This is a genomic window from Methylobacterium sp. Leaf125 (assembly GCF_001423085.1).
In the GTDB taxonomy this organism is placed as follows: domain Bacteria; phylum Pseudomonadota; class Alphaproteobacteria; order Rhizobiales; family Beijerinckiaceae; genus Methylobacterium.
Window position 1 is genome coordinate 285307 of the sequence record NZ_LMNU01000001.1, and the last position, 110784, is coordinate 396090.

At 72.1% G+C, this 110784-nt stretch carries 107 protein-coding genes and 1 pseudogene; 44 read left to right on the forward strand and 64 right to left on the reverse strand.

The genetic code is table 11. The annotated features are described in order from the left end of the window. Positions 1 to 83: 83 nt before the first annotated feature. Positions 84 to 398: a hypothetical protein gene (locus ASF58_RS01275; RefSeq protein ID WP_055946416.1), complete on the reverse strand. Its 315-nt coding sequence runs from the start codon at positions 396 to 398 to the stop codon at positions 84 to 86. Positions 399 to 755: 357 nt separating this feature from the next. Continuing rightward, positions 756 to 1214 carry a Crp/Fnr family transcriptional regulator gene (locus tag ASF58_RS01280; RefSeq protein WP_055946419.1) on the reverse strand — a complete coding sequence of 153 codons (459 nt, stop codon included), beginning with the start codon at positions 1212 to 1214 and terminating at the stop codon, positions 756 to 758. A 336-nt stretch (positions 1215 to 1550) separates the two neighbouring features. Between ASF58_RS01280 and ASF58_RS01285 the strand changes: the two genes are divergently transcribed. Together ASF58_RS01285 and ASF58_RS01290 are read left to right on the forward strand one after the other, a co-directional pair. Continuing rightward, positions 1551 to 2273, forward strand: coding sequence for a Crp/Fnr family transcriptional regulator (locus ASF58_RS01285; RefSeq protein ID WP_055946422.1), 723 nt, complete (start codon positions 1551 to 1553; stop codon positions 2271 to 2273). Between the two features lie 15 nt (positions 2274 to 2288). Continuing rightward, complete coding sequence (locus ASF58_RS01290) at positions 2289 to 2540, forward strand: hypothetical protein (protein ID WP_055946424.1); 252 nt, start codon at positions 2289 to 2291, stop codon at positions 2538 to 2540. A gap of 16 nt (positions 2541 to 2556) precedes the next feature. Here ASF58_RS01290 and ASF58_RS01295 read toward each other — a convergent pair whose 3' ends face one another. Then, on the reverse strand, positions 2557 to 3243 hold the full coding sequence (locus ASF58_RS01295) for a response regulator transcription factor (RefSeq protein WP_055946426.1): 687 nt from the start codon (positions 3241 to 3243) through the stop codon (positions 2557 to 2559). Positions 3244 to 3593: 350 nt separating this feature from the next. Between ASF58_RS01295 and ASF58_RS01300 the strand changes: the two genes are divergently transcribed. Then, positions 3594 to 4166 (forward strand): L,D-transpeptidase family protein, encoded by a 573-nt coding sequence (locus tag ASF58_RS01300; protein WP_055946429.1) that lies wholly within the window; start codon positions 3594 to 3596, stop codon positions 4164 to 4166. Between the two features lie 6 nt (positions 4167 to 4172). Here ASF58_RS01300 and ASF58_RS01305 read toward each other — a convergent pair whose 3' ends face one another. Then, positions 4173 to 5144 (reverse strand): NAD(P)H-binding protein, encoded by a 972-nt coding sequence (locus ASF58_RS01305; protein ID WP_055946432.1) that lies wholly within the window; start codon positions 5142 to 5144, stop codon positions 4173 to 4175. 92 nt (positions 5145 to 5236) lie between these two features. On the opposite strand from ASF58_RS01305, the gene ASF58_RS01310 reads away from it, so the two are divergent. Beyond that, a complete protein-coding gene (locus ASF58_RS01310) occupies positions 5237 to 6109 on the forward strand; it encodes a LysR family transcriptional regulator (RefSeq protein WP_055946435.1) in 873 nt (290 codons plus the stop codon). A gap of 205 nt (positions 6110 to 6314) precedes the next feature. Here the strand turns inward: ASF58_RS01310 and ASF58_RS01315 are convergent, their stop codons facing one another. The 9 genes and pseudogenes from ASF58_RS01315 to ASF58_RS01355 all read right to left on the reverse strand — a co-directional run bounded on the left by ASF58_RS01315 (position 6315) and on the right by ASF58_RS01355 (position 20174). Continuing rightward, positions 6315 to 8579: an NADP-dependent malic enzyme gene (locus ASF58_RS01315; RefSeq protein ID WP_055946438.1), complete on the reverse strand. Its 2265-nt coding sequence runs from the start codon at positions 8577 to 8579 to the stop codon at positions 6315 to 6317. Between the two features lie 100 nt (positions 8580 to 8679). After that, positions 8680 to 9180: a hypothetical protein gene (locus tag ASF58_RS01320; protein WP_055946440.1), complete on the reverse strand. Its 501-nt coding sequence runs from the start codon at positions 9178 to 9180 to the stop codon at positions 8680 to 8682. Between the two features lie 140 nt (positions 9181 to 9320). Then, positions 9321 to 11195 (reverse strand): dihydrolipoyl dehydrogenase, encoded by a 1875-nt coding sequence (gene lpdA / locus ASF58_RS01325; protein ID WP_055946442.1) that lies wholly within the window; start codon positions 11193 to 11195, stop codon positions 9321 to 9323. 39 nt (positions 11196 to 11234) lie between these two features. Then, positions 11235 to 12569, reverse strand: a pseudogene (gene aceF / locus ASF58_RS01330) (dihydrolipoyllysine-residue acetyltransferase); the annotation flags it as partial. A gap of 120 nt (positions 12570 to 12689) precedes the next feature. After that, positions 12690 to 15353: a pyruvate dehydrogenase (acetyl-transferring), homodimeric type gene (aceE, locus tag ASF58_RS01335; protein WP_055946449.1), complete on the reverse strand. Its 2664-nt coding sequence runs from the start codon at positions 15351 to 15353 to the stop codon at positions 12690 to 12692. Between the two features lie 799 nt (positions 15354 to 16152). Then, entirely contained in the window at positions 16153 to 16881 is a 729-nt protein-coding gene (locus ASF58_RS01340; protein WP_055948551.1) for an amino acid ABC transporter ATP-binding protein, read from the reverse strand. Between the two features lie 135 nt (positions 16882 to 17016). Further along, entirely contained in the window at positions 17017 to 17709 is a 693-nt protein-coding gene (locus ASF58_RS01345) for an ABC transporter permease subunit (RefSeq protein WP_055946451.1), read from the reverse strand. Between the two features lie 40 nt (positions 17710 to 17749). Continuing rightward, the gene (locus ASF58_RS01350) at positions 17750 to 18472 is read right to left on the reverse strand and encodes an amino acid ABC transporter permease (RefSeq protein ID WP_055946454.1); all 723 of its coding nucleotides are present in this window, start codon (positions 18470 to 18472) and stop codon (positions 17750 to 17752) included. Positions 18473 to 18842: 370 nt separating this feature from the next. Continuing rightward, positions 18843 to 20174: an MFS transporter gene (locus tag ASF58_RS01355; protein WP_055946458.1), complete on the reverse strand. Its 1332-nt coding sequence runs from the start codon at positions 20172 to 20174 to the stop codon at positions 18843 to 18845. A 117-nt stretch (positions 20175 to 20291) separates the two neighbouring features. On the opposite strand from ASF58_RS01355, the gene ASF58_RS01360 reads away from it, so the two are divergent. After that, positions 20292 to 20720, forward strand: a complete 429-nt coding sequence (locus ASF58_RS01360; protein ID WP_055946462.1) for a MarR family winged helix-turn-helix transcriptional regulator — start codon at positions 20292 to 20294, stop codon at positions 20718 to 20720. Between the two features lie 7 nt (positions 20721 to 20727). Here ASF58_RS01360 and ASF58_RS01365 read toward each other — a convergent pair whose 3' ends face one another. Further along, positions 20728 to 21495, reverse strand: a complete 768-nt coding sequence (locus tag ASF58_RS01365) for a YggS family pyridoxal phosphate-dependent enzyme (RefSeq protein ID WP_055946466.1) — start codon at positions 21493 to 21495, stop codon at positions 20728 to 20730. A gap of 243 nt (positions 21496 to 21738) precedes the next feature. Here ASF58_RS01365 and leuS point away from each other — a divergent pair, with 243 nt between their 5' ends. From leuS to holA, 3 genes are all read left to right on the forward strand, one after another. Further along, positions 21739 to 24345, forward strand: a complete 2607-nt coding sequence (gene leuS / locus ASF58_RS01370; protein ID WP_055946469.1) for a leucine--tRNA ligase — start codon at positions 21739 to 21741, stop codon at positions 24343 to 24345. 174 nt (positions 24346 to 24519) lie between these two features. Continuing rightward, a complete protein-coding gene (gene lptE / locus ASF58_RS01375) occupies positions 24520 to 25095 on the forward strand; it encodes an LPS assembly lipoprotein LptE (RefSeq protein WP_244477151.1) in 576 nt (191 codons plus the stop codon). Positions 25096 to 25108: 13 nt separating this feature from the next. Then, positions 25109 to 26137: a DNA polymerase III subunit delta gene (holA, locus tag ASF58_RS01380; protein ID WP_055946472.1), complete on the forward strand. Its 1029-nt coding sequence runs from the start codon at positions 25109 to 25111 to the stop codon at positions 26135 to 26137. A gap of 13 nt (positions 26138 to 26150) precedes the next feature. Here the strand turns inward: holA and ASF58_RS01385 are convergent, their stop codons facing one another. The 9 genes from ASF58_RS01385 to ASF58_RS01425 form a co-directional block, all read right to left on the reverse strand. After that, positions 26151 to 27050 (reverse strand): ParB/RepB/Spo0J family partition protein, encoded by a 900-nt coding sequence (locus tag ASF58_RS01385; RefSeq protein ID WP_055948557.1) that lies wholly within the window; start codon positions 27048 to 27050, stop codon positions 26151 to 26153. A gap of 71 nt (positions 27051 to 27121) precedes the next feature. After that, positions 27122 to 27970 carry a ParA family protein gene (locus ASF58_RS01390; protein WP_055946476.1) on the reverse strand — a complete coding sequence of 283 codons (849 nt, stop codon included), beginning with the start codon at positions 27968 to 27970 and terminating at the stop codon, positions 27122 to 27124. Next, on the reverse strand, positions 27967 to 28605 hold the full coding sequence (gene rsmG, locus ASF58_RS01395; RefSeq protein ID WP_055948560.1) for a 16S rRNA (guanine(527)-N(7))-methyltransferase RsmG: 639 nt from the start codon (positions 28603 to 28605) through the stop codon (positions 27967 to 27969). The genes ASF58_RS01390 and rsmG overlap by 4 nt, the downstream gene beginning before the upstream one ends. Beyond that, positions 28595 to 30475, reverse strand: a complete 1881-nt coding sequence (gene mnmG, locus ASF58_RS01400) for a tRNA uridine-5-carboxymethylaminomethyl(34) synthesis enzyme MnmG (RefSeq protein WP_055946480.1) — start codon at positions 30473 to 30475, stop codon at positions 28595 to 28597. Before mnmG ends, rsmG begins: the two co-directional genes overlap by 11 nt. Before the next feature lie 116 nt (positions 30476 to 30591). Continuing rightward, positions 30592 to 31908, reverse strand: coding sequence for a tRNA uridine-5-carboxymethylaminomethyl(34) synthesis GTPase MnmE (gene mnmE, locus ASF58_RS01405; protein WP_055948563.1), 1317 nt, complete (start codon positions 31906 to 31908; stop codon positions 30592 to 30594). A 149-nt stretch (positions 31909 to 32057) separates the two neighbouring features. After that, positions 32058 to 33398, reverse strand: coding sequence for a transcription termination factor Rho (gene rho / locus ASF58_RS01410; protein ID WP_055946483.1), 1341 nt, complete (start codon positions 33396 to 33398; stop codon positions 32058 to 32060). A 251-nt stretch (positions 33399 to 33649) separates the two neighbouring features. Continuing rightward, entirely contained in the window at positions 33650 to 34372 is a 723-nt protein-coding gene (locus ASF58_RS01415; RefSeq protein ID WP_055946485.1) for a Smr/MutS family protein, read from the reverse strand. Further along, positions 34369 to 35556 (reverse strand): murein transglycosylase A, encoded by a 1188-nt coding sequence (locus tag ASF58_RS01420; RefSeq protein WP_055946488.1) that lies wholly within the window; start codon positions 35554 to 35556, stop codon positions 34369 to 34371. Before ASF58_RS01420 ends, ASF58_RS01415 begins: the two co-directional genes overlap by 4 nt. 22 nt (positions 35557 to 35578) lie before the next feature. Beyond that, a complete protein-coding gene (locus tag ASF58_RS01425; protein WP_055946490.1) occupies positions 35579 to 36310 on the reverse strand; it encodes a Tim44/TimA family putative adaptor protein in 732 nt (243 codons plus the stop codon). 638 nt (positions 36311 to 36948) lie between these two features. Here ASF58_RS01425 and secB point away from each other — a divergent pair. From secB to hisS, 4 genes are all read left to right on the forward strand, one after another. After that, entirely contained in the window at positions 36949 to 37458 is a 510-nt protein-coding gene (gene secB, locus ASF58_RS01430) for a protein-export chaperone SecB (RefSeq protein ID WP_055946493.1), read from the forward strand. A gap of 201 nt (positions 37459 to 37659) precedes the next feature. Further along, positions 37660 to 38997, forward strand: a complete 1338-nt coding sequence (locus ASF58_RS01435; protein WP_082512763.1) for an MFS transporter — start codon at positions 37660 to 37662, stop codon at positions 38995 to 38997. Between the two features lie 79 nt (positions 38998 to 39076). Then, positions 39077 to 39568 (forward strand): DUF3429 domain-containing protein, encoded by a 492-nt coding sequence (locus ASF58_RS01440; protein WP_055946496.1) that lies wholly within the window; start codon positions 39077 to 39079, stop codon positions 39566 to 39568. 97 nt (positions 39569 to 39665) lie between these two features. Further along, positions 39666 to 41174: a histidine--tRNA ligase gene (hisS, locus tag ASF58_RS01445; RefSeq protein WP_055946498.1), complete on the forward strand. Its 1509-nt coding sequence runs from the start codon at positions 39666 to 39668 to the stop codon at positions 41172 to 41174. Positions 41175 to 41227: 53 nt separating this feature from the next. On the opposite strand, the gene ASF58_RS01450 is transcribed toward hisS, so the two are convergent. After that, positions 41228 to 41650 carry an organic hydroperoxide resistance protein gene (locus ASF58_RS01450; protein WP_055946503.1) on the reverse strand — a complete coding sequence of 141 codons (423 nt, stop codon included), beginning with the start codon at positions 41648 to 41650 and terminating at the stop codon, positions 41228 to 41230. A gap of 188 nt (positions 41651 to 41838) precedes the next feature. On the opposite strand from ASF58_RS01450, the gene ASF58_RS01455 reads away from it, so the two are divergent. Then, positions 41839 to 42396: a MarR family transcriptional regulator gene (locus tag ASF58_RS01455; RefSeq protein ID WP_103708980.1), complete on the forward strand. Its 558-nt coding sequence runs from the start codon at positions 41839 to 41841 to the stop codon at positions 42394 to 42396. A gap of 171 nt (positions 42397 to 42567) precedes the next feature. Here ASF58_RS01455 and ASF58_RS01460 read toward each other — a convergent pair whose 3' ends face one another. Continuing rightward, positions 42568 to 42930, reverse strand: coding sequence for a cytochrome c family protein (locus ASF58_RS01460; protein WP_055946506.1), 363 nt, complete (start codon positions 42928 to 42930; stop codon positions 42568 to 42570). A gap of 322 nt (positions 42931 to 43252) precedes the next feature. Between ASF58_RS01460 and ASF58_RS01465 the strand changes: the two genes are divergently transcribed. Then, positions 43253 to 44686, forward strand: a complete 1434-nt coding sequence (locus ASF58_RS01465) for an FAD-linked oxidase C-terminal domain-containing protein (RefSeq protein ID WP_055946509.1) — start codon at positions 43253 to 43255, stop codon at positions 44684 to 44686. A gap of 18 nt (positions 44687 to 44704) precedes the next feature. Here ASF58_RS01465 and rlmJ read toward each other — a convergent pair whose 3' ends face one another. The 4 genes from rlmJ to ASF58_RS01485 all read right to left on the reverse strand — a co-directional run bounded on the left by rlmJ (position 44705) and on the right by ASF58_RS01485 (position 47960). Then, complete coding sequence (gene rlmJ, locus ASF58_RS01470) at positions 44705 to 45550, reverse strand: 23S rRNA (adenine(2030)-N(6))-methyltransferase RlmJ (protein ID WP_055946512.1); 846 nt, start codon at positions 45548 to 45550, stop codon at positions 44705 to 44707. Positions 45551 to 45614: 64 nt separating this feature from the next. Then, a complete protein-coding gene (locus ASF58_RS01475; RefSeq protein ID WP_082512843.1) occupies positions 45615 to 46220 on the reverse strand; it encodes a ribonuclease T2 in 606 nt (201 codons plus the stop codon). Between the two features lie 104 nt (positions 46221 to 46324). Beyond that, a complete protein-coding gene (locus ASF58_RS01480) occupies positions 46325 to 46792 on the reverse strand; it encodes a hypothetical protein (protein ID WP_055946514.1) in 468 nt (155 codons plus the stop codon). 151 nt (positions 46793 to 46943) lie between these two features. Beyond that, positions 46944 to 47960 (reverse strand): extensin family protein, encoded by a 1017-nt coding sequence (locus tag ASF58_RS01485; RefSeq protein ID WP_055946517.1) that lies wholly within the window; start codon positions 47958 to 47960, stop codon positions 46944 to 46946. Positions 47961 to 48071: 111 nt separating this feature from the next. Here ASF58_RS01485 and ASF58_RS01490 point away from each other — a divergent pair, with 111 nt between their 5' ends. Continuing rightward, positions 48072 to 49304, forward strand: coding sequence for an amidase (locus ASF58_RS01490; RefSeq protein WP_055946520.1), 1233 nt, complete (start codon positions 48072 to 48074; stop codon positions 49302 to 49304). A gap of 79 nt (positions 49305 to 49383) precedes the next feature. Continuing rightward, on the forward strand, positions 49384 to 50151 hold the full coding sequence (locus ASF58_RS01495; RefSeq protein ID WP_055946522.1) for a methyltransferase domain-containing protein: 768 nt from the start codon (positions 49384 to 49386) through the stop codon (positions 50149 to 50151). Between the two features lie 23 nt (positions 50152 to 50174). Here ASF58_RS01495 and metW read toward each other — a convergent pair whose 3' ends face one another. Next, positions 50175 to 50864 carry a methionine biosynthesis protein MetW gene (metW, locus tag ASF58_RS01500; RefSeq protein ID WP_055946525.1) on the reverse strand — a complete coding sequence of 230 codons (690 nt, stop codon included), beginning with the start codon at positions 50862 to 50864 and terminating at the stop codon, positions 50175 to 50177. An 11-nt stretch (positions 50865 to 50875) separates the two neighbouring features. After that, positions 50876 to 52093 (reverse strand): homoserine O-acetyltransferase, encoded by a 1218-nt coding sequence (locus ASF58_RS01505; RefSeq protein WP_055946528.1) that lies wholly within the window; start codon positions 52091 to 52093, stop codon positions 50876 to 50878. Positions 52094 to 52453: 360 nt separating this feature from the next. Here ASF58_RS01505 and ASF58_RS01510 point away from each other — a divergent pair, with 360 nt between their 5' ends. The 3 genes from ASF58_RS01510 to ASF58_RS01520 all read left to right on the forward strand — a co-directional run bounded on the left by ASF58_RS01510 (position 52454) and on the right by ASF58_RS01520 (position 55517). Further along, on the forward strand, positions 52454 to 53317 hold the full coding sequence (locus ASF58_RS01510; RefSeq protein WP_055946532.1) for a chorismate mutase: 864 nt from the start codon (positions 52454 to 52456) through the stop codon (positions 53315 to 53317). A gap of 129 nt (positions 53318 to 53446) precedes the next feature. Continuing rightward, on the forward strand, positions 53447 to 54583 hold the full coding sequence (locus ASF58_RS01515; RefSeq protein WP_055946533.1) for a histidinol-phosphate transaminase: 1137 nt from the start codon (positions 53447 to 53449) through the stop codon (positions 54581 to 54583). Further along, a complete protein-coding gene (locus tag ASF58_RS01520; protein WP_055946536.1) occupies positions 54576 to 55517 on the forward strand; it encodes a prephenate/arogenate dehydrogenase family protein in 942 nt (313 codons plus the stop codon). The genes ASF58_RS01515 and ASF58_RS01520 overlap by 8 nt, the downstream gene beginning before the upstream one ends. A 28-nt stretch (positions 55518 to 55545) precedes the next feature. On the opposite strand, the gene ASF58_RS01525 is transcribed toward ASF58_RS01520, so the two are convergent. The 10 genes from ASF58_RS01525 to hemH form a co-directional block, all read right to left on the reverse strand. Next, on the reverse strand, positions 55546 to 56628 hold the full coding sequence (locus ASF58_RS01525; protein ID WP_055946541.1) for a DUF2125 domain-containing protein: 1083 nt from the start codon (positions 56626 to 56628) through the stop codon (positions 55546 to 55548). Positions 56629 to 56790: 162 nt separating this feature from the next. Beyond that, the gene (locus ASF58_RS01530; protein ID WP_055946546.1) at positions 56791 to 57237 is read right to left on the reverse strand and encodes a hypothetical protein; all 447 of its coding nucleotides are present in this window, start codon (positions 57235 to 57237) and stop codon (positions 56791 to 56793) included. A 125-nt stretch (positions 57238 to 57362) separates the two neighbouring features. Next, on the reverse strand, positions 57363 to 58160 hold the full coding sequence (locus ASF58_RS01535; RefSeq protein WP_055946549.1) for a lysophospholipid acyltransferase family protein: 798 nt from the start codon (positions 58158 to 58160) through the stop codon (positions 57363 to 57365). Positions 58161 to 58260: 100 nt separating this feature from the next. Then, the gene (gene ggt, locus ASF58_RS01540; RefSeq protein ID WP_055946552.1) at positions 58261 to 60042 is read right to left on the reverse strand and encodes a gamma-glutamyltransferase; all 1782 of its coding nucleotides are present in this window, start codon (positions 60040 to 60042) and stop codon (positions 58261 to 58263) included. 1 nt (position 60043) lies between these two features. Continuing rightward, on the reverse strand, positions 60044 to 60556 hold the full coding sequence (locus ASF58_RS01545; RefSeq protein WP_055946553.1) for a hypothetical protein: 513 nt from the start codon (positions 60554 to 60556) through the stop codon (positions 60044 to 60046). 3 nt (positions 60557 to 60559) lie between these two features. Next, the gene (gene rlmN / locus ASF58_RS01550; RefSeq protein ID WP_055946557.1) at positions 60560 to 61861 is read right to left on the reverse strand and encodes a 23S rRNA (adenine(2503)-C(2))-methyltransferase RlmN; all 1302 of its coding nucleotides are present in this window, start codon (positions 61859 to 61861) and stop codon (positions 60560 to 60562) included. Positions 61862 to 62034: 173 nt separating this feature from the next. Beyond that, positions 62035 to 62505, reverse strand: a complete 471-nt coding sequence (locus ASF58_RS26930) for a hypothetical protein (protein WP_244477152.1) — start codon at positions 62503 to 62505, stop codon at positions 62035 to 62037. A 121-nt stretch (positions 62506 to 62626) separates the two neighbouring features. Further along, entirely contained in the window at positions 62627 to 63607 is a 981-nt protein-coding gene (hisG, locus tag ASF58_RS01560; protein WP_055946560.1) for an ATP phosphoribosyltransferase, read from the reverse strand. After that, positions 63600 to 64790: an ATP phosphoribosyltransferase regulatory subunit gene (locus ASF58_RS01565; protein ID WP_055946563.1), complete on the reverse strand. Its 1191-nt coding sequence runs from the start codon at positions 64788 to 64790 to the stop codon at positions 63600 to 63602. Before ASF58_RS01565 ends, hisG begins: the two co-directional genes overlap by 8 nt. 106 nt (positions 64791 to 64896) lie before the next feature. Beyond that, complete coding sequence (gene hemH, locus ASF58_RS01570; RefSeq protein WP_244477153.1) at positions 64897 to 66033, reverse strand: ferrochelatase; 1137 nt, start codon at positions 66031 to 66033, stop codon at positions 64897 to 64899. 125 nt (positions 66034 to 66158) lie between these two features. Between hemH and ASF58_RS01575 the strand changes: the two genes are divergently transcribed. The 3 genes from ASF58_RS01575 to ASF58_RS01585 all read left to right on the forward strand — a co-directional run bounded on the left by ASF58_RS01575 (position 66159) and on the right by ASF58_RS01585 (position 69465). After that, positions 66159 to 67112, forward strand: coding sequence for a class I SAM-dependent methyltransferase (locus ASF58_RS01575; RefSeq protein ID WP_055946566.1), 954 nt, complete (start codon positions 66159 to 66161; stop codon positions 67110 to 67112). A gap of 110 nt (positions 67113 to 67222) precedes the next feature. Continuing rightward, positions 67223 to 68761 (forward strand): bifunctional UDP-sugar hydrolase/5'-nucleotidase, encoded by a 1539-nt coding sequence (locus tag ASF58_RS01580; RefSeq protein WP_244477154.1) that lies wholly within the window; start codon positions 67223 to 67225, stop codon positions 68759 to 68761. Further along, positions 68761 to 69465 carry a uracil-DNA glycosylase gene (locus ASF58_RS01585; protein WP_055946569.1) on the forward strand — a complete coding sequence of 235 codons (705 nt, stop codon included), beginning with the start codon at positions 68761 to 68763 and terminating at the stop codon, positions 69463 to 69465. Before ASF58_RS01580 ends, ASF58_RS01585 begins: the two co-directional genes overlap by 1 nt. Positions 69466 to 69547: 82 nt before the next feature. Here the strand turns inward: ASF58_RS01585 and ASF58_RS01590 are convergent, their stop codons facing one another. Genes ASF58_RS01590 through ASF58_RS01600 form a run of 3 tightly spaced genes read right to left on the reverse strand, consistent with a single transcriptional unit; the run spans position 69548 to position 71333 of the window. Continuing rightward, positions 69548 to 69838 (reverse strand): lysozyme inhibitor LprI family protein, encoded by a 291-nt coding sequence (locus ASF58_RS01590; RefSeq protein ID WP_055946572.1) that lies wholly within the window; start codon positions 69836 to 69838, stop codon positions 69548 to 69550. Between the two features lie 29 nt (positions 69839 to 69867). Beyond that, positions 69868 to 70506, reverse strand: coding sequence for a Maf family protein (locus ASF58_RS01595; protein WP_055946575.1), 639 nt, complete (start codon positions 70504 to 70506; stop codon positions 69868 to 69870). After that, complete coding sequence (locus ASF58_RS01600) at positions 70503 to 71333, reverse strand: pyruvate, water dikinase regulatory protein (RefSeq protein WP_055946578.1); 831 nt, start codon at positions 71331 to 71333, stop codon at positions 70503 to 70505. Before ASF58_RS01600 ends, ASF58_RS01595 begins: the two co-directional genes overlap by 4 nt. 550 nt (positions 71334 to 71883) lie before the next feature. Between ASF58_RS01600 and ASF58_RS01605 the strand changes: the two genes are divergently transcribed. The 8 genes from ASF58_RS01605 to ASF58_RS01640 all read left to right on the forward strand — a co-directional run bounded on the left by ASF58_RS01605 (position 71884) and on the right by ASF58_RS01640 (position 78931). Then, on the forward strand, positions 71884 to 73059 hold the full coding sequence (locus tag ASF58_RS01605) for a uroporphyrinogen decarboxylase (protein WP_055946581.1): 1176 nt from the start codon (positions 71884 to 71886) through the stop codon (positions 73057 to 73059). 7 nt (positions 73060 to 73066) lie between these two features. Beyond that, complete coding sequence (gene hemJ / locus ASF58_RS01610) at positions 73067 to 73513, forward strand: protoporphyrinogen oxidase HemJ (protein ID WP_055946584.1); 447 nt, start codon at positions 73067 to 73069, stop codon at positions 73511 to 73513. Between the two features lie 116 nt (positions 73514 to 73629). Further along, positions 73630 to 74646: a cation diffusion facilitator family transporter gene (locus ASF58_RS01615; RefSeq protein ID WP_055946587.1), complete on the forward strand. Its 1017-nt coding sequence runs from the start codon at positions 73630 to 73632 to the stop codon at positions 74644 to 74646. Continuing rightward, on the forward strand, positions 74643 to 75482 hold the full coding sequence (locus ASF58_RS01620) for a shikimate dehydrogenase (RefSeq protein WP_055946590.1): 840 nt from the start codon (positions 74643 to 74645) through the stop codon (positions 75480 to 75482). Before ASF58_RS01615 ends, ASF58_RS01620 begins: the two co-directional genes overlap by 4 nt. Further along, positions 75479 to 76093, forward strand: coding sequence for a dephospho-CoA kinase (coaE, locus tag ASF58_RS01625; protein ID WP_055946593.1), 615 nt, complete (start codon positions 75479 to 75481; stop codon positions 76091 to 76093). Before ASF58_RS01620 ends, coaE begins: the two co-directional genes overlap by 4 nt. Positions 76094 to 76151: 58 nt before the next feature. Continuing rightward, positions 76152 to 76877, forward strand: coding sequence for a DNA polymerase III subunit epsilon (gene dnaQ / locus ASF58_RS01630; protein WP_055948573.1), 726 nt, complete (start codon positions 76152 to 76154; stop codon positions 76875 to 76877). 139 nt (positions 76878 to 77016) lie between these two features. Further along, positions 77017 to 77442, forward strand: a complete 426-nt coding sequence (locus tag ASF58_RS01635) for a hypothetical protein (RefSeq protein ID WP_055946596.1) — start codon at positions 77017 to 77019, stop codon at positions 77440 to 77442. A 67-nt stretch (positions 77443 to 77509) separates the two neighbouring features. Further along, on the forward strand, positions 77510 to 78931 hold the full coding sequence (locus ASF58_RS01640) for a PHB depolymerase family esterase (protein WP_055946599.1): 1422 nt from the start codon (positions 77510 to 77512) through the stop codon (positions 78929 to 78931). A gap of 13 nt (positions 78932 to 78944) precedes the next feature. Here the strand turns inward: ASF58_RS01640 and panC are convergent, their stop codons facing one another. From panC to ASF58_RS01690, 10 genes are all read right to left on the reverse strand, one after another. Beyond that, a complete protein-coding gene (gene panC / locus ASF58_RS01645; RefSeq protein WP_055946602.1) occupies positions 78945 to 79802 on the reverse strand; it encodes a pantoate--beta-alanine ligase in 858 nt (285 codons plus the stop codon). A gap of 100 nt (positions 79803 to 79902) precedes the next feature. After that, a complete protein-coding gene (locus ASF58_RS01650) occupies positions 79903 to 80298 on the reverse strand; it encodes a hypothetical protein (RefSeq protein WP_055946604.1) in 396 nt (131 codons plus the stop codon). Between the two features lie 50 nt (positions 80299 to 80348). Further along, positions 80349 to 81281, reverse strand: coding sequence for a class A beta-lactamase (bla, locus tag ASF58_RS01655; protein WP_055946606.1), 933 nt, complete (start codon positions 81279 to 81281; stop codon positions 80349 to 80351). A gap of 40 nt (positions 81282 to 81321) precedes the next feature. Next, positions 81322 to 82629 carry a BatD family protein gene (locus ASF58_RS01660; RefSeq protein ID WP_055946608.1) on the reverse strand — a complete coding sequence of 436 codons (1308 nt, stop codon included), beginning with the start codon at positions 82627 to 82629 and terminating at the stop codon, positions 81322 to 81324. After that, positions 82623 to 83531, reverse strand: a complete 909-nt coding sequence (locus ASF58_RS01665; RefSeq protein WP_055946611.1) for a tetratricopeptide repeat protein — start codon at positions 83529 to 83531, stop codon at positions 82623 to 82625. The genes ASF58_RS01660 and ASF58_RS01665 overlap by 7 nt, the downstream gene beginning before the upstream one ends. Next, entirely contained in the window at positions 83531 to 84472 is a 942-nt protein-coding gene (locus ASF58_RS01670; protein ID WP_055946614.1) for a VWA domain-containing protein, read from the reverse strand. The genes ASF58_RS01665 and ASF58_RS01670 overlap by 1 nt, the downstream gene beginning before the upstream one ends. Then, positions 84469 to 85479: a VWA domain-containing protein gene (locus ASF58_RS01675; protein ID WP_055948576.1), complete on the reverse strand. Its 1011-nt coding sequence runs from the start codon at positions 85477 to 85479 to the stop codon at positions 84469 to 84471. The genes ASF58_RS01670 and ASF58_RS01675 overlap by 4 nt, the downstream gene beginning before the upstream one ends. Positions 85480 to 85512: 33 nt before the next feature. Next, a complete protein-coding gene (locus ASF58_RS01680; RefSeq protein WP_055946616.1) occupies positions 85513 to 85971 on the reverse strand; it encodes a DUF4381 family protein in 459 nt (152 codons plus the stop codon). Between the two features lie 96 nt (positions 85972 to 86067). After that, entirely contained in the window at positions 86068 to 86925 is an 858-nt protein-coding gene (locus tag ASF58_RS01685) for a DUF58 domain-containing protein (protein ID WP_156375537.1), read from the reverse strand. Positions 86926 to 87020: 95 nt separating this feature from the next. After that, complete coding sequence (locus ASF58_RS01690) at positions 87021 to 88031, reverse strand: AAA family ATPase (protein ID WP_055946622.1); 1011 nt, start codon at positions 88029 to 88031, stop codon at positions 87021 to 87023. Positions 88032 to 88482: 451 nt separating this feature from the next. Here ASF58_RS01690 and ASF58_RS01695 point away from each other — a divergent pair, with 451 nt between their 5' ends. The 7 genes from ASF58_RS01695 (at position 88483) to ASF58_RS01725 (ending at position 94650) form a co-directional block, all read left to right on the forward strand. Continuing rightward, the gene (locus ASF58_RS01695; RefSeq protein ID WP_055946625.1) at positions 88483 to 88773 is read left to right on the forward strand and encodes a BrnT family toxin; all 291 of its coding nucleotides are present in this window, start codon (positions 88483 to 88485) and stop codon (positions 88771 to 88773) included. Further along, positions 88754 to 89059, forward strand: a complete 306-nt coding sequence (locus ASF58_RS01700; RefSeq protein WP_055946628.1) for a BrnA antitoxin family protein — start codon at positions 88754 to 88756, stop codon at positions 89057 to 89059. Before ASF58_RS01695 ends, ASF58_RS01700 begins: the two co-directional genes overlap by 20 nt. A gap of 80 nt (positions 89060 to 89139) precedes the next feature. Next, complete coding sequence (locus ASF58_RS01705; protein WP_055946631.1) at positions 89140 to 90039, forward strand: alpha/beta hydrolase; 900 nt, start codon at positions 89140 to 89142, stop codon at positions 90037 to 90039. Positions 90040 to 90489: 450 nt separating this feature from the next. Then, complete coding sequence (locus ASF58_RS01710; protein ID WP_055946634.1) at positions 90490 to 92181, forward strand: methyl-accepting chemotaxis protein; 1692 nt, start codon at positions 90490 to 90492, stop codon at positions 92179 to 92181. 172 nt (positions 92182 to 92353) lie between these two features. Continuing rightward, on the forward strand, positions 92354 to 93055 hold the full coding sequence (locus tag ASF58_RS01715) for an orotate phosphoribosyltransferase (RefSeq protein ID WP_055946638.1): 702 nt from the start codon (positions 92354 to 92356) through the stop codon (positions 93053 to 93055). Positions 93056 to 93106: 51 nt separating this feature from the next. Further along, positions 93107 to 93823: an MgtC/SapB family protein gene (locus ASF58_RS01720; RefSeq protein WP_055946641.1), complete on the forward strand. Its 717-nt coding sequence runs from the start codon at positions 93107 to 93109 to the stop codon at positions 93821 to 93823. Between the two features lie 143 nt (positions 93824 to 93966). Continuing rightward, positions 93967 to 94650 carry an SDR family oxidoreductase gene (locus ASF58_RS01725; protein ID WP_055946644.1) on the forward strand — a complete coding sequence of 228 codons (684 nt, stop codon included), beginning with the start codon at positions 93967 to 93969 and terminating at the stop codon, positions 94648 to 94650. Positions 94651 to 94711: 61 nt separating this feature from the next. Here ASF58_RS01725 and ASF58_RS01730 read toward each other — a convergent pair whose 3' ends face one another. After that, positions 94712 to 95068, reverse strand: a complete 357-nt coding sequence (locus ASF58_RS01730; protein ID WP_244477155.1) for a hypothetical protein — start codon at positions 95066 to 95068, stop codon at positions 94712 to 94714. A gap of 284 nt (positions 95069 to 95352) precedes the next feature. Between ASF58_RS01730 and ASF58_RS01735 the strand changes: the two genes are divergently transcribed. Beyond that, a complete protein-coding gene (locus ASF58_RS01735) occupies positions 95353 to 96225 on the forward strand; it encodes a C40 family peptidase (protein ID WP_055946650.1) in 873 nt (290 codons plus the stop codon). On the opposite strand, the gene ASF58_RS01740 is transcribed toward ASF58_RS01735, so the two are convergent. The 4 genes from ASF58_RS01740 to ASF58_RS01755 are packed head-to-tail and all read right to left on the reverse strand — an operon-like array spanning position 96203 to position 99034. Further along, positions 96203 to 96664, reverse strand: coding sequence for a low molecular weight phosphatase family protein (locus ASF58_RS01740; protein WP_055946653.1), 462 nt, complete (start codon positions 96662 to 96664; stop codon positions 96203 to 96205). The genes ASF58_RS01735 and ASF58_RS01740 overlap by 23 nt on opposite strands. Positions 96665 to 96703: 39 nt before the next feature. Next, positions 96704 to 97252: a UPF0262 family protein gene (locus ASF58_RS01745; RefSeq protein WP_082512765.1), complete on the reverse strand. Its 549-nt coding sequence runs from the start codon at positions 97250 to 97252 to the stop codon at positions 96704 to 96706. A gap of 7 nt (positions 97253 to 97259) precedes the next feature. Beyond that, positions 97260 to 98555, reverse strand: a complete 1296-nt coding sequence (gene hisD, locus ASF58_RS01750; RefSeq protein WP_055946657.1) for a histidinol dehydrogenase — start codon at positions 98553 to 98555, stop codon at positions 97260 to 97262. Beyond that, on the reverse strand, positions 98555 to 99034 hold the full coding sequence (locus tag ASF58_RS01755; RefSeq protein WP_055946659.1) for a DUF2948 family protein: 480 nt from the start codon (positions 99032 to 99034) through the stop codon (positions 98555 to 98557). The genes hisD and ASF58_RS01755 overlap by 1 nt, the downstream gene beginning before the upstream one ends. Positions 99035 to 99328: 294 nt before the next feature. Between ASF58_RS01755 and ASF58_RS01760 the strand changes: the two genes are divergently transcribed. Then, entirely contained in the window at positions 99329 to 100393 is a 1065-nt protein-coding gene (locus ASF58_RS01760; protein ID WP_244477194.1) for a glycosyltransferase, read from the forward strand. Positions 100394 to 100598: 205 nt separating this feature from the next. Then, positions 100599 to 100928 carry a hypothetical protein gene (locus ASF58_RS01770; protein WP_055946665.1) on the forward strand — a complete coding sequence of 110 codons (330 nt, stop codon included), beginning with the start codon at positions 100599 to 100601 and terminating at the stop codon, positions 100926 to 100928. Between the two features lie 45 nt (positions 100929 to 100973). Here ASF58_RS01770 and murA read toward each other — a convergent pair whose 3' ends face one another. Together murA and ASF58_RS01780 are read right to left on the reverse strand one after the other, a co-directional pair. Next, positions 100974 to 102263 (reverse strand): UDP-N-acetylglucosamine 1-carboxyvinyltransferase, encoded by a 1290-nt coding sequence (gene murA, locus ASF58_RS01775; protein ID WP_055946668.1) that lies wholly within the window; start codon positions 102261 to 102263, stop codon positions 100974 to 100976. A gap of 160 nt (positions 102264 to 102423) precedes the next feature. Next, positions 102424 to 102663 carry a hypothetical protein gene (locus ASF58_RS01780; RefSeq protein WP_055946671.1) on the reverse strand — a complete coding sequence of 80 codons (240 nt, stop codon included), beginning with the start codon at positions 102661 to 102663 and terminating at the stop codon, positions 102424 to 102426. 361 nt (positions 102664 to 103024) lie between these two features. Between ASF58_RS01780 and hemA the strand changes: the two genes are divergently transcribed. Continuing rightward, on the forward strand, positions 103025 to 104368 hold the full coding sequence (gene hemA, locus ASF58_RS01785) for a 5-aminolevulinate synthase (RefSeq protein ID WP_055946674.1): 1344 nt from the start codon (positions 103025 to 103027) through the stop codon (positions 104366 to 104368). 18 nt (positions 104369 to 104386) lie between these two features. Here hemA and ASF58_RS01790 read toward each other — a convergent pair whose 3' ends face one another. After that, positions 104387 to 104920 carry a TspO/MBR family protein gene (locus tag ASF58_RS01790; RefSeq protein ID WP_055946677.1) on the reverse strand — a complete coding sequence of 178 codons (534 nt, stop codon included), beginning with the start codon at positions 104918 to 104920 and terminating at the stop codon, positions 104387 to 104389. A gap of 134 nt (positions 104921 to 105054) precedes the next feature. Here ASF58_RS01790 and ASF58_RS01795 point away from each other — a divergent pair, with 134 nt between their 5' ends. After that, on the forward strand, positions 105055 to 106254 hold the full coding sequence (locus ASF58_RS01795; RefSeq protein WP_055948582.1) for an aminotransferase class I/II-fold pyridoxal phosphate-dependent enzyme: 1200 nt from the start codon (positions 105055 to 105057) through the stop codon (positions 106252 to 106254). A 103-nt stretch (positions 106255 to 106357) separates the two neighbouring features. Beyond that, entirely contained in the window at positions 106358 to 106780 is a 423-nt protein-coding gene (locus tag ASF58_RS01800; protein ID WP_055946680.1) for a hypothetical protein, read from the forward strand. Positions 106781 to 106795: 15 nt separating this feature from the next. Here ASF58_RS01800 and mdoH read toward each other — a convergent pair whose 3' ends face one another. Next, positions 106796 to 108706 carry a glucans biosynthesis glucosyltransferase MdoH gene (gene mdoH / locus ASF58_RS01805; protein WP_082512768.1) on the reverse strand — a complete coding sequence of 637 codons (1911 nt, stop codon included), beginning with the start codon at positions 108704 to 108706 and terminating at the stop codon, positions 106796 to 106798. Positions 108707 to 108932: 226 nt separating this feature from the next. Here mdoH and ASF58_RS01810 point away from each other — a divergent pair, with 226 nt between their 5' ends. Continuing rightward, positions 108933 to 110408: a glucan biosynthesis protein gene (locus tag ASF58_RS01810; protein WP_244477195.1), complete on the forward strand. Its 1476-nt coding sequence runs from the start codon at positions 108933 to 108935 to the stop codon at positions 110406 to 110408. Between the two features lie 166 nt (positions 110409 to 110574). On the opposite strand, the gene ASF58_RS26615 is transcribed toward ASF58_RS01810, so the two are convergent. Further along, entirely contained in the window at positions 110575 to 110748 is a 174-nt protein-coding gene (locus ASF58_RS26615; RefSeq protein WP_181017261.1) for a hypothetical protein, read from the reverse strand. Between the last annotated feature and the right edge of the window lie 36 nt (positions 110749 to 110784).

A 110784-nucleotide genomic window follows, 5' to 3' on the forward strand; every position in this document is an offset into this window, starting at 1 on the left:
CGGGACGCCAGGGTTCGGGACGAGGCCCCGGCTCAGGCCGCCCCGATGGGGCCGGGGGCGACCGAGCCGGGCGCGATCGTCGTTCAGTCGCCGTAATAGCGCTCGATGCGGGCGGCCTGGCCGGCGTGATACGCGAACCGGGCGTCTCCGTCGGATTGCGCCTGCCGGACGGCGGCGGCATGCCCGTACACCCGGGCCGCACCATAATCGCCCTGGAGCACAGCAACGTTCGCGGCGTGCAAGTCTCTCCGAGACTGAATCGCACGAACATTCGCGTCATGGGCGGCGTTTTGGGCGACGATGTACGAGCGCAGGCTCTCATGCGCCTGCGCCGGCACTGCGAGCCACGCCGAACTACTGACGAGAAAACCGGCCAAGGCCATTTTTACGACGCTCATGACAGTATCTCCTCAAACTGATCAATGATCACCGATGACACAGCAGGCCCATCCCATCCCTCTGAGCGGATCAGGAGCCTGGGGTCGAGTCGAACTTAGTGTGTTTGTCCCGTCTCGACCAGGGCTATAGCCTGACGGAATGTCGGGCTCCTTAACGGCGCGCGCCCTCGGCGCTCCGGCGGCGTGCCTCGATCGCGACGCCGCGCGCCCGGTCGGGCCGCGCGAAGGGGGCCTCGGCGACCGAAGGCACCGGGTCGTCCGGACCTGCGGCGGCCGCCCGGCCGGTGGCGGTGGGGTGAGATCGCGGGGACCGTCAGCGCCGCGGGGCGAAGCCCCGACGCCGGCGGAGGCGGGCGGTTACGGCGCGATGCGGTCGAACCGGTCGCCGAGGCTGGCGAGGTCGCCCGCGAAGGTGGCGAGGTCCGTGCTGAGTTCGCCGTGAATCGCCCGGGCGGCGTCGGGAAACTCCTCCAGCACCCGGCGCATCAGGGTCGGGGTGATGCGGACCACCTCGGCGGGGCTGGTCGCATCGGCGTCGCAGGGGCGCTCGCCGCGCTGGAACAGGGCGAGGCGGCCGATCAGGCCGGAGCGCCCGACCGTGACGGGGGCGGCGCGGCCGCCCCGCGGGGTCAGCGTCAGGGTGCCCGACATCACCACGAAGCCGCCGTCGCCGCGCTCGCCCTGCGCGAACAGGCGCTCGCCCGCCGCGAGGCTGCGGCGCTCGGCGGCGAAGGAGAGCAGGCGCAGGGCGTCCCGGCCCAGGAAGCCGAACAGCGGCGCGGCGCTCAGTATCGCGATGTCGTCGTCGAGCCCCACCTAGCGTCCGTTCCTTGCCGCGCTGCCGGGGGAGCTTAGCCGAACCGGCGCGGACGCGAAACGGCGGCGGCGCGCCTCCGGCGCCGGACGGGGGAGAGCGGAGCACCCGGCCGGATCGACCGCGCGGAGGATGGCGCGGAGGATGGAGCAGAGGCGGTGTCGGCGACGGCGGCGCGCGCGCCAGCACCGGGGCGCCCGTAACGTCTGCCACCCGACAAAGGCGGGCGACGACTATCTCGCCTCGGGAACGATGCTAGAGTGTCGGCACCTTCGACGTTTCTTCTCGGTGATGATACCCGAATTGTGCTGGGTGCCCTTGCCTGTCGGACAGGGACCATGACACGGCTCCAGCCATCCGCCTCCGCCAACGGGCTGCTCCGGCGGCTTCCCCCCGAGGATTTCGACCGCCTCGCGCCCGACCTCCGGCGGGTCGAGGTCGAACTCCTCCAGGTCCTGATCGCGCCGGGCGAGACCGTCGAGACCCTCTACTTTCCCGAGAGCGGCTACGGATCGGTCGTGGCCAATGGCGGCGAGGGCGGGACCGGCGGGGTCGAGATCGGGCTGATCGGCCGGGAAGGCCTGATCGGGGCCGCGCCGGTCCTGCTCGATGCCGACCGCACGCCGCACCAGACCCTGGTCCAGCAGGCCGGCACGATGCTGAGCCTTCCGGCCTCCGCCTTGACCGAGGCCGTCGGCCGCAGCGAGACCCTGCGGCGCTTCCTGCTGCGCTACGTCCACGTCCACGGCCTGCAGGTGGCCTCGACCGCCTACAGCAACGCGACCTACACCATCGACGTGCGCCTCGCCCGCTGGCTGCTGATGTGCCACGACCGGGCCGAGGGCGACGAGATCCGCCTCACCCACGACTTCGTGGCGCTGATGCTCGGGGGCCAGCGCGCCAGTGCGACCATCGCGGTCCAGACCCTGGAGGGCAACGGGCTCATCCGGGCCCAGCGCGGCCGCGTGACGATCCGAGACCGGGCGCGCCTGCGGGAGATGGCGAACGGGAGCTACGGCTCGGCGGAGGCGGAATATGCCCGCCTGATCGGGCCTTCCTAGGGAGGCGACCGCCGGATGCCGCGCTACTTCTTCAGCATCCGCTGCGACACCGGCCCCCTCGACCTAGCCGTGGACGAGGAGGGCGACGAGCTGCCCGACGTCGCGGCGGCGCGCCGGCATGCCCGGACCCTGGCGCAGGACCTGATCGCCCGGCACCGCATGAGCCTGATCCGGGACTGGTTCGCCTGCACCGTCGAGGTGACGGACGAGGCGGGGGAGCGGGTCTTCACGCTTCCGTTCGCCGACACCGTGCCGGATTCGTTCTAGGGGCGGATCGCCCCGCCTACGGCAGCAGCTTGTAGCCGCCGCCCTCGGTGACGAGGATCGCCGCCAGGGCCGGGTTCGGCTCGATCTTCTGGCGCAGGCGGTAGATGTGCGTCTCGAGGGTGTGGGTGGTGACCTGGGCGTTGTAGCCCCAGACCTCGGCCAGCAGCGTGTCGCGGCCGACCACCTCGCGCCCCGCCCGGTAGAGGAAGCGCAGGATCGCGGTCTCCTTCTCGGTGAGCTTCAGCTTCGAGCCGCGCTCGCCGACCAGCAGCTTGGCGCCGGGCCGGAAGGTGTAGGGACCGATCTGGAACACCGCGTCCTCGCTGGCCTCGTGGCTGCGCAGGTGGGCGCGGATGCGCGCCAGCAGGACGGCGAACTTGAAGGGCTTGGTGACGTAGTCGTTGGCGCCCGCCTCCAGGCCCTCGACGGTGTCGTCCTCGGAATCCTGCGCCGTCAGCATGATGACGGGGCCGCGATAGCCGCCGCGGCGCATGGCCCGCACGGCCTCGCGCCCGTCCATGTCGGGCAGGCCGACATCCATCACCGCCAGGTCGATCCGATCCTCCGTGACGCGCGTGACGGCGCTCTGGCCGTCCAGGGCGGTCAGCACGGTGAATTCGTCGTAGAGATCGAGCTGCTCCATCAGCGTCTCGCGGAGCGAGGCGTCGTCGTCGCAGATCAGCAGGCGATGGGTATTCGGCATCGACCGAAGGACTTTCAGGCAGTTTGCAGGATCCGCCAGCGGTGTTCAGGTCCGCGGACGGGCGGTGAGTCGTGAAGATCGACGGTTGCACCGCGACCCCGAAGCAGGATGACGACACGCGGCCGTCGTCTTGCTGTATGTCAATCACATCGGGTGCATTAAACCAACAATCCGGACTGCGCACAATACGGTTGTGCGCAGCCTAACACCCCGCAAACGGTGCAGGCCCACGAAAAGTTTCAGGGACATGCTTCGGCCGAGGGGCCCGATCGCGGTTTTAAGGAGGTCGATCGCGGTTTCCGCGCGGGGCCGGATTTGGCAGCCGGGCCGGCCCACGCGATAAGCGCCCCATGAAGCGGATCCCGACCCCGGCGCGGCAGCCCCCCCGGACGCCCACCACCCTCCCCCGCCTGCGCGTCCGCGCCCTGGTGACGGACCGGAGCCGGGGCCAGCTCCTCGCGGGGGCCGCCGTCATCCCCTGCGCCCTCGGGCGGAGCGGGATCCGGCAGGTCAAGCGCGAGGGCGACGGCGCCTCGCCCCGGGGCACGGTCCGCCTGCGCGGCGGGGTCTACCGGCCGGACCATTTCGCGAGCCGGCCGGCGAGCCCCCTGCCCTTGCGCCCGAGCGCCCCCGGCGACGGCTGGTGCGACGACGCCCGGGACCGGCGCTACAACCGGCCGATCCGCCTGCCCGCCCCGGGGGTCGGGCACGAGCGGATGTGGCGCGACGACGGGCTCTACGACCTCGTGGTCGACCTCGACCACAATCGCGGGCCGATCCGGCCGGGCCGCGGCTCGGCCATCTTCCTGCACGTGGCGCGGGCCGGCTTCCTGCCGACCGAGGGCTGCGTCGCCCTGCGCCGGGCCGACCTCGTCCGCCTGCTGCGCCGGGTCGGCCCGGGCACCCGGATGCGGATCGGCTGAGCGGCCTCAGGCGGCGCGGCGGGCCCGCAGGGCGGCGAGGCTCGTCGCCACCGCCGCCGCGAGGGGCGTGTGCGGCTCCGCGCCGAGGCGGGCGACGAGGCGCGCATTGTCGAGCTCCAGGGTGGTCGACCAGAGATAGCGCATCTCGATCAGCTCGCGCAGGACGGTGACGAAGGGCGCCCCGAGATAGACCGGCGTCCAGGCGAAGGGCCGGACCGGCGGCCGGCGGCCCCCGGGATCGGCCTGCGCCGCCGCCTCGGCCACCGCCTCCGCCATGGCCCGCCCCTGCAGGTGATGCCCCCGGAAGTTCAGGCGCAGCTGGCGCGGCAGGGTGGCCGCGTCGTCGAGGAGGCGCGCGAAGGTCTCGGCGAGGTCGGGCAGGTAGGCCCAGGCATGCCCCGCACCCGGACTCTCGGGGGTCGCCACCCGCCGCAGGGGCCGGCCCTCATGCATCAGCACGGTGGTGACCCAGGAGCTCGGCGCGTGCGGGCCGAAGAAGTCGCCGGCGCAGAGGATCAGGTGATCGAGCCCTTCGGCCGCCGCCAGCATCGCCTCCATCTCGACCCGGACCGCGCCCTTGCGGGTCCGCGGACGGCGCGGCGCGTCCTCGCCGAGGCGCGGCCCGGCCTCGGGGGCGTAGACGTAGAGGTTGCCCGGCATGACGAGGCGGGCCCCCGCCGCCTGCGCCGCCGTGATGGCGTGGCCCAGCATGGGCAGCGCCAGGCCGCGCCAGTCGCGGTAGCCGGGCGGGTTCACCCCGTGGAACAGGATGCCGGCGCTCCGGGCCGCTGCCACCATGTCGGCCGCGCGCAGGGCGTCGCCCGCGACCCAGTCGACGCCCGCGGGTCCGGTCCGCCGGGCCCGGCCGGGGTCGCGCGCCAGACCGCGCACCCGCCAGCCGTGCCGCAGCAGCGCCTCCGCCACCGCCCCGCCGATTCCGCCCGTCGCCCCGGTGACCAGGGCCAGCCTGTCCGTCATCGCATCCTCCGATCCTGAAACGCCGCCGAGGATGCAGGGGGAGCGGCTCAACGCATATTGCCGAAAGGCGGCGACCTGCCATACGGTTTCGTATGGCTGAGCCGGATTGGCACCTGTGGCGGGCGTTTCTGGGGGTGATGCGCGCGGGCAGCCTGTCCGGCGCGGCACGCGACCTCCGGCTGACCCAGCCCACCCTCGGCCGCCAGATCGCCGCCCTGGAGCAGGGCCTCGGCGCGACCCTGTTCATCCGCGGCCGCGACGGCCTGCGGCCTACCGACCGGGCCCTCGATCTGGTGCCCCAGGCGGAGGCCATGGCCGCGGCGGCGGCGGCCCTCCTGCGCCGGGCCTCCGGCGACACCGACGCGATGCGGGGCCGCATCCGCCTCACCGCCAGCACCTTCCTGGGGGGCGGGGTGCTGCCGCCGATGCTGGCCCGGTTCCACGAGGCCCATCCGGGGGTCGACCTCGAACTCTCCCTCAGCGACCGCACCGAGGACCTGCTGCGCCGGGACGCGGACCTCGCCGTGCGCAACGTGGCCCCGACCCAGGAGGCCCTGGTGGCCCGGCGCATCGGGACCGCGCCGGTGCGGTTCTACGCCCACCGGTCCTACGCCGCGCGACGGGGCCTGCCCGCGACGGCCGCGGAGCTCGGGCGCCACAGCCTGATCGGCCGGGCCGTCCATGCGGCGCGGGTGCGCCCGACGCTCGGTCACGACCTGACCTTCGCCTTCGCCTGCGACGACGACCTCGGGCTGCTGGCGGCCCTGCGCGCCGGCTTCGGCATCGGCTATTGCCAGGCGGGCGTCGCCCACCGCGACCCGGAGCTCGTACCGGTCCTGCCCGACCTCGTGTTGGCCGAGATCGGGATCTGGCTCGTCATGCACGAGGACCTGCGCACCACCCGCCGCATCCGGGCGCTGTTCGATCATCTCGCCGGGACTTTGACCGGGTACCTCGCAGAATAATTGCCGGCTTACAAAACGTGTAGCCGGCTTTTTACGAGGGTTTCAGGCGGTGATCCCTGCGGGCCCTCGGGCCTTGCGCCGCCATTCCGGGGCCGCGGAGCGGCACCCCGGAATGACGGCGCGGTCAGGACTGCCGGCCTCCGTGCGACGAGGGCAGAGGGGAGAGGCCGGCCCCCTCCCCTTCCCGTCAGGCCTCCCCTGCCCGTCAGGCCACCTCGGCAGCGGAGGCCGCCGTCAGGGCCGTCATGTTGACGATGCCGCGGACGGTGGCGGTGGGGGTCAGGATGTGCACCGGCCGGGCCGCGCCGAGCAGGATCGGGCCGACGGAGACGCTCTGGCCGGCCACCACCTTCAGGGCGTTGAAGGTGATGTTGGCCGCCTCCAGGGTCGGCATGACGAGGAGGTTGGCCTCGGCGGTGAGGGCCGAGTCCGGCCGCAGGCGCCCGAGGATCGTCCGGCTGAGCGCCGTGTCGGCGGACATCTCGCCGTCGATCTCGAGTTCCGGTGCCCGTTCCCGGATGAGCGCCAGGGCTTCCCGCATCTTGCGCGAGACCGGATCGTCGACGCTGCCGAAATTCGCGGACGAGACCAGGGCGACGTGCGGGGTCTGGCCGAAGCGGCGCATCGCGGCGGCGGCCTGCACCGTCATGTCGGCGATCTCGGCGGCGCTGGGGTCGCGGTGGATGTAGGGATCGCAGATGAACAGCGTGTGCCGGGGCAGCTGCAGCAGGCCCATGGCGGCGAGCCCCTGCGCGCCGGGCTTCAGGCCGATGGTCCCCGTCACGGCGGCGAGATGGGCCGGGTAGGTGCCGGTGGTGCCGCAGAGCATGCCGTCGACCTCGCCGGCCGCGAGCAGCGCGGCGGCCCGCACGGTGGTGTCGGCCCCCGGCGCGGTCTCGACCACGTGCACGTCGGTGCCGATGCGCAGGCGCAGGCCGAGGCCGGCGATCCGCTCGGCGATGGTCTCGGCCCGGCCGAGGAGGACCGGGGTGGCGAGGCGCTCGTCCACCACCACCTGGGCGGCGCGGAGCACGCGGTCCTCCTCACCCTCGGCATAGGCGATCCGCTGGGGGCCGGCCTCCGAATGGGCGCCGGCCTCGGAGGCGGCGGCGAAGACCGGCTGCATCACCGTGCCGGAGGTGTAGACCAGGCGCTCCAGGGAGCGGCGGTAGGTCTCGACGTCCTTGAAGGGCCGGGTGGCGACGCCGCTGTCGATGGCGGCCTGGGCCACCGCCGGGGCGACGGTGGTGATCAGGCGCGGGTCGAAGGGGCGCGGAATGAGGTAGTCGGGCCCGAAGCGCAGGTCGTGGGCCCCGTAGGCGGCGGCCACCACGTCCGACGGCTCGGCATGGACGAGGTCGGCGAGGGCGCGCACGGCGGCAAGCTTCATGGCCTCGTTGATCTCGGTGGCGCCGACGTCGAGGGCGCCCCGGAAGATGAAGGGGAAGCACAGGACGTTGTTGACCTGGTTCGGGTAGTCCGAGCGCCCGGTGGCGATGAGGCAGTCGGGCCGCACCTGCTTGGCCAGGGCCGGCAGGATCTCCGGGTCGGGGTTGGCCAGCGCCAGGATGATCGGCTTGTCGGCCATGCTCGCCACCATCTCGGGCTTGAGCACGCCGCCCTGGGAGACGCCGAGGAAGATGTCGGCCCCGGCCACGACGTCGCCCAGCGTCCGGGCCGTGGTGTCCCGGGCATAGGCGCGCTTCTGCGCGTCGAGGGAGGCCATCCGGTCGGTGGAGACCACGCCGCGGGAATCACAGACGACGATGTTCTCCTTGCGCAGGCCGAGGCCCACCAGGATGTTGAGGCAGGCGATGGCGGCGGCGCCCGCGCCCGAGCAGACCAGGGTGGCGGATTCGATCGGCTTGCCCACCACCGCGAGGGCGTTGATCAGGGCGGCGGCGGCCACGATGGCGGTGCCGTGCTGGTCGTCGTGGAAGACCGGGATCTTCATGCGCTCGCGCAGCTTCGTCTCGATGACGAAGCACTCGGGAGCCTTGATGTCCTCGAGGTTGATGCCGCCGAAGGTCGGCTCGAGGCGGGCGACGGTCTCGATGAACTTCTCCGGATCGGTCTCGTCGACCTCGATGTCGAACACGTCGATGCCGGCGAACTTCTTGAACAGGCAGCCCTTGCCCTCCATCACGGGCTTGCCGGCAAGCGCGCCGATATGGCCGAGGCCGAGCACCGCCGTGCCGTTGGTGATGACCGCCACGAGGTTGCCCCGGGCGGTCAGGCTGTAGGCCTCGTCGGGCGCGTGCGCGATCGCCATGCAGGCGGCGGCAACCCCGGGGGAATAGGCGAGCGCGAGGTCGCGCTGGGTGCTCATGTCCTTGGTGGGCTGGACCGCGATTTTTCCCGGGGTCGGGAAGCGGTGATAGTCGAGGGCGGCCCGGGTCAGGGCGGCCTCGGTGCCGGCATCGGCGTTCGCGGCGGCGCCCGGCGCGCGCAGGTCGGTGTCTTTGCTCATGTCTGGTCCTGGGGGTTGCGGGTGACAGGCGCCGTCGGCCCCGCCGGGGGCGGGGTCGGTGGCGGCCGGAGGGGATGTCGGGCCTGCCGCGCGGGACGGATCAGGCCGGGTGAGGATCGGGGGGCGGCGTCTCCGGCGTCTTCGGCGGACCGGTCTCCGGTGGACCGGCCTTCGGCTCGACCGCCGACGGCGGGGCCGGGTCGGGCTCGCCCCCGGCCGCCCGGCGCCCTTCGGCGAGGAGGTCGAGGGCCTGGGCTCGGGCCAGGTCCCAGTCGCGCAGCGCCCAGTCCATTTGCCGGCGCAGGAAATCCTGCTGGAGCTGCAGCATCGCGGGCAGGCTGCGCGCCGCCATCAGGCCCTGGACCAGGGTGAGGTTGGCGGCGAGCTGCCGGTGGGTGTGACGGGCCATCAGCCGGCCGGCGGCCCGGAGGTCCGCCTCGACCTCGGCGCCGGCCGTCCGCTCCATCGTGGCGAGGCGGTCGAGGGTGCCCGCGACGGCCTCCGCGACGGCATCGCGGGCGGCCTCGGCGCGCCGCAGCGCCGGATCCGGTGCGGCGGACGATGGGGGTCCGGAGGTGGGATCGGGCGCGTTCGACGACATCGGCGGGTCTCCCGAAGCCGGAGCCGGGACGGGCTCCGCGAGGACCGCGCCGGTCGCGGCGCGGTCCTGTCTTCCTGATGCGGCGGCGCCCGTCCCGAAGGCGCCTGCCGATGTCCGAGCCTCGGCACGAACGCCCGGCGTCAGTGGCCGGCGCGCTTCGGCCCGTCCTTCCGGGGCATGTAGAGGTCCGTGATGGTGCCCTCGAAGGCCTCCGCCGCCAAGCCGATCGTCTCCGACAGGGTCGGGTGCGGGTGGATGGTCAGGCCGATATCCTCGGCATCCGCCCCCAGCTCGATGGCCAGGGCCGCCTCGGCGATGAGGTCGCCGGCGGACGGGCCGACGATGCCGCAGCCGAGGATGCGGTCCGTCTCCGGGTCGAACAGGACCTTGGTCAGGCCCTCCTCGCGGCCGAGCGCCAGGGAGCGCCCGGAGGCCGCCCAGGGGAAGACGCCCTTGCCGACCTTCACGCCCTTCGCCTTGGCCTCGGTCTCGGTCATGCCGACCCAGGCCACCTCGGGGTCGGTATAGGCGACCGAGGGGATGACCTTGGCGTCGAAGGCGCTGGCCTTGCCGGCGGCGACCTCGGCCGCGACCTTGCCCTCGTGCGTCGCCTTGTGGGCCAGCATCGGCTGGCCGACCACGTCGCCGATGGCGAAGATGTGGGGCACGTTGGTGCGCATCTGCCGGTCGACGGCGATGAAGCCGCGCGCGTCGACGGCGACGCCCGCCGCCTCCGCGCCGATGCGCTGGCCGTTGGGGCGCCGCCCCACCGAGACCAGCACCTTGTCGAAGGTGTCGCTGGCCGGGGCGGTGCCGCCCTCGAACGAGACCTTCAGCCCCTGCGGCGTCGCCTCCACGGCGGTGACCTTGGCCTTGAGGTGGATCGCCTCGTACTGCTTGCTGATCCGCTTCATCAGCGGCGTGACCAGGTCCTTGTCGGCGCCGGGGATGATCTGGTCCATCAGCTCGACGATGGTCACCTTCGCGCCGAGGGCGTGGTAGACGGTGGCCATCTCCAGCCCGATGATGCCGCCGCCGATCACCAGCAAGCGGGCCGGGACGCCGTCGAGTTCCAGCGCCCCCGTCGAGTCGAGGACCCGCGGGTCGTCGTGCGGGATGAAGGGCATCTGCACGGGCTCGGAGCCGGCCGCGATGATGGCGTGGTCGAAGCCGATGATCCGGGTCTGGCCCTCGTGCTCCACCGCAACCTGGTTCGGGCTGACGAAGCGGGCCTCGCCCGTCACCACCGTGACCTTGCGCTGCTTGGCCAGCCCGGTGAGGCCGCCCGTGAGGCGCTGGACCACCCCGTCCTTCCAGGCGCGCAGCTTGTCGATGTCGATCTGCGGCGCGGCGAAGCTGATGCCGTGCGCCGCCATGGCGTGGCTCTCGTCGATGACCTTGGCGGCGTGCAGCAGGGCCTTCGAGGGGATGCAGCCCACGTTGAGGCAGACGCCGCCGAGGCTCGGCCAGCGCTCGACCAGCACCACCGACTGGCCGAGATCGGCCGCCCGGAAGGCGGCGGTGTAGCCGCCGGGTCCGGCCCCGATGACGAGGACCTGGGCCCGCATCGCCTCGCCGGAGACGGGAGCCGCCGCCTTCGGGGCCGGCGCGGGCGCCGCCCCGCCGGTGGCGGTGGCCGAGGAGCCGTAGCCGGCCTGGCCCTCGCCCGGGGCGTGGCCGCTCATGGCCGCGGGGGCGCCGCCGGGGGCGGAGGCGGGAGCGCCGGACCTGGTGGTGTCGGTGACCGTGGGCTTCGGCGCGCCGGCCCCGGCGTTCGCGGCCTCGGCCATCACCAGGATCAGGTCGCCCTGGCTCACCGTGTCGCCGGGCTTGATCCGCACCTCGGCCACCGTGCCGGCCACGGGGGACGGGATGTCCATGGTGGCCTTGTCGGATTCCAGCACGATGATCACGTCGTCGACCGAGATCACGTCGCCGGGGCTGACGCTGACCTCGATCACGGGCACGTTCTTGAAGTCGCCGATATCCGGCAGGTGGACGTCGTTGCTGCTCATCGCTTCACCTCGCTCGTTGGGTCGCGCAACCGGGCTTCGTCAGACGACGAGGCGCCGGACGTCCTCGAGGACGTGGGCGAGGTGGCGGGTGAAGCGCGCGGCGAGCGCACCGTCGATGACGCGGTGGTCGTAGGAGAGCGAGAGCGGCACGATCAGGCGCGGCGTGAACGCGGTGCCGTTCCAGACCGGGCTCATCTTCGCGCGGGCGACGCCCAGGATCGCGACCTCGGGGGCGTTGACCAGCGGCGTGAAGGCGGTGCCGCCGATGCCGCCGAGGCTGGAGATCGAGAAGGTGGCGCCCTGCATGTCGGCGGCGCTGAGCTTGCCGTCGCGGGCTTTCGCCGAGATCGCCCCGAGGTCGCGGCTGATCTCCACGAGGCCCTTGCGGTCGGCCTCCTTGATCACCGGGACGACGAGCCCGTCCGGCGTGTCGACCGCGACGCCGATGTTGTAGTAGCGCTTGAGGATCAGGGCGTCCTTCTCAGGCGACAGCGAGGCGTTGAACTCGGGGTGCTTGCGTAGGGCGGAAACCGCGGCCTTGATCAGGAAGGCCAGCAGGGTGACGCGGTAGCCCTTGTCCTTGAGCTCCTTGCCCTGGGCGTCGAGCTCCTTGCGGTAGGTATCCGTCTCGGTGATGTCCGACTCGTCCTGGTGGGTGACCAGCGGCACGTTGAGCCAGGACCGGTGCAGGTGCGCGCCGGAGATCTTCTTGATCCGCGACAGGGGCAGGGTCTCGATCGGCCCGAACTTCGCGAAATCCACCGCCGGGATCTCCGGGATGCCCATGCCGCCGCCGGAGAAGGCGGCCGTGCCGGAGGCGGCCGCGGCGGGCGCCGCCGCGCGGGTGAGGTGGCCCTTCACGTCCTCCTTGGTGATCCGGCCCTTCTCGCCGGTGCCCTTCACCGCGGTCAGGTCGAGGCCGAGCTCGCGGGCCAGGCGCCGCACGCCGGGGCTGGCATGGATCTGCGAGAAGTCGGGAAGGTTGCCGGCCGACGGGGCGGGCGCGGCGGGGGCCGAATTCGGGGTGGGCGTCGCGCTCGGGGCCGGCTCCTGCTTGGCGAGCAGGGCGGCGCTGTCGGCGCCCGCGGGCGCGTCGGCGGCGGTCTCGGCGCCCTTGACCACACCCTGGGAGGCCTCGCCCTTGAACACCAGGAGCGGCGAGCCCTCGCTCACCTTGTCGCCCAGCTTGACCAGGATCCGCTCCACCACGCCGGCGCTCGGCGAGGGCACGTCCATGGTCGCCTTGTCGGATTCCAGCGAGACCAGCGGGTCGTCGGGCCCGATCGTGTCGCCCTCCTTCACGTGGATCTCGATGATCGGGATGTCCTTGAAGTCGCCGATGTCCGGGATCTGGATCTCGATGCCCACTGCGCATTCTCCCTGGCTGAGTCGGAGCCTCTCGCGGGCCCCCTCGTCCGGTGGTGTGGTCGGTGAAAGGTCGGGAAGTCGGGGGCGCCGGCCGCGCGTGGGCGGCCGGCGCCGAGCCGGATCAGCTCAGACGGTCCAGGGGGCCGGCCGGTCGGTGTCGATGCCGTACCGGGCGAGGGCGTCGGCCACGGTCTGGGCCGGGATCACGCCCTCCTCGGCCAGGCTGTGCAGCGCCGCCACCACGACCCAGTGCCGGTTGACCTCGAAGAAGTCGCGCAGGCGGGCCCGGTAGTCCGAGCGGCCGAAGCCGTCGGTGCCGAGCACGCGGTAGCGTCCGGGCACCCAGGTGCGGATCTGGTCGGCGAACAGGCGCATGTAGTCGGTGGCGGCCACCACCGGGCCGGTGCGGCCGGTCAGGCAGGTCTCCACATGGGAGAGGCGCCTGCCCTCCAGCGGGTGCAGGAGGTTCCAGCGCTCCGCCGCCATGGCGTCGCGGCGCAGCTCGGTGAAGCTCGGGCAGCTCCAGATGTCGGCGCTGATGCCGAAATCCTGCTCCAGCAGGGCGGCCGCGGCGATGACCTCCCGCAGGATGGTGCCCGAGCCCAGGAGCTGGACCCGGTGCCCCCGGGTCTTCTCCTTCGGGCCCTCCTTGAAGAGGTACATGCCCTTGATGATGTCGGCCTCGGCGCCCTCCGGCATGCCGGGGTGCTCGTAGTTCTCGTTCATCACGGTGATGTAGTAGAACACGTCCTCCTGCTCGGCATACATCCGGCGCAGGCCGTCCTGCACGATCACCGCCACCTCGTACGAGAAGGTCGGGTCGTAGGAGACGCAGTTCGGGATGGTGGACGAGATCAGGTGGCTGTGGCCGTCCTCGTGCTGCAGGCCCTCGCCGTTGAGGGTGGTGCGCCCCGCCGTGCCGCCGATGAGGAAGCCCCGCGCCCGCATGTCGCCCGCCGCCCAGGCGAGGTCGCCGACCCGCTGGAAGCCGAACATCGAGTAGTAGACGTAGAACGGGATCGTCGGCGCGTCGGAGTGCGAGTAGGAGGTCGCGGCCGCGATCCAGGACGACATCGCGCCCGGCTCGTTGATGCCCTCCTGGAGCATCTGACCGTTCTTGTCCTCCTTGTAGTACATCAGCTGGTTGGCATCCTCCGGCCGGTAGAGCTGGCCGACCTGGGAGAAGATGCCGAACTGGCGGAACATGCCCTCCATGCCGAAGGTGCGGCTCTCGTCGGGCACGATCGGCACGATGCGGTTGCCGATGTTCTTGTCGCGCAGCAGCGTGTTGAGGATGCGCACGAAGGCCATGGTGGTGGAGATCTCGCGGCCCGCGGTCTCCTTGAGCTGGGCCGAGAAGGCCGAGAGCGGCGGGATCTCCAGGGCCTGGGATGTCCGCCGCCGGGCCGGGAGGGGACCGCCGAGGGCTTCCCGCCGCGCCATCAGGTAGCGGTGCTCGGGGCTGCCCTCGGGGAACTTGATGAAGGGGATCTCCTTCAGCTGGTCGTCGGTCAGGTCGATCTGGAAGCGGTCGCGGAACTGGCGCAGGACCGCCTCGCCCATCTTCTTCTGCTGGTGGGTGATGTTCTGGCCCTCGCCGGACTCGCCCATGCCGTAGCCCTTGACGGTCTTGGCGAGGATGAGGGTGGGCTGGCCCTTGTGCTTGGAGGCGGCGCTGTAGGCGGCGAAGACCTTGCGCGGGTCGTGGCCGCCGCGGGTGAGGCGCCAGATGTCGTCGTCGCTCATGTCGGCCACGAGGGCCGCGGTCTCGGGGTAGCGGCCGAAGAAGTGCTCGCGGATGTAGGCGCCGTTCTTCGACTTGAAGTCCTGGTACTCGCCGTCGACGCACTCCTCCATCAGGCGCGCCAGCATGCCGGTGCTGTCGCGCTGGATCAGGGCGTCCCAGCCCGACCCCCACAGCACCTTGATGACGTTCCAGCCGGCGCCGCGGAAATCGGCCTCCAGCTCCTGGACGATCTTGCCGTTGCCGCGCACCGGCCCGTCGAGGCGCTGCAGGTTGCAGTTGATGACGAAGACGAGGTTGTCGAGTTTTTCACGTGCCGCGAGCGCGATGGCGCCCAGGCTCTCCGGCTCGTCCATCTCGCCGTCGCCCATGAAGGCCCAGACCTTGCGGCCGTCCGTCTGCGCGAGGTTGCGGTGGTGCAGGTAGCGCAGGAAGCGCGCCTGGTAGATCGCCATCAGGGGGCCGAGGCCCATGGAGACGGTGGGGAACTGCCAGAAATCCGGCATCAGCCAGGGATGCGGATAGGACGACAGGCCCTTGCCGCCGACCTCCTGCCGGAAGCCGAGGAGCTGCTCCTCGGTGAGGCGCCCCTCCAGGAAGGCGCGGGCATAGACGCCGGGCGAGGAATGGCCCTGCACGTAGATCAGGTCGCCGCCGTGGCTGGCATCGGCCGCCCGCCAGAAATGCATGAAGCCGGTGTCGTAGAGGGTGGCGGCGGACTGGAAGCTGGCGATGTGGCCGCCGAGCTCGGACGAGTCCTTGTTCGCCCGCAGGATGATCGCGATGGCGTTCCAGCGGATGGCCGAGCGGATGCGGTGCTCGATCGCCCGGTCGCCGGGATGCGGGTCCTGCTTCTCGGGCAGGATCGTGTTGAGGTAGGCGGTGTTGGCCGAGTAGGGGACGGGAGCGCCCTTCTTGCGGGCCCCGTCGATCACCTGCTCGATCAGGTAATGCGCCCGCTCCGGCCCGTCGACGTCGAGGACGCCGTCCAGCGAATCGAGCCATTCCTGCGTCTCGACGGGATCGAGGTCGCGGCTACGCTCCATGGCATCCTCCTTGGTTTTTCAGCGGTTCTCGCGGTCCGCTCTTTGGCGCGCCACGCGTCAGCGGCGTTCGTGCGTCGGCAGCGTTCGTGAGCAGCGTTCGTGCCAACCCCACCCAATCGCTTTTTGCGTTGTCTGGCAATGGCTTCGCCGAAGCCGAAAGTTTTTGGTCTGCGAAATTTGTTACGGGTTTGAATTTTTTTGTCTGGCTTTCCAGACCCGTGCCGGCGGCGTTGTCGGGTCCGGCGCAGCCCCGGGCAGGTCGCTGCGCCGGTCCGCGCCGGGTCCGGATGATCCGGCCCAGGCCGGTCCCCGCCGAGACGATCCCAACGCCGTCGCGGCTGTTCCGAGAGACGTCGCGTGGGTCCAGGCGACACGGCCGGCCACCCACGGGGCACACCCAACCCCGAAGCCGATCGCGAGGATTATGGGGCGAGGATCATGGGGCGAGGATCATGGGGCGAGGATGACGGGGCGGCCGGGACGGCACCCCGGAGGCGCGGTCTCGCAGCAGGGCGGCGATGTCGGTGCGGCCCGCGCGCAGCGCCGCGCGACGGGAGCCGCCCGGGTCCCGCGCCGTGCGGCGCGCCACGGGGAAAACGACCACCGGGAGGGTCAACGCGACGGCGAGGTCGCGGACGCTCCGAACTTCGTGAAGACCGTGGCGCGGGCTCGTTCAGGGTCCACCGCGCAGCGGGATTCCCTCAGGGATGGGGCAACGACCGAAGCGGGAAACGGTCCCGCTTCGGTGACGCCGTCCGCCCTCGGGGGGACGACGGGGCGCCGAAACCGGCGCCGGCCCTCAATGCACCAGGATCTTCGACAGGAAGTTCTGGGCGCGCTCGGAGCGGGCGTTGGCGAAGAAGTCCTCCTTGGTGGCGTCCTCGACGATCTCGCCCTTGTCCATGAAGATCACGCGGTTCGCGACCTTGCGGGCGAAGCCCATCTCGTGGGTCACGCACATCATGGTCATGCCCTCGCGGGCGAGCTGGACCATGACGTCGAGCACCTCGCCGACCATCTCGGGATCGAGGGCCGAGGTCGGCTCGTCGAACAGCATCACCACCGGGTTCATGGCGAGCGCCCGGGCGATGGCCACGCGCTGCTGCTGGCCGCCCGAGAGCTGGCCGGGAAACTTCTTGGCGTGGGCCGAGAGGCCGACCCGGTCGAGGAGCGCCAGACCCGTCTTGAGGGCGGTGTCCTCGTCGCGCCGGAGCACCTTGCGCTGCGCCAGGGTCAGGTTCTCCGTGATGGAGAGGTGCGGGAACAGCTCGAAGTGCTGGAACACCATGCCGACCCGGGCCCGCAGCTTCGGCAGGTTGGTCTTCTTATCATGCACGGGCGTGCCGTCGACGACGATCTCGCCCTTCTGGAAGGGCTCGAGGGCGTTGACGCACTTGATCAGGGTCGACTTGCCGGAGCCCGAGGGCCCGCAGACCACCACCACCTCACCCTTGTTCACGGCGGTGCTGCAATCGGTGAGGACCTGGAAGTCGCCGTACCATTTGCTGACGGACTTCATGGTGATCATCGGCCCCGTGGTCACGGGGGCCTGGGCGGTGTTGAGCGACGTGGTCATGGCGGAAATCCTCGTCTGGGATGCGGCGACGCCGGAGCGGGGGAAGGCCTCGTCCAGGGAATGCCTGGGCAGAGGGGGGGCCCGGCGTCAGCGGATGATGGCGATCTTCTTCTGGAGGCGGCGCACCGCCATGGAGGCCACGAAGCAGACCGCGAAGTAGACCACGGCCGCGAACAGGTACATTTCCACGAGGCGGCCGTCGCGCTGGGCGATCTTCGAGGCCGCGCCGAGGAAGTCGGTCACCGAGAGGACGTAGACCAGCGAGGTGTCCTGGAAGAGGACGATGGTCTGCGTCAGCAGGATCGGCGTCATGTTGCGGAACACCTGGGGCAGGATCACGCTGCGCATCGAGGCGAAGTAGGTCAGGCCCAGCGCCGAGGCCGCCGCCGCCTGGCCCTTGGGGATCGACTGGATGCCGGCGCGCATGATCTCGGAGAAGTAGGCCGCCTCGAACAGCGTGAAGGTCACCAGCGACGAGGTGAAGGCGCCCACCGTCATCGGCCGGTCGGCCCCGGTGATCCACTGCCCGAGATAGGGCACCAGGAAGTAGAACCAGAAGATCACCAGCACGAGGGGCAGCGACCGCATCAGGTTGACGTAGCCCTTGGCCACGGTCGGGATCACCGGCAGGCTGGAGAGCCGCATCATGGCGATGAGCGTGCCGAGCACGATGCCGCCGATGGCGGCGAGCGCCGTCAGCGTCAGGGTGAAGCGCATGCCGTCCAGGAACAGGTACGGCAGCGCGGAGGTGATGACGGAGAAGTCGAAATTCGCGAGCATCGCGGCGATCCTTGAGGAGGAGAAGGCGGAGGGCAGCCCCTCAGCGATGGCCCGGGACGGCGACGCGGCGCTCGATCCAGCCGGAGGTGAAGATCACCACGACGTTGATCAGGACGTAGAGGACGGTGGCGGCGGTGAAGGCCTCGAACACCTGGAACGAGAATTCCTGCATGGCGCGGGCGCGGGCGGTGAGCTCGAGCAGGCCGATGGTGAGGGCGACCGAGGTGTTCTTGAGGTTGTTCAGGAATTCGGAGGTCAGCGGCGGCAGGATCATCCGGTAGGCGCTGGGCAGGAGCACGTAGCGGTAGGTCTGGTAGACCGTCAGGCCCATGGCGGTGCCGGCCATCTTCTGCCCGCGCGGCAGGGCCTGGATGCCGGCGCGCACCTGCTCGGCGACGCGGGAGGCGGTGAAGAAGCCCAGGCACACCACCGCCGTGTAGAACGGCGCGTTGGGCAGCTGCTTGATCCCGCTGCCCCAGGATTCGGGCAGCACCTCCGGCAGGACGAAGTACCAGAGGAACATCTGCACCAGCAGGGGGATGTTGCGGAACAGCTCGACGTAGGTCGTGCCGACGGCGTTGGCGAGCTTCGACGGCAGGGTGCGCATCACGCCGATGACGGAGCCCAGGAGAAACGCGATCACCCAGGCGCAGAGGGCCGTCACCACCGTCCACATCAGGCCCGAGAGCAGCATGTCCGCGTAGGTGCCGGTGCCTTCCGGGGACGGTTCGAGGAAGATGCCCCAGTTCCAGTTGTAGTTCATCGCGTCGTCGTCCCCTGTGATCGGGCATCCGGGCGAGCGCCCGTGGCAAGCGTGCGGGCGCGCGCCCGTGAATGTGGCGGTGCTGTGTCGGACAGTGCCGAGACCTTGAGCGGAAGGTCCAGGGCCTTGAGGGTCGCGCCCCGGTCCCACACTGACATTTCCAGAGATTTGCTGCTTTTCCGGGCATGACCCCGCGCACGCCACGCAAGGGCCGCCGGCCCGCCCGGAGGGGGCGGAGCGACGGCCTTCGGGCGATTCGGCCGGGCACGGAGGGGGCTGAGACGGATCGGACGGGAACCAGGGCGGCACATCGGTGCCCGCCCCTAGCATCATCCGGACCAGAGCCCGAGGGCGAGGGCCGACCCGCGGCTCAGGCGCGGGCCGGTGTGGCCGCGGGGACACCCTGCGGGGCCGGCCGGCCCAGGGTGAGGATCAGCCCGGCGGCGGCGAGGCAGAGCGCCCCGGCGGCGAAGAAGGCCGGCAGGTAGGTCGCGAGCTCGGTCCGCGAGAGACCGGCTCCGTAGGCGATCGTCGCCGCGCCGAGCTGGTGGCCGGCGAAGACCCAGCCGAAGACGAGGTTGGCGCGCTCGCGCCCGAACCGCGCCGCGGTCAGCCGCACGGTGGGCGGCACCGTGGCGATCCAGTCGAGGCCGTAGAACACCGCGAACAGCGACAGGCCCACGAAGGAGAAGTCCGAGAACGGCAGGAACATCAGCGAGAGGCCGCGCAGGCCGTAGTACCAGAACAGGAGCCAGCGGTTGTCGTAGCGGTCGGAGAGCCAGCCCGAGGCCACGGTGCCGATGAAGTCGAACACCCCCATGGCGGCGAGCACGCTGGCGCCCTGCACCGGCCCGATGCCGTAATCGGCGCAGAGGGGGATGAAGTGGGTCTGGATCAGCCCGTTGGTGCTGGCCCCGCAGATGAAGAACGTGGCGAACAGCACCCAGAACACCCGGGTGCCGGCGGCGTCGCGCAGGGCGGACAGGGCGCCGTGGGCGCTCGGGCCGGTGGCACCGGAGCCCGGGGTGGCCGGGGCCACGGTCGGGCGCGTCTCGCCGTAGGGCGCCAGCCCGAGATCCTCCGGCCGGTCCCGCATCAGGGCGACGACTCCGAGGCCGGCCGCGAGGAGGAGGCCGCAGATCACCAGCAGGGCGGCGCGCCAGCCGAGGGCCTCCGTGAGGGCGGCGAGCAGGGGCAGCACCACGAGCTGCCCCGTGGCGGAACTGGCGGTGAGGAGGCCGACCACGAGGCCGCGGGATCGCGAGAACCAGCGCGTCGCCACCGTGGCGCCCAGCACCAGGGCGGTCAGCCCCGTGCCGATGCCCACCACCACGCCCCAGAGCAGGACGAGCTGCCAGACCTGCGTCATCCGCAGGGAGGCCAGCAGGCCGCCGGCGATCAGTCCCAGGGCCAGGAGCACGATCCGGCGCGGGCCGTAGCGGTTCATCAGGGCGGCGGCGAAGGGCCCCATCAGGCCGAACAGGACGAGGCGGACGGCGAGCGCCGAGCCGATCGTCGCCGTGTCCCAGCCGAACTCCTTCTGGAGGGGCAGGATCAGGACACCCGGGGCTCCGACGGCGCCCGCCGTGACCAGCATGGTCAGGAAGGTCACGCCGGCCACGGCCCAGCCGTAATGGAGGCCGCGGCGGGCGAACCCCGTCGCGACGGCGTCGGACAGGCGCAGGGTGGGGTCGGTGGCCATGGCACGGTGCTCCGGCGCGCCGGCTGCCGAGGCCCTGGAGCCTTGCAGGAGCGCAGGCGCCTTGCATAAGCGCATATGCACGCTTTAGACAAGGGCTCCGACCGCGCGGAGCGTTCCATGGCCGATCCCCCCTCCCCCGCCGTGCTCTGCCACTGCAACGCGATCCGCCGGGGCGCCCGGCAGGTGACGCAGTTCTACGACCGGCACCTGGCGCCGGCGGGCCTGCGCACGTCGCAGTATTCGATGCTGGTGGGCCTGGCGCGCCTCGGCCCGATCGCCATCGCCGCCTTCGCCGATGCCATGGCGATGGACCGCACCACCATGGGGCGGGCCCTGAAGCCCCTGGAGCGCGACGGCCTCCTCGCCGTCGGGCCGGGACCGGACGGGCGGACCCGGGCCCTCCACCTCACCGAGGCCGGCCGGCGGCGCATCGCCGAGGCCGAGCCCCTCTGGCGGGTGGCGCAGGCGGGCTTCGAGGCACGCTACGGCGCGACGGCGGCCGCGGACCTCCGGACCGCCCTGGCGCGGGTGGTGCGGACGGTGTGAGGCGGCCCTAGCCCTTGCGCGGACGGGCGCCGAAGATCGCGGTGCCGACCCGGACATGGGTGGCGCCCATCTGGATCGCGGCGGGGTAGTCCGCGCTCATGCCCATGGAGACGATCGGCAGGCTGTGGCGCTCGGCGATCCGGGCCAGCAGGGCGAAGTGCGGCGAGGGCGGCGCGTCGGCGGGCGGGATGCACATCAGCCCGTGGATCGTGAGGCCGTGGGTCTCGCGGCAGGCGGACAGCAGGGTGTCGAGCGCGGCCGGCGCGACGCCGCCCTTCTGCGGCTCGTCGCCGGTATTGACCTGGATCAGGAGCTTCGGCGCGCGGCCCACCCGCGCGATCTCCTTGGCCAAAGCCGCCGCGAGGGAAAGCCGGTCGAGGCCGTGGAGGACGTCGAACAGCTCCACCGCCTCCCGGGCCTTGTTCGATTGCAGCGGGCCGACGAGGTGGAGCTCCACGTCCGGGTAGCGCTCCCGGAGCGCCGGCCACTTGGCCTTGGATTCCTGGACGTAGTTCTCGCCGAACAGGCGCTGCCCGGCCGCCAGCGCCGGCAGGATCCCGGCGGCGGGAATCGTCTTCGACACCGCCACCAGGGCGACCGTGGCGGGATCGCGCTCGGCATCCTCCGCCGCCTGGGCAATCTGGTGGCGCACCGCCGCCAGCCCGGCCACCACGTCGGCGGCGTTCGGAGGGAGGGGGGCAGCGTCGGGCGAGGTCTCGGGCGAGCTTTCGGGCAAGGTTTCGGAAATGGCGTCGTCGGGGACTGTGTCGGCCATGCTGCCTCGCAGGGAAGGGGTTCGGTGGATCGCTCGGCCCGGGGACTACCATTCCGGGCGCGGGCCGCAAGGACAACGCGCCGCGCGCCGACGCGGGCTCGGCGCCGACGCTCCCCCGCGGACCGGGCAGCCCGATCCGTGTTGACCCCTCCCCTCCCCGTGGTAGTCCGGCCCTCAGCCTCTCAGGGCGAGCCCGCACCCCGCGAGGCGCGCCCCTCACCCCAGAACCCCGGCGCCCGGCCCATGACGACCACCCCTGCCCCCAAACCCGCTCCCGAGCGCTACAACGCCAAGGAGACCGAGCCGCGCTGGCAGCAGGCCTGGGCGGCGGCGGGCATCTACGCCACCCGGAACGACGATCCGAAGCCGAAATACTACGTGCTGGAGATGTTCCCCTACCCGTCGGGGCGCATCCACATGGGCCACGTGCGCAACTACGCCATGGGCGACGTGGTGGCGCGCTACAAGCGGGCGCGGGGCTTCAACGTGCTGCACCCGATGGGCTGGGACGCCTTCGGCCTGCCGGCCGAGAACGCCGCCATGGAGCGCAAGGTCAACCCGCGCGACTGGACCTATGCCAACATCGCGACGATGCGCGGGCAGCTCCAGAGCATGGGCCTGTCCCTCGACTGGAGCCGCGAGATCGCGACCTGCGATCCCGACTACTACAAGCACCAGCAGCGCATGTTCCTCGACTTCCTGGCCAAGGGGCTGGTGACGCGCCGCACGGCCAAGGTGAACTGGGACCCGGTGGACCACACCGTGCTGGCCAACGAGCAGGTCATCGACGGGCGCGGCTGGCGCTCGGGCGCCCTGGTGGAGCAGCGCGAGCTGACCCAGTGGTTCTTCAAGATCACCGACTTCGCGCAGGACCTCTACGACGCCCTCGGCGGCCTGGAGCGCTGGCCGGAGAAGGTCCGGGTGATGCAGAAGAACTGGATCGGCCGCTCCGAGGGGCTGGAGGTCCGCTTCGCCCTGGAGGCGCCGCCGGCCCACATCGCTCCCGAGGTGAAGGTCTACACCACGCGGCCCGACACCCTGTTCGGGGCGAAGTTCCTGGCCATCGCCGCCGACCACCCGATCGCCGCGGCCCTGGCTCCGGCCCACCCGGCCCTGCAGAGCTTCATCGAGGAATGCCGGCGCACGGGCACGGCCCAGGCGGCCATCGACACGGCGGAGAAACTCGGCTTCGACACCGGGCTCACGGTGCGCCATCCCCTCGACCCGTCCTGGCTGCTGCCGGTCTACGTCGCGAATTTCGTGCTCATGGAATACGGCACCGGCGCCGTGTTCGGCTGTCCGGCCCACGACCAGCGCGACCTCGACTTCTCCAACAAGTACGGGCTCGGCAACACCCCCGTGGTCTGCCCGGAGGACCAGGACGGTGCCAGCTTCGTCATCACCGACACCGCCTATGACGGCGACGGGCGGATGATCAACTCGCGCTTCCTCGACGACATGACCACCGACGAGGCCTTCCACGCCGTGGCCAACCGCCTGGAGGCGGAGATCCTCGACGGGGCGCCGGTGGCGCAGCGCAAGGTGCAGTTCCGCCTGCGCGACTGGGGCGTCTCGCGCCAGCGCTACTGGGGCTGCCCGATCCCGATCATCCATTGCGAGGCCTGCGGACCCGTCGCGGTCCCGGTGGCCGACCTGCCGGTGAAGCTCCCCGAGGAGGTCTCCTTCGACGTGCCCGGCAACCCGCTGGAGCGGGATCACGCCTGGCGCGACGTCCCCTGCCCCACCTGCGGCCGGCCGGCGCGGCGCGAGACCGACACCATGGACACCTTCGTGGATTCGTCCTGGTACTATGCCCGCTTCACCGCGCCCTGGCTGCAGGACGCGCCCACGGACCGCACGGCCGTCGACCAGTGGCTCGCCGTCGACCAGTATATCGGCGGGATCGAGCACGCGATCCTGCACCTGCTCTACGCCCGCTTCTTCATGCGGGCGATGAAGGCCACGGACTGGTCCGGCGTCTCCGAGCCCTTCGACGGCCTGTTCACCCAGGGCATGGTCGTCCACGAGACCTACAAGGATGCGGCCGGCGCCTGGGTGCCTCCTGCCGACATCCGGATCTCGGCCGAGTCCGGCACCCGCGAAGCGTTTCACGTGAAAACGGCGGAGCCGATCACGATCGGCGCCATCGAGAAGATGTCCAAGTCGAAGAAGAACGTCGTCGACCCGGACGACATCATCGCCAGCTACGGTGCCGACACGGCGCGCTGGTTCATGCTCTCCGACTCTCCGCCGGAGCGCGACGTGATCTGGACCGAGGACGGCGTCCAGGGCGCGGCCCGCTTCGTCCAGCGCGTCTGGCGTCTGGTCTCCCTGGCGAGCACCGTCGAAACCACGACCGGCGCGAGCGACGCCGCCCTGCGCAAGGCTGCCCACAAGGCCCTGGCCGCCGTGGAGGAGGACGTGGAGCGCCTGCGCTTCAACCGCTGCGTGGCCCACATCTACACCCTCGCCAACGCCCTCGACGAAGCGCTGCGGGGCGGCGTCTCGCGGGCCACCGCCGGGGAAGCGGCCGGGATCCTGACCCAGCTGATCGCCCCGATGATGCCGCACCTCGCCGAGGAATGCTGGCAGGCGCTCGGCCGCGACGGTCTCGCCGCCCAGGCGCCCTGGCCGGAGGTCGATCGCGCGCTGCTGGTGGAGGACAGCGTCACCCTTCCGGTCCAGCTCAACGGCAAGAAGCGGGCGGACGTCACGGTGCCGCGCAGCGCCGACGTCGCGGCCGTCCAGGCCCTCGTGCTGGCCGACGAGGCGGTGCAGCGCGCCCTCGAAGGCCGCAGCCCGAAGAAGGTCATCGTGGTCCCGGGCCGGATCGTGAACCTCGTGGTCTGAGCGGGTTCCCGACCTCCCCCACGAAGGAGGGGGACGCCCCCGCTGTCCACACCCCCGATCCGGCGACCATGATCCTGCCGGATAGGAAACGTAAAGCTTGGGGCGAATAGGCTGTCGTCGAACCCCGGTTCGCCGTACAGACGGGCGGGACGAGACAGCGGGACGGCGGCGGGCATGATGCGCTTGGCAAACAGGGCAGTGGCGGTTCGGGCAGCGGCGGCCGGCACGGTCGGCCGCGCTCTGCGGGTCGCGGCCGTCGCCGCCCTGGCGCTCAACCTGTCGGCCTGCTTCCGTCCCCTCTACGGACCCACCGCCTCGGGCGAGCCGATGGCCGCCCTCCTCGCCTCCGTTCAGGTGGACGACGTGGCGATGGCCCAGGGTCAGGAGCGTCTGGGCCATTACCTGCGCAGCGAGCTCATCTTCGATCTCGACGGTTCGGGCCAGCCTTCCACCAAGCGCTACCGCCTGAAGATGCAGGGCAGCGAGTCGGTGCAGACCCCGATCGTGTCCTCGCAGACCGGTCGCGCCGAGGCCGGCACCATCGTCGGAACGGTGAAGTACGCCCTGGAAGACCTCAGCGGCACGAAGATCATCAGCGAGGGGGTGGCGACCTCCACCGCCACCTACGACCGCTCGATCCAGCGCTTCGCCAGCCTGCGCGCCGCCCGCGACGCCGAGATCCGCCTCGCCAAGGTCCTGGCCGAGCAGATCAAGACCCGCATCGCCTCCGTGCTGGTGACGAAGCCCTGAGCCGGGCCCTGCCGTGACCGCCGTCAAGGCCAGCGACGTCGACGGCCTGATCCGGCGCGGACCCGATCCGCGCATCGCGATCCTGCTCGTCTACGGCCCGGATACGGGCCTCGTCTTCACCCGCGCCAAGGCCCTGGCGGAAGCCTTCGTCAGCGACCCGGGCGACCCCTTCGCCATGGTGAAGATCGACGGGGACGTGCTGGCCCAGGATCCCGGACGCCTCGTGGACGAGGCCGGCACGGTCGGACTCTTCGGCGGCAGCCGCACGATCTGGGTCCGGTCCGGCAGCCGCAACTACGCGCCCGCGGTCGAGGCCGCCCTCAAGGCCGAGATCCAGAACGCCCGCATCGTGGTGGAGGGCGGCGACCTCGCCAAGAGTGCCCCCCTGCGGACCCTCTGCGAGAAGTCGCCGAAGGCCCTCGCCCTGCCCTGTTATCCCGACGACGAGCGGGCGCTCGGCGACCTCATCGACCGCACCCTGCAGGACCAGGGCCTGCGCATCGCCCGCGAGGCGCGGGACGTGCTCGCCACCAGCCTCGGCGGCGACCGCGGCGCCAGCCTGTCGGAGATCGAGAAGCTCGCCCTCTACGCCCAGGGGCAGGGCAGCGTCAGCCTCGACGATGTCGAGGCGGTGGTCAGCGACGTCGCCGGCAGCGTGCTCAACACGCTGATCGATGCGGCCTTCGCCGGCCGCAGCGGCGAGGTCGAGCGCGACTATCGTCGCTTCCGCCACGAGGGCATGGACCCATCGGTGATGCTGGGCTCGGCCCTGCGGCACGCCCTGACCCTGCTGGCGACGCGGCTTGCCGGGGAGGGGCAGAGCCCCAGCCTGATGGTGGCGAACTGGCGCGGCCTGCATTTCCGGCGCAAGGCCCTGGTGGAAACGCAGCTCGCGCGCTGGTCGCCGCCGGCCCTGCGCCACGCGGTCCAGCTGCTGCAGGACTCCGTCCTGGCCTGCCGCCGGGCGGACCCGGACCTCGCCCACGCCCACGCGTCGAGCACGCTCCTGCGCATCGCCGGCGAGGCGGCCCGGCGGCGATAGCGATCGGTCGGGGTCAGGCCTCCGCCTGCCCCAGGTTGAAGCGCTGGCACAGGGCTTCGAGCTCGGCCGCGTTCTCGTAGCGGATGCGGATCTCGCCCGCGCCGGCCACCTTGGTCTTTACGGCCACGGTCATGCCGAGGGCCCGGGCCATAGCCTGTTCCAGGGTGCGGATCTCAGCATCCTTCTCCGCTGCGCGCCGCGGCCGGCCGGGGCGGGGACCGTCACCCTCCGGCACCTCGGCGGAGGCCAGGGCCTCGACCTCGCGCACCGACAGGCCCTCCTCCACGATCCGACGGGCAACGCCCTCGGCGTCCCGCACGGCCAGGAGCGCGCGGGCATGGCCCGCGGTGATCTCACCGGCCACGACCCGGTCCTGGATCGTCGGGGCGAGCTGGAGCAGGCGCAGGGTGTTGGCCAAGTGGCTGCGGCTCTTGCCCAGGATCTCGGCGAGTTCGCTCTGGCTGTACTGGAACTCGCTCATCAGGCGCTCGTAGCCCGCGGCCTCCTCGATGGCGTTGAGGTCGGTGCGCTGGACGTTCTCCAGGATGGCGAATTCCAGCGAGGTCCGGTCGTCGATCTCCACCGTGACCACGGGCACCTCGTGCAGGCCCGCCCGCTGGGCCGCACGCCAACGGCGCTCGCCCGCCACGATCTCGTAGGTGTCCGGCACGCCGGCGAGGGCCCGCACCACGATGGGCTGGATGATGCCGCGCAGCTTGATCGAGGCCGACAGTTCCTCGAGATCCGACTCGTTGAAGCGGCGGCGCGGGTTGCGCGGGTTGGGACGCAGGAATTCCACCGCAACCTTGCGCTGCTCCTGCGACTTGCTCGCCTCGGCGCTGTCATCGCCGAAATCGCCGATCAGGGCCGCGAGGCCGCGCCCGAGCCGGGGCCGCACCACATCATCCGCCATCGCCACCTGCTTCAACTCCGAACCTTGGGGACACGCTTGTCATACGGCGAGGGCAGGGCGCCCCCGCATCGTCACGCCGCGACGGGGAGGCGCCCCTCGCGCTGGATGATCTCGGAAGCGAGGCGCAGGTAAGCCTGCGAGCCCGCGCATTTGAGATCGTAGAGCAGCACCGGCTTGCCGTGCGACGGCGCCTCGGAGACCCGGACGTTGCGGGGGATCATGGTCTCGTAGACCTTCTCGCCCATGAAGCTGCGCACATCCGCCACCACCTGCGCCGACAGGTTGTTGCGGGGATCGAACATGGTCAGGACGATGCCCTGGATGGTCAGGCGCGGATTGAGCGCGCCGCGCACCTGCTCCACCGTGCGCAGCAGCTGGCTCAGGCCCTCCAGGGCGAAGAACTCGCATTGCAGGGGCACCAGCACCGCGTCGGAGGCGGCGAGGGCATTGATGGTCAGCAGGTTCAGGGAGGGCGGGCAATCGATCAGGACGTAGGTGACGCCCGCCGTGGCGCCCGCTTCGCCGACACCCTTGAGGACGTTGCGCAGGCGATGGGCGCGGTCCGGCGCGCTCGCCATCTCCATCTCCAGGCCGAGCAGGTCCATGGTGGAGGGCGCCACCATCAGGCGCGGCACCGCGGTGGGGATGCAGGCCTGGCCCAGGGACGCCTCCCCGGCGAGCACGTGGTAGGTCGAGACCTTGCGCTGGCGGCGGTCGATGCCGAGGCCCGTCGAGGCATTGCCCTGCGGATCGAGGTCGATCACCAACACGCTCTCACCGATGGCCGCCAGCGCCGTGCCGAGGTTGATCGCGGTGGTCGTCTTGCCGACGCCACCCTTCTGGTTGGCTAGGGCCAGGATGCGCAGCGGCCGATCCGGATTGCCGCCGGTCGTCGGTACGGGAGTCGGAGCGCTTGTCATGAATCCACGCGAGATAGGGTCGTGACGCGGACGATCCGCGCTTCCGACTCGGTTCGGCTCGGCACGAGATCGTAAACGAATCTCCACCGTTGCGCGGCCTCGGTCAATTCCGATTGGACATCCCGTCCTTTCGGAAACAGGCCGACCGTGCCGGTTGTCAACAGCGGCTCCGCCCAGGCGAGCAGCTGGGCGAGGGGCGCGAGGGCCCGGGCGCAGACCACCGCGACGCCGCGATGGGCCGCGATGACCTGCTCGATCCGGGCATTGTGGACCTTGGCCGGTGCGCCGGTCAGGCGCGCGGTCTCGGTGAGAAAGGCGCATTTGCGCGCGTTGCTCTCGACGAGATCGACCTGAAACCCGGGGCGCTCATGCCCCGCGATGGCCAGGACGAGGCCGGGGAGTCCGGCCCCTGCCCCGAGGTCGAGCCAGGTCTCCGCCTCCGGCGCGATGGCTCGAAGCTGGAGCGCATCGGCGATGTGACGGGTCCAGACCTCGGTCAGGGTCGCGGGCCCGACGAGGTTCTTCACGGTCTGCCAGCGCCGCAGCTGCGCGACGTAGAGGTCGAGGCGCTGCGCTGTTTCACGTGAAACACCCGCACTGGCCAGGACCCGATCGCGGTCGCGATCAGAGGCCATGCGCGGCCCCGCGGTCGGCCCGGCGGGCATGGGCCGCCAGGAGGGTGAGGGCGGCCGGAGTCACACCCTCGATCCGTGCCGCCTGCCCCAGCGTTCCCGGGCGCACGGCTTCGAGCTTGAGCCGCATCTCGTTCGACAGGCCGGGAATGCCCGCATAATCCAGACGGATCGGCAGGGCGACCGCCTCGTCCCGGCGGAAGGCGGCGATGTCCGCCTGCTGCCGATCGAGGTAGACGGCGTAGGTGGCGTCGGTGCAGAGCCGCTCGGCCACGCGGGGCGGGACCGCTGAGAGCTCCGGCCAGACTGCGCAGAGGCGCGCCCAGTCGATGTCCGGGTAGGACAGAAGCTGGAAGGCGGAGCGGCGGATACCGTCCTGATTGAGCGCGATCCCGACGGCCTGGGCCTGGTTCGGGGTCAGGCTCAGGCGGTCGAGCTGGCCGCGCGCCCCGTCCAGGGCCGTCTGCGCGGTGGCGAAATGCATGGCACGGCGCTGTCCGACGCAGCCGAGGGCGGCGCCCTTGGGCGTCAGGCGCTCGTCGGCATTGTCGATGCGCAGGGACAGCCGGTACTCGGAACGCGAGGTGAACATGCGGTAGGGCTCGCTCACCCCATGGGTGACGAGGTCGTCGATCATCACGCCGAGATAGGACTCGGCCCGGTCGAAGGTGGCGAGGGCCGAACCGCCGGCGAGGCGGGCGGCGTTGATCCCGGCCACGAGCCCCTGCCCGGCCGCTTCCTCGTAGCCGGTGGTGCCGTTGATCTGCCCGGCCAGGAACAGGCCCGGCAGGCGCTTGGCCTGGAGGGTGGCATTGAGTTCGCGCGGATCGACGTAGTCGTACTCGATGGCGTAGCCCGGCCGCAGGATGGTGGCCCGCTCCAGTCCAGGGATCAACGCGATGACGTCGCGCTGGACGCTCTCGGGAAGCGCGGTGGAGATGCCGTTCGGGTAGACGGTCGGGTCGTCGAGGCCCTCGGGCTCCAGGAAGATCTGGTGACCCTCGCGGTCGCCGAAGCGGACGACCTTGTCCTCGATGGACGGGCAGTAGCGCGGGCCCCGGCTGGCGATGCCGCCGGAATACATCGGCGAGCGGTGCAGGTTGGCGCGGATGAGGTCGTGGACGGCCTGGGTCGTACGGGTGATGCCGCACTGGATCTGTGGGGTGGTGATCCGCTCGGTGAGGGTCGAGAACGGCACCGGATCCGCGTCCGCCGACTGCATCTCCAGGCCGGACCAGTCGATGGTGCGTCCGTCGAGACGGGCCGGGGTGCCGGTCTTCAGCCGCCCGAGGGCGAAACCGGCGCGGTCGAGGGTCTGGGCCAGCCCCACGGAGGGGGCCTCGCCGACCCGGCCGGCCGGGATCCGGGTCTCACCGATATGGATGAGGCCGCGCAGGAAGGTGCCGGTGGTGAGGACGACGGCGGCGCAGGGGAGGGTGCGCCCATCGGCCAGGAGCACCGCGGAGACGCGCCCCTGCGCAACGGCGAGATCGGCCACCTCCCCCTCGATCACCCGCAGGTTCGCGGTCTCGGCAATGGCCGCCTGCATCGCGCAGGCGTAGAGCTTGCGATCGGCCTGGGTGCGCGGGCCACGGACCGCCGGCCCCTTCCGCCGGTTGAGCAGCCGGAACTGGATGCCGGCCGCGTCGGCGACGCGTCCCATCAGGCCGTCGAGGGCATCGACCTCGCAGACCAGATGTCCCTTGCCCAGGCCCCCGATGGCGGGGTTGCAGGACATGGCGCCGATGGTGGCGGCCTGATGGGTCACGAGCGCCGTCCGCGCGCCGATCCGGGCGGCGGCCGCAGCCGCCTCGACGCCGGCATGGCCTCCACCAACGACGATGACGTCGTAGGAATCAGGTGTCTGGTGCATGGGATCGATTAAGCGGCTGGGGCGCCGATGGTCAATCGATGGATCGGCGGCGACGTGGTTTTCACGTGAAACCGAAGCCTCGTGGTCCCAGGGTCACAGGGCGCGGAGGGACGGGCTCACTTTCCGATGCAGAAGCCGGCGAAGAGCCGATCCAGCATTTCCTCGACGCCGACATGTCCGGCCACTTCGCCGAGCGCCCGGACCGCCAGCCGCAGATCCTCGGCGGCCAGCTCGGGCAGGACCGTCCCTGCCAGCAGCCGATCGAGATGCTCGCGACAGCGGGTCAGGCCCAGCCGGTGACGTTCGCGCGTGATCAGGGCGTCTCCGCTCCCGACCGCTCGGGAGGCCTGATCCTCGATGGCCGCCAACAACCGGTCGAGACCCAGACCGGTCAGGGCCGAGATGGGAAATGCGCCGTCCGGCAGGGGGGCGGCGGGATCGAGGTCGCCCTTGGTCCGCACGCGAAGCACCGGCCCGTCCGGCATCGGCTCGGCCGTCGACGTCTCCGCATCCGGGCCCGCGAGCATCACGACGAGGTCGGCCTGCCGCATCCGGGCCCGCGTCCGCCGGATGCCTTCCGCTTCGATGGCATCGCTCGCCGCGCGCAGGCCGGCAGTGTCCACGAGGATCACCGGCAACCCGCCGAGGTCGCAGCGCACCTCGATGACGTCGCGGGTCGTGCCGGGGATCGCCGAGACGATCGCCGCCTCGCGTCGGCTCAGGGCGTTCAGCAGCGTCGACTTGCCGGCATTGGGCGGCCCCGCCAGGACGACGGTGAATCCGTCCCGCAGGCGCTCACCGCGCCGGGCATCGGCCAGGACCATCGCCACCTCGTTGCGGATCACCCGCGCCTTCTGCGCCAGGGCGGCATCCAGGGCCGCGTCGTCGACATCGCCCTCGTCGGAGAAGTCGAGGGCCGCCTCGACGCCGGCCAGCAGATCGATCAGGCGTTCACGCCAATCGGCGACGCGCTTGCCGAGGGCTCCGTCGAGCTGGCGCAGGGCCTGGCGTCGCTGCGCCTCGGTCTCGGCGTCGATGAGGTCGGCGATGCCCTCGGCCTCGGTGAGGTCCAGGCGGCCGTTGAGAAAGGCCCGGCGGGTGAAGGCCCCGGGTTCGGCCGGTCGACATTGCGGGATCTCGGCCAGGGCGCGCAGGACCGCGCTGCGGACCGCGAGGCCGCCATGCAGGTGCAGCTCCACCATGTCCTCGCCGGTGAAGCTGGCGGGGCCCGGCATCCAGGCGACGAGGGCTTGGTCGAGGGGCGTGCCGTCGGGCGCGCGCAGCGTACGCAGGGACAGGCGCCGGGGCGGGGGGAGGGGGCCGGAGAGGGCGCGGATCACCGCGGCCGAGGCCGGGCCCGAGATCCGGATCACGCCGACGGCCGATCGACCGGGGCCGGTGGCGGGCGCGAAGAGGGTAGGCGGTTCGGTCATCGGGGCGGTGCCCTGGAAGCCGATACCAGGCGCGTCAGGCATTCGTTAACCAGCTAATGAACTTGTTTCAGCCGGAAATTGTCAGGCGAGGGAGAGCCATGGGCCGGACCCGAATGCGCGCGCGCGATCCGGGGCCGGCCCGGTGGGCCTCAGGTGTTCATCGAGTCGAAGAAGTCGTTGTTGCTCTTGGTCTGGCGCAGCTTGTCCATGAGGAACTCGATCGCGTCGGTGACGCCCATCGGGTTGAGGATGCGGCGCAGGACGTAGGTCTTCTTGAGCGCATCCGGCGGCACCAGGAGCTCTTCCTTGCGGGTGCCCGAGCGGGTGATGTCGATGGCCGGGAAGATGCGCTTGTCGGAGACCTTGCGGTCGAGAATGATCTCGGAGTTACCGGTGCCCTTGAACTCCTCGAAGATCACCTCGTCCATGCGCGAGCCGGTGTCGATGAGCGCGGTGGCGATGATCGAGAGCGAGCCGCCCTCCTCGATGTTGCGGGCGGCACCGAAGAAGCGCTTCGGGCGCTGCAGGGCGTTGGCGTCGACGCCGCCGGTGAGCACCTTGCCGGAGGACGGCACCACGGTGTTGTAGGCGCGGCCGAGGCGGGTGATCGAATCCAGCAGGATGACCACGTCGCGGCCGTGCTCGACGAGGCGCTTGGCCTTCTCGATCACCATCTCGGCGACCTGCACGTGGCGGGTGGCCGGCTCGTCGAAGGTCGAGGCGATGACCTCGCCCTTCACCGAGCGAATCATGTCGGTCACTTCCTCGGGCCGCTCGTCGATGAGCAGCACGATGAGGTAGCATTCCGGGTGGTTGATGGTGATCGACTGCGCGATGTTCTGCATCAGCACGGTCTTGCCGGTGCGCGGCGGCGCCACGATCAGGGCGCGCTGGCCCTTGCCGATCGGGGCGACGATGTCGATGATCCGCGGCGAGAAGTCCTTCTTCGGCGGATTGTCCAGTTCGAGCTTGAAGCGCTGCGTCGGGAACAGCGGCGTCAGGTTGTCGAAGTGGACCTTGTGCTTGATCTTCTCCGGGTTCTCGAAGTTGATCGTGTTGACCTTCAGCAGCGCGAAGTAGCGCTCGCCATCCTTGGGTCCGCGGATCGGTCCCTCGACGGTGTCGCCGGTGCGCAGGCCGAAGCGACGGATCTGGGTCGGCGAGATGTAGATGTCGTCGGGACCCGGCAGGTAGTTCGAGTCGGACGAGCGCAGGAAGCCGAAGCCGTCCTGCAGCACCTCGACGGTGCCGGCACCGATGATCTCGACCTCCTTGGCAGCAAGCTGCTTCAGGATCGCGAACATCAGCTCCTGCTTGCGCATGGTCGAGGCGTTCTCGACCTCGACCTCTTCGGCGAAGGCGATCAGGTCGGTCGGCGTCTTGGACTTGAGGTCCTGGAGCTTGACCTCGCGCATGCCGTCGAGATCGGCGGCGACGATGCCGCCCTCGGCCGGGCTTTCCACGGGGAGGGTCTCGTACGGTGACGTCATGGGGGATTCAGAACCGGCGGGAAGGGCGAGGCGGGGCAGAGGGTCGGAAATGGCAGTCGGGGAGTTTGGTCGCCGGGCGCCGTTTCGGCGCCGATCAGTCGGTCCGTCCTGGGGAAAGACGGCTCCGCGCATCGTCTTGGCGGAGCCAGGGGCTCACGGATGCAACGCGGCGTAACGAGGAGAGGCCTCACCGGTAGCGCGTTTCTCGGGTTTTCGCAAGGTCCGTCCGCCGGGGCGCCTGCAACGGCCCCTCAGCGGCGGCGCAGGCGCACGTAGAGGGCCCCGGCGCCACCGTGATGGCGGGCCGCCTCCTCGAATCCGAGAACCACGGTGCGCAGCTCCGGCGCGCGCAGCCAATGGGGTACGCTGCGGCGGAGCACGCCCCGCTCGGAGAAGGCATCGTCGTAGGTCGGGCCGCCCTTGCCGGTGACCACGAGGACGTGGGTGTGGCCCGTCGCGCGGGCCCGCATCAGGAAGCCGATCAGTGCCCCGTGCGCCTCCGCCTGGTACATTCCGTGGAGGTCGATGCGGGCATCGACCTGGAGGGCGCCGCGGCGCAGGGCGAGGCGGACGCGGCGCTCGAGGCCCGGCGCGGTCGGTGCAGCCGGTGCCAGGACAGGCGCCGGTGGCGCCGGCGGCGGGTTCGGCTTCAGTGCGGCGCGCTTGGCCAGCGTCCGGGGCATCGGCTTCGGGGGCGCGGGCTTCGGGGGCGCGGGCTTCGGGGGCGCGGGCTTCGTCGAGACGGGTTTGCTCGGCGCGGCTTTCGGGAGCGCGCCCTGGGGTAGCGCGTTCTTCGGTAGCACGTTCTTGGCCGAGGCGGGCGTCGTCGCCGGAGCGGACGTGGCGTCGGAGGGCTTGCCCGCCGCGCCCCGCCCCGTGATGCGGCCGCGCAGGGGCGTGATCAGCCGGGCGATCTCGCCCCACAGATAGGCGTCCTCTCCCGAGAGGCCGCGCGGGCGTCGGGGCGTCTTCATGGCGCCGATGCCCCGGATTTCGGGAGCAGGACCACGAAGCCGACGGGGTCGCGCAGGTTGCCGGCGGCGATGCCGGCCTCCGCACCGGTGCCGAGATAGAGGTCGCCGCGGGCCGGGCCGACGATAGCCGAGCCGGTATCGGCGGCGACGACGAGGCGCCCCGGCTCGGCAGCACCGGCGATCCGGCCCTCGAGCCAGAACGGCAGGCCGTAGCGCCAGAGGTTGGCGTCCACCGCGAGGTTGCGGCCGGGGCTCAGGGGCACGCCGGCCCCGCCGGGCGGCCCAAGGCTCGGGTCGTCGATCTCGGCGAGGCGGAAGAAGATGTAGGAGGCGTTCGCCCGCATCAGCCGGGCGGCGTGCTGGGGGTTCGCCCGCAGCCAGCCGGTCCAGCGGGCCAGGGTGAGACCGTCGAGGGGCAGGTGCCCCTCCGCCACGATGAGCTTGCCGATGGAGGTGTAGGGCCGGCCGTTGCGGCCGTCGTAGAGGACCCGGACCGCGCGCCCGTCGGTCAGGCGGACCCGGCCCGAGCCCTGGACCTGGAGCACGAACAGGTCGACGGCGTCGCGCAGGTAGAGGAGCGGGCGGGCCCGGGCGCCCAGGGCCCCGTCCTCGATGGCGGCCCGGTCGGGATAGGCCTCGAAGCCGTCGCCGGTCCGGCGCGCGGCACGCAGGGCGGGGTCGAGGCCGGGCCGCGTCTCGCCGGGCTCCAGGCTGACGAGGTCGTCGGGCCGGGCCAGCACCGCGGCGGTGAATTCCGGGCTCGGCCTGGCGGCGCCGACGAGTTCCGGCTCGAAGTAGCCGGTAAGGAAGCCCGTGCGCGTCTCGGGCTTGCCCCCGGCCGGGGGCCTGGCGATCCGATAGGGCGTGAAGGCCTCGGCGAAGAAGCGGGCCGCCTCGGCGTCCGGCACGGACTCGGCTCTCGTGCAGGCGGCCCGAAGCGCCTCGGGCGCGCCCGCGACCGTGGCGGGCTGGGGCGTGGCCGGCGGCGCCCGGCAGGTCCGGCGGAAGGCCGCGAGGGTCGCGGCGGCGTCGGGTCCGGGGAAACCCGGCAGGGATGCGGAATCGACGGGCTCCAGCACGGCCCCGCCCACGCGAAACGGCTCGGCCGCGGGGGCGGCCGAGCCGGGGGAGGGAAGAGCGAGGGCGGCGAGGAGACTCGCCGCGGGACGGGAGAACCGGTTCACGCGACCTTGGACAGCGTCGGGCTCAGACGCCGGCTTCCGTGGCGACGAGCTGCCAGTTCGGGTCGCGGGTGCCGAGGGTCCGGGCGAAGGTCCAGACGTCCGGCACCTCGACCACCGCCTCGGCGCTGCCGTCGGTCACCTGGCCCTGCGCGTTGCGGGTGGCGGTGATGAGGTGGGAGAGGAAGTGCACGGTGATCTGCGCGACGCGGTTCTTCACGTCGACGGCCACGATCTCGGCCTTGTCGAGGGAGACGAAGGTGGTCTCCACGGTCTCGCGCCGCGCCTCGCGGGCGTCGATCTCGCGCTCGAAGCCCTCGCAGACCTCACGGGAGAGCAGGCTGCGCAGGGTCTTGCGGTCGCCCTTGGCGAAGGCGATCACGATGGCCTCGTAGGCGCTGCGGGCGCCCTCCACGAAGGCGCGCGGATCGAAGGCGGGCTCGACCTGGACGACGGCTTCGAGGCCCTGGGCGATGGCCGAGCCGGGCTCGGCGATGCCGCGCCAGTCGCGCACGTCGGTCTTCACCGCGGTCTGGCCGCGATCGGCCTGGGGCTGGACCCGGTCGGCGCCGGGCAGGCGCACGACGTTGTCGCCGTCCCCGCGGCCGGCCGGCGGCTCGGTGCGGCTGCGGTCCACCGGCTTGAACGGCGAGCGCTCCGTGCCGGTCTTCTGCCCGAGCACCGAGCGCAGGCGCCAGATGACGAAGACCGCCAGCGCGAGAAAGATCAGGGTCGTCAAGTCGAAGGAGTCCTGCATCACTGATCCGATCGTGGCCGTGGCACGAATACGTTACTTCACGGGGCTCTGGAAACCCGGCCCGGGTCCTCGGCTGACATGCGTGGCCGAGACACGCCCGGCCGGATAGGTCCGGCCCAGGAAAATCGGGCCAAAGGAAATCTGGCCAAAGGAAATCTGGCCAAGGAAGTTCTGGCCAGGACAGATCCGGCCAGGACAGATCCGGCCAGGACAGATCTGGCCAGGACAGTTCTGGCCATGTCGCGCATTCCCCGGGTCCCGCGCAAGGCGCAGGCCGGGTTCGGCGCGCGGAGGCTCGCGCGGGGTCGAACCTCCGGGGTCGTGCGGAGATATGGATATCGCGGGCCATGAATCCAGGCGAGGGCGCGCGCCTGCGCCGCCTTGACCCGGCGGCGGCCCCGACCGGTCCTGCGGACCGGGCCCCGGGCTCGCCTTGTCCCGTGCGGGCGAGCGTGATAGCGCGCTATCGCGCGGACCGGGCGGTGGCGGCATGTCGGTGTGCATGTCGGTGTGCAGGCCGGGGCGCCTGGTTCCGGGCGACCGGGATCGGCGCCCGTCACGGGTTCGCCCCCGGGACCTGAGCGCACCAGACCCGGGCCCCGCCGCGCCCCGACGATCCAGGAAGAGGACAGAACGCCATGGCCGACACTCCGGCACCGAACGGCAACGGTGGCGCCACGGCGCAGACCGACGACGCCACGCCGACGATCAACTCGCTCGCGCAGTACACCAAGGATCTCTCCTTCGAGAATCCGAATGCGCCGCGCTCCCTGCAGCCGCAGGAGAGCGGACCGCAGATCAACATCCAGGTGAACGTCAACGCCAAGCAGGTGGCCGAGTTCGACTTCGAGGTCGACCTGACCCTGGAAGGCGATGCCAAGATCGCCAACGAGGTGCTGTTCGCCTTCGAGCTGACCTATTCGGGCATCTTCCGCATGCGCAACATCCCGCAGGACCAGCTCCACCCGGCGGTGATGATCGAGTGCCCGCGCCTGCTCTTCCCCTTCGCGCGCCAGATCGTCGCCGAGGCCGTGCGCAACGGTGGCTTCCCGCCCCTCTACATCGACCCGATCGACTTCGTCGGCCTCTATCGCCAGAAGGCCATGGAAGCCCAGGCCCAGGGCGAGACCGGCCCGCTCAACTCCTGAGCTGAGGGCGCGCCTCGCCGGACCCGTCCGCCCGGGCGGGATTCGGGGTCCTGAGGAGCGAAGGCCGGGCTCGAGAAGGCCGGACCTGAGGAGCGAAGGCCGGACTTGCGGATCGAAGGCCGGACTTGGCCGTTACTCGCAGCCAGTCCGGCCGCGGCCCCCGTGCCGCCGGTCGCCGGATCGCCTCAGCCCCGGGATCGCATGCTCGCCACACACCACCTCGCCCTGATCAACGTCTTCACGGGCGACATCCAGGGCGGGCTCGGCCCCTTCCTCGGCACCTGGCTCGCCGAGTCGGCCTCCTGGAGCCCCTCGCGGGTGGGCTTCGTCACCACCCTGGTGGGCATCGGCTCCCTCCTCCTCAGCGGTCCCTTCGGCGCCCTGGTCGACCGCCTCGGCCGGCCCCGGATGTTGATCGCCGTCGCCTGCGGGGCGATCCTGTGCGGCACCCTGCTGCTGCTGCCGGCCCGGGGCGTGATCCCGGTCTTCGCCGCGCAGATGATGGCGGCGGCCGGCGGCACGCTGCTGCTGCCGGCGGTCACCGCGCTCACCCTCGGCATCGTCGGCAAGGACCGCTTCCCCCGGCAGCAGGGCCGCAACCAGGCCTTCAACCATCTCGGCATCCTGCTGGCGGCCGGCGGCATCAGCCTCGGCACCGGCTGGTTCGGCCCGGCCATCGCCTTCTGGGTGCTCGGTGGCATGGCGGTCCTGGCCATCCTCGCCACCGTCACCACGCCGGGCCACTGCTACAACGAGCGCCGGGCCGTGGGCTGGCAGGAGGATGGCGACGACAAGCCGGAGCGTGCCGGCCTGCGCAGCATCGTGGCCAACCGCAAGCTCCTGGTCCTCGCCGTGGCGCTGGCGCTGTTCAACCTCGGCAACGGCGGCATGCTCTCCCTGCTCGGCCAGAAGCTCGTCGCCACCGCTGCCGACGCCACGAGCTGGACCGCCCGCTACGTCATGGTGGCGCAGCTGGTGATGATCCCGGTGGCCCTGTTCGCCGGCTCCCTGGCCGACCGGCGCGGGCGGCGCCAGCTCCTCATCGCGGCCTGCGCGGTGCTGCCGGTGCGGGCCGCGCTCTCGGCCTTCATCGACGATCCCCTCTGGCTGATCTCCGCCGAGATCCTCGACGGCGTCGCCTCCGGGATCATCGGCGTCGCGGTGCCGGTGGTGGTCGCCGACCTGACCTGGGGCTCCGGCCGCACCCAGACGGCGCTGGGCTCCCTCAACGCCATCCAGGGCATCGGCGGCGCCCTCTCGGCCTGGTACGGCGGCCTCGCCCAGGCGATGCTCGGCTGGACCGGGGCCTTCCTGGCCCTCGGCGCCCCGGCCCTCGTCGCCCTCGCCCTCGTGCTGTGGCTCGACACCACCAGCGAGGGCCGCGGCAGGCGCCAAGACAACGGCCGGAAGCGCAACGGCCGAAAGGGCGACGGCCGGAAGGGCAACGGGTCGTCGACGGACCCTGATGCCGAGAGCGGGAGCGGGCCCGACCGCGGCACCGACTCGCTCCGCCGCGCCCCGCAGCCGGAGACAGCCTGAGGGCGGATTGCCGCCCGGCGGAACAGGCCGCCCCCGCCCCGGTTTGGCGAGGACGCCTCAGCCACCGGAGCTCCCGACGATGCATGATCGACCCGACGGACGGACCCTGCGGGTCACCGAGCCGCGCGCCGTCCCCTGGCTCAGCATCGTGTTCGGCTACGGCCCGATGCTGCCCTTCGCCGCCGGTGCGCTGGTCGCCTGGGGCTGGCGCGGCACGCCCCTCGGGCAGGTCGCCGCCGCGCTGACGATCCTCTGGGGCTGCGCCATCCTGCTGTTCCTGTCGGGCGTGCGCCGCGGCGTCAGCTTCCGCACCGAGGGCGGGGCGACCGTCGCCCAGATCGCCACCATGATCGGCCTGTTCAGCCTCGGCTTCGCCGCCCTGGTGCTGGCGACCCTCGACCGGGCCGTGCCCGCCCTGGTCCTGCTCCTCCTCGGCTTCACCGCGATCGCGATCCTCGATCCGATCGCGGCCCGGCGCGGAGAGGCCCCGCTGTTCTTCGCCCGCCTGCGCCCGGTGCAGATCCCCATCGCGATCCTGAGCCTCGCGGCGCTGCTCGCCCTGGCCCTCTGAGGCCCGACGCGCCGAGGCCCGACACGCTTGCCGCCCCCGGCCACCCGCGATAGAGCCCCCGGGACCCCGAACAGCCCCGACGGACGCGAAGATCACCATGGCCAAGGCCGATTCGAATAAGGCCGACACCCTGAAGCCGCGCCTGCCGCGCGGTTTCGTCGACCGGCGCGCGGATGAGATCGCCGCCCAGCACCGCATGCTGGAGACGATCCGGCAGAGCTTCGAGCTCTACGGTTTCGAGGCGCTGGAGACGCCCTTCGTCGAGTACACCGAGGCGCTGGGCAAGTTCCTGCCCGACCTCGACCGGCCGAACGAGGGCGTGTTCTCGTTCCAGGACGACGACGAATCCTGGCTCTCGCTGCGCTACGACCTGACCGCGCCCCTGGCCCGGCACGTGGCCGAGCACTTCGACGCGATCCCGAAGCCCTATCGCAGCTTCCGTGCGGGCTACGTCTTCCGCAACGAGAAGCCGGGCCCGGGCCGCTTCCGCCAGTTCATGCAGTTCGACGCCGACATCGTCGGGGCCGGCTCGGTGGCGGCGGATGCCGAGATCTGCCTGCTGATGGCCGACACCCTGGAGAAGCTCGGGCTGACCGGGCAGTACGTGGTGAAGGTCAACAACCGGAAGGTGCTCGACGGCCTGATGGAGTCGATCGGGCTGAGCGGTCCCGACAAGGCCGGCCAGCGCCTGACCGTGCTGCGGGCGATCGACAAGCTCGACCGCCTGGGCGATGCCGGGGTGCGCGAGCTGCTGGGCGCCGGCCGCAAGGACGAGAGCGGCGATTACACCAAGGGCGCCGGGCTGGAGGATGCCGCGATCGGGCGCGTCCTGGCTTTCACCGGCTGGACCGGAACCGGATCGGCGCCGGCCGACAACGCCACCACCCTGGCGAATTTCGAGGCGTCGCTCGCGGGCAGCGCCATCGGCCTGGAGGGCGTGCGCGAACTCGCCGACATGGCGGCCCTGTTCGCCGCGGCCGGCTACGACGACCGCATCCGCATCGACCCCTCCGTGGTGCGCGGGCTCGAATACTATACCGGCCCGGTCTACGAGGCGGAGCTGACCTTCCCGGTCACCAACGAGGACGGACAGGTGGTGCGCTTCGGCTCGGTCTCGGGCGGCGGGCGCTACGACGGCCTTGTCGGGCGCTTCCGGGCCGAGCCGGTGCCCGCCACCGGCTTCTCCATCGGCGTCTCGCGCCTGTTCTCGGCGCTGCAGCTGGTGAAGAGCCCGCTGCTGGAAGGCATCACCAAGCCCGGTCCCGTGGTGGTCCTGGTGCTCGACCGGGACAACGTCGCCGACTACCAGCGGCTCGTCGCGAGCCTGCGCGCGGCCGGCATCCGGGCCGAGCTCTATCTCGGCGGCTCCGGCATGAAGGCGCAGATGAAGTATGCCGACCGACGCGGATCGCCCTGCGCCATCATCCAGGGCTCGAACGAGCGCGAGGCCGGCGAGGTCCAGATCAAGGACCTGATCGAGGGGGCCAAGGCGGCGGCCGCCATCACCAGCAATGCCGAGTGGAAGGCCGCGCGCCCGGCCCAGTTCTCGGTGCCGGTGGCCGAGATGGTCGAGCGGGTCCGCGAGGTCCTGGGACGCCACTTCTGACAGTCGAGACCCGAAGGACGGCCGTGGAGCGAACTCCACGGCCGTGCGGATCGTCAGGCGACCGAGATGTCGACCTGGATGTTGCCGCGGGTGGCGTGGGAGTAGGGGCACACCACGTCGGCGCGCTTCACCAGATCCTCGGCCACCGCCCGGTCGAGGCCCGGCAGGGTCGCCTTGAGGGCGACGACGAGGCCGAAGCCGGTGCCGTCATCCCGCGGGCCGATGCCGACGCTCGACTCGATCTTGGACTCCTCCGAGACCGTGATCTTGTCCTTGCCGGCGACGAACTTGATCGCGCCGAGGAAGCAGGCGGCGTAGCCGGCTGCGAAGAGCTGCTCCGGGTTGGTGCCGGCGCCACCGCCGCCGCCGAGTTCCTTCGGGGTGGAGAGCTTCACGTCCACCTTGGCGTCGTCGGTCGCGGCGGACCCTTCGCGGCCACCGGTGGCATGGGCATGAGCGGTGTAGAGGGCCTTCATGTCGGTCTCTCCTGCTGAACGAACGAGGGGATCGGGCGCGTCGGTCCGGCCTGAGCCAGCCCATATCGATTGCGCACAACCTAGTTATTTCCTCGCATAGAACTTGATTGTGCGCAATATGAAATTTGAATAAGATCGGACCCGCGGCCCGATTTCGGCCCGCGGCACATCGTGAAGGACAGTCGAATATGTCGGGACGGCAGACCCGCACGCTTCGGGAGCCGGTGGCAGAGCCGGAAACCCCGGACGCCCTGAGCCTGGACAGCCAGCTCTGCTTTGCCGTCTATGCCACGGCCCATGCCTTCGGACGCGCCTATCGCGCGCTCCTGGCCGCGCATGACCTGACCTACCCGCAATACCTGGTCCTGCTGGTCCTGTGGGAGGAGGAGGGAATGACCGTCAAGGAGATCGGCCAGCGCCTGTTCCTGGATTCCGGCACCCTGACGCCCCTGCTCAAGCGCCTCGAGGCGGCCGGCCACGTGAAGCGGGCCCGGGACCGGGCCGACGAGCGGCAGGTGAGCATCTTCCTGACCGACAAGAGCCGGGCCCTGCGGGGCCGGATGGAATGCGTGCCGGACGAGGTGGGTGGCCTGACCGGCCTCGATCTCGACGGGCGGCGGGCGCTCCTCGACATCCTGATGAACCTGCGCGGCGCGCTGCATGCGGGCCTCGGCGAGGGCCAGGCCGGTCTCGGCGCGGAGACCGAGGGAACGAGCGGCTCCGAGACCGCGCGACGCGGGTCCTGACAGGCGCCGGACATGAAAAAAGCCGCTCCCGCCAGGGCGGAAACGGCTTCCTGATCGCGTGACGGGGCGAAGGATCTCGGCCGGCCCCGTGGGGCAGGCCGGACCGATCCCGCAACCCGGGCCTCGGACCCTGAGGATCAGGACGCGATGAAGATCAGGACTCGGTGAAGATCAGGACTTGGTCTTGAGGTAGGCGATGACGTCGTCGACCTTCTTGGGGTCCTTGATGCCGGGGAAGACCATCTTGGTGCCCGGAATCTTCTTCTTCGGGTCGGTCAGCCACTCGTGGAGGTTGGCCTCGTCCCAGGTGATGCCGGAGCTCTTCATGGCCGCCGAGAAGGCGTAGCCGTCGGCACCTTCACCGGCCTTCGCGCCCACGACGCCCTTCAGGGTCGGGCCGACGCCGTTCTTCTCGAAGTTGTGGCAGGCCTTGCAGGGGGCGAAGGCCTTCTCGCCGGCGGCGGCATCGCCCTCGGCATGAGCCGACAGAGGCAGCAGCAGGGCCAGGGCGGCGCCGAACATGACATGACGCATCGTGTTTTTCCTCCTTGAAGCGGCTTCAGCCGCTTGGGCTTATGGCAGAGCTTACCCGTTTAGAACAGATCGAGACAGGAACGCGCAAGGTCGGACGCGATGAGCTGCGGCCAAAGGAAGCTTCCCCGGCGGCGTTCGGTTCCGCCGCGGCGGTCGGCGCCAAGAGCAAGACTCGGCGTCAAGAACCGGATGCGCCGCGCCGGCGTTTGTTTTAGGGTCCATCGCAAAGCACCCTCCGTCTTCCGTCTCTCACCGCCGCTTCCTCATAGGCGATCCCGGCTGAGCGGATGATGAAGAGGGCGCGCCCCCGGAGGACATGCCCATGTCGATCGCCTTTCCCGTGCCCGATGCCGCCATCGTCGCCCGCCGCGAGGCGATCATCGCGGGCCTCGCCCCCCTGGTCGCGCCGGAGGCCCTGGTCACCACCGAGGACGAGCGCCGCGCCTTCGAGACCGACGGTCTCACCGCCTACCGCAAGATGCCCCTGGCCGTGGTGCTGCCCTCGACGACCGCCGAGGTCTCGGCCGTGATGGCGTTCTGCCACGCCAACGGCGTCCGGGTGGTGCCGCGGGGCGCCGGCACCTCGCTGGCGGGGGGCGCCATCGCACAGGAGGATGCGGTGATCCTCGGCATCTCGAAGATGAACCGCATCCTCGACATCGATTTCGAGAACCGCACCGCGCGGGTCGAGGCCGGCATCACCAACCTCGCCATCTCGGGGGCCGTCAGCCACGAGGGCTTCTTCTACGCCCCCGACCCTTCGAGCCAGCTCGCCTGCACCATCGCGGGCAACATCGCGATGAATTCCGGCGGGGCGCATTGCCTCAAGTACGGGGTGACCACCAACAACCTCCTGGGCGTCACCCTGGTGATGAACGACGGCACCGTGGTGACGATCGGGGGCGAGCATCTCGACGCGCCGGGCTACGACCTCCTCGGCCTGGTCTGCGGCTCGGAGGGGCAGCTCGGCATCGTCACCGAGGCCACCGTGCGCATCCTGCGGGCGGCGGAGGGCGCGCGCCCGGCCCTGGTCGGGTTCGGCTCGGTGGAGGATGCGGGCGCCTGCACGGCGGCGATCATCGGGGCCGGCATCATCCCGGTGGCGATCGAGTACATGGACCGCGAGGCGATCCTGATCACCGAGGATTTCGCCCAGGCCGGCTACCCGCGCGACGCCGAGGCCATGCTGATCATCGAGGTCGAGGGGTCGGACGCCGAGTGCACGGCGATGCTCGCCCGCATCGAGGCCATCGCTAGCGACTTCAACCCGACCAGCATCCGGGTCTCGAAATCCGAGGCCGAGAGCGCCGCGATCTGGAAGGGCCGCAAGTCCGCCTTCGGCGCCACCGGCCGGATCTCGGACTACATCTGCATGGACGGCACCATCCCCACCGGGCAGCTCCCCGGGGTGCTGGAGCGCATCGGGGCGATCTGCGCCGAGAAGGGTCTGCGCGTCGCCAACGTGTTCCATGCCGGCGACGGCAACCTGCACCCGCTGATCCTGTTCGACATCAACAAGCCGGGCGAGATGGAGAAGGCGGAGGCGGCCGGCGACGAGATCCTCAAGCTCTGCGTCGAGGTCGGCGGCTGCCTCACGGGCGAGCACGGCGTCGGCATCGAGAAGCGCGAGCTCATGCGCTTCCAGTACGCCCAGGCGGATCTCGAGCAGCAGATGCGGGTGCGCAACGTCTTCGACCCGCACTGGCTGATGAACCCCGCCAAGGTGTTCCCCCTGGAGGGGCGCCTGGTCGCCTGACGCTCGGGCGTCCGGGTTTCAGCTCTGCGCGCCGAAGGCCTCGCACCGGAACGCGCCGTAATCGGTACGGGCCAGGCGCTCGGCCAGGGCCGGCAGGAACAGCATCGCCTCCTCGCCGAGGCGCCAGGGCGGGTTGATGACCACGAGGCCGGTGCCGTTGAGCCGGGTCGGGTCGGGCTCGGAGACCATCAGGTCGAGGCGCAGGGCCGGGCGGGCGAGGTCGTGGTCGAGCTGGGCCACCATGTGGTCGACCTTGGCGACGTCCTTGATCGGGTACCAGCCGAGATAGATGCCGGTCGGCCACTTGCGCGCCGCCTTGGCGAGGGCCGCCCCAAGACGGTCGATCTCGCCGAGCTCCTCGTAGGGCGGGTCGATCAGGACGAGGCCGCGGCGCTCCGGGGGCGGGATCATCGCGTTGAGCGCCGTCCAGCCGTCGAGATGCATCACCTTCGACAGGGAATCCTGGTTGAAGCGCGCCCGCAGGGTCTCGGCATCGGCCGGGTGCAGCTCCACGAAGACGCCCTGGTCGGTGGGGCGCAGGAACTCGCGGATGAGCGCGGGCGAGCCCGGATAGGTGTCGGCCCCGTGCCGGGCCTGGACCGCCGCCACCGCCTCGCGATAGGGGGCGAGCAGGACCTCCACGGCCTCGGGAAACGGCGTCGCGAGACGGCCCCAGCCCTCGTGCCACTCGCCCGTACGCCCGGCCTCGTCGGCGGTGAGGTCGTAGAAGCCGAGGCCGGCATGGGTGTCGATCGCCCGGAACCCCGTGGGCTTCAGGCAGAGATGGGCCAGCACGCGGCTGAGCACGAGGTGCTTCAGGACGTCGGCGAAGTTGCCGGCGTGGAAGGCGTGACGGTAATTCATGAGGTCCGGGCCTGTCTCAGCGCACGCCCCGGCGGTCCCGCCCGGGGTCGAAGCGCGGCATCATCTACCGCGCGGCGTCGATGGCAACCGCGCCGGCGCGGCAATTCTGGCGGGCCACCTCGGGGCAGGGGGTGAAGCCGCGCAGGTCCTTGGCAAAGCAGATCCGGACCTCCTGAAGCTGGCCGCCCCGGCAGGTCACCGACATCATGTCGGGGCGCAGGCCCCGGTTGGCCGCCACGAACTGCCGGGCGATGTCGATCGGCGCCATCCGGGTGTCACGCTCGGGGGCCTTGAAGGCGTCCGGGATGGTCACCGCCGCCCGGGCGTCGCGGGCCGCCTGGAAATACGAGACCGGATCGAGGCCCGAGCAGGTGCCGTGGCTGCGCCACTCGTGCCGCGCCAGGCCCTCGCTCGGATAGACCTGGCCCGCCACCTCGATCGCCTGCCGGGTCGGCGAACGCTCGACCGAGGCGCAGTTCGAGGGATAGCCGCGGGTGTATTGCGGCCAGAGTCCGTGCACCACGAAGCCGAGTCCGCGGCCCGGACGGCACTGCCCTTCCGCCTCGCGCCGGGCACCCGGCCCCTCGCAATAGGTCGGCGACCAGGACAGGGCCAGGACGTAGAAGTCGAACGTGCCCGGGGTGCCGCCGCGCTTGAAGCCCTGCGCCATCGCCGGCGGAGCCGCGGCCCCCTGGGCCAGCGTCAGCGTCAGCGTCAAGGCGGCCGAGGCGACCGAGGCGAGGCGCCCTGCGTTCCGGCGCCGGGCGCTCGGGCTCACGGACGGGCTTCGCGGCAGGCCGAGGAATAAGCGTAGGCGAGGTTGCGATCGAGGCCGTGGACGCAGAACTCGATGCCCCAGTCGGCCCCGATGATGCCGAGCCCGTCGCGCACCGAGTAATCCACCTTGCGGCGGATACCGTCGGAGGTGGTGGCCACGGCGCTGCAGAAGCGGCGCGGGACGTAGTCGAGGCCCCAGGGGCGCCACGCCGTGCGCTCGATGTGCTCGTAGCGCAGGATGGTGAGGGAGGAGTTCCAGAACTTCGCCTCCTTCTCGGCGAAGTGCGACGAGAGCCGCTCCAGCACCTCGGGGGCTTGGCAGCCGGGGATGTCGGCGTCGTAGTTGAACTCGCGCTCCTCGGCCGGGGTGATCTCCTCGCGGCCGGAGCGGGCGAGGGCCGGCTGGAGGGCGCCCGCCAGCACGAGGCCGAGGGCGAAGGCGGTGGAGAGGGGATTCGGGCGCATGCCGGCGTCTTTGTTCCGCTGGAGTCCGTGACACGTCCCGGAACGATGGCGGCTCGGTCCGCCCTGTCAAGCATGAGGCCGGGGGCGGCGTCGCTTTCCGCGGCCCCTGGGGTGCGCCGGGCACACCCCGAAGGCGGGACCGGGGCGGCCTTCAGTAGATCGGTTCGGCGAGGCCGGGCGCGGCGAGCGAGAGCGGCTCGGCGGCGAAATCCTCCGGGGGGAGGGCGGTCGCGACCCGGGGCGCCGGGGCGCGCGGCACCGGACCCCGCGGGGCGGCGGCGTAGGCCACCGCCGGCGCGGACGGGCGGACGGGGGCCGATCCGTGGCTGAGCTGCGTGGCCGGGGCCCGGGCGGGCTGGCGCGCCGACATCGGGGTGACGCCGTAGGGATCGTCCTCCTCGACATCGATCGGGGCCTGCGGCGGGGCGGGCAGGCGCTCGGGCGGACGGGGACGGGCCGTGGCGCGCGGGACGCCGTCGGCGCCGAGCTGCGGCGTGAACTTGATCAGCGGCTGGCAGATCCGGCGCAGGCCGCGGGGGTCGTGGCGGGCGAGGTCGACGTGGATGTGGTCGTAGTGGAACACGTTCGAGCCAGGCGCCAGCACGGTGGAGAACCGGGCGCAGGCCCCGAGGAAGACCTCGCGCAGGAAGCCCTGCTCGGCCTCGGTGCCGCGCCAGCCGCCCTTGACGGTGATGACGTAGCCGTCCGCGAGCTTGAACGACATGATGTCGAGGGCATTGCCGAAGGAATGCTCGGAGAGCTTGGCGCCGGCCTGGTTGTTGCGGCCGCGGCAGGCATAGGTGCCGGCGTTGATCTCGGCCACGGGCTGGCCGAAATACAGGTTCGCGGCGGGCTGGATCGTATCGGCGAGCCAGGCCTCGGCCTCGGTCAGGGCCGGGCAGGCCAGGGTCACCCGCTGCTTCAGGGCGACGGTGCCCCGCCCGAGGCGCGTGACGCGGTAGGGCTGCAGCATGCCGCAGACGCCCGGCCCGCTGATCTCCTTGACGGGGGTGACGAACTCCGTCGTCTCGACCAGACGCTTGGCGTTGCAGGCCTGCTCGGTCTGGTCACGCCACGCCTCGCGCTGCTCAAACTTGTTGAGTGCACAGCCGGTGAGGCCCGCGCCGAACAGCGTCAGGGCCGAGAACGCGAATACGCTACGCCACATGATGCGGACGATGCGCCGGGTTCCGTAAACGTTGCGTCAACGATGCGGCGGTGCGCGGCATCCCTGTGGACGGGTGTTGACAGACGGCGGCCGAGGCCGGACCAAGCCCCCATGCTGTCCCTCGTCGATCTCCGCACCCGCATCGCTGCCGGCACCCTCGACCCCGCCGGCGCCATCCGCCTCGCCGAAGTCGCCATCGCGGCCCGCGACCCCGGCATCGGGGCGATCGTCAGCCAAAATCCCGCTCCGGCGATCGCCGGCTCAGGGCCGCTGGCGGGCATCGCCGTGGGGGTCAAGGACATCATCGACACCGCCGACCTGCCGACGCAGATGGGGTCGCCGATCTACGCCGGCTGGCAGCCCAAGGCGGATGCCGCCATCGTGGCGCGGCTCCGGGCCCTGGGCGCCGTACCCCTGGTCAAGACCAGCACCTCCCCCTTCGCCAGCCACGACCCCACCGCGACGGTGAACCCGCGCGACCCCGGCCACACGCCCGGCGGCTCCTCGGCCGGCTCGGCCGCGGCGGTCGCCGCCGGGATGGTGCCCCTGGCGCTGGGCACCCAGACCGGCGGCTCGGTGATCCGCCCGGCGGCCTTCTGCGGCGTGGCGGCGATCAAGCCCTCGTTCCGGCTCCTGCCGACGGTCGGCGTGAAGACCTTCTCCTGGGCCCTCGACACCGTCGGCCTGTTCGGCGCCGGCATCCGCGACATCGCCCAGGGCCTGAGCCTGATCGCCGACCGACCCGCCCTGGACCTCGACGCGGCCCCCGGGGCCCCGCGTCTCGGCCTCTGCCTCCAGGACTTCGCGGAGGCCCCCGACCCGGACGCCCTGGCCGCCCTGCACCGGGCCGCCCGCGCGGCCGAGGCTGCCGGCGCCCGGCTGGTCGACCTCGTCCTGCCGGATCCGCTGCCGGAGGCCTGGGCGCAGCACGCGGTCATCCAGGACTACGAGGCCCGCCAGGCGCTGGCCTGGGAATACGCCCACCATCGGGCGCAGCTCAGTCCGGAACTCGGCGAGCAGCTCGACGCGGCCCAGGACTTGGTCGCCGCCCAGTACGACGCGGCGCGCCGCGCGGCGCACCGGGCCCGGCGGGCCTTGAAGGACCTGTTCGGGGCGTTCGACGCGATCCTGACCCTGTCGGCCCCGGGTCGGGCACCCGCCGGTCTCGGCACCACGGGCGACGCGCGCTTCAACCGGCTCTGGACCCTGATGGGCGTGCCCTGCGTCACCGTCCCGGTTCCCGGGGACGGCCTGCCCCTGGGCGTTCAGGTCGTCGCCCGCTTCGGCGACGACGGCCGGGCGCTCGCCGTGGCACGGATGATCGAACACGCCCTGGCGGCGTAAGCGCCTCGGACGCCTTGCGCCCACCAGACCGAACGACGACCGCCCCACGTTCCTGCCCGTGCCACAGACGATCGCCCCGATGCATTCCTGGAAACAGGCCGTGGCCCGGGCCTTCGACGGGGCCGAGGGCTATGACGGCGCAGCGACGATCCAGGCCCTGGTGGCGGAGCGCCTGGCCCGGCGCCTCGAAGCCGAGCCCCTGCCGCCGGAGCCGCGCATCCTCGAGATCGGCTGCGGCACCGGCCTGCTGACCGCGCACCTGCGCCGGCGCCTGCCGAAGGGCGTTCTCGTCGCCTCGGACCTCGCCCCCGCCATGGTGCAGCGCTGCCGCACCCGTCTCGCCGGAACGGCGGGCCTGCGCTTCGTCGTCATGGATGCCGAGCGGCCGGCCTGCGCGCCGGGTTTCGACCTCATCGCGTCGAGCCTCGCCGCACAGTGGTTCGAGGACCTGTCCGGAACGCTGGCGGGCCTCGCCGCGCTGCTGGCGCCCGGGGGCCTGCTGGCGGTGGCGACGCTGAGTGCGGGCACCTTCGCCGAGTGGCGGGCGGCGCACGCGGCGCTGGGCCTGGAGGCGGCGACGCCCGTCTATCCGTCCCTCCGGGACCTCGCCGCGCTGGCCTGTCCCGGCTGCACCCTCGCGGTCTCCGCGGAGCCCGTGGTGGAGGCCCATGCCGATGGCCGGGCCTTCCTGGGTTCGCTGCGGGCCATCGGTGCCGGCACGCCCGGGGCGTCGCGGACGCTCTCGCCGGGGGCGATGCGGCGGGTGCTGCGCGCATTCGAGGCGAGGGGCGCGCAGGTCACCTACGAGGTCGCGACCCTGCTCATCCGGCGCGACCCACGGGGTTAGGGGTTTTCACGTGCAACAGCGGATCAGACCGCCGGCTTGGTGTCGCCGCTCGTGCCGCCCCGTCGCAGCAGGAACACGCCCTGCGCGCCCATCAGGTTCCAGACCCACCAGGGCATCGCGAAGCGCATCGGCCGGCCGCTGGCATTGAGGGCGGTGGCCTTCTCGATCTCGGCATTCACCGTCCGGCACAGGCCGACGAAGTCGCGGATCGTGCAGTGATGGATGTTCTGCGTCTCGTACCATTCCTCGGGCATCAGGGCGGTGACCGGCATGCGGCCGCGCAGGGCCAGCTCGGAGCGCACCCGCCAGTGGCCGAAATTCGGGAACGAGATGATGACCTGCCGGCCGATGCGCAGCAGGTGCTCCAGCACGATGCGGGGGTTGCGCGTCGCCTGGATGGTCTGGGACAGGACGACCACGTCGAAGGCGTCGTCGGGATAGTTCGCCAGATCGGTGTCGGCATCCCCCTGGATCACCGGCAGGCCCCGGGCGAGGCAGGCGTTCACGCCTTCCCGCGACAGCTCGATGCCGCGCCCGTCGACGCCGCGCCGGTCACGGAGCAGGGCGAGCAGGGCGCCGTCGCCGCAGCCGATGTCGAGGACCCGGGCGTTCGCCGGCACGAGGTCGAGCACCACGAGGTGGTCGACCCGGGTGCTGCCGGCCTCGCCGTGGGGCAGCGTCTCCGCCGCTTCCCAGGGCCGGTGGGCGGACATCCCCGATCCCGTCACAGGCCGCGGGCCCGGGCGGCGGCGTCGATGTAGCCGCGCGCGGCGGCGAACATCGCCGGCTCGTCGAGGAGGAAGGCGTCGTGACCCTTGTCGCTCTCGACCTCCACGAAGGCGACCGGGGCGGAGGCCGCGTTCAGAGCATGGACGATGGCGCGGGATTCGGAGGTCGGGAACAGCCAGTCGGAGGTGAAGGAGATCACGCAGAACCGCGTCCTGGTGCCCTTGAAGGCTTTGGCCAGCACGCCGCCCTGGTCGGCCGCGAGGTCGAAATAGTCCATCGCCCGGGTGAGGTAGAGATAGGCGTTGGCGTCGAAGCGCTCGACGAAGCTCAGGCCCTGGTGCCGCAGGTAGCTCTCGATCTGGAAGTCGGCATTGAACGAGAAGGTCGGTGCCGAGCCGCCCTGGAAGCGGCGGCCGAACTTGCGGTGCAGGGCCGGCTCCGACAGGTAGGTGATGTGCGCGCCCATGCGGGCGACGCCGAGGCCCTTGGCCGGCCGGGTGCCGGCCTCGAGGTAGCGCCCCTCCGCCCAGGCGGGGTCGGCCATGATCGCCTGCCGGCCGACCTCGTGAAAGGCGATGTTCTGCGCCGAGTGGCGGGGCCCCGTGGCGATCGGCATCGCGGCGAAGACCCGCTCGGGGTAGCTCGCCGCCCATTGCAGCACCTGCATGCCGCCCATGGAGCCGCCGATGCAGAGGAACAGGTCGCGGATGCCGAGCCGGTCGAGCAGCATCGCCTGCGCCCGGACCATGTCGCGGATGGTCACCAGCGGGAAGTCGAGGCCGTAGGCCCGGCCCGTGGCTGGATCGATCGAGGCCGGGCCGGTGGAGCCCATGCACGAGCCGATGACGTTCGAGCAGACGACGAAGTAGCGGTCGGTGTCCACGGGCTTGCCCGGCCCCACCAGGGTCTCCCACCAGCCGCGCTTGCCCGTCACCGGATGGGTGTGGGCGAAGTGCTGGTCGCCCGTGAGCGCGTGGCAGATCAGGACGGCGTTGGAGCGGTCCGCATTGAGGGTGCCCGCCGTCTGGTAGGCGATCTGGAAGGGCGCGAGCTGCACGCCGGCATCCATCGCCAGGGGCTCGTCCAGGCCGAACTGCGCCACGAGGCCCCTGGGCTCGCGGGCCTGGGACAGCTCGGCGCCCGGCGCGTCGGCGCGCGCCGATTCGTCTTCGGGCGTGCCTGGCTTGAGGGCGGTATCCAGCGACATGGTCATGAAACGGGTTGGAGGAGACGGCGCGTCGGTCCGGGCGGGACGGAAGGGACGGCTCGGCGTGCCATCCGCAGAGAAGACCATGCGTCGTGAGGCGTTCAGGTAGTGTGCGCTCCCTCACGCGTCAACGAAAGGGCGCCCGCGCCACGCTTGGCCCGCACCCGGGCCGCCCCTCGGTTTCAGAAGCACCCGGTCGATCCGGTTCCGGGCAAACGGCTCTGGCCCTTCGGCGCGCGCGATCGTAGACCGGGCGGCGGCGCTTGGGAGGCGAGACCCCGGCGCCGGCTCCCCCGATCGTCCCCACCGCACCCGCCCACCGCACCCGCCCACCGCACCCGCCCACCGCACCCGCGCGAGCCCCCGATGCGCTTCACGACCAGACCCGCGCCGCCCCTCGACAACCTCGGCGACCTGCGCGCCGAGATCGATCGGATCGACGCCGAGATGCATGCCCTGCTGATCCAGCGCGGGTCGATCATCGACCGGCTGATCGCGGTCAAGCGCACCTCGGCCAGCGGCTCGGCTTTCCGGCCCGGGCGCGAGGCCTCGATGATGCGGCGCGTCGCCGAGCGCCATCGCGGGCTCCTGCCCCTCGACACCGTGGAGGGGATCTGGCGCGTCATCATCGCCACCTTCACCTACGTGCAGGCGCCGTTCTCGGTCCATGCCGACATCTCGGGCGGGGATGCGCCGATGCGCGATTCCGCTCGCTTCCATTTCGGCTTCACGGTGCCCTACCGGCCCCACCCCACCTGTCTCGCGGTGATCGAGGCGGTGGCCGCCTCCCGCGGCGACCTCGGCATCTTCCGCCTCGATCCCGACGGCTCGGGCCCGTCGACCGAGGCCGCGCCCTGGTGGGAAGGGCTCGTCGGCGCGGGCCGGCCCAAGGTCATCGCGCGCCTGCCCTTCATCGAGCGGCCCACCCACCCGGCCGGCACCCCGGTCTTCGTGGTCTCGAACCCGCTGGACGATCCGGCCGCGGCCCAGCGCGACTGGGTCCTGCACGCCACCCGCGTCGCCGCCTGGGAGCCGGAGGCCATGCGCGCCCTGCAGGACCTCTACGGCGAGGTCGTCGCCCGCGCTCCGGGGCCGGGCGGCCACGGCCTGCTCCTCGCCGTCCCCGGCGGGGTCAGCGCCCGACAGCTGCGCGAGGCCCTGACCCGGGCGGGCGCCGCGCCCGAGACCCTCGAGGAGATCGGCAGCCACGCGGCCCGCTTCCGGGTTTAAGGCGGGCAGGTCCGACGCGGGCAGGTCCGAGGCGCGCGAGTCCGCGGAACAGGGCCCGCTCGCAAAGCCGGGCCAGCTTTGTTAGACGGGCGCTTCGCCGACCCACCGGCGGCCGCCAGGTCCACCTCCATGTCCTCGTCCATATCCTCCGCCCCCGTCGCTCCCGCACGCCCGGTGCCCCGTCCCGGCGTTCTTGCCATCGAGGCCTACGTGCCCGGCAAGAGCGGCGCGCCCGGCCATGCCAAGGTGCACAAGCTCTCCTCGAACGAGACCCCGCTCGGCCCGAGCCCGAAGGCGGTGGCGGCGATGCGGGCGGAAGCGGCCAAGCTCGAACTCTACCCGGAGGGCACCGCGCGGGTGCTGCGCGAGGCGATCGCCACCCGCTACGGCCTCGACCCGGCGCGGATCGTCTGCGGCGCGGGCTCGGACGAGCTCCTGTCCTTCCTGGCCTACGCCTATCTCGGGGCCGGCGACGAGGGGATCTTCACCGAGCACGGCTTCCTGGTCTACCGGATCGCGATCCTGGCCGCGGGCGGCACCCCCGTGGTGGTGGCGGAGCGCGACCTGCGCGCCGATGTCGACGCGCTGCTGGCCGCCGTCACGCCGCGCACCAAGATCGTCTACCTCGCCAACCCCAACAACCCGACCGGCACCTACCTGCCCTTCGACGCGATCCGGCGCCTGCATGCGGGCCTGCCGCCCCACGTCCTCCTCGTCCTCGACGGCGCCTACGCGGAATACGTGCGGGCGAACGACTACAGCGCCGGCCTCGACCTCGTGCTGGAGGCCAACAACGTCGTGATGACCCGGACCTTCTCGAAGATCCACGGGCTGGCCGCCCTCCGCATCGGCTGGATGGTCGGCCCCGCCGAGGTGGTCGACGCGGTCAACCGCATCCGGGGACCCTTCAACCTATCGGGAGCCGGCATCGCCGCGGGCGCCGCCGCCATCGCGGACGACGTGCACGTGGCCGCGGCCGTCGCCCACAACGACACCTGGCTCGCCGCGATGACGCAGGCCGTGCAGGCGCTCGGCCTCACCGTGACCCCGAGCGTCGCGAACTTCATCCTCGTCCACTTCCCCGACGCGCCGGGCCGGACGGCCGCCGAGGCCGACACGTTCCTCTCCGCCCGGGGCGTCATCACCCGGCGGGTCTCGTCCTACGGGCTGCCCCACGCCCTGCGCGTCACCATCGGCGGCGCGGAGGCGAACACCGCCTTCCTCGACGGCCTGACCGCCTTCGTGCGGGGCGAGAGCCGTGGCTGAGAGCGACGCGCCTCCCCTGGAGACCCTGGCCATCGTCGGCCTCGGGCTGATCGGTTCCTCGATCGCCCGGGGCGCCCGGCAGTTCGGCCTCGCCCGGCGCATCGTCGCCGTCGACCGCGATGCCGCGGTGCTGGAGCGCGTGCGCGCGCTCGGCCTCGCGGACATCGCCACCGACGACCTCGCCGCCGGCGTGGCGGAGGCCGACCTCGTCATCCTGTGCGTGCCGGTGGGCGCCGTCGGCGCGGTGGCGGAGATCATGGGGCCCGCCCTGAAGCCGGGCGCCATCGTGTCGGATGTCGGCTCGGTCAAGGCCTCGGTGGTGGCGGCCGTCACGCCGCACCTGCCCGCCGGCGTCCCGTTCGTGCCGGCTCACCCCGTGGCCGGCACCGAGTATTCCGGCCCGGATGCGGGTTTCTCGACCCTGTTCTCCGGGCGCTGGTGCATCCTCACCCCCGCCGCGGACACCGATCCGGCCGCGACCGCGCGGGTCCAGGCGTTCTGGGAGGGTCTGCGCGCCATCGTCGAGACGATGACGCCGGAGCATCACGACCTCGTCCTGGCCATCACCAGCCACGTGCCGCACCTCATCGCCTACAACATCGTCGGCACCGCCGCCGACCTCGAGGCGGTGACCCAGTCCGAGGTGATCAAGTTCTCCGCCGGCGGCTTCCGCGACTTCACCCGCATCGCCGCCTCCGACCCGACCATGTGGCGGGACGTGTTCCTGACCAACAAGGACGCGGTGCTGGAGATGCTGGGGCGCTTCAACGAGGACCTGGCGGCGCTGGCCCGGGCGATCCGCTGGGGCGATGGCGAGGCCCTGCACGACCTCTTCACCCGCACCCGCGCCATCCGCCGGGGCATCGTCGCCATGGGCCAGGAGACGGCCGAGGCCGATTTCGGCCGCGGCCGCCCGAGCGACCCCGCGGCCTGAGGCTCATCCCCCCGGCGCGGGCGGCCGCTCAGTAGAGCGGCGGCAGCTGCACGTTGGGGATCGGAAACGGCCCGAGCGTCAGGCGGCCCTCGGCGAGGCGCAGGGGCGGCAGGGGCTTGAGGGCATCGTCGGCCGGGGCCGCGACGCCCGCTTCGGCACTGGCCTGGCTGCGGCGACCGAGGAGCTGGCCGACGAGGCTGCCGATCAGCGCGCCCTTCTCGGCCCCGAAGCGCTGGCCCATGACCTGGCCGACCAGCGCCTCGACGCCGGCCGCACGCAGATCGAGCTGGCCCTGGAGCCGATGCGCGGTGTCGAGATCGAGGCGGCCCTTCGCCTGGAGCCGGCGCTCGCCCTTGGCGAGGGAGAGGAGCGCGATGTCGAGGCCGCCGCCGGCCTGGCGCCAGTCCTCCAGCTCCTTCGCCACGGTGCCGGTGTCGAGGCTGGTGGCGCGGCTCACGGTGGCGTCGAGGGCGAGATCGGCCGGATCGGCATTGCCGAGGGCGGCGTCGACCAGGGGCAGGCGGATGCGGTTCACCCGCAGGCTGGTGTCGATGGCCCCCTCCGATTCGAAGCGTCCCGGGGTCGGACGGGCGTGGAGCTCGAAGTGCTGGGTCTCGAACGCGATCGGCTCGGGGCCAGCGCCGCGCACCACGCCCTTGGCGCCGTCGGCCACCACGGAGGCGCGCACGAAGCCGTCGGACGCGCCGTGGAAGCTGCCCTCCAGGGAGGTCCAGGTCGCGTCCGCCGTGAGGTCGCCCTGCTCGACGTGGAACGGGCCCCCGACTTCGAGGATGCCTCGACGGGGCTGGTAGACCTGGGTCACGGCCGTGACCGGGCCGAGGGTGAAGCGGCTGTCGGAGCGGCTGAAGGCCAGGGAGGCGCAGCGCAGCTCGATGCGGAACGGGTAGCCGGTGATGCTGCGGTCGGCGCAGGTCCAGGTCCGGCCCGCGGCCGCTTCCTGGGCGATCCAGCCATCCATCTCGGAGGCGGCCCGGTGGCGGATGTAGAACCATCCGAGCGACCAGGCGATCACGAGGACGGCGAGGAGAATGTAGGGAACGAACAGCCCCTTGCGCGAGTGGGGACGGGTCGGAGTCGGGCTCTGCGCCATCGCGTGTCGGTATCCTGCGCTCGCGTCACGGGCCTGCGGCCCTCGTCGGGGCAGCCCGGGTGCAAGGCTTGGCAGGGTCTCGGCGGCGAAAGCATGGCAGGGCCGCCATGGCGCCGCAAAACGCGAAGCCGTGAAGTCAGCGGAGCGAGCGCTCCGCCGCGATCAGTTCGCGGCGTCGGCCTTCTGCTCGCTGCCGAGATCGGCCACGATAGCCTCGCGCTCGGCCTCGTCCTCGGCCAGCCGGTGGACGTGCATCTCGGTCGCGCCCTTGTGCCGGGCCCGGGCGATCCAGTTCCGATGCAGGCGTTCCCGCGGGCTCTGCCCGGCGGAGGCGACCGAGACCAGTTCGCCGACACCCGAGGCGTCGCGGCGCACGGCCATCACCACGGCCTCGCCCATGTCGTCGAGCTCGGGCTCGGCCAGCTCGTGGATGCCGACCACGTAGCGGCGGCCGGACCGGCCGCGCCAGGCGCTCAGCACCAGGGCGGGGGTCCCCCGCAGACCGGCCGTCGTCCTCAGGCGTTCCTCGCGCACTTCCTGTCTCCGGGCTCGATCGTCCTTCAGGTCGCGCAGTGCGGCCGACCAGGACAGGGCTCTCTTGTTCGCCATTTGTTCCACATTAATCTTAACGGTTCGTTGGCGTCAAGGACGACGCCTCGGCCTCCAATGAGATGGGGATGACGGGAGTTATCCACAAGTCGTGCACAGGGCCGAAACGGCCCCGGGGACCCCCTTCAGGCGACGGGCGATCCGTTCCGAGGAGCCTTGGCCGGAGACGCCGGGAGGGCTTCCGGAACCGGGTGCCCCGCCGCCGCGAGTTCGCTCCGGCCGGCGGCCAGCAGCGCGTCGGAGGCGGTCTCGATCCGGCCCTGGACCAGCTCCAGGAAACGCGCCCGGTCCAGGCCGGGCGGGATCGGGGACAGGAACTCGATCACCGAGGTGCCGGGCCGGCGGATCAGGCGGCGGCGGGGCCAGTGCAGGCCGGTGTTGAGGGCGACCGGCAGGCAGGGCACGCCGAGGGCGGCGTACAGGTGGGTGATGCCGAGCTTGTAGGCGGGGGGCGCGCCGGGCGGGCGGCGGGTGCCCTCGGGGAAGATGATGAGCTGGCGCTCGTCCCGGATGGCCTGGGCGGCGGCCTCGTTCATGGCGACCATCGCCCGGGCGCCCTTGCTGCGGTCGATGGCGACCATGCCGGAGCGCGAGAGGAACCACCCGATCAGCGGGATCCAGAGCAGCTCGCGCTTGAGGATGTAGGCGAAGTCCGGAAAGGCCGTGACGAGGGCCAGGGTCTCCAGGGCCGACTGGTGCTTGGCCGCCACCAGGAGAGGGCCGGGCGGGATGTTCTCGACGCCCCGGAACTCCACCGTGATGCCGCCCACCACCCGCAGGAGCCACAGGGTGACCCGACCCCAGAGCTGAGCCAGCCGGATCACCCCCCGCCGGGAGACGAGGGTCGGCAGCCCACCGATCGCGATGAGGGTGGTGGCGACGTAGAAGGCGAGGTTGAACGCGAGGGAGCGGACGAGGAGCATCGGGAACCTGGATGAGACAGCCCGGGACAGGGCGCGGCCCAGCTCCCGTGTAGCGTGCGATCTCGTCCCAGACCATCCAAGGGCGGGATTATCCGCCCCCTCAGTCGCCCTCCGCCAGGGTGCCGCGCTGGCGCGGATCGGCGGCGCCCGCCAGCAGCCCGTCGCCGACCTGCACCGAGTTGGCAGAGCCGGAGGTCGCCCCGACCCGGACCGTGTGGCCGCGGGCCCTGAGCAGGGCCAGGGTGTCGGGGGAGAGGCCCTCCTCGGCCATCAGCACGTCCGGCTGCCACTGGTGGTGGATGCGGGGCGCGGCCACGGCCTCGGCGAGGTTCATCCGGAAATCGAGCACGTTGACGATGACCTGCAGCACCGTCGAGATGATGCGGCTGCCGCCGGGGCTGCCCGTCACCAGGACGAGCCGGCCGTCGCGGAAGACGAAGGCGGGGGTCATCGACGAGAGCGGCCTGGCCCCGGGGGAGACCGCGTTGGCGACGCTGCCGACGAGACCGTAAGCGTTGAGGGCACCGGGCTTGGCGGAGAAATCGTCCATCTCGTTGTTCAGGAGCACGCCGGTGCCCTCCGCCACGAGGCCGAGCCCGTAGGAGAAGTTCAGGGTGGTGGTGTTCGAGACGGCGTTGCCGGCAGCGTCCACGACGGAGAAATGCGTGGTCTGGTCGGACTCGAAGGGGAGGGGATCGCCCGCCTTGACCGCGGCGGCGGGGCGAGCGCGGGCGGGATCGATCCCGGCCCGCACGGTGGCCGCGTAGGGTTTGGCGATCAGGCCCTCCACCGGCACCTGCGTGCGGGCGGGGTCGCCGAGCCAAGTCGCCCGGTCGGCGTAGGCCGGCTTCATCGCCTCGGCCAGGATGTGGAGGGCATCGGCGCTGCCGGCTCCCATGCGGGCGAGGTCGAAGCCCTCCAGCACGTTCAGGATCTCGATGAGGTGGATGCCGCCGGAGCTCGGCGGGGGCATCGACGCGATGGCGTAGCCCCGGTAGGTGCCGCGCACGGGCTCCCGCAGCACGGGGCGGTAGGCGGCCAGGTCCTCGGCCGTCATCACGCCGCCCGCGCCCCGCACGGCGGCGGCGATGCGCTCGGCGATGGGCCCGGTGTGGAAGGCGTCGGGGCCGGATTTGGCGATGGCCGCGAGGGTGTCGGCGAGATCGGTCTGAACCAGCCGTTCACCGCGCTCCAGGGGTCTGTCGCCGGCAAAGAAGATCTTGCGCGAGGAGGGCCAGCGGCCGAGCAGGCCGGCGGCGCGGGGCAGCGAGTCCGCGAGGCCCGCCTCCACCGGGATGCCCTCGCGGGCGAGCGTCTCGGCCGGGGCGATCAGGTCGGCCAGGCTGAAGCGGCCCGAGCCGTAGAGGCGGTGCGCCTCGGCCAGCCCCCGCACGGTGCCGGGCACGCCCACCGCCTTGCCGGTCCGGGTCGAGGCAGCGCGGTCGGGCTCGCCCCGGGGGTCGAGGAACATGTCGGAGCGGGCGGCGGCCGGGGCGGTCTCGCGGTAATCGAGGGCGATGGTCTCGTCGCCCTCCGCCCGGTGGATCATCATGAAGCCGCCGCCGCCGAGGTTGCCGGCCCGCGGCAGGGTCACGGCGAGGGCGAAACCGACCGCTACGGCGGCGTCGATGGCGTTGCCGCCCGCCCGCAGGATCGCGACGCCGACGCGGGTGGCGCGGGCCTCCTGCGAGGCGACCATGCCGTGGGCGCCGAGCACCGGCAGCAGGCGCGCATCGTCGGACTGGATCGGCGGCGGCTCCGGCAGGGCCGGTACGGGGCCGCCCCCCCCTTGCGCGAGACCCGGCCCCGTGGCGACCAGGACCGTGCCGGCCAAGACGCTGCCGGCCAAAACCAGGGCGATGCGCGAGGGGGTCAGCCGCATGTCAGGCGCGTCCGTTGTCGCGGGGCGGGAGGGCGGGCGCGCCGTGATGGCGCCCCGCGATCAACCAGTAGACGAGGCCCGACGCCGCGCCGGTGAGGAACAGCACCGCGGTGATGCGGCCCTCCAGCGCCAGGGCCTCGCCGCTTGCCCCGCTGCGCGACAGGCCGCGGGCGAGCCAGGGCACGGAGGCGGTGAGCAGGCCGGTACCGGCGCCGTACCCAGTGGCGGCGCGCCAGTTCAGGACCGCCCCGAGGACGGCCACCAGGACCGGCGGCACCACCAGGAGCACGAACAGCGCGCGGGCGATGGCGGCCAGGGCGAACAGCAGGGTCTCGGGACCGATCCCGGACGCGAGATCGGTCAACCCGGAGAACAGCCCGACGAGGCCGAGGCGGGACAGGGTCTCGCTGGTGGCCGGGTCGAGCATCGCGCCGAGGGCCAGGACGGCCGCCCCGCAGGGAATCGCCAGAATCAGGGCGAGGCTGGCGATGAACAGGTCGCCGAGGAGACGCACCCGTCAGTCTTCGTCGCCGTCGTCGGCACCCGCATAGACGCCCTCGGCGCCGATGCCGTCCTCCAGCATCATCCGGGCCCGGGCGCGCAGCTTCTCGGTCTCGCTCTTCAGCTGGCCGCAGGCGGCCAGGATATCGCGGCCGCGCGGGGTGCGCACGGGTGAGGCGTAGCCGGCTTCGTAAATGATTTCCGAGAACCGTTCGATCCGCTCCCAGTCGGAGCATTCGTAGACGCTGCCCGGCCAGGGATTGAACGGGATCAGGTTGATCTTGGCCGGAATGCCCTTGAGCAGGCGCACCAGCTCGCGCGCGTCGGCGTCGCTGTCGTTCACGCCCTTCAGCATCACGTATTCGAAGGTGATGCGGCGGGCGTTGTTCAGGCCGGGATAGGAGCGGCAGGCGGCCAGCAGCTCGGCCAGGGGGTACTTGCGGTTCAGGGGCACGAGGGTGTCGCGGATGTCGTCGCGCACCGCGTGCAGCGAGATCGCCAGCATGGCGTGGGCCTCGTCGCCGAGGCGCTGCATCTGCGGCACGACGCCGGAGGTCGAGACGGTGATGCGCCGACGGGAGAGGCCGAGGCCCTCCTGGTCGGCCATGACGCCGACGGCGTCGACCACGTTGTCGAGATTGTAGAGGGGCTCGCCCATGCCCATGAAGACGATGTTGGTGACCTTGCGCCGGCTCTCGTCCGCACCCGGGGCGGTCGGGTTCTGGCCGGCCCAGTCGTTGAGGTGGTCGCGGGCCACGACGAGCTGCGCGGTGATCTCGGCCGCCGTCAGGTTGCGCACCAGGCGCTGCGTGCCGGTGTGGCAGAACGAGCAGGTCAGGGTGCAGCCGACCTGGCTCGAGACGCAGAGGGTGCCGCGGCCGCGCCCCGGGATGTAGACGCACTCGATCTCGGCGCCGCGGTTGTGGTCGTGCTTGCCCGTGGGGGCCATGCGCATCAGCCACTTGCGGGTGCCGTCGCGGGAGACCTGCTCGGTGACCACCTCGGGCCGGTCGAGGGTGTAGGCGTCGGCGAGCTGGGTCTTCAGGCCCTTGCCGACATTGGTCATCTCGTCGAAGGCCTTGGCGCCGCGCACGTTGAGCCAGTGCCAGATCTGGCCGGAGCGCATGCGCTGCTCGCGCTCGGAGACGCCGATGGCGCCCAGCCGGGCCTTCAGCTGCTCACGGGTGAGCCCCACCAGGGACGCGCGCCCGGGCGGCAGTGCCGGGCTGCCGGCCTGGGGCTCGAACTCGGGCAGCTTCTCGATTGCGGGAACGGCGCTCGCGTCGCGCCGGGCGGTGTCGAACGACGCCGTCGCCATGATCTGGATGAACCTTCGGACTTGGAATGGGTCCGATATAGGGGATTCGGGTCCAAAACGCGAATGCGGGACGGGGCTGTGCTGGGATCATGCGATCCGGCACCCCGGCCTCACACCTTATTCCGGATCGGTCACCCGGGCCGGACGGCGCTCGCCGCCCGGCCGGCGGGCACTTACTGCGCCGGCTTGACGTCGCTCGGCTTGGTTTCACCGGGCTTGATTTCGCCAGACTTGGTTTCGCCAGGCTTGATCTCGCTCTGCGGGGCGCCGGCGGCAGGCGCTTCGGCGGGCAGGAGGACGTTCTTGCTGACGTTGCCCTCGGGGCCGTACTCCCCCGCGACCGCGATGCAGGCCTTCTCGCGGTTGAGCTGCATCTGGTTCGACATCAGGGCAAACATGGTCTGCACCCGCCCGCCGAACGGGCCCCGCGGGCTGACGTCCGCGGCACGCACGTTCTGCTTCTCGAGGAGGGCGTCGAACTCCTCCGTGCCGATGCGGTAGCCGCAGACATTGGCGGCCGCGAAGATGTAGGCGGCGAATTCCAGGGCCCGCGGCGAGGGCGCGTTGCGGATCTGGGCCTGCGCGGCGAGCGGCAGCGCGAGGCAGGTAACGAGGCCGGCGGCCAGCGGAAGGCGAGCGAACATGCGGGGGGTTTCCTCAGGCGCGGAGGCTTCACGCTCCGCTTGCGCGCTGAGATAGGCCCCGGGCGCGGCGCGTCAAACGCCCGCCCGAACACCTGCCCAAACACCTGCCTAAGCGCCCGCCTTAGCCGAGCCGGCCGAGCAGCCGGTCCATCAGCGGGTTGTCCGGCGTGAAGGCGTAGTCGATCTTGCGCACGTTCACGGCGCCCGCTCCGGCCTTCACCAGGGCGTCGGCGAGGTCGAACACCGCGTCGACGGGGCAGTGCAGCACCATCTCGCCGCGCCCCTCGGGTGCGCCGTAGGGCAGGGCCGCGTCGTGCAGGGCGGCGATGCCGGCCAGGTCGATGTCGCCGTCGTCCGGCATAGCGGCGCGGACCTCGCGGGTGGTGCGGGCGCGCTCCTCCGCCTGGATGCGGCCGAGGACGGCGCGCAGGGCCCGGCGCTGGGGCTCGCCCCAGGGGGCGTTCAGGGCGGCGACGAGGTTCGCTTCCGAGCGCAAGATGATCCCGTCCTCCAGGATCTTCAGGGCGTTGGCCGCCAGCGTCGCTCCCGTGGTGGTGATGTCGACGATGATCTCGGCCGAACCCGCCGCCGGCGCCCCCTCGGTGGCGCCCAGGCTCTCGACGATGCGGTAATCCGCCACGCCGTGCTCGGCGAAGAAGCGGCGCGTGAGGTTGATGTACTTCGTGGCGATGCGCAGGCGCTTGCCGTGGCGGACCCGCATCTCGGCGGCGACCTCGTCGAGGTCGCTCATGGCGCGGACGTCGATCCAGGCCTGGGGCACGGCGACCACCACGGTGGCCTGGCCGAAGCCGAGGGGCGTCAGGAGTTCGACCTGGCCGCGGGCGTCGGGCAGCGACTCGCGGATCAGGTCCTCGCCGGTGATGCCGAGATGGGCCGCCCCGCTGGCGAGCTGGGCCGCGATCTCGGAAGCCGAGAGGTACCGCACCTCGACGCCGGGCACGCCCACGAGCTTTCCGCGGTAGTCCCGCGCGCCGGTGTTCTGGGCGAGCTTGAGGCCGGCCCGGGCGAAGAAGGCGGCGGCGTTCTCCTGCAGCCGGCCCTTGGAGGGAACCGCGAGGACGAGGGAATCCGGTTCAGCCAACGGTCGCGTCCTTCTCGGTGGGGGCGTCCGCGACGACCCGCGAGAGCCAGACGGCGCAACCGACGGCGGGCACGGGGACGGGGCTCCCGAGGTGCTGGAGCAGGCCGTCGTAGCGGCCGCCGCCCACCAGGGGCAGCTTGGGCGCATCGGGCGCCGTGCCCTCGAAGATGAAGCCGGTGTAGTAGTCGAGGTTGCGGGCGAAGCCGCCCGAGAAGCGGAAGCGCTCCACGGCCAGGCCGCGGGCGGCCATGAAGCCGGTGCGCTCCTCGAACAGGTCGAGGGCCGCATCGAGAGGCGGATGGTCGAGGCCGGCCTCCTGCACCAGGGCCCGCACCGCGGCGGCGGCGCTGTCGGGATCACCCTCGATGGCGCGATACCGATCGATGAGGGCGCGGTTCTCGGGGTTGAGCCCGGAGCCGCCGCTCGCCTGCGCGGACGCCTTGGCGAGGAAGCGCTCCGCGATCTCGCCGGCGCTGCGGCCGCCGACCCGCGAGATGCCGGCGATCGACAGCACATCCTCCACGAAGGCGCGAACCCCCTTCGGATCCTGGCCCTGGATCGCGGCGAGGAGCCCCGCATGGGGGTCTTCCGTGCGCAGGCCGTTGGTGACCGCGTCGAGGGACCGGCCGGCGGCCAGCGCCCGCAGGGTGCGGCGCTTGGCGGTGGGGGGCACGCTCAAGGCATCGAGCAGGGCGTCGACGAGGCCCATGTCGCCGAGGCGGACGGCGACGTCGCTGCGCCCGAGCAGGGCGAGGCCCTCCAGGGCGAGGCCGATCACCTCCGCGTCGGCGGCCGGCGTGTCGGTGCGCCCGACCGACTCGATGCCGGCCTGGAGGAACTCGTCCGGCTCGTCGCCGGCGAGCCGGAAGACCGGTCCGAGATAGCTGTAGTCGGCCCCCTGCGGGTCCTGGGGAGCGGAAAACTTCGGGGCATGCGCGAGGTGGTGGCGGCAAACCGGAATCGTGAATTCCGGGCGCAGGCAGAGTTCGCTGCCCGCGGCATCCTGCGTCACGAAGATGCGCCGGCGGATGTCCTCGCCGGACAGTTCGAGGAACGGCTCCACCGGCTGGAGCACCGGCGGCGTCACGGCGCCGTAGCCGGCCTCCTGGAAATGAGCGAGCAGGCGCAGATGCTCCTGCGATTGTTCGCCCGCGGTGCCCCCGCCTGCCTCCGGTCTCGTCATCGTCTCGCCTGCCGCCTCGTCGCGGGCTCTAGTAGCAACCGGGCCTGCACTTGGCGATGGCTTTCACCTGGCGATGGCTTCCGGCGACGCCGTCCGGCCCGGAACCCTAGACCCAGCCCTGCAATTCGCGCCGGACCACGGTCTCGATCACCGTCATGCCGAGGTCGCTGTCGTTCAGGCAGGGGATGTAGGCGAACTGCTCGCCGCCATTGTCCTCGAAGTAGTGGCGGTTCTCGCCGTCGAGCTCCTCCAGGGTCTCGAGGCAGTCGGCGGTGAAGCCGGGCGCCACGATCGCCATGCGCTTGACGCCGCTCTTGGCGAGGGTCTGCACCGTCTCGTCGGTGTAGGGCCGCAGCCATTCCTCGTTGCCGAAGCGTGACTGGAAGGTGGTGCGCATCTTCTCCGGCGAGAAGCCCAGCGCCTCGCGGATCAGGCGTCCGGTCTTCACGCACTGGCAATGATAGGGGTCGCCCTTGAGGAGGTAGCTCTTGGGCACCCCGTGGAACGAGGTCAGGATCACCTCGGGCTCGAAGTCGAGCTTGGCCAGGCCTTCCCGGATCGAGGTCGCCATCGCGTCGATGTAGACGGGGTCGTCGTGATAGGGCGGCGAGACGCGCACCGTCGGCTGCCAGCGCATCTGCATCAGGGCCTTGAAGGCCTGGTCGCAGGCCGTGGCCGAGGTCGCGGCCGCGTATTGCGGATAGAGCGGCACCAGCAGGATGCGGTCGCAGCCCTGGTCGAGCAGGGCCTGGATCCGCACGGAAACCTCCGGCTTGCCGTAGCGCATCGCCCAGTCGACCACGACCGAATCCCCCATGGCCGCCTGCAGGCGCTCGGCCTGGCCGCGGGTGATCGTCTTCAGGGGGCCCTCGTCGCGCTCGTTGTTCCAGACGCTGGCATAGTCGCGGCCCTTCGGCCCCGGGCGCTTCGTCAGGATGATCAGGTTGAGGAGCGGCCACCAGATCAGGCGCGGCACCTCGATCACCCGGCGATCGGAGAGGAATTCCTTGAGGTAGCGGCGCATCGGCCAGTAGCTCGTGCCTTCCGGCGTCCCGAGATTCATCAGGAGGACGCCAACCCGGCCCCAGCGCACCGGCGGATGTTCGGCGGGCAGGCTGCCAGGTCCGGGTCCGGGTCCGGGAGCGGCTCCCGGAGCCGTGTTGGGAGCGCTTCCGGGCGCGCCCGTCTGGGTCGGGAGCGACAGTCCGTCCTGCGGGAGCGGCGGTGCGACGCGTTCGTTCATCGGGTTTCCGTATCGCCCTGGAGGTGAGCGCTTGAGAGCGGCGGGTTCACAAAGGTTGTGTCGTTGGGGATATCTATCTAGAGCACGGAGCCTTCCAGCGATCACACGATGGATGAAGGCGCGACATGCCGTCTCCCCGGTACTTCCTCAACCACTTCATGCCCTTCACGGGTTATCCCTATACGGGGGGGCCGACCGCCTGCAATCTCTGCGGATCGGCGGAGTCCGTGGTGGTGGCCGAGAGCGACCGCCGGCTGAAGACCCTGAAATCCATCGCCTGCCGCCAGTGCGGCCTGATCCGCACCGACCCGATGCCGACGCCGGCCGAGCTGGCGGACTACTACGCCAGCGCCTACCGGGCCGATTATCAGCTCGCCTTCGCGGGCGGCCCGCCGCGGGTCCACCTCAAGCGCTCGGCCCGCGAGGCGGCCTTCCGCGCCGGCCTCCTGGCGCCCAAGCTGAAGCCGGGGGCCCGGGTCCTGGATTTCGGCTCGGGATCGGGCGAGTTCCTGGCCGAGGCGCGCGCCAAGGGCTGCGAGGCGATCGGCATCGAGCCGGGTCGGGACTACGCCAACTACGCCCGCACCCATCACGGCGTCGAGGTGCTGGACGATGCCGGGGACGAGCGCTTCCCGGAGGCGCATTTCGACGTCATCACCACCCGGCACGTGCTGGAACACCTGCGCGACCCCGCCGATGTCATGGAGCGCCTGTCGCGCTGGCTGAAGCCGGACGGCGTGCTCTTCGCCGCCGTGCCCGACATGGCCACCACGGGCAAACCCGCGCACGAGCGCTTCCACTTCGCCCATGTCCACGGCTTCGTGCGCGAGACCTTCGATCTCACCGCCCGCCGGGCCGGCCTCGTGCCGCATCCGGACTACCCGCGCGAGAACACCGCGGTGGTCTATGCCAAGACCGATGCCCCGCCCGTGACCCTGGCCAATCCCGGCCTCGCCGAGCGCCTGGCCGTGGACCTGAAGCCGATGCCGCCCGCCGTCTTCCTGGCCTCCGGCGCCTGGCTCTGGCCGATGGTCCGCCGCAACGCCAAGGCGGTGCGCGACACCTTCGTGTCGCGCTGAGGCGGCCGCGCGCCGCTTGCCGGCCGTCGTAGCCCCTTCGTGAACGGCGTCCTAGAACGCGGGATCGGGCAGCGGCATCCGGCCGCCCGCCCGATGCCCGAGACGCCGCCGTGACGAACCCCCACAGGACCATTCCGAATCGCCGCCAGACCCTCGGCCTCGGGGCGGGTCTCGCCGTCGGTCTGGGCGGCCCGGCCGGGGCCGCGCCCGCGGCGGCGCCTGACCCCACCTTCACCCTGCTCCTCGTCAACGACCTCTACCAGATGGCCGAGGTCGACGGCCGGGGCGGCTTCGCGCGCCTCGCCGCCATCGTGAAGGCCGAGCGGGCGCGGGGCGTGCCGATGCTCTACGCCCATGCGGGCGACACCCTGTCGCCCTCGCTGCTGTCGGGCTTCGACCGCGGCGCCCACATCGTCGAGCTCCTCAACCGCGCGCCGCCCGACGTGTTCGTACCGGGCAATCACGAGTTCGATTTCGGTCCCGCCACCTTCGCCGAACGCATGGGCGAGGCGAGCTTTCCCGTCCTGGCCGCCAACCTGCGCGACGGGGCCGGCCGGCCGCTGGCGGGCCTGCGCGACCGAATGCTGGTCACCCTCGGGGGCATCCGGGTCGGCGTGGTGGGCATCGCACTGGCGAGCACGCCGGAGAAATCGCAGGCGGGCGACCTGCGCTTCGCCCCCGAGATCGAGACCCTGGCCCGCGAGGTCCAGGCCCTGCGAACGGAGGGCGTCGACCTCGTGGTGGGCGTCTGCCACACGGCCCGCGCCACCGACGACGCCATCGTGGCCGCCCGCCTCGTCGACATCCTGCTCTCGGGCCACGACCACGACCTCGTGGTGCGCTACGACGGCCAGACCGTGATGGCGGAATCGAGCTTCGACGCCCATTACGTCACCGCCATCGACGTGACGGCGACGGTGACCGGCACGGGCCGGGATCGGCGCGTGGACTGGCGCCCGAGCTTCCGCATCCACGACTCGGCCCAGGTCACCCCCGATCCCGAGACCCTGGCGGAGGTGCAGCGCCTTCAGGGCGCGCTGTCGCGGGAACTCGACGTGCCGGTGGGCGCGACCCGTGCCCCCCTCGACAGCCGCATCGCCGCGGTGCGGGCCCGCGAGGCGAGCTTCGGCAGCCTCGTGGCGGTCGCCCTGCGGGCCGCCACCGGGGCGCAGGTCGCGATCACCAACGGCGGCGGCATCCGGGGCAACCGGCTCTATCCGGCCGGCGCGACCCTGACCCGCCGGGACATCCTCAGCGAACTGCCCTTCGGCAACACCATCGTGCTGGTTCCGCTGACGGGCGGGCGCCTCCGCACCCTCCTCGAAGGGGCGCTGGCGGATTGGGGCCGGCCGGCGGGGCGCTTCCCGCACGTGTCCGGCCTCGTCGTCAGCGTCGATCCCGCCGCGCCGGTGGGCAAGCGGATCGTGTCGCTGACCGCGGCGGGCAGCCCCGTCGACCCGGACGCGACCTACACGGTCGCGTCGAACAACTTCCTGTACGACGGCGGCAACGGCTACGGTGACCTCGCCCGGGGCCGGACCCTGATCGGCCGGACGGACGGACAGCTCGTGGCCAATGCCGTGATGGCCTATATCCGCGCCAACGCCCCGCTCCCCGCCCCCGCGGAGGGCCGTATCCTGGTTCGCTGATGTCCGAGACGCCCGTCGCCGACGCCCTCGCCCGCTTCCGGAGTTCGGGCTCGCCCTGGCTCGCCCTGCCGTTCTTTCACGATGGCGCCGCCGACGCGGTGGCCGCCCGGGTCGATGCCCGCATCGCCGCCGGTGCCACCGTGCTGCCGGCGCCCGAGAACATCTTCAACGCCCTCGCGCTCACGCCCCTCGACCGGGTGAAGGTCGTCATCCTGGGGCAGGACCCCTATCCGACGCCGGGCGACGCCAACGGCCTGGCCTTCTCCTATGTCGGCCCGCGGCGGCTGCCGGCCTCGCTCAAGGTGATCCTGGCCGAGCTCGCCGAACCGGGCGCCCCGCCGGCCAAGCCCCGGACGGGCGACCTCACCCCCTGGGCCCGGCAGGGCGTGCTCCTCCTCAACGCCGCCCTCACGGTGGAGGCCGGCAAGGCCGGTGCGCACCTGCGCTACGGCTGGTCGGCCCTGACCGACCAGGCGGTCTCGGCGGTCTCGGCCCGCCCGGAGCCGGCAGTGTTCCTGCTCTGGGGCGCCCAGGCGCGGGCGCGCGCCGCCCTGGTGGAGGCCGGCCGCCACGGCATCGTCGCATGCGGCCATCCCTCGCCGCTCAACCGTGCGCGGGATTTTCCCGGCTCGCGCCCGTTCGACGCCGCCAATGCCTGGCTGTCGGCCCACGGCGTCGCCCCGATCGACTGGCAGCTCGGCTGAGGGCCGGGGGGGTGTCGTGCCTTCAGAGCGGACCCTGCTTGGCGAATTCCGAGAACACGGCCCGCAGGACCTTCAGCCGGCCCTAGTAGGATTGCTTCAGACAGTCCACGTCGGCGCCGCAGGCGCGGCGCTCGGTGAGCCAGGCTTCCTGGTCCTCGCGCAGCTTGGCATTGCCGCCCATGGGCAGCATCGCCCGCAGGATCTCGAAGCGGGTCGCCATCTCCACGTCGCGGTCGTTGAGGGGCAGGTGGGCGCAGATCGCCTTCTCGTCGGCGGACTCCGCCTTCTCGCAGGAGAAGCTCGCGGCCTCGGCCGAGCCGGCCGCGAGGACGAGGAGCAGGCCGCCGAGCAGCGGGCGGAGAATCGTCACCATGGAGCAGGCCTCGCGCGGTCGGAGAAACGTCAGAAGCTGAGCCAGCCCCGCGCCCGCAGCCGTGCCAGGAGCGGCAGCAGCGGCAAACCGAGGATGGTGGAGTGGTCGCCCGCGACCGTCGCGAACAGGTGGATGCCGAGGCCTTCCAGCTGGTAGCCGCCGACGCTGGAGCAGACCCGGTCGGGCCCGGCGAGATCGACATAGGCCGCGATCGCCGCGGCATCGAGGGGCCGCATGGTCAGGTGCGCGGTCTCGACGAAGCTCTCGACCACGGCGCCGTCGACGGCGAGCGCCACCGCCGCGTGCAGCGCGTGGGTCCGGCCCGCGAGATCGCCGATCTGCGCGCGGGCGGCGGCGAGGTCCGCCGGCTTGTGGAACAGGATGCCGTCGCAGGCCAGGACCTGGTCGGCGCCGACGACCACGCGCCCGGGCCGGCGGGCCGCCACGGCTCCCGCCTTGGCCTCGGCGAGCCGCCGGGCCAGGGCCTCCGGCGGCAGACCGGCGCAGGCCGCCTCCACGGCGCGCTCGTCGACTCCGGGACTCTCGGTGTCGACCCCGAGGCCCGCGCTCTCGAGGAGCGCACGCCGCGTCGCGCTGGTGGAGGCGAGGAGGAGGGGCAGGCCCCCGCGCCAGGGCGAGGCGACCGTCGGCTGGCTCGGCGCGCTCACGAGGCGATGAACTTCAGGCGGTGCTCGCGGTGCAGGTCGAGGATGGCGGCCGCCGTCTCCTCGATCGAGCGCCGGGTCACGTCGATGGTCGGCCAGCGGTGCTTGGCGCAGAGCCGCCGGCAGGCGGCGATCTCGTCGGCCACGGCGCCGCGGTCGACGTAGAGGGAGGAATCGTCGGCCTTCAGGCTGAGGAGCCGGTTCTGGCGGATCTGGACGATGCGCTCCGGGCTGGCGAGGAGCCCGACCAGGAGCGGCTTTCGCGCCGTCTCCAGGCTCTCGGGCAAGGGCATGCCCGGCACCAGGGGGAAGTTCGCGGTCTTCAGCCCGCGATTGGCGAGGTAGATCGCGGTGGGGGTCTTCGAGGTGCGGCTGACGCCCACGAGGATCACGTCGGCCTCGTTCACGTCGAGCGGCAGGTTGCCGTCGTCGTGGGCCAGGGTGAAGTTCATCGCGTCGATGCGCTTGAAGTACTCGGCGTTGAGCATGTGCTGCGCGCCGGGCCGGGCCGTCGAATCCGCCCCGAGATAGGATTGCAGCAGGGCGTGCACCGGCTGCAGCACCGAGAGGCAGGGCGAGCCGGTCTCGCGGCAGGCCGCCTCCAGCCGCTCGGTGAGGTCGTGGCCCACCAGGGTGTAGAGCACGAGCCCCGGCGCGGCCTCGATCTCGGAGATCACCCGCTCGAGCTGCGGGGCGGAGCGCACCAGCGGATAGACGTGCTCGATCGCCGAGACCCCCTCGTACTGGGCGGCGGCCGCGCGGCCCACGTTGATCAGCGTCTCGCCGGTGGAATCCGACACGAGGTGCAGGTGGAAATAGCTACGGCTCATCGAGGGGCAGTCTCCTCCGGCCCGGCGGAGAGGATCCCTGAGGGCGCGCCGCAGGGTCTTGTCCACCGGGCTCGGTCAGGGGAGTCGATAAGGGTGGATAAGCCGGCTTGCCCGGGCGGTCCAGCGGGAGGCCCGGCCGGCTTGTCGACTCCGGCGTCAACACGCGATCACACCGGCGCGATTCCCGCACGGTTTTGGGAGAATCCGGGACCGAGGCCCGATCGGGATCCGCCGGGCAGGGGCAAGGCACTGTCGGCCATCACCTATCCGAGACATTGGACCCAATCCGTTAAAGCCTGATTAACGCCGCGGCCGCGGGGACGCCCTGTGGACGGTTTTTCGCTCCCGCCATCCGCCCCTCTAAAAGAAAAAACAGAGTCCTAGAATCTCTCTTTCCTTTTAGAAGACCGGTGTGGGGATGACGGCGTGAGCCCCCCTCCGGCACCCGCAGGCGAACAGAGGTTTTCGAGAGCACGGGTTTTCGAGAGGGGGACATCCGACGCTTCGGTGCTACATACCGGCCATCGGGGAGCGGGACGTCGGAGATCGGATGAGCCAGGCAGTTGCAGGGGACCGTCTTTCAGGGGATCGGACGGTCCTGCGGGTTCTCGCGGGCGAGGCGCAGTCCCGCCCGCCCGCCTGGATGATGCGCCAGGCCGGGCGCTACCTGCCGGAATACCGGGAGGTCCGGGCCCGGGCCGGCTCCTTCCTCGACCTCTGCTACAATCCCGACTTCGCCACCGAGGTGACGCTGCAGCCGATCCGGCGCTTCGGCTTCGAGGCCTCGATCCTGTTCTCCGACATCCTGGTGATCCCGGACGCCCTCGGCCAGAACGTCCGCTTCGTCGAGGGCGAGGGCCCCCGCCTCGACGCCATGGCCGGCCGGGCCGAGTTCGAGCGCCTGCGCGAGGCCGGCGACCCGGCGATCTTCACCCATCTCGAGCCCGTCTTCGAGACGGTCCGGCGCCTGCGCGCGCAGCTGCCCCACGAGACCACGCTGCTGGGCTTCTGCGGCGCCCCCTGGACGGTGGCGAGCTACATGATCGGCGGCCGCGGCACGCCGGACCTCGCGCCGGCCCGGGCGCTCGCCCGGCACGACACCGCCCTGGTGGAGGCGCTGATCGACCGCCTCGTCACCGTGCAGACCGAGTACCTGGTGCGCCAGCTCGAGGCCGGGGCGGATGCCGTGCAGATCTTCGAATCCCACGCCGGTGCGCTCCCCGACGCGCGCGGCGCCGGCGAAAACCCTGGCGAGACCGTCGGCGAGGAGACCGTCAACGAGGTCGCCGAGAGCGCGCTGCCCGAGAGCGCCTCGGCCGGGTCGAACGACCGCGACGCCCTGACCCGCTGGTCGCTCCAGCCCATCGCCCGGATGATCGCCGGCGTCCGTGCCCGGGTACCGGGCGCGAAGATCATCGTGTTCGCCCGCGGCTCCGGCCTCGACGGCCATGCCCGGGTGGTGCCCGAGACCGCCGCCGACGCGGTCGGCGTCGACTGGTCGGTGGACCTGAAGGCCCTGCGCGACCGGGTGCCCGCCACGACCGTGACGCAGGGCAATATCCATCCGGAGACCCTGATCGAGGGGGGCACGGCCCTCGACGCGGCGGTGGACGGGGTGCTGGCCGCCACCGAGGGCCTGCCGCATATCTTCAACCTCGGCCACGGCATCACCCCGCAGACGCCGATCGCCCATGTCGAGCGCATGCTCGCCCGACTGCGGGGCTGAGGCGGCGATGGACAGCCTCTATCCCTGGCTCAAGGCCGGGCACCTCGTCGCGCTCATCTCCTGGATGGCGGCGATGCTCTACCTGCCGCGCCTGTTCGTCTATCACGCCTCCCTGGTGCCGGGGCCGCACGCGGCGGCCCAGTCCGAGACCTTCAAGGTCATGGAGCGGCGCCTGCTGAAGGCAATCATGACCCCGGCCATGATCGCCACCTGGATCTTCGGACTGATCCTGGCCTGGATGAGCGGCTACTACGCCGCCGGCTGGCTCCAGGCGAAGTTCGTCCTGGTCCTCGCCATGAGCGGTATCCACGGCTGGCTCGCCCGGATGGTCAAGGACTTCGCCGCCGACCGGAACACCCGCGGGCACAAGTTCTACCGCGTCCTCAACGAGGTGCCGACGCTCCTCATGATCCTGATCGTGATCCTGGCGGCGGTGAAGCCGAGTTTCGGGTGAGGGCGTTTGCCCGGTGTCCCGGGATCACAGGATGCCGGGATGCGGTGAACCCGGGAGCCGGGGCCGGCCGCGGGGGCTGACCGGTACGGCCCAAGGCGCGACGGAAAGCGGGATCGATGGCTGACCACATGCACGATCATCACGACCACGATCACGCCGAGCACGGGCATGCCCACGCTCCCAACCCTGCCTCTGCCGGGCACGGCCATTCGCATGGCGGTGGTCATTCCCACGGGGGCGGCCATTCTCACGCGCCGGCGACCTTCGGGCGCGCCTTCGCCATCGGCATCGGCCTGAACATCGCCTTCGTGGTCATCGAGACGATCTACGGCTTCGCCAGCGAGTCGATGGCCCTGGTGGCGGATGCCGGCCACAACCTCTCGGACGTCCTCGGGCTCCTCGTCGCCTGGATCGCCTCGGTGCTGGTCAAGCGTGCGCCCACCGCCCGCTTCACCTACGGCCTGCGCGGCTCCTCGATCCTCGCGGCCCTGTTCAACGCGGTGTTCCTGCTGGTGGCCACCGGCGCCATCGCCTGGGAGGCGGTCGCCCGCCTGATCGCTCCCGAGCCCCAGCCGGTGGCGGGCATGACCGTGATGATGGTGGCGGGCCTCGGCATCCTCATCAACGGCGTCACCGCCTGGCTCTTCGCCTCGGGCAGCCACGACATCAACATCCGCGGCGCCTACCTGCACATGCTGGCCGATGCCGCCGTCTCGGCCGGCGTGGTGGTGACCGGCCTCATCATCGTGCTGACGGGGGCGGCCTGGATCGACCCCCTGGTCAGCCTCGTCATCGCCGGGCTCATCATCTGGGCGACCTGGGGCCTCCTGCGCGACAGCGTGGTGATGGCCCTCTCGGCCGTGCCCCCCGGCATCGACCCGACGGCGGTGGGCGCCTACCTGCGCGGCCGCTCCGGCGTGGCGGATCTGCACGACCTCCACATCTGGCCGATGAGCACCACCGACATCGCCTTGACGGCGCATCTCGTCATGGCGGAGGGGCATCCGGGCAACGGCTTCCTCATCGCCACGGCCGCCGAGCTGAAGGCCCGCTTCGGCATCGGCCACGCCACCCTGCAGATCGAGGAGGCGGGCGGCCCCGCCTGTGCGCTTGCCGGAGACTGCACCGTATGATCCGGGCCTTCGTCGTCGGACATCCCATCGCGCATTCGCGCTCGCCCTTGATTCACGGCCATTGGCTCGCCGAGCACGGCATCGACGGCCGCTACGAGCGCATCGACGTGGCGCCGGAGGCCTTTCCGGCCTTCCTCGCCGGGCTGCGCGCGAACGGCTTCGCCGGCGGCAACGTCACCATTCCGCACAAGGAGGCGGCGTTCGGGCTGGTCGAATCCCTGACGCCGCGCGCGGAGCGGATCGGGGCGGTCAACACGCTGTTCTTCGACGGGTCCGCGCGCCTCTGCGGCGACAACACCGATGCCCCGGGCTTCATCGCCCATCTCGACCAGAGCCTCGGCCTCGGCTGGACCGGGCGCGGCGCCGGCACCGCTCTGGTGCTCGGGGCCGGCGGGGCCGCCCGGGCCATCGTCGTCGGCCTGCTGGAGCGGGGCCTGTCCCGGATCCGGGTCGCGAACCGGACGCTGGCCCGAGCCGAGGCCCTGGTGGCGCTCGATCCCGCCCGGGTCGAGGCCGTGGCCTGGCCCGACCTGCCGGACGTCCTGGCGCGGACGGGGCTCCTCGTGAACACCACCTCCCTCGGCATGGTCGGCCACCCACCCCTCGCCCTCGACCTCCTGCCCCTGCCCGAGGACGCGGCGGTGGCCGACATCGTCTACGCGCCCCTGGAGACGCCCCTCCTCGCGGCGGCGCGGGCGCGAGGGCTGCCCGCCGTCGACGGCCTCGGCATGCTGCTGCACCAGGCGGTGCCGGGCTTCGCCCGCTGGTTCCGCACGACGCCGCGCGTGACGCCGGCCCTGCGCGCCCGGATCGTCGCGGACCTGGCGCCCGCATGACCCGGCCGGTCATCCTCGGGCTCACCGGCTCGATCGGCATGGGCAAGTCCGCCACCGCGGCGATGTTCGCGCGCCACGGGGTGCCGGTCCACGACGCGGACGCGGCCGTGCATGCCCTCTACGGCGCCGGGGGTGCGGCGGCGGCCGCCATCGGCGCGGCCTTCCCCGGAACCCTGGACCCCGACGGCGCCGTCGACCGGACGCGCCTGCGGGAGACGGTGATCGGCGGGCCCGAGCGCCTCGCCGCCCTCGAGGCCCTGGTCCATCCCCTGGCCCAGGCGGCGGCCCGGGACTTCCTCGCCCGCCAGGCCGGGGCGCCCCTCGTGCTCCTCGACATCCCGCTCCTGTTCGAGACCGGCGCCGAGGCCCGCTGCGATCGGGTCCTGGTGGTCACCGCCCCGCCCGAGGTGCAGCGCGCCCGGGTCCTCGCCCGGCCCGGCATGGATGCGGCGACCTTCGAGGCGATCCGTGCCAAGCAACTGCCCGATGCCGAGAAGCGGGCCCGCGCCGATTTCGTCCTCGATACCAGCCTGGGTTTCGCCCATGCCGAGGCCGAGGTGGCGGCGATCATCCGGCAACTGACCGCGGGACCGATGCCGGCTGCGCCTTGACGCGGTCTTAGGAGGGCGCATGGTCCGGTGGCCGAACGCCACCCTCCAGGATCCTTCGATGCTGCGCGAGATCGTCCTCGACACCGAGACCACCGGCACGGATGCCAAGAACGGCGACCGCCTGATCGAGATTGGCTGCGTCGAACTGATCAACCACGTCCAGACCGGCCGGTCCTATCACCAGTTCATCAACCCGACCCGGCCGGTCTCTCAGGGCGCCTTCGCGGTGCACGGGATCTCCGACGCCTTCCTGGCCGACAAGCCGCTCTTCGCCGACATCGTCGACGCCTTCCGCGACTTCTGCGGCGACTCACCCCTGGTGATCCACAACGCGCCCTTCGACGTCGGCTTCCTCAACATGGAATACGCCCGCCTCGGCGCGGCGGCGCCCCCGCCGATCGACCTCGCCGACGTCGTCGACACCCTGCAGCTCGCCCGCCGCAAGCACACGGGGGCGGCCAACAACCTCGACGCCCTGTGCTCGCGCTACGGCATCGACACCACGCGGCGGACCAAGCACGGCGCGCTCCTCGACGCGCAGATCCTGGCGGAGCTCTATGTCGAGCTCCTCGGCGGCAAGCAGACCAGCCTCGGGCTCGCGATGACGGAGGTCGAGGCGGTGGTGATCCTCGGCGATGGCGGCGAGGTCGTCCCCGTGGGGCCGCGCCAGCTGCGCCACCGGCTCAGCGAGGCCGAGCGCACCCGGCACGCGGCCTTCATCGCGACCCTCGGAGGCGGTGGTGCGGTCTGGCGCGATTATCTCGGCGAGGAGGAGACTGCCTGACAACGACTCGAACCGACCCGGATCGGCGCCGGCCGGTCATTCCGTCAGCGCCATGATGCTGCGACGCACGAGGCTTCTTATTGCATCGCAGCAAAAGCCTCCCATATACCATCCCACTGGATGGTAACGGGAAGGTCCGATGCTCGATCTCGAGGATAAGCCCAGGGCGCCGATCCGGGTCGGCGACACCGAGAAGATCACGATCAATCTCGGCTACGTCGATCTCGGCCACATCGACCTTCTCGTGTCCGAGAGCGTCTACGCCAACCGAAGCGACTTCATCCGCACGGCCGTGCGCAACCAGATCGCCCGCCACGGCGACGTGACCCGGCAGTCGGTGGCCCGCAAGGGCGTCGAACTCGGCCTGCGCCGCTACGACCGGGCCGAACTCGAGGCCGCGCGCGCCAGCGGCATCCGCCTCGACATCCGCGTCCTCGGGCTCGCCAGCATCGCGCCCGACGTCACGCCGGAACTGGCCCGCGACGCCATCGCGTCGATCGAGGTCATGGGAAGCCTGCAGGCGACCCCGGCCGTGAAGGCGGCCCTCGCCGACCGCCTTCGCTGACCATCTCCGAAACCGCGTTCCCGATCTCGCATGGTTCGACCCGTCGTCGAGCCGGAAAGCGAACCCCATGACCGACTCTTCGAACCGGATGCAGGACCGCCTCGCCGACATGATGGAGGCGACGCGCCTCACGGCTGCCGGGCGCCTGCAGGACGCGACGGACCTGTTGCAGCGCGGCTTCGCCGGCGCGCCCGGCCGGTCGACGGCCGACCACGGCGCACCGGCGCCCCAGCCCCACACCATCGACCTGGTGGCCGAGCGCGTCGAGACCGGCCCTGCGACCGACCGGTCCGGCGCATCGGCCAAGCCAGCATCCCCGTCGGCATCCGAGCCTGCGTTCAGGACCGAGCCCAAGTCGGGTCCGGCCGCGGCCAAGTCCGGTCCGGCCGCGGCCCAATCGGGTTCGGCCGCGGCCGAGGAGGCGCGCCTCGCCGCGATCCTCCCCGAGAAGCTGCGCAAGGTCGTGGAGACGGTGACGCGGGGCATCGCCCCGGTGCTCGGCGGCCTTGGCAAGGCCGGTCACGGCGGGGCGACCCCCTCCGGCCTCGCCGGCAATCTCGGCACCCTCGTCTCGGGCCTGGCCGGCGGTCTCGGCCCGTCGGGCTTCAACCAGGCCCGCGCGCCCCTCACGGAGGGCGGCAGCTTCACGGACCACAGCTTCGCCAACGCGGCCGGGGCGCGGGACTACAAACTGTTCGTCCCCAGCGACGCCCGTCCGAACCTGCCCCTGGTGGTGATGCTGCACGGCTGCACCCAGTCGCCGGACGATTTCGCCGCCGGCACCGGCATGAACGCCCTCGCGGAGGCCGAGGGCTTCCTCGTGGCCTACCCGGCCCAGAGTGGGCGCGCCAACGGCCAGCGTTGCTGGAACTGGTTCCAGCCCGTCGACCAGGGCCGGGACTCCGGCGAGGCCGGCATCATCGCCGGGCTGACCCGCGCGATCATCACCGAGCATCGGGTCGACACGACCCGGGTCTACATCGCCGGCCTGTCGGCGGGCGGCGCGGCGGCGGTGAACATCGCCCGGGCCTATCCCGACCTCTACGCGGCGGTGGGCATCCATTCCGGCCTCGCGGCAGGCTGTGCCCGCGACGTCTCGACCGCGCTCACGGTGATGCGCCTCGGCCCGGTGGCCGCCGCCGACTGCGCGGTCGCCGCGGTGCGGGTGCCCACCATCGTCTTCCATGGGGAGAGCGACAGCACCGTGAACCCGCGCAACGGCGAGCAGGCGCTGGCCCAGGCCGGCATCGACGGACTGACGCCCGAGGCGGCGGAGGCGGTGAGCCCGGGCGGCCTGCCCTACACCCGCACCCGCTACGCCGATGCGGACGGCCGGGTCGCGGTGGAGGGCTGGATCGTGCGCGGCCTCGGCCATGCCTGGTCCGGCGGCAGCCCGGCCGGGAGCTACACCGATCCGCGCGGGCCCGACGCGGCGCGGGCGATGCTCGAGTTCTTCCGGGCCAATCCCCTGGCGGCGGGCCGGGCCTGAACGTCCGGCGGGTTCAGCCCGCCGCGACGTTGTCGATGAGGCGCGTGCGGCCGAGATAGGCCGCCGCCAGCACCCGGGCCGGCCGCGAGGCGTGCTCCACCGGCGCCAGCGTCTCGGCATCGCGGACCTCGAGATACTGCACCGGCGCGAAGCCCGCTTCGACCAGCGCGGCCCGGCCTTTCGCGATCAGGGGGCCGGCGCTTCCGCCGGCCGCGAGGCCCGCGGCGATCTCGGACAGGACGGCGTGAAGGCGTGGCGCGCGCGCCCGCTCCTCGGGGGCGAGGTAGCGGTTGCGCGACGACAGGGCGAGGCCGTCCGCCTCCCGCAGGGTGGGAACGCCCCGGATCTCGACGGGCAGGTCGAGGTCGCGCACGGCGCGGCGGATCACCAGGAGCTGCTGGTAATCCTTCTCGCCGAACAGGGCGCAGTCCGGCTGGACCTGGTTGAGGAGCTTGGTCACCACCGTGGCGACGCCCGAGAAATGCCCCGGCCGATGGGCGCCGCACAGGCCCTCGGTGAGCCCGCCCACCTCGATCCGGGTCGAGAAATGCTCGGGGTACATCCCGGAGACTTCCGGCAGGTAGGCGGCATCGACCCCCGCCTCCGCCAGCAGGGCGAGGTCCGTCTCGGTGTCGCGGGGATAGCGCGAAAAATCCTCGTTCGGGCCGAACTGGGTCGGATTGACGAAGATGCTCGCCACGACGCGTCGGCCGAGGCTGCGCGCCCGCGCCATCAGGGCGAGGTGGCCGGCATGGAGCGCCCCCATCGTCGGCACCAGCACCACCCGCTCGTCGGCCCGGCGCCACGCGGCGACCGCGGCCCGCAGGGGGGCGACGGCCGTAAACCGGAGCAGGGAGGCGGGATCGGACATCGGCGGGTCGTCCTCGACAAGGTCTTCGGCAAAGTCTCGCGGGCGCGGATCGCGTCCCGGCGCGAGACCTAATCGCCCCGCCGACGGGACGCCAGACGCCTCAGGGACAATAGGGCCTCAGGGGCCGGCCGTAGGGATCGTCGACCCCGAGGGGTGGAGTGAAGCCGTAGTAGCTCGGCTTGCCGAGGCCGTAGGCCGAGCCGACATAGCTCGGGTCGCCGGGGGCATCGGTGGGGATCGGAACCCGCCGGGCAATGCAGCCGGCCAGCCGCCGGCGCGGCACCGGTGAGCGGTTTACCACGCCACCGTCCTCCTCCGCCCGCGGGAAGTAGCGCGGCAGGCTCTCGGGCTCCGGCGCGTAACCCTCCACCGCGCGGCCAGGGGTCGGGAAGGCTAGGCCGCCGAGATCCGCCGCACCGGCAGGGGCTGCCAACAATCCGGCCAGGAGGGCGAGCACCGTCCCGTCCCGTCTGATCGTCACACCACCACGCCGCATCGGGTCCACTCCTCGCGGGACGACGGTGGCAGGCAGGCGTGAACCGAGTGTTAACCATAGGCCGTTGCGATGACCCGGCCGATCGCCGCGTGGGCCGCGTCGCGGGCCTCGCTCGTGGCGTCCGACCCCGTGATGTAAACGGCTGCCACCAGGGGCGCCCGGGCCGGCGGGCGCAGGAGCGCCACCACGTTGGCGGTGCCGTAGGCCCCGCTGCCCGTCTTGTCGCCGATGCCCCAATCGGCCGGAAGCCCCGCCCGCAGGCGCTTCGTTCCGGTGCGGGAGGCCGTCATCCAGCCCTTGAGCCGGGCGCGGCCGGCCTCCGACAGCGACGGTCCGAGCAGGATCTTCCCGACGGTCGCCGCCATCGCGGCGGGCCGGGTGGTGTCGCGGGGATCGCCGGGCACGGCCGAATTCAGGTCGGGTTCGGTTCGGTCGAGGCGGGTCACCGGGTCGCCGAGGTCCCGGCAAAAGCCGGTCAGGGCCGCGGGACCACCGAGGGCACCGAGCAGGAGGTTGGCGGCGGTGTTGTCGCTCCAGACCAGGGCGGCGGCGCACAGAGCTTCCACCGACATCGTCCCGGCCTCCGGTCCGCCCGCCCTCAAGGCGCGGGTGGTGACGGGGGCGTAGGTGTCGAGGTCGGCCTCGCCGTAGGCGAGGCGGCGGTCGAGCCGTTCGCGGCCCGCCTCGACCCGGGCCAGGATCGCGGCGGCGAGGGGCAGCTTGAAGGTGCTGCAGAGCGGGAAGGTGCCCTCGGCGTCGTGCAGCAGGGCGGGTCCGCCACCCGTGTCGAGGACGGCGATCCCGGCGCGGCCGCCCAGGTCGCCGGCGATCCGCGCCAGCGCCGCCCCGGCGTCGGCGAACCGGCCCGCGGGACCTGGATCGGTCTTCCCCTGACCCTGGTTCTGGCCCTGGGCCGCGCTCGGCCGTGGCCGCAGGGGCAGGAGGGCACCCGTCCCGAGGAGGATCCGTCGCGTCAGGCTCATGCGGTTCCGGTCGAGGGGGCTCAGGTGGGTCGTGGAGTGGTCAGGGTGCGGTCCGGGCCCGGCCGTCGAGGGAGGCGAGACGCGAGGACATCTCCCTCGGCTGCGCTGCCGCGGTCGCCGACCGGCTCAGGGCCCGGGCGAGGCCGGGCAGGTCGGGGGCCGCGACGGTGCCGGGTCCGTAGAGGTGGGAATCCAGGGCGTCGAGGCCTGCGGCGACCTCCGGCTGGGCCCGCCAGGCCTGCACGAGGTCGGGCTGCTCCAGGAGGACGGGGTCGAGATGGGCGCGGAAGCCCCGCGCGTCCCGGGCCGAGGCGGCGCGCCCGAGCGCCCGGCGCGTCCGCGCGTCGAGGCGCCGGCGTCCCGAACGCCCGCCGGTGCCGAAGCCCAGCAGGGCGAGGCCGAGGCCGAAGGCGCCGAGGGCCGCGGTCGCCACCACGAGGGGGGAGGCCGGCAGGACGGGTTTCGCCTCGTCGTCCCGGTCGGGCAGGCCGCCGCCGATCTGGCGGGCGGGAATCTCGGCCTCGCGCAGGGTGCGCGAGACGGTGTCGAACCACGGGATGACGATCGCGTCGAGGGGGATGATCTCCTCGATCGCGGGGCGCACGTCCCACTGGTAGGTCGCCCGCGCCACCGGGCCGGCAGGCGTGATGATCGTTTCGCGGGTCACCGGCCCGGCGAAGGTGAGGATGCCGCGCGTGCGCATCACCGGGCGGGGCGGCAGCCCCTCGGCGACCATGCCCTGCGCCTCCAGGGTGACGATGCGCCGCGTGGTCTCGCCGAGCTTCACCGTCTCGGGATCGGGGCTCCAGGAATCCGTGATCGTCACGTCCTTGGCCGGCAGCCACCAGGGCTCCTTCGCGTCGGGGCCGCCCACCGGCTTCGTCCAGGTGGCGACCGGCAGGGTCACCGGAGCCGAGGGCACGTCGACCACGACCCGCTTCCCGCCGTCGTTGACGGTGAGGCGGTGCAGGAACGGATCGATGGTGAAGTCGCCCGGATGGTGCGGGAAGATCGCGACCACCCGGTCGAAGGCGATGGCCACCTGCCCGTCGGGCAGGCGGGTCTTCGACCAGAGGTCGCGGCCGAGCTGCGTCCAGCTGAAATTGGCGAGCGACGGCTGGATCACCTCCTCCAGCAGGATCGGCTGGCGGTAGACCCCGTGGATGCGCAGCAGCACCATCTCGCGGGAGAACGGATCGGCGTTGCCGTTGCGCTCCGGCGTCACCGTGAGGGTGAGGTCCCCGGGACCGATCTCGGCCCGGGCCGGGAAGGGCGCGAGGAGGAGGACGGCGAGGCCCGCCGCGAGGACGCCCCGCCGAGTCCGGAACGCGAACCGATCGCTCACCATGGATTGCTCCCGCCGGGCACCGCCGTGCCGGCCTCGACGCGGGCGGCCTGTTCCGCTTTCAGGCGCAGCTTGAGATACCGTCCGGGATCGTCCGGCAGGGTCTGCAGCCAGAGGCGGTCGGGGCGGATCTCATGGGCCTCGAAGCTCTTCGTCACGCGGCGCACCTCCCGCTCGGGGGCCGCCGCGACCATGGCCGATCCCGCCCCGGTGCGGCCGCGCCCCGCCGCGTCGCTGGCCGAGCCGCGGGCCTCGCCCTTGCCGGAATCCACGGAGACCTGCTCGGCCTTGCCGCGCCGGGCGACCTTGCTGTTGCCCGGCGTCGAGGAGGTGGTGCCGCCCTCCTTGTTGCCGGCCAGACCCTCGCCGCTGGAGGTGGCCTGGGTGTCGTCGTTGGGGTCCTGGTTGGAGGTCTTGTTGTAGCGCGCGCCCACCGTGGCGGTGGCGTTGGCCACGCCGCCGCCCTTGCCGGGATCGCCGGCGCCCTCGTCCACGAGGCGGGCGATCAGCGAGCGGTTGGCCTGCGCGTCGGCATCGCGGGGGTTGTACTGGAGCGCGGCATCGTAGGCGTCGAGGGCGCCCTGCAGGTCGCCGGATTTCGCCAGGGCATTGCCGAGGTTGTAGGCGTTGCGCCGGCCGCCGTTGCGGAACAGGGCGGCGGCCTCGTCGTAGCGCCCGGCCTGGTAGAGGGCCGGGCCGCGCCAGGCCGGGTCGTCGAACACCCAGGCGGCGGCCCCGGGCAGGCCGGCCCCCAGCAGGGCCCGGCCGAGGCTGGTGCGCGGCTGCGCCGTCGCCGTCAGGGCAAGGATGCCGGCGCCCGCGAGCCCCAGGGCGGCGAGGCGTGCCCAGCGGGTCCAGTCGCGGGGAAGGGCGGGCAGGCGGTCGGACAGGACACCGAGGGCCATCAGGCACTCCTGCGGAACAGGACGAGGGCCGGCAGCAGCGCCAGCAGCACGAGCCAGCGCCCGAGATCGGCGAAGGCCAGGACGGTGTAGCCCCCGGCGGCGAGGTGCTGGGCGGTGCTGGCGCCCACCGCGTCGAGCACCGGGGCGGGGCTGTCGAGGAGGGCGAAGCGGCCCGAGCCCGCGTCGGTCAAACGCTCGAGGGCGCCTCGGTCGGGCTTGGGCGACCCCGCGGGCAGGCCGGGTCCGGCGGGGACGAAGAGGCCGTGCAGGTGCCAGCCCTTGGCGCGGATCGCGGCGGCCTCGCGCAGGGCCGCGTCGCCGATGCCGTCGCCGTCCGTGACGAGGACGACGTCGCCCGCGATCACGCCGGCCTCCGCGAGGGTGCGGCGGGCCAGGGCGAGGCCGCGCTCGGGATGGGTGCCCCGGTCCGGCACGGTATCGCCGTCCAGGGCGAACAGGGTGGAGGACAGGGCGTCCCGGTCGGTGGTGGGCGGGGCGGCGAGATAGGCGTCGCCCGCATAGACCACCACGGCGACGCTGCGGGTGCCGGCGGCCTCGGCCACTCCCTGCGCCACCTGGCGCACGTCCTTGAGGTGGCCGCCCTCCGCGACGGAACGCGACAGGTCGCATACCACCACGGTCGCGTCGAGGTTGCGGAAGGTGGCGGCGTCCGGGCGCTCCACCGCCGGGCCGGTGAGGGCCAGGGCGACGAGCCCGGCCGCGATCGCCGCGGCGAGGTTCGCCTGCCGGCGTCCGCCGAGGACCGCGCCGCGCCGGGCGAGCAGCGCCATCAGGCCGGGATCGACGGCCCGGGTCCAGTCGCCGAGCGGCGCCGAGCGCCAGGCCGCGCGCAGCGCCAGGGCGGCCACGAGGGGGATCGCCACCAGCCACCAGGGCCGCAGGATCGCGCAGGTGGCGAGGACGGTGTCGAGGAAGCTCATGCGGTCCGCCGCGACGCGAGGAGGCCGGCCGCGGCCAGGAAGGCGAGGGCGGCGGGCCAGGGCCAGAGGTCCTTGCGCAGGGGCACCGGCGGCGCCTTGGCGCGCCCGCCCTCGATCGCGTCGATGGCGTCCGCCATGGCGATGAGGTCGTCGGTGGTCTTCACGCGGAACATCCGGCCACCGGTGAGGTCGGCGATCTCGCGCAGGGTCTCGGTGTCGACGACGTCCTGCTCGCCGTCGGCGTTGGAGAGGTCGCGGGGTCCCAGCGCGATGGTGTGGACGCGGACGCCGAGCTCCTTGGCGAGGCCGGCCACGTCCCGGGGCGTGGTCTGGCCGGCATTGTTGGCGCCGTCCGTCATCAGGATCACCACCTTGGCGGTGGCGGCCGGCACGCCCTCGGCCTCCGGTCCCGCCGGGGTCAGGCGCTTGAGGGCGAGGCCGAGGCCGTCGCCGATGCCGGTGGAGCGGCCGACGAGGCCGATGGTCGCCTCGTCGAGGGCGCGGGCGACGGTGGCGGTGTCGAAGCTCGGGCTGGCGGCGACGTAGGATTCGTTGGCGAAGATGACGAGGCCGATGCGGTCACCGGCCCGGCGGCGGATGAAGTCGGTGCCGACGCGCTTGACCGCGGCGAGGCGGGTCACGGTCTGGCCGTCGAGGGCGAAGTCGCGCCGCTCCATCGAACCCGAGAGGTCCATCACCAGCATGATCTCGCGGCCCGAGGCCGGCAGGGCGGTGGCCGGCAGGACGAGGCGCGGTCCCGCCAGCGCGACCACCAGGCCCGCCCACAGGGTCCAGACCAGGAGGGTGCGGCCGCGGCCGCGCGCCGCCACGCTGTCGCCGCGGGCGGCCTCGGACACCAGGGACGGCGGAACCCGCAGGGCGCCGCTCGCCCCGACCCGCTCGGGGGGCATCAGCCTCGTCGCCAGGAGCGGCAGGGGCAGGAGGAGCAGGGCGTACGGGCTCGCGAGGTCGAAGGCCGAGGCGAGGGCTGTGAACCAGTGCGGCAAGAAGTTCGTCGGCAAGAATCCCGTCAGCATGGCTCAGGCCCCGATCCGGGCGAACAGCCGCGCCAGCTCGGCATCCACCGGGCCGGGCTCGGGCGCGCCGCGCCGGTAGAGCCCCTCGGCGAAGATCCGGCCCGCGCCGGCGCTGAAGAAGGTCGTGGCGAAGAGCCGGTCGAGGGCGGCGGCCCAGGCGGCGCCCTGGGCGTCGGCCGCGGCGTCCCCCTGGAGGGTGCGGGCGAGGCGGCGCAGGAGCTGCGCCTGCGCCACCCGGCGGCGCTCCGGCGGCAGGGCGTTGGCGGCGGCGAGGTCGGCCAGGGCCGCGCGCCGGACGGAGCCGCGCCGGCGCGCCCGCAGCAGGCGGACCAGGCCGAGGACGAGGGCCGCCGTGAAGCCCAGCGCGATGGCGAGCATCACCGCGCCCTGGGCCCCGCCCGTCTCGGCGGGCAGGTGCAGGCCGCGCAACTGGTCGAGGCCCTGCGGGGCGTCGGGCGTCACCTGGCCTCTCCCTGTCGGCTTGGTCCCCGAAAGCTTCTTGGTCCCCGAGAGCTTCTGGGTCCCCGAGAGCCTGTCGGTCCCCGAGAGTTCGGCGCCCTACAGCATCGCATCGAGGCGCTCCATCAGCGGGGCGTAGGCCTCCGGGCCGGCCTCGACGTCGAGGCGCAGGCCCGCGATGCCGCGCTGGGCGTAGGCGACGAGGCGGGCATCGGTGCCCGCGGAGGTCCGGTCGGTCCGGCTCGCCTGCACGGTGCCGCGCCGGCCGTCCGGCGTGGCGAAGGGGTAGAAGCCCGGCGGCCGGGCGCGCTCGAAGGCGTCGCTGACCAGGACGAGGCGGATCGACAGGCGCTCGGCCATGATCGTCAGCAGGGGGTCGAAATCCGGGCCCGGAACGTCGAGGGCGCTGCCGATGACGAGGTGACCGCCCGAGGGCAGCAGGCTCTGGGCCAGGGTCAGGGCCGGCGCGAGGGGCGGATCCTCGGCGGCCCCGTCGGCCAGGGCCCGGGCATGGGCCAGTGCCAGGGCGCCGGTGAGGGCGGTCATCGCCCGCTCGCCGCCGGCCGGGCGGACCACCACGGGCTCGCCGGCGCCCGCCGCCACGAGGCCGATGCGGCCGCCGTCGCCGACGATGCGCCAGCCGAGCAGGACCAGGGCCTCCGCGGCCGCCACCGAGCGCAGAGCGCGGCGGGTGCCGAACAGCATCGAGGGCCGGACGTCGAGGAGGAGCACCACGGCGCGGTCGCGCTCGTCGTGATGGGTGCGCACGTGCAGGATGCCGGTGCGGGCGGTGGCGTTGCGGTCGATGTGCCGGCGGTCGTCGCCCTCGGACCAGAGGCGCACGTCGTCCGGCTCGGAGCCGCGCCCGCGCCGCCGCGTCACGATCCCGCCGGGCAGGCCCGCCAGCGTCCGGGTGGCGGGGCCGGAGCCCCGCCGGGCGAGGTGGCGCAGGCCCATCAGCGCCTCCCCCGAGAGGTGGATGCCCGGCGCCCTCAGCGGGTCGCTGTCCGGCACGAGGGCGGGGGCCGGGCTCGGCACGGTCATGGTCGCTCTCAGAGGGCCCGCACCCGCTGGACGAGGCCGCGGATGACGCCCCGGGCCGTCTGGCCCTCGGCGGCGGCGCGCCAGGTCAGGCCGATGCGGTGGGCGAGGGCGTCGGCGGCGAGGTCCGCCACGTCCTCCGGGATGACGTGGTCGCGGCCGTGCAGATAGGCCCGCGCCTTGCCGGCGAGCATCAGCGCCAGGGTGCCGCGCGGGGAGGCCGGGTGCTCGATGGCGGCGCGCAGGTCCGGGGCCGCCGCGTCGGTGCGGGTGCCGGCGACCAGCCGCACGAGATAGTCCTTGAGCGCCGGGGAGACGTAGACGTTGAGGGCGGCCTCCCGGGCGGCGCGGATCTCGGCCACGGTGAGCCGCACCGGCATCGCCTCCGCGTGGTGGTTGAGCTCGCCCTCCACGAGGTCGAGGATGCGGCGCTCGGCGGCCTCGTCCGGCATCTCCACGAGGACGTGGAGGAGGAAGCGGTCGAGCTGCGCCTCGGGCAGCGGAAAGGTGCCCGCGTGCTCGATCGGGTTCTGGGTCGCCACCACCATGAACGGGTCGGGCAGGGCATGGGTGTGGCCCGAGACCGTGATCTGACCCTCGGCCATGGCCTCGAGCAGGGCCGACTGCACCTTCGGCGGCGCACGGTTCACCTCGTCGACGAGGACGAGGGAGTGGAACAGGGGGCCGGGCAGGAATTCGAAGTCGCCGGCATCCTGGCGCCACACCGTGGTGCCGGTCAGGTCGGCGGGCATCAGGTCGGGGGTGCACTGGATGCGGGCGAAGCTGCCGTCGAGCCCGTCCGACAGGCGCTTGACCGCGCGGGTCTTGGCGAGGCCGGGAGCGCCCTCGATGAGGAGGTGGCCGCCGGTGAGGAGGCCGATGAGGAGGCGCTCGACCATCGCGTCGGCGCCGATGAGCCCGTGCAGAAGGCCGTCGCGGAGCGCGAGGACACGGCCACGCAGGGCGGCGTCCACGGGCGGGGCGCCGGTCGCCGGCCGTTCGGCGAGGGCCGCGCCGCTCATGCGGAACGGCTCGCGCCGGCCGAACGGATCGCCCGGATCGTCTCAGGGGCAGGAACGGTGGGCCGGTCCATGCGCGTCTCCTCGGTGGCATTCTTATGGTGCGGATTCTTGAGCGACCCGCAGCGTTCGGGTGTGCCCGCTGCGCGGGGCGGGCGTCAATCCCGCCCCGACATCCGCGAGGCCGCAGGGCGAGCGCCCGGGCGCCCGGCCCGGACACGACTTCGCGCACGGATATTAATCGCTCACGGATCTTGGGCGCGGGTCGCATCGACGTTCGAGGCCCTCCAGCGAGCGCGGAACGCCGGCGCATCCCGTTCCTCCGCGAGCGGCGCTTCTCTCCGCCAGCGGGGCTTCCCTCCGCCAGCAGGGCTTCCCTTTGCCAGCAGGGCTTCGACGACCGCCCCGGCTGTTCCGTCTTCCCGCATTGTCCATATTCTTGTACATTCGCGGGATGGGTGAGCGCGATCGGACGATCTGGGACGATCAGAAATGCGCCGCGAACCTTCGGCTCCGATCCATTGATTTCGCCGGTCTCGATGAGGCCTTCGATGGACGTTTCTGTCTGATCCGTGAGGACAGGCGATATGACTACGGCGAATCACGCTTCAACATGATCGTCGCCCTCAACGACGTCATCCTGAACATCACCTTCACGCCGCGCGGCGGTAAGCAGCGGATCATCTCCGCCCGTCCTGCGAACCGAGTGGAAAGGAGATTGTACAATGCCCGACAGGAAGGCTGATCAGGCTTTGCACGACAAGACGGATTGGGCCCGGCTCAAGACGCTTTCCGACGATGAGATCGAGCGGATGGCCGATGCGGATCCCGACAACCCTGCAACTCTCGATCCGGATGAATGGGCTCACGCCACGATCCGTCTGCCCTCTCCGAAGATGTCGATTCACGCGAGCTTCGATCGTGATGTGGTCGATTTCTTCAAGCAGGACGGTCGCGGCTACCAGACGCGCATGAATGCGGTGCTGCGGCGCTACATGGAGGCCCAGCAGGTCGCGAAGACAAAGGCTTAGGGAAGAGCCGGCGCCCCGGGATTTCGCGAACCGCCGCCCCGCCCCGTGCGTTCCCCGGGCCCCTGCCGGAGGCGCCGTCCGTGACCACCGATCTCTTTCCCCGCTTCGCCGCCCCCTGGATCGACATCCCGGCCGGCCGCTTCTTCGCCCGCATCGGCGGGCCGGAAGACGGGAGTCCGGTGCTGCTCCTCCACGGCTTTCCGCAGAGCCATGCCTGCTGGCACCGGATCGCCCCGGCCCTCGCCGAGCGCCACCGCGTGATCTGCCTCGACCTCAAGGGCTACGGCTGGTCGGCCGCCCCCGAGGGCGACCCGCGCCACGCGGCCTACGCCAAGCGCACCCTCGCGGCCGAGGTGGTGGCGCTGATGGAATCCCTCGGCCATGTCCACTTCGCCCTCGTGGGGCACGACCGGGGCGCCCGCATCGGCTACCGCCTCGCCCTCGACGAGCCGGGGCGGATCGCCCGGCTGGCCCTCCTCGACATCCTGCCGACCCTGGTCCAGTGGGAGCGGATCGAGGCCAACCCCCGCAAGCCCTCGCACTGGCACTTCCTGGCCGAGGCCGCGCCGGGCCCGGAACAGGCCATCGGCCGCGACCCGGATGCCTATTTCGAGGGGCTGCTGCGCGACTGGAGCGGAGACGGGTCCCTCGAGGCCTTCGCGCCCGCCGCCCTGCATCTCTACCGGCAGGCCTGGGGCGTGCCCGAGCGCATCCAGGCCTTCTGCGAGGATTATCGGGCGGGGGCCACCCGCGACCGGGAGGCCGATCTCGCCGACCTCGCCGCCGGCCGCCGGCTCGCCTGCCCGACCCTGATCCTCACCGGCGACAGTTATCTCGACCGCAGCACCGAGACGCCCCTGGCCGCCTGGCAGCGCACCTTCGCGCCGGGCGCCGTCGCCGCGGAGGTCACGTCCGGCCATTTCCTGGCCGAGGAGAACCCCGCCGCGACCCTGGCGGCCCTGCAGGCCTTCCTGGCGTGAGCCGGCGGGTCTGCAAGCCTTCCTGGCGTGAGCCGGCGGGTCTGCAAGCCTTCCTGGCGTGAGCCGGCGGCCCTGCAAGCCTTCCTGGCGTGAGCCGGCGGCTCTGCCGGCAGAACGGCGTATTCGTTCGCAGCCGGAGCCTCAGCTGTCTGATCCGCGCTCGCATGCGCGCTGTATTCCGCCGTACTGGGAGGCAGACGGCAGGGTTTCGAGCCTTTCGCTCGCCGCAATGCGCGGCCTGTCTGGGAGCGCGATTGATGAGCGATCCGCGCGCCGGGTCGAAAAAAACCTCGGAATACAACCAGAACGTCGCGGAATTTCGATCATCGGTCGCAAGATTTGAATACGTTAATCATTATTTCAGGGCTCTCTCACGAAAATGTGAGCACGACGCCGCGTCCCTGAGAGACCGATCAAGGTCCCGCGCCGGCGCCGTCCACGGGGGCCGCCATGCGCGCATTCAACGATCTCAAACTTCTGGGAAAGCTCGCTCTTCCGAGCCTGATCCTCATCCTCGTGGCGGTCGGGCTGGTGGTCCTGGCCCGCGCCAGCCTCGCCACCCTCGCGCAGAACACGACCCAGATCGTCGATGTCCGCGCCACCCGGCTCTCCGTGGCCCAGCAACTCGCCCTGGCCGTGGATGAGGCGGTGATCGCCGAGAAGAACACCATCATCGAGACCGACGCCGCGCTGATGCAGCAGGATTTCGCCCATTACCAGGCGAGCCGCAAAGCCGCGCTGGAGGCCAACGACCGCCTGATCACCCTCGCCGACACCGCGGAACGCCGGGGAATCCTGCAGGGCGTCCGCAGCGACCTCGCGGCGTTCTTCGCCGTCGCCGACCGCTCCATCGCCCTCGGCCTGCGCAACGAGAACGAAGCGGCCGCCCGGATCTCGAAGCTGGAGGTCCGCCCGGCCCGGCTCAAGATCGCCCAGAGCGTGGCGACCCGCGTCGCCTCGAACCTGCGCGACCTCGAGACCGCCAAGCAGGCGGCGACCGAGACGGCCGAGAGCGCCACGCGCACCCTCATCGTCACCGCCATCCTGGGTCTCGGCTTCGCGGTCGGCCTGCTCGCGCTGATCACCCTCTACGGCGTCACCCGCCCGCTCGCCGCCATGACGGCGGCGATGGGCCGCCTCGCGGCCGGCGACCTCGCGGTGGCGGTGTCGGGCACCGCGCGGCGGGACGAGGTCGGCCTCCTGGCCCGCTCGCTCCAGGTCTTCAAGGACAACGCCCTGGAGGCCCGTCGCCTCGCCGAGGCGCAGGCGGCCGAGGACGCCGCCAAGATGCGCCGGGCCCAGCGCCTCGACGCCCTGACACGCGCCTTCGAGAGCAACGTCTCGGTCCTGACCCAGGGCCTGGCGGGCGCCGCCACCGAGATGGAGGCCACGGCCCAGTCGATGAGCAGCGTCGCCGGCCAGACCAACCAGCAGACCGTGATCGTCGCGGGCGCCGCCGAGCAGACCTCCGCCAACGTCCAGACGGTGGCGGCGGCCAGCGAGGAGATGTCGGCCTCGGTGCAGGAGATCGTGAGCCAGGTCAGCCTGTCGGCCCGCATCGCCGACCAGGCGGTGGAGAATGCCCAGCGGACCGACGCCACCGTGCGCCGCCTCGCCGGCACCACCGAGCGCATCGGCACCTTCGTCGAGGTGATCTCCAGCATCGCCGCGCAGACCAACCTGCTGGCGCTGAACGCCACCATCGAGGCGGCCCGCGCCGGCGATGCCGGCCGGGGCTTCGCCGTCGTCGCCTCCGAGGTGAAGGAACTGGCCGGGCAGACCGCGAAGGCCACGGGGGAGATCGGCGAGCGCATCACCGAGATCCGGACCGCGACCCAGGAGGCCGTCGGCGACATCGAGGCCATCAGCCGGATCATCGCCGAGATGTCGCGCTACGCCGCCTCCATCGCCGCCGCCATGGAGGAGCAGGGGGCCGCGACCCAGGAGATCACCCGCAACGTGCAGGAGGCGGCGCGCGGCACCGAGGAGGTGACCACCAACATCGCCGGCGTGCGCGACGGCGCCGGCCAGACGGGGGCGGCCGCCTCGCAGGTGCTCAGCGCCGCCCAGGAACTCGCCCGGCACTCCGAGAACCTGACGCGCGAGGTCGGCGGATTCCTCGCCGACGTGAAGGCCGCCTGAGCGGGCCCGGGGGGACGGCGCCGCTCGTCGCGCGATCTCGCCGGCGATCTCCAGGGTTGACGCCCCTGGCGGTTGGCGGGAAGGAGAACCCAACCCTTCAGACGGATGCGCGGCCCCTCCCGGGAGCGGGACGGGGCCGCGGCCGCCGCCCGCACGAGAGCGAACCCCGCGCATGACGACCTCCTTCCTGCCGATCGACCGCGCCGTGATCGCCCGCGAGGCGGCCAAGATGCTGCTCGAGATCAAGGCGGTGCACTTCTACCAGGAGAAGCCCTTCACCTTCACCTCGGGCTGGGCGAGCCCGGTCTACATCGACTGCCGCAAGATCATCTCGTACCCGCGCCTGCGCTCCACCCTGAACGACTTCGCGGCCGCCACCATCGTGCGCGACATCGGCTACGAGTCGATCACCCACGTGGCCGGCGGCGAGACCGCCGGCATCCCCTTCGCGGCCTGGATCTCCGACCGGCTGATGCTGCCGATGCAGTACGTGCGCAAGAAGGCCAAGGGCTTCGGCCGCAACGCCCAGATCGAGGGCGAGGTGGTGGAGGGCGCCAGGACCCTGCTGGTGGAGGACCTCGCCACCGACGGGCGCAGCAAGGCGCTGTTCTGCAAGGCCCTGCGCGATGCCGGCGCCCAGGTCGACCACTGCTTCGTGATGTTCTTCTACGACATCTTCCCCAACAGCCGCGAACTCATGGCCGACCTCGGCGTCCAGCTGCACTACCTCACCACCTGGTGGGACGTGCTGGCGGTGGCCAAGGAGAGCGGCCATTTCGACCCCAAGATCCTCGCCGAGGTCGAGAGCTTCCTGCACGAGCCCGCCAAGTGGTCGGCGGCGCATGGCGGCATCTCCGACTACCCGCAGGCCTGATCCCGGTCGCGCCGTCATGGTCCCGTCATGGGACCGCGTCAGGGCAGGACGATGATCCCCTTCCTGTCCGGGCCGGTGCCCGAAGCCGTCAATTCGGCGCTCAGCCTCCTCGTCGCCTTCGGGCTCGGCACCCTGATCGGGGCCGAGCGCCAGTACCGGCAGCGCACGGCGGGCCTGCGCACCAACGTCCTGGTGGCGGTGGGGGCGGCCGCCTTCGTCGACCTCGGCATGCGCCTCGAAGGGGCGCCCGGCGGCACCCGCACGGTGGCCTACGTGATCTCGGGCGTCGGCTTCCTCGGCGCGGGCGTGATCATGAAGGAGGGCATGAACGTCCGCGGCCTCAACACCGCCGCGACCCTGTGGTGCTCGGCGGCCGTGGGCGCCTTCGCGGGCGCCGACTTTCCCCTGGAGGCGGCCTTCGTCACCGCCGCGGTGCTCGCCGGCAACACCCTGCTGCGTCCCCTCGTCAACGCCATCAACCGCGCCCCGATCGACGAGAGCCAGACCGAGGCGACCTACGAGGTGCAGGTGACGGTGCAGGCGGAGGCCGCCGGCCCCACCCGCGACCTCCTGGTGGAACGCCTGGAGGCGGCGCAGTACCCCGTCGGCGGGATCGAGGTGGTGGAGCGGGGCGAGGACACCGTCGAGGTGGTGGCGACCCTGGTGGCGACGGCGGTGGCCGGCGCCGAGCTCGACGCCGTGGTGGCGGGCCTCGCGCGGATGCCCGGCATCGAGCACGCGACCTGGTCGGTGCAGACAGCGGATTGAGGGACGCGCGGGTGCGCCCGCGCACCTCGGCGCGGGCCGCCCGGATTGCCGGACCGGTGCCTTCGTCCAACCTCCCCGGACAGGGGAGGGCGGCGCTGCCCCCGAGCGTCCGGCCCCTCCGCGAACCAGGGACACGGATCACCATGGCATCCCAGAAGAACGCGCTCATCGTCGGGGCCTCGCGCGGCCTCGGGCTCGGCCTCGTCGAGACCTTCCTGCACCGCGGGTGGCGGGTGACCGCGACGCAGCGCTCGGCCTCCCCGGGCCTCGCCGCGCTGGCCTCCGACGCCCTCACGGTCGAGACGGCCGATATCGACGATGACGGGGCGGTGTCCGCCCTGCACGACCGCCTCGCGGGCCAGAGCTTCGACCTGATCTTCGTGGTGGCGGGCGTCGCGACGCAGGCGCACGAGCCGCTGCACCTGGTGCCGCGCGACGTCGCCGCCCAGGTCTACCTCACCAACGCGGTCAGCCCGGTGCGCTTCGCCGAGGCCGTCCTCGACCGGCTCGCACCCCGGGGCCTCGTCGCCTTCATGAGCTCGATCCTCGGCAGCGTCGGCCTCAACGAATCCGGCGGCTGGGAGAATTACCGGGCGAGCAAGGCCGCCCTCAACACCCTGGTGCGCAGCTTCGAGATCCGCCACCGGGACGCCGGCTTCGGTGTTCTGCTGCTGCATCCGGGCTGGGTCCGCACCGAGATGGGCGGGGCCGATGCCGATATCGATGTCGCCACCAGCGTCACCGGCATGGCCGACGTGATCACGGCCCAGCTCGGACGGACCGGAACGGCCTATCTCGACTACACCGGCAAGACTCTGGACTGGTAGCAAGAGTCTGGACTGGTCGAGGGACGGGAAACGCCGGGCCGGGGAGAACCGGCCCTCCCGGTCAGGGGCGCCCGATCGGCGGGCGTCCGCGCCGCTCGACCACCACCGGCGGCCGGGTCCGGCGCTCGACGATGACGGTGCGCGGTGCCCGGCTCGGGCTGGCGGCGGTGAGGATGCGCTCCGGCATCCGGTCCGAGACCCGGTCGGGCCTGGCCTCCGACCGGACCTTGGCGGCGGCGACCACGTGCTCGCGCACCGCCTCCGGCGGCAGGCCGATCAGGCCGGCGGCGATCTCTACCTGCTGGTCGATGTCGTCGGCGAGGTCCTGGGCCGCGGCGACGGCCTCCGGGATGGTCGGCGGCTCGCGCCGCACACGGATCGGCGGGAGATCCTGGAAAGATTTCGAGGGCTTCTTCACGGCGCGACTCGCTTCGGGCATTACCGGACCATACGCGCGATCCGGCTGTTTGTGCAGTGCACACATTCGCGGGCGAGCCGCGCGTTCGGCGCATCGCGGCGGCGTGATCGATGTCCGGTCAGCCGCCATGGCGCGTCCCCGAACGGGCCTGCATGGGCGAGAAGCGTCCTGCCGGCGGATTGGGCAAATCCGGGCGTCGAAATGCCGCGCTCCCGCGGGAATTGTCCGGGCGGTTGCGATGCGGCCGGCGAGCGCCGATAGTCGGAGCCGGGATGGGTGGAGCTATGGCGGAATCCCTCTTCGATCTCTCCGACCCGCGTCTCGTGCCGGCCCGGCCCGAGATCGCCGATGCCCGCCTGCGCGGCCATGTGGCGGCCGAACGCTACGTCGTGGGCGAGGCGCGCGCGGTAGTCGTGCCCTCGGCCCCCTTGCGCCGGACGCCGCGCTTCGATGCCGGCCTCGAAACCGAGGCGGTGATGGGGGACGCGGTGACCGCCTACGGCGCCGAGGAGGGCTTCGCCTTCGTCCAGTTCGCCCATGACGGCTATGTCGGCTACCTGCCCGAGGCGGCCCTCGGCCCCGCTCTGGCACCGACCCACCGCGTCATCGCCCTGCGCACGTTCCTCTACCCCGGCCCGGACCTGAAGCAGCCCGCCAGCGGCTGGCTGACCCTGGGCGCCCGCCTCCACCCGGCGGAGACTCAGGGCGACTATTTCCGGATCGCGGGCGGCTACGTCTTTGCCGGCCACTGCGCACCCCTCGACGCGGTCGAACCCGATTACGCCGCCACCGCCGAACGCCTCGTCGGGACGCCCTATCTCTGGGGCGGGCGCACCAGTCTGGGTCTCGATTGCTCGGGCCTGGTCCAGCTCTGCCTCGCGCAGGCCGGGCGGCCGGCGCCGCGGGACGCCGACCAGCAGGAGCGCGGGCTCGGCGAGGCCCTGCCCCCGGACTTCGGGGACCTGCGCCGCGGCGATCTCGTGTTCTGGCGCGGCCATGTCGGGCTGATGCTCGACGCCACCCGCCTCATCCACGCCAACGGCCACCACATGGCGGTGGCGGTGGAGCCCCTCGCCGAGGCCGTCGCCCGTATCCGGGAGAAGAGCTACGGCCCGGTGACGTCGCTCCGGCGTCTCAGCCCTTCAGCCGCATCTTGATCCGGTAGACCAGGCCGTCGCGGACGTCGCGGTAGGCGTCGAGGCGCTGCTCCCGGGTGCCCTCCTGGATGTGGGTCGGGTCTGGGGTCGGCCAGTACTCGACCTCGACCGCGTTGGTGCGGGTCAGCTCCAGGGCGGCGTGGTGCGCTTCCGGCGCCAGGGTGATGATGAGGTCGAAGTTCAGGCCCTCCCACTCCTCGAGCTGGGCCAGGGTGCGCGGCTTGTGACGCGCCGCGTCGATGCCGATCTCGTCGAGGGCCGCCACCATGAAGGGATCGGCCGGTTCGCCGGAGCGCACCCCGGCCGATTGCACGTAGATCGACCTGCCGAAGTAATGGCGTGCGATGGCCTCCGCCGCGAGCGAGCGCACGGCGTTGAAGTTGCACATGAACAGGGCCGACTGCACGCGCGTCTTCTTCGGGCCGGTCGCGTCCGCCATCCGGTCGTCTCAGCCTCGCACTTCGAGAGGGGTCGCGGCTCAGGCCTTCCAGTGCAAGGCGAAGACCAGGGTGAAGAGGCGGCGCGCGGTGTCGTGGTCGAGGTCGACCTTGCCCTCGAGGCGCTGGCGCAGCAGGTCGGACGCCTCGTTGTGCAGGCCGCGCCGGCCCATGTCGATCGCCTCGATCTGGGTCGGCGAGGCGGTGCGGATGGCGTTGTAGTAGCTCTCGCAGATCATTTCGTAGTCGCGGATCACCCGACGGAACGGGGTCAGCGAGAGGAGGTGGGTCATCACCGGTTCGCCGTCCTCGCGCTTGATGACGAGGGCGAGCTTGCTCTCCACGAGTCCGAGGGTGAGGGCGTAGGGGCCCTCGCGGCCGGGGACCGTGAAGCTGTTGTCCTCCAGGATATCGAAGATCGCGATGGCGCGCTCGTGCTCCTGATCCGGGTTGCCCCGGCCGATCGACTCCTCGTCAAGGGTCACCACCGCGAGGCGATGCGGCGACTTCGCCTTCGCCTCCGGTGCCTTTCCGGCCGACGCCTGGGCGTCCTGGGATTTCACGTCGCTCGATTTGGCCGCGCCGGACATCAGGCCCTCACAGGTTCAGGCGGATCGCCACCGAGCGGGCGTGGCCCTCCAGGCCCTCCGACCGTCCGAGGGCGATGGCCGAGGGGCCCAGCGCCCGGAGGGCCGCCGGGTCGCAGCGCAGGATCGTGGTGCGCTTCATGAAGTCGAGGACGCCGAGCCCGGAGGAGAACCGCGCCGAGCGGGCGGTGGGCAGGACGTGGTTGGGGCCGCCGACATAGTCGCCGATGGCCTCCGGCGTGTACGAGCCGAGGAAGATCGCCCCCGCATTCCGCACCTGGGCGGCCAGGGCCTCGGCATCGGCGGTCTCGATCTCGAGGTGCTCCGGGGCGAGGCGGTCCACCAGCGGCACCGCCTCGTCGAAGTCGCGCACCACCACGATGGCGCCGTAGTCGCGCCAGCTCGCCCGGGCGATCTCGGCCCGGGGCAGGGTGGTCAGCGCACGCTCCACCGCCTCGGCGACGTTGTCGGCCAGGGCCTCGGAATCGGTGATCAGGATCGACTGGGCCGCGGCATCGTGCTCGGCCTGGGCCAGGAGGTCGGCCGCCACCCAGTCGGGATTGGCATGCGCGTCGGCGAGGATCAGCACCTCGGACGGGCCGGCGATCATGTCGATGCCGACCTGGCCGAACACCCGGCGCTTGGCCGCCGCCACCCAGGCATTGCCGGGACCGACGATCTTGGCCACCGGCGCGATCGTGTCCGTGCCGTAGGCCAGGGCCGCCACCGCCTGGGCGCCGCCGACCCGGTAGACCTCGTCGACGCCGGCCAGATGCGCGGCGGCGAGGACCAGCGGGTTCAGGGTGCCCTCCGGCATCGGCACCACCATGACGACGCGGGGCACCCCGGCGACGCGGGCCGGAATGGCGTTCATCAGCACCGAGGAGGGGTAGCTCGCGGTGCCGCCGGGAACGTAGAGGCCGACGGATTCGAGGGCCGTCCAGCGCCAGCCGGCGGTGACCCCGAGGCTGTCGGTGGCCATGTGGTCGCCGGGCACCTGGGCGGCGTGGAACGCCTCGATGCGGGCGGCCGCGAACCGCAGGGCCTCCAGGGCCTCGGCCGGGCAGGCCGCGACGGCCGCCTCGATCTCGGCCGGGGTCACCCGCAGGGAGTCGACGGTGAAATCCTCACCGAACCGGTCGAAGCGACGGGTGTAGTCGACCAGTGCCGCGTCGCCGCCCGCGACCACGCCGGCGATGATGCCGCGCACGGTCTCGTCGACATCCTCCGAGATCTCGCGCTTGACGCTGAGCAGGCGCGCGAAGGCGGCGGCGAAGTCTTCGTCGCGGGAATCGAGACGGACCATCAGGCGTTTCCCTTCGGGGCGTTTCCCGCAATCGCGGCGCGTCCGGCGGCCACGGCCTCGTGGTCGGGCCGCCCTTCCACTTCCCAGACCGGCCCGAGATCCTTGAGCTGGGCCTCGATGCATTCGAGGTCCAGCTGGATCGCCGCGCCGCCGGCAAAGACCAGGGTGGCGGTGCCGGAGGGCGCCTCGGTCGGCTCGAAGGTGATGGCGAGGAGCTCGAGGGGCGCGTCCGCGTCGGTCCCCGGCGTGATTCCGCGGCTGCGCACGCGCAGCACCCGGTCGAAATGCATGCCGGTGAGGCGCCGGCGCGGCGGCGCGTCGTCCGCCGCCGACCAGTCGAAGCGGCGGGCCACCAGGACGAAGCGGTGCTGCGCGCCCAGATAGGCGAGGTCGCTCGCCTTCAGGATCGCATCCTGCAGGTGGGCGGAGATGACCGCCAGGTCTTCGGCATCGAGGGCGGCGAGCTTGAGAAGCTCCATGATCGGGTGTCGCGCTCTTGTCGGCGGGCCGGCCCGGGCGCGGGCTCGACCCTTCAAGGGATGGGAGCCGTAGGTAGCGAGGCGACCCGCCCACGGCAACTGGCGGGGGGCATTCCGGGAGTCGGACGTCATTCAGGATCCGGACAGCGAGACTGGGTCATTGTCCCTCCGGCCGAACCTGCTAGGGACCCGGCGCTGCGCCGCTCCTCCCCCGGCGAACGGAGTCGTCACGTGTCGGCCGCATCCCTGTCCCTCCCCGGCGAGGCCCCCCGGTCCCGCGACGGCGTCGCCGCGATCCGCGCGGTGGTCGCGATCCCGGTGCGCAACGAGGCCGAGCGCATCGCCGCCTGCCTGGGCGCCCTCGACGCCCAAACCGGCCTCCCGCCGGGCAGCCTCGGGGTGGTCCTGTTCCTCAACAACTGCACCGATGCCACCGAGGCCATCGTCGCCGACCTCGTGCCGCGGATGTCGGTGCCGGTCCGGGTCACGCATGTCGACTATGCCGGGGCCCATGCGGGCTGGGCCCGGCGCGAGGCGATGGACCGGGCCGCCGAATGGCTCGGCGCCGAGGGCATGATCCTGTCGACCGACGCCGACAGCCGGGTTCCGCCCGACTGGGTCGCGCGCAACCGGGCCGCCCTCGACCGCGGCGCCGACGCGGTGGCCGGCCGCATCCAGCTCGATCCGGACGAGCGGGCCCTGCTGCCGCCCTCCCTGCACTGGCGCGGCGACCGGGAGGACATCTACAGCGATCTCCTGACCGAGGCCGAGGCGCGCATCGACCCGGATCCGCACGACCCCTGGCCCTGCCATCGCACCACCATCGGCGCCACCTTGAGCGTCAGCGTCGCGGCCTACCGGGCGGTCGGCGGCATGCCGGCCATCGCCCTGGGCGAGGACGGCGCCTTCGTGGCGCTGCTGCTCGCCCAGGGCCTGCACGTCCGGCACGACCCGTCCATCCGCGTCACGGTCTCGGGGCGGCTGGTGGGACGGGCGCCGGGCGGCGTCGCCGACACCATCCGGGCGCGCTGCGAGAAGCCCGACAGCCTGTGCGACGCCCGCCTCGAATCGGTGCCGCGGGCGCTCTTCCGCTACGCCTGGCGCCGCCGCCTGCGCCGGCTGCACGCGGCCGGCCGCCTCGGGACCGAGCGCGGCTGGGCCCGGGCCCTGCGGATCCCGGAAGCGGACGCCGCCCGCGTCGCGGCCCATCCCCTGGCCGGACATGCCGTGGCCGAGGCCGAGCGCGCCAGCCCGCGCCTCGTCCACCGTCCCCTCGGGCCGCGGCAATTGCCCGCTCAGATCCGGGTTGCCCGGGCCGTGCTTCCGCTGGTGCGCCTCGTCACGCGGTTCCTCGGCTGAAACCCGCGCGGTCGAGACGCGGCAGGCCCCTCAGGCCGCGTTCAGCCCAGGGGCGCTAGACCGGGCCGTGATGAGACGGCACATCCGAGGGGAGCCATCCATGACGGGCAAGTCCACGAAAACCATCAAGTCCACGAAAACCATCAAGTCCACGACAACCATCAAGCCCACGACAACCATCAAGCCCACGACAACCATCAAGTCCATGACGACCATCAAGTCCACGATCCTCGCGCTCGCCACCGCGGCGACGCTCGGCACCGGCTTCGGCGCCTTCGAGGCGCGGGCGCAGTACGACGACGGCGACGACGACCGGCCGCGTCGCTTCGAGCGCCGCTACGACGCGGATCGCTACGAGCACCGGCGCTACGACGAGGACCGGTACGACCGGCGCCCCCGGGGCTATGGCGGCGGATTCGGGCGCCTCTGCCTGACCCAGCGCGGCAACTGCATCACCCGCCCGCAGCCCTACGGCTCCCGCTGCGGCTGCGACATCCCGGGCTTCGGCCGCAAGCACGGCGAGATCGGCGGCTGATCTTCCGAGGGCCCTCCGCCCCGTTCGGGCGGAGGGCCGGTTCCGTCAGCTGCGGACGCGGGTGATCTCGGCGCCGCAGCGAGCGAGCTTGGCCTCCAGGGCCTCGAAGCCGCGGTCCAGGTGGTAGACCCGGTTGATGCTGGTCTCGCCCTCGGCGGCGAGGCCCGCGATGACGAGGGAGACGGAGGCGCGCAGATCCGTGGCCATCACGGGCGCGCCCTTCAGGCGCTCGACGCCCTCGACGATGGCGAGGTCGCCCTCGAGCCGGATCCGGGCGCCGAGGCGGGCCAGCTCCTGCACGTGCATGAAGCGGTTCTCGAAGATCGTCTCGCGGATGTGGGACTGGCCCTTGGCCAGCGTCATCAGCGCCATGAACTGCGCCTGCAGGTCGGTGGGGAAGCCGGGGAACGGGTCGGTGGTGACGTCGACCGCGGCGATGCCCCCGCCGTTGCGGCGGATGCGGATGGTATCGGTGCCCGTCGTGATCTCGGCGCCCGTGGTGGCCAGCACGTCGAGGGCGGCGTGCAGCAGGTCCGCGCGCGTGTTCTCCAGGGTCACGTCGCCGCCGGTCATCGCCACCGCCATGGCGTAGGTGCCGGTCTCGATCCGGTCGGGCAGCACGTCGTGGCGGGCGCCGTGCAGGCGCGAGACCCCCTCGACGGTGATGCGCGGCGTGCCGGCGCCCTCGATGCGGGCGCCCATCTTGGTGAGGCATGCGGCCAGGTCGACGACCTCGGGCTCGCGGGCGGCGTTCTCGATCAGGGTCGAGCCGTTGGCCAGGGCCGCCCCCATCAGCGCCACGTGGGTGCCGCCCACCGTCACCTTGGGGAAGTGGATCTCGCCGCCGCGCAGGCCGTTCTTGGCCCGGGCGACGACGTAGCCGCCATCGACCTCCACGGTGGCGCCGAGGCGCTCCAGCGCCATCAGCAGCAGGTCGACGGGACGGGTGCCGATGGCGCAGCCGCCCGGCATCGAGACCCGGGCCTCGCCGAAGCGGGCGAGCAGCGGTGCGATCACCCAGAAGCTGGCCCGCATGGTCGAGACGAGCTCGTAGGGCGCCGTGGTGTCGATGACGTTGGACGCGGTGAGGCGGATGGTCTGGCCGGTCTCGGTGGTCTGGCCCGGGCGCTTGCCCACCACCATGTGGTCGACGCCGTGATTGCCGAGGATGCGCAGGAGGGCGTTGATGTCGGCCAGTCGCGGCACGTTGCCGAGCTCCAGCGTCTCGCCGGTCATCAGGCTGGCGATCATCAGGGGCAGCGCGGCGTTCTTGGCGCCCGAGATCGGGATCACCCCGTGCAGCGGCCGGCCGCCGATGATGTTGATGCGGTCCATTGTTTCTAAAACCTTGCCCAAATCTTTGCGCGCCCGGTGCGCATGCGGCGCTGCGAGCGGGAGAATTCCGAAATCGAAACCCGGCGGGACGTGAACCGTCCCCGCGGAAACGGCACCGTTATAGCCAAGTTTTGTCGAAAAGGAGGTTTTCGGCGCGCGATTAGGCTTCGCTGCCCGGCTCGGGTGTTTCCCCGGTCTCGGGTGTTTCGCCGGCTTTGGGCGGATCCTGGCGACCGCGCAGCTGGGCCTTGCGCCGACGCAGGTTGTCGCGCAGGGCCGCCTTCAGGCGCTCGGCCCTCTGCTCGGCCGCACTCTTGGGTTCTGCCACGCTCTTGGTCTCTGCCGCGCTCTTGGGCGTCGCCCGCGGGGGCGCTCCGGCCTCGGTCTCGTCGTCCATCATGCGCCGCGCCGGTCCGTCTGCGGGGTGAGTGTCGCGCACGGCGCGCCGGGTCGGGAGGACCGACGCGACGCATCGTCGCCACGTCGTTGTGTCGGCTTTGCAGCCCCGGGTCGATGGATGCAAAGCAGGAATGCGGTTGTCGACTTGAACCAATTCCAAGTTCACCTGTATCGTCGCGACCGCGTCGGGGAAACCCGCGTCAGAGGGCGAGCATCGTCAGCGACTCCTTCGGGAGTCCGCGCCAGGCTCGCTCACGAGACCGATTGCATCGAGGGCCCCCCGCACGAGGGTCCGCGTGGAAACGATCCCGCCAGAGGCCGCGACTCCACCGTAGGCCCCTCAGCCCAAGCGTGAAGGACGGATGCCCGTGAACCGCATGCCCGCGACGATCAAGATCAGCGACACCAAGCAGGGAGCGGGCCAGAAGTCCCACGACGGCTGCCGCGTGGGATCGCCGGCGCGGGGCCGGACCGACTACGAGACCCATTTCCGCACCGCCCTCGACCGCCTGCACGGCGAGCGCCGCTACCGCGTCTTCGCCGATATCGAGCGCATCGCGGGCCGCTTTCCGACGGCGCACTGGCGCAAGCCCGACGGCGGGACCTCCGAGATCACGGTGTGGTGCTCGAACGATTACCTGGGCATGGGCCAGCATCCGGACGTGGTCGGCGCCATGACCCGCACCGCCGCCCGCTGCGGCGTGGGTGCGGGCGGCACCCGCAACATCGCGGGCAACAACTCGCCCCTCGTCGATCTGGAGCGCGAGCTCGCCGACCTGCACGGCAAGGAGGCGGGCCTCGTCTTCACCTCGGGCTACGTCTCGAACCAGGCCGGCATCTCCACCATCGCCAAGCTGATCCCGAACTGCCTGATCCTGTCGGACGCCTTCAACCACAACTCGATGATCGAGGGCGTACGCCATTCGGGCTGCGAGAAGCGCGTCTTCCGCCACAACGACCTCGCCCATCTGGAGGAGCTTCTGATCGCGGCGGGCGACCGCCCCAAGCTGATCGCCTTCGAGAGCGTCTACTCTATGGACGGCGACGTCTCGGACATCGCCGCGATCTGCGACCTCGCCGACCAGTACGGCGCCCTGACCTACCTCGACGAGGTCCACGCGGTCGGCCTCTACGGTCCCCGCGGCGGCGGCATCGCCGAGCGGGACGGGGTGATGCACCGGGTCGACGTGATCGAGGGCACCCTCGCCAAGGGCTTCGGCTGCGTCGGCGGCTACATCACCGGCTCGGCGGTCCTCTGCGACGCAGTCCGCAGCCATGCCCCGGGCTTCATCTTCACCACCGCCCTGCCGCCGGCCATCGCGGCGGCCGCCATCGCCTCGGTGCGCTACCTCAAGCGCTCGAGCGGCGAGCGCGAGGCGCACCAGCGCCAGGCCGCCCGGACCAAGGCCGCCCTGGAGGCCGCCGGCCTGCCGGTGCTGCACACCGACACCCATATCGTTCCCGTGATGGTGGGCGATGCCGAGCTGTGCAAGGCGGCAGCCGACCACCTGCTGGAGCACCACGGCATCTACATCCAGCCGATCAACTACCCCACCGTGCCGCGCGGCACCGAGCGCCTGCGCATCACGCCGTCGCCCTTCCACGACGATGCCCGCATCGCCCGGCTCACGGCGGCGTTGACCGAGACCTGGGACACCCTGGACCTGCCCCGCGCCGGGACCGTCTTCGTCGAGGCGGCCGAGTAGGCCGCCCCGCGGCGCCCCTCAGTTCAGGCGCCAGATCGCGCCGGTGAGCACGGTGGCGAAACCGACCCAGGCGGCGTAGGGCACCAGCAGCCACGCCGCCGCCCGGTCGAAGCGCCAGGACAGGCGGATCGTCCAGAGGATCATCACCCACATCGCGGCCGAGACCACCAGGGCGGCCCCCAGCGCGTGGGCGGCGAAGAAGGTCGGGGTCCAGGCGGCGTTGAGGGCGAGCTGTACCGCGAAGGCGGCCAGCGCCAGGCGCCACGGCCCCAGGGTCGGGCCGCCGCGCGGCTTCGCTCCGAGAAGGCGGAAGGCCGAGACCGCGATCATCGCGTAAAGAATCGTCCAGGCGACCGGAAACGCCCAGTTCGGCGGGTTGAAGGACGGCTTCGTCAGGCCGGCATACCAGCCCTCGATGTTCGGCCCCGTGGCGGCCGAGCCCAGCACGGCCGTCAGCGCCACGGGCAGGATCGCGACCGCCAGCCGCCAGGGCAGGGCGAGGGCGGGCTCGGCGGGAACGTGGATCGGTGACGATGCGGGCGCGCGGGACATGACGAGCGGTTTTCCTTGCCTCTGACCGGGCCTCGGGACGGAGCGCCGAGACCCCGGCTTGCGGTCCGTGCACAGGTCTGCGAGGCCGGGTCCATCGAATCCCGACCTCGCGGACACGCTCCATGCCGGATCCCCTGTCAGAACCGAACGCGCCGAACGGTCCTTCGGATGCCGCGCCCGCCTTCACCCCAGCTTCCGCCTTCACCAAGCGCAGTCTCGCCGCCCAGGCCCTCGGCCGGGTCGATCCGGTGACGCGGGGCGTGGTGACGCCCCTGCACCTAGCCACCACCTTCCTGCGGGATCCCGACAACGGCTACAGCTCGGGCTTCTCCTACGCCCGGCCCGACAACGCCACCGTGCGCGAGGCGGAGGCGGTCCTGGCGATGCTGGAAGACGCGGCGGCGGGTGCCCTGCTGTTCGGCTCCGGCATGGCGGCCGCCACGGCCGTGTTCACCGCCCTGGAGCCCGGCGATCACGTGGTGGCGCCCCGCGTGATGTACTGGGGCCTGAAGCGCTGGCTCAACGCCGAGATGCCGCGTCGGCGGATCGCGGTCGATTTCGTCGACATGGACGACCTCGCTGCCCTGGGGCGGGCGATCCGCCCGGGCGCCACGAAGCTCGTCTGGATCGAGACACCGGGCAATCCCCTCTGGACGATCACGGACATCGCCGAGGCGGCCCGCCGCGCGCACGCGGCGGGCGCGCGGCTCGCCGTCGACTCCACCGCCGCCTCGCCGATCCACACCCGGCCGCTGACGCTGGGCGCCGACATCGTGATGCACTCGGCCACCAAGATCCTGAACGGCCACTCGGACGTGGTGGCGGGGGTGCTGGCCGGCGCCCGGGTGGACGCGTTCTGGGAGCGCCTCGTCGCAATCCGTTCCGGGGGCGGCGCGATCCTGGGTCCGTTCGAGGCCTATCTGCTGATGCGCTCCCTGCGCACCCTGCCGTTGCGGGCGGCGGCGCAGGCTGCCAGCGCCGCCGCCCTCGCCCGACGCTTCCAGGGCCATCCCGGCATTTCGCATGTCCTCTATCCCGGCCTGCCGGACGATCCCGGTCACGCGGTCGCGGCCCGGCAGATGGAGGGCGGCTTCGGCTACATGCTGTCGATCCGGGTGCGGGACGGCGAGGCGGCGGCCATTCGCACCGCGGCGCGGGTGCGGCTGTGGAAGCGGGCGACCTCCCTGGGCGGTGTCGAGAGCCTGATCGAGCACCGGGCCTCGGTGGAGGGGCCGGACTCCCCGTGTCCCCCCGACCTGCTGCGTCTCTCCACCGGGATCGAGGCGGTGGACGACCTGTTCGCCGATCTCGACGCCGCCCTGCGGGGCCCGTGACGTTTTCGGTGGTGCCGCGGGCGGAACTCGCGCGTTGGTGGGGCAAATCCCGATCCTGCCGCCCGATCGCGGCGCAGGGTCATGGCTCGAGAGACCGCTCCCCATGATGAAGCCCGTCCTCCTCTCTGGAACCCTCGCCCTCCTGTGCCTCGCGACCGCCGCCCGGGCCGAGAGCGGCCCGCCGGACCTGAACATCGAGCGGACCTGCCGGTCGGCGGCCTCCGCGAGCGTCAGCGACAATGCCAGCCAGGAGGGATGCCTGCGCTCCGAGCGCGCCTCGCGCGACGAGATCAAGCGCCGCTGGAACGAGTTCACCCCGGCCGCCAAGAACCAGTGCGAGAAGCAGTTCGAGGCCGGCGGGTTTCCGTCCTACGTCGAGATGGTGACCTGCCTCGAACTCGCGAGCGGCACCGGCCTGCCGAAGCAGTCGGATGATTCGCGCGCGGGCCGGGGGACCAGCAGCGCCACCAAGGAGCCGAGCCCCGCCCAGCGCACGGACCCGATCAAGGTGCTCGAGAACCAGTAGGCCGACGATCCCGCGTCAGCTCGACGAGGCCGGGACCTCGTCGGCAATCCAGGCCGGCTGCGGCCGGCCGCGACCGGGCTCGGCCGCCCCGCCCCGGCTCTGCGCCAGGGCGGTGAGTTCCGGCGCCCGGGCGGTGTCGTCCACCGTCAGGAACAGGCGCCGCCCTTGCGAGATCCGGCCGAGGCGGGCGCTGCTCGTCAGCACGCTCTGGGCCGGGCTCGACAGCAGGCCGAGGGCCACCGGTGCCATCCAGAGGGCGAGCCACGGGTCGCCCGCCCAGGCGAGGCCGCCCGCCAGCAGGCCACCCGCCACGAGGGTGTCGACCTGGAGCCGGCACGCTTCCCGCCACGGCACGCGGCGATCGTCGCGCACCTGGGCATCCCAGCGCACCACGCGGCCGACGAAGGTGGTGGCCACGGCGCCCGCCGCGAACAGCGTCATCACCGGCCAGAGCAGGACCCAGATCGCCTGTTCGAGCGCGGCGCTCTTCAGGAGCGAAGCGGTGCCGCCGAAGGCCGCCCGGCGCTCGCCGGACGCCAGGACGTGAAAGAGGCTCAGGAGCTTCGGCAGGGCCAGGATCGTCAGGACGAGGGCCGCCAGGGCGTGGGCGGCCGCGCCCGTGCCGGTGAGGCCGTAGCCGAGGAGGCCGAGGTCGCCGGTCCGCGCCGCCTGCAGCGTTCCGAGGGCGAGGAACAGGACCCAGAGCGGGCAGGCCATGTAGGACAGGATGCCGACGGCGAGGTGCCAGCGGCTGGCGGGGCGCAGGCCCGGCATGGCGGTGACGCGCAGGTGCTGCATGTTGCCCTGGCACCAGCGGCGCTCGCGCCCGAGGAGGTCGACGAGGTTCGTCGGCATCTCCTCCCAGGTGCCGCCCATCTCCGGCAGCAGGCGGACCTCCCAGCCGGCCCGGCGCAGGAGCGCGCCCTCGACGATGTCGTGGCACAGGATCTCGCCGCCCAGCGGTGCCTTGCCGGGCAGCACCGGCAGCGCGGCGTTGTCGGCGAAGGCCGCGACCCGCACGATCGCGTTGTGGCCCCAGTAGCTGCCGTCGGGCCCCTGCCAAGTTTCCAGGCAGCGGATCGCCAGGGGCGCGTACAGCCGCACGGCGAATTGCTGGATGCGGGCGAACAGGGTGTCGCGCCCGGTGGCGTAGGACACGGTCTGGATCAGGCCGACCCGGGGGCTCTCCTCCATCAGCCGGGCGAGGCGGCGCATGGCGCTGCCGGTCATCAGGCTGTCTGCGTCGAGCACGATCATGAAGTCGTACTCGGCCCCGTAGGTCTTGCAGAACTCGGCGATGTTGCCCGCCTTGCGGCCGGCATTGTCCCGGCGACGGCGATAGCGGATGCGCGGCAGGCCGGGGCCGTGCTGGCGGGTCCAGGCCTCCATCCGGGCGAATTCATGCTCCTCGATCGCCGCGATGGCCCCGTCCCGCGTGTCGGAGAGAACGAAGATGTCGAGGTCGCCGCCGTCGCCCCCGTCGCGCTGCAGCGAGCGGGCCATGACCCGCAGGGCCGCGAACACCGCCACGGCGTCCTCGGCGTGGATCGCCACCACCGCCGCCGTGCGACTCAGGCCCGAGGCCTCCGCCGGGACGGTGAGGGAGCGCCGCTCCAGGGCGGATTTCGCCCGGTCGCCGAAGGCCGTGGCCACGAGGCCGTAGACGTATTGCCAGGCCACGAAGGCCTGCCAGGTCATGACGAGGGCGAAGAGCCCGAGCACCGCTCCGCCGAGGAGGCCGGACGGCGTCCCGTAGGCGGCCCGCGCCAGGGCGGTGACGGCTGCCCCCAGGACGAGGGGTGGCAGGGCCAGCAGCAGGCGGCGGCCCCGGAACCCGCCGGGGCGGGCTCCGGGGGCGTCGAGGGCGATTTCCAGCGAACCCGGGATTTCAGCCGCCGGGGCGTCGTGCGACAACCTGTGGGACATGGGACGCGGGAAACTCGAAGGAGGGACACCGCGATCCGCCACCGGGCACGATGCCGGCAAAGGGGAAGCGATGCGCGATGGCGAGGGTCTCGAAGGATGCGGGCGGACCGAACCCTTCTCGCGGCGGCAGGCCCTGCGGACCACGCTGAGCGTGGCCGTCGGGATGATCCTCCCTACCGCGCAGGATCTGAATGCGGGCCGAACGCGCGCCGCGGCCCTCGCTCCCATAACATTTGACGCCGTGAAGGCGAAGGCGCGGGCGCTCGCGGCGCACCCCTACGCGGCGCCGCAGGACGATCTGCCGCCGGCCCTGGCCGGCCTGTCCTACGACGGCTACCGCGCCATCACCTTCCGGCCGGAGGCGAGCCTGCCCCTGGGCCGCCGCTTCTCGGCCCAGCTGTTCCATCGCGGCTTCCTGCAGCGCAAGCGGGTCGCCCTCGTCCTGCAGCCCCGCGACGGCCCGGCCCGGGCCATCGCCTACGCCCCCGACCTGTTCGAGCTCGGGCCGGACCTGAAGGGCCGGAGCTTCGCGCCGGATCTCGGCTTTGCCGGCTTCCGGCTGCACTATGCCTTCGCGGCCGACCGGCCGGCGGATCAGGAGGAATTCCTGGTCTTCCTCGGCGCCTCCTACTTCCGGCTGCGCGGATTCGGCCAGGAATACGGGCTCTCGGCCCGGGGCGCCGCCATCCGCACCGGGGGGCCGGGCGCGGAGGAATTCCCCGACTTCACCGCCTTCTGGATCTGCGAGCCCGAGGCCGAGGCCCGCGCCATCGAGATCTGGGCGCTGCTCGATTCCCCGAGCCTCGCCGGGGCCTACCGCTTCCGCGTCGCGCCGGGCGACCCCTCGGTGATGCAGGTCGAGGCGTCGCTGCATCCCCGGACGACCCTGGAGCATCTCGGGCTCGCCCCCCTCACCAGCATGTTCCTGCACGGAGCCAACGGCCCGGGGGCACGGAGGGCCGAGCCCTTCGACGATTTCCGTCCGCAGGTGCATGATTCCGACGGGCTGGCGGTGGTGACCCGGGGCGAGCGGCTCTGGCGGCCCCTCGTCAACGGCCGGGCGCAACCGCAGATCTCGGCCTTCGGCGTCGACCCGCTGGAGGGTTTCGGCCTGCTGCAGCGCGCCCGCGACTTCCCCGCCTATCTCGACGTGCAGGCCCGGCACGAGGCGCGCCCGGGGCTCTGGGTCACGCCCGAATCGGGGTTCGGGGCCGGCGCGGTCCGGCTCTTCGAGATCCCGTCGCGCGAGGAGTACATGGACAACATCGTGGCGGCCTTCGTGCCCGGCCCCCCCGTGCCGGCCGGGACCGAGCGGAGCGTGTCCTACCGCCTCACGACGGTCGGCGCGGAGCCGGCGGCCGTGGTGCCCGGCGCCCTCGGCCGGGTCGTCTCCACCCGCGTCGGCTCAGCCGAGCGCCTGCGCCCGACCACGCCGCCGAGCCCGGGCCGGCGCCTCTACGTCGTGGATTTCGAAGGGCCGGCCCTGCCGTCCGACCGGGGCGCGACCCTGTCCGCCGATGTCTCGGCCAGCGCCGGCACGATGGTCGACCCGGTGGTGGAGTTCGTGCCCCAGACCGGCGGCTGGCGGCTCTACGTCGAGTGGCGGCCGCCCGCACCGATGCCGGCCGGCGACGTGATCCTGCGCGCCCGCCTCCTCCGGGACGGCCGGGCCGTGACCGAGACCTGGGACATGGCCGCCTGAGGCTCCGGCGGTCCCGGGTCGATGGGGGCGAGCGGCCGCCGCAGCCGCGCCGCCGGCAGGCAAGCCGGCAACGGCCGCGCGCGGGGTGCGGGGACGGGCTCCGTCCACGGCCTCGCCACGGATCGAACGATCCGCGTCGCCTGGGTGTCGGAGGTCGCGGCCGGACCTACTGACAATCGTAGGATTGCGCGTCCGCGGGATGGGCGCCGAGGGTCAGCGCGTAGGTATCGATTCTCGAAATGGCCCGCGCCTCGGAGACCGGAGGCTTGGTCAGCATGGTGATGGTGAATGCAGCGGCGGCAATCACGAATGCTACCGCAAGCGTTGTCACTGAACGCATTTCAGCCTCCATTGGCAGGGTTTACTGCCAACACTT

Excerpts from the sequence above, each read along its gene's own strand:
- ASF58_RS01695 (WP_055946625.1), top strand. The coding sequence starts at position 88,483 with ATGGGTGAGCGCGATCGGACGATCTGGGACGATCAGAAATGCGCCGCG.
- ASF58_RS01450 (WP_055946503.1), bottom strand. The coding sequence starts at position 41,650 with ATGAAGGCCCTCTACACCGCTCATGCCCATGCCACCGGTGGCCGCGAA.
- ASF58_RS01290 (WP_055946424.1), top strand. The coding sequence starts at position 2,289 with ATGCCGCGCTACTTCTTCAGCATCCGCTGCGACACCGGCCCCCTCGAC.
- ASF58_RS01735 (WP_055946650.1), top strand. The coding sequence starts at position 95,353 with ATGGCGGAATCCCTCTTCGATCTCTCCGACCCGCGTCTCGTGCCGGCC.
- rlmN (WP_055946557.1), bottom strand. The coding sequence starts at position 61,861 with ATGGCGACGGCGTCGTTCGACACCGCCCGGCGCGACGCGAGCGCCGTT.
- ASF58_RS01300 (WP_055946429.1), top strand. The coding sequence starts at position 3,594 with ATGAAGCGGATCCCGACCCCGGCGCGGCAGCCCCCCCGGACGCCCACC.
- ASF58_RS01800 (WP_055946680.1), top strand. The coding sequence starts at position 106,358 with ATGATGAAGCCCGTCCTCCTCTCTGGAACCCTCGCCCTCCTGTGCCTC.
- ASF58_RS01635 (WP_055946596.1), top strand. The coding sequence starts at position 77,017 with ATGCTCGATCTCGAGGATAAGCCCAGGGCGCCGATCCGGGTCGGCGAC.
- ASF58_RS01575 (WP_055946566.1), top strand. The coding sequence starts at position 66,159 with ATGCCGTCTCCCCGGTACTTCCTCAACCACTTCATGCCCTTCACGGGT.
- ASF58_RS01690 (WP_055946622.1), bottom strand. The coding sequence starts at position 88,031 with ATGAGCGGCGCGGCCCTCGCCGAACGGCCGGCGACCGGCGCCCCGCCC.
- ASF58_RS01440 (WP_055946496.1), top strand. The coding sequence starts at position 39,077 with ATGCATGATCGACCCGACGGACGGACCCTGCGGGTCACCGAGCCGCGC.
- ASF58_RS01415 (WP_055946485.1), bottom strand. The coding sequence starts at position 34,372 with ATGAAGACGCCCCGACGCCCGCGCGGCCTCTCGGGAGAGGACGCCTAT.
- ASF58_RS01755 (WP_055946659.1), bottom strand. The coding sequence starts at position 99,034 with ATGGAGCTTCTCAAGCTCGCCGCCCTCGATGCCGAAGACCTGGCGGTC.
- hemJ (WP_055946584.1), top strand. The coding sequence starts at position 73,067 with ATGGACAGCCTCTATCCCTGGCTCAAGGCCGGGCACCTCGTCGCGCTC.
- ASF58_RS01310 (WP_055946435.1), top strand. The coding sequence starts at position 5,237 with ATGGCTGAGCCGGATTGGCACCTGTGGCGGGCGTTTCTGGGGGTGATG.
- ASF58_RS01485 (WP_055946517.1), bottom strand. The coding sequence starts at position 47,960 with ATGTGGCGTAGCGTATTCGCGTTCTCGGCCCTGACGCTGTTCGGCGCG.
- ASF58_RS01770 (WP_055946665.1), top strand. The coding sequence starts at position 100,599 with ATGACGACCATCAAGTCCACGATCCTCGCGCTCGCCACCGCGGCGACG.
- ASF58_RS01650 (WP_055946604.1), bottom strand. The coding sequence starts at position 80,298 with ATGCGGCGTGGTGGTGTGACGATCAGACGGGACGGGACGGTGCTCGCC.
- ASF58_RS01495 (WP_055946522.1), top strand. The coding sequence starts at position 49,384 with ATGCATTCCTGGAAACAGGCCGTGGCCCGGGCCTTCGACGGGGCCGAG.
- panC (WP_055946602.1), bottom strand. The coding sequence starts at position 79,802 with ATGTCCGATCCCGCCTCCCTGCTCCGGTTTACGGCCGTCGCCCCCCTG.
- ASF58_RS01295 (WP_055946426.1), bottom strand. The coding sequence starts at position 3,243 with ATGCCGAATACCCATCGCCTGCTGATCTGCGACGACGACGCCTCGCTC.
- ASF58_RS01315 (WP_055946438.1), bottom strand. The coding sequence starts at position 8,579 with ATGAGCAAAGACACCGACCTGCGCGCGCCGGGCGCCGCCGCGAACGCC.
- ASF58_RS01490 (WP_055946520.1), top strand. The coding sequence starts at position 48,072 with ATGCTGTCCCTCGTCGATCTCCGCACCCGCATCGCTGCCGGCACCCTC.
- ASF58_RS01435 (WP_082512763.1), top strand. The coding sequence starts at position 37,660 with ATGCTCGCCACACACCACCTCGCCCTGATCAACGTCTTCACGGGCGAC.
- ASF58_RS01600 (WP_055946578.1), bottom strand. The coding sequence starts at position 71,333 with ATGAGCCGTAGCTATTTCCACCTGCACCTCGTGTCGGATTCCACCGGC.
- secB (WP_055946493.1), top strand. The coding sequence starts at position 36,949 with ATGGCCGACACTCCGGCACCGAACGGCAACGGTGGCGCCACGGCGCAG.
- ASF58_RS01605 (WP_055946581.1), top strand. The coding sequence starts at position 71,884 with ATGAGCCAGGCAGTTGCAGGGGACCGTCTTTCAGGGGATCGGACGGTC.
- rho (WP_055946483.1), bottom strand. The coding sequence starts at position 33,398 with ATGACGTCACCGTACGAGACCCTCCCCGTGGAAAGCCCGGCCGAGGGC.
- ASF58_RS01530 (WP_055946546.1), bottom strand. The coding sequence starts at position 57,237 with ATGGCGAACAAGAGAGCCCTGTCCTGGTCGGCCGCACTGCGCGACCTG.
- ASF58_RS01665 (WP_055946611.1), bottom strand. The coding sequence starts at position 83,531 with ATGGCCCTCGGTGTCCTGTCCGACCGCCTGCCCGCCCTTCCCCGCGAC.
- hisS (WP_055946498.1), top strand. The coding sequence starts at position 39,666 with ATGGCCAAGGCCGATTCGAATAAGGCCGACACCCTGAAGCCGCGCCTG.
- ASF58_RS26615 (WP_181017261.1), bottom strand. The coding sequence starts at position 110,748 with ATGCGTTCAGTGACAACGCTTGCGGTAGCATTCGTGATTGCCGCCGCT.
- ASF58_RS01385 (WP_055948557.1), bottom strand. The coding sequence starts at position 27,050 with ATGGCGGATGATGTGGTGCGGCCCCGGCTCGGGCGCGGCCTCGCGGCC.
- ASF58_RS01275 (WP_055946416.1), bottom strand. The coding sequence starts at position 398 with ATGAGCGTCGTAAAAATGGCCTTGGCCGGTTTTCTCGTCAGTAGTTCG.
- lptE (WP_244477151.1), top strand. The coding sequence starts at position 24,520 with ATGATGCGCTTGGCAAACAGGGCAGTGGCGGTTCGGGCAGCGGCGGCC.
- ASF58_RS01360 (WP_055946462.1), top strand. The coding sequence starts at position 20,292 with ATGGCCGATCCCCCCTCCCCCGCCGTGCTCTGCCACTGCAACGCGATC.
- ASF58_RS01510 (WP_055946532.1), top strand. The coding sequence starts at position 52,454 with ATGCGCTTCACGACCAGACCCGCGCCGCCCCTCGACAACCTCGGCGAC.
- murA (WP_055946668.1), bottom strand. The coding sequence starts at position 102,263 with ATGGACCGCATCAACATCATCGGCGGCCGGCCGCTGCACGGGGTGATC.
- ASF58_RS01475 (WP_082512843.1), bottom strand. The coding sequence starts at position 46,220 with ATGGCGCAGGGCTTCAAGCGCGGCGGCACCCCGGGCACGTTCGACTTC.
- rsmG (WP_055948560.1), bottom strand. The coding sequence starts at position 28,605 with ATGGCCTCTGATCGCGACCGCGATCGGGTCCTGGCCAGTGCGGGTGTT.
- ASF58_RS01480 (WP_055946514.1), bottom strand. The coding sequence starts at position 46,792 with ATGCGCCCGAATCCCCTCTCCACCGCCTTCGCCCTCGGCCTCGTGCTG.
- ASF58_RS01355 (WP_055946458.1), bottom strand. The coding sequence starts at position 20,174 with ATGGCCACCGACCCCACCCTGCGCCTGTCCGACGCCGTCGCGACGGGG.
- ASF58_RS01780 (WP_055946671.1), bottom strand. The coding sequence starts at position 102,663 with ATGATGGACGACGAGACCGAGGCCGGAGCGCCCCCGCGGGCGACGCCC.
- ASF58_RS01305 (WP_055946432.1), bottom strand. The coding sequence starts at position 5,144 with ATGACGGACAGGCTGGCCCTGGTCACCGGGGCGACGGGCGGAATCGGC.
- ASF58_RS01565 (WP_055946563.1), bottom strand. The coding sequence starts at position 64,790 with ATGACGAGACCGGAGGCAGGCGGGGGCACCGCGGGCGAACAATCGCAG.
- ASF58_RS01715 (WP_055946638.1), top strand. The coding sequence starts at position 92,354 with ATGACGACCTCCTTCCTGCCGATCGACCGCGCCGTGATCGCCCGCGAG.
- mnmG (WP_055946480.1), bottom strand. The coding sequence starts at position 30,475 with ATGCACCAGACACCTGATTCCTACGACGTCATCGTCGTTGGTGGAGGC.
- ASF58_RS01615 (WP_055946587.1), top strand. The coding sequence starts at position 73,630 with ATGGCTGACCACATGCACGATCATCACGACCACGATCACGCCGAGCAC.
- dnaQ (WP_055948573.1), top strand. The coding sequence starts at position 76,152 with ATGCTGCGCGAGATCGTCCTCGACACCGAGACCACCGGCACGGATGCC.
- ASF58_RS01620 (WP_055946590.1), top strand. The coding sequence starts at position 74,643 with ATGATCCGGGCCTTCGTCGTCGGACATCCCATCGCGCATTCGCGCTCG.
- ASF58_RS01505 (WP_055946528.1), bottom strand. The coding sequence starts at position 52,093 with ATGACCATGTCGCTGGATACCGCCCTCAAGCCAGGCACGCCCGAAGAC.
- ggt (WP_055946552.1), bottom strand. The coding sequence starts at position 60,042 with ATGCGGCTGACCCCCTCGCGCATCGCCCTGGTTTTGGCCGGCAGCGTC.
- mnmE (WP_055948563.1), bottom strand. The coding sequence starts at position 31,908 with ATGACCGAACCGCCTACCCTCTTCGCGCCCGCCACCGGCCCCGGTCGA.
- ASF58_RS26930 (WP_244477152.1), bottom strand. The coding sequence starts at position 62,505 with ATGTTCGCTCGCCTTCCGCTGGCCGCCGGCCTCGTTACCTGCCTCGCG.
- ASF58_RS01720 (WP_055946641.1), top strand. The coding sequence starts at position 93,107 with ATGATCCCCTTCCTGTCCGGGCCGGTGCCCGAAGCCGTCAATTCGGCG.
- ASF58_RS01790 (WP_055946677.1), bottom strand. The coding sequence starts at position 104,920 with ATGTCCCGCGCGCCCGCATCGTCACCGATCCACGTTCCCGCCGAGCCC.
- ASF58_RS01390 (WP_055946476.1), bottom strand. The coding sequence starts at position 27,970 with ATGACAAGCGCTCCGACTCCCGTACCGACGACCGGCGGCAATCCGGAT.
- ASF58_RS01320 (WP_055946440.1), bottom strand. The coding sequence starts at position 9,180 with ATGTCGTCGAACGCGCCCGATCCCACCTCCGGACCCCCATCGTCCGCC.
- ASF58_RS01365 (WP_055946466.1), bottom strand. The coding sequence starts at position 21,495 with ATGGCCGACACAGTCCCCGACGACGCCATTTCCGAAACCTTGCCCGAA.
- ASF58_RS01725 (WP_055946644.1), top strand. The coding sequence starts at position 93,967 with ATGGCATCCCAGAAGAACGCGCTCATCGTCGGGGCCTCGCGCGGCCTC.
- mdoH (WP_082512768.1), bottom strand. The coding sequence starts at position 108,706 with ATGTCCCACAGGTTGTCGCACGACGCCCCGGCGGCTGAAATCCCGGGT.
- hemA (WP_055946674.1), top strand. The coding sequence starts at position 103,025 with ATGCCCGTGAACCGCATGCCCGCGACGATCAAGATCAGCGACACCAAG.
- leuS (WP_055946469.1), top strand. The coding sequence starts at position 21,739 with ATGACGACCACCCCTGCCCCCAAACCCGCTCCCGAGCGCTACAACGCC.
- ASF58_RS01535 (WP_055946549.1), bottom strand. The coding sequence starts at position 58,160 with ATGCTCCTCGTCCGCTCCCTCGCGTTCAACCTCGCCTTCTACGTCGCC.
- ASF58_RS01340 (WP_055948551.1), bottom strand. The coding sequence starts at position 16,881 with ATGATCACCATGAAGTCCGTCAGCAAATGGTACGGCGACTTCCAGGTC.
- ASF58_RS01710 (WP_055946634.1), top strand. The coding sequence starts at position 90,490 with ATGCGCGCATTCAACGATCTCAAACTTCTGGGAAAGCTCGCTCTTCCG.
- ASF58_RS01345 (WP_055946451.1), bottom strand. The coding sequence starts at position 17,709 with ATGCTCGCGAATTTCGACTTCTCCGTCATCACCTCCGCGCTGCCGTAC.
- ASF58_RS01585 (WP_055946569.1), top strand. The coding sequence starts at position 68,761 with ATGTCCGAGACGCCCGTCGCCGACGCCCTCGCCCGCTTCCGGAGTTCG.
- hisD (WP_055946657.1), bottom strand. The coding sequence starts at position 98,555 with ATGGTCCGTCTCGATTCCCGCGACGAAGACTTCGCCGCCGCCTTCGCG.
- ASF58_RS01525 (WP_055946541.1), bottom strand. The coding sequence starts at position 56,628 with ATGGCGCAGAGCCCGACTCCGACCCGTCCCCACTCGCGCAAGGGGCTG.
- ASF58_RS01745 (WP_082512765.1), bottom strand. The coding sequence starts at position 97,252 with ATGTCCGGCGCGGCCAAATCGAGCGACGTGAAATCCCAGGACGCCCAG.
- metW (WP_055946525.1), bottom strand. The coding sequence starts at position 50,864 with ATGTCCGCCCACCGGCCCTGGGAAGCGGCGGAGACGCTGCCCCACGGC.
- ASF58_RS01670 (WP_055946614.1), bottom strand. The coding sequence starts at position 84,472 with ATGAGCTTCCTCGACACCGTCCTCGCCACCTGCGCGATCCTGCGGCCC.
- coaE (WP_055946593.1), top strand. The coding sequence starts at position 75,479 with ATGACCCGGCCGGTCATCCTCGGGCTCACCGGCTCGATCGGCATGGGC.
- ASF58_RS01285 (WP_055946422.1), top strand. The coding sequence starts at position 1,551 with ATGACACGGCTCCAGCCATCCGCCTCCGCCAACGGGCTGCTCCGGCGG.
- ASF58_RS01660 (WP_055946608.1), bottom strand. The coding sequence starts at position 82,629 with ATGGTGAGCGATCGGTTCGCGTTCCGGACTCGGCGGGGCGTCCTCGCG.
- ASF58_RS01700 (WP_055946628.1), top strand. The coding sequence starts at position 88,754 with ATGCCCGACAGGAAGGCTGATCAGGCTTTGCACGACAAGACGGATTGG.
- rlmJ (WP_055946512.1), bottom strand. The coding sequence starts at position 45,550 with ATGAATTACCGTCACGCCTTCCACGCCGGCAACTTCGCCGACGTCCTG.
- lpdA (WP_055946442.1), bottom strand. The coding sequence starts at position 11,195 with ATGAGCAGCAACGACGTCCACCTGCCGGATATCGGCGACTTCAAGAAC.
- ASF58_RS01640 (WP_055946599.1), top strand. The coding sequence starts at position 77,510 with ATGACCGACTCTTCGAACCGGATGCAGGACCGCCTCGCCGACATGATG.
- ASF58_RS01515 (WP_055946533.1), top strand. The coding sequence starts at position 53,447 with ATGTCCTCGTCCATATCCTCCGCCCCCGTCGCTCCCGCACGCCCGGTG.
- ASF58_RS01685 (WP_156375537.1), bottom strand. The coding sequence starts at position 86,925 with ATGGGCCTGCGCCACCTCGCCCGGCGGGGCTCCGGCCCCGCCACCCGG.
- ASF58_RS01455 (WP_103708980.1), top strand. The coding sequence starts at position 41,839 with ATGTCGGGACGGCAGACCCGCACGCTTCGGGAGCCGGTGGCAGAGCCG.
- ASF58_RS01460 (WP_055946506.1), bottom strand. The coding sequence starts at position 42,930 with ATGCGTCATGTCATGTTCGGCGCCGCCCTGGCCCTGCTGCTGCCTCTG.
- ASF58_RS01350 (WP_055946454.1), bottom strand. The coding sequence starts at position 18,472 with ATGAACTACAACTGGAACTGGGGCATCTTCCTCGAACCGTCCCCGGAA.
- hemH (WP_244477153.1), bottom strand. The coding sequence starts at position 66,033 with ATGAACGAACGCGTCGCACCGCCGCTCCCGCAGGACGGACTGTCGCTC.
- ASF58_RS01425 (WP_055946490.1), bottom strand. The coding sequence starts at position 36,310 with ATGCAGGACTCCTTCGACTTGACGACCCTGATCTTTCTCGCGCTGGCG.
- aceE (WP_055946449.1), bottom strand. The coding sequence starts at position 15,353 with ATGGAGCGTAGCCGCGACCTCGATCCCGTCGAGACGCAGGAATGGCTC.
- ASF58_RS01465 (WP_055946509.1), top strand. The coding sequence starts at position 43,253 with ATGTCGATCGCCTTTCCCGTGCCCGATGCCGCCATCGTCGCCCGCCGC.
- ASF58_RS01590 (WP_055946572.1), bottom strand. The coding sequence starts at position 69,838 with ATGGTGACGATTCTCCGCCCGCTGCTCGGCGGCCTGCTCCTCGTCCTC.
- ASF58_RS01740 (WP_055946653.1), bottom strand. The coding sequence starts at position 96,664 with ATGGCGGACGCGACCGGCCCGAAGAAGACGCGCGTGCAGTCGGCCCTG.
- bla (WP_055946606.1), bottom strand. The coding sequence starts at position 81,281 with ATGAGCCTGACGCGACGGATCCTCCTCGGGACGGGTGCCCTCCTGCCC.